Below are 115343 nucleotides of genomic sequence, written 5' to 3' on the forward strand. Positions count from 1 at the left end.
TGTGGCCGCGCCGGGTCACGGTGAGGTGCGGCAGTGAGGTCAGGGCCGTCTCGACGGCGTTGGCGATCTCCTGCTCCTCGTGGCTGACGGAGAAGATGTCGACGAGCTGCTGGGTCAGGGAGACGACGTCGGCGGACAGGTCGAGGTGGGCCATGCCCTGATTCAACCAGCCGCGCCGCGCGTCAGGCCCGTGCCACCTCGACGGCGACCTCAGCGGCGTCGACGTACGACACCGCGGTGGCCAGCGTCTCGTCCGCGATCAGGGCCTCGTGGGTCCGGGCCGCGGCCAGGGTGGCCTCGGGACCGGTGATCGTCAAGCTGATCCGGTCGCTCACCTGCAGGCCGGCGTCCTTGCGGGCCTGCTGGACCGCGCGGACCAGGTCGCGGGCGGCGCCCTCGGCCTCGAGCTCGGGCGTGACGGCGGTGTCGAGGACGACGAAGCCGCCGCGCGGCAGCATGCCGAGCGCGGAGTCCTCGTCCGACGACCCGGCCACGGTCTCGAGGGCGTACTCCCCCTCGACGAGCGCGAGCCCACCGGCGGTCACGGTCCCGTCGTCGGCGACCGACCAGTCACCGGACTTCGAGCCCTTGATCGCCAGCTGGACGTCCTTGCCGAGGCGCGGACCGGCCGCGCGGGCGTTGACCGTCAGCCGCTGCGAGACGCCGTACGACTCCGCCTCGGGCGCGTCGACCGCGAGGACCTGGACGGCCTTCAGGTTCAGCTCGTCGGCGACCAGCTGCTCGAAGCCGTCGAGGTCGGCGTCGGTGACGACGGTCAGGCGCGCCAGCGGGAGGCGGTTGCGGAGGTTGGCGGCCTTGCGCAGCGCCGAGCCCGCCGAGCAGATGTCGCGGACGGTGTCCATCGACGCGACCAGCGACTCGTCGGCAGGCAGGTCGTCGGCGGACGGCCAGTCGGTCAGGTGGACCGAGCGCTCGCCGGTGAGGCCGCGCCAGACCTCCTCGGTGGTCAGCGGCATCAGCGGCGCGGTGGCGCGGCAGACGACCTCGAGCACCGTGTGGAGGGTGTCGAACGCGTCGGCGTCCTCGTCCCAGAAGCGCTCGCGGGAGCGTCGGATGTACCAGTTGGTCAGCACGTCGAGGAAGCTGCGCGTCGAGTCGCACGCCGCCGCCACCTCGTAGTTGTCGAGCTGGTCGGTCATCGCGGCGACGTAGTCACGCAGCTTGGCCAGGATGTAGCGGTCCATCGGGTGCGCGCTGTCGGTGCGCCACGTCGCGTCGTAGCCCTCGCCGCCCTTGGCCGCGTTGGCGTACAGGCTGAAGAAGGACCAGCTGTTCCACAGCGGGATCAGCACCTGCCGCACCGAGTCGCGGATGCCCTGCTCGGTGACGACGAGGTTGCCGCCGCGCAGGATCGGGCTCGACATGAGGAACCAGCGCATCGCGTCGGCACCGTCGCGGTCGAAGACCTCGCGCACGTCGGGGTAGTTGCGCAGCGACTTCGACATCTTCTGGCCGTCGTTGCCGAGCACGATGCCGTGGCTGAGGCACGTCGAGAACGCCGGCCGGTCGAAGATCGCGCCGGCCAGGACGTGCATCGTGTAGAACCAGCCGCGGGTCTGGCCGATGTACTCGACGATGAAGTCGCCCGGGAAGTGGTTGTCGAACCAGTCCTTGTTCTCGAACGGGTAGTGCACCTGCGCGAAGGACATCGAGCCCGAGTCGAACCACACGTCGAGGACGTCGGTGACGCGGCGCATGGTGGACTTCCCGGTCGGGTCGTCGGGGTTCGGCCGCGTCAGCTCGTCGACGAACGGGCGGTGCAGGTCGGGGTTGCCGTCCTTGTCGCGCGGCAGCGTGCCGAAGTCGCGCTCGATCTCCTCGAAGGAGCCGTAGACGTCGACGCGCGGATGGTGCTCGTCGTCGGACTTCCACACCGGCACCGGGCTGCCCCAGAAGCGGTTGCGGGTGATCGACCAGTCGCGGGCGTTCTCCAGCCACTTGCCGAACTGGCCGTCCTTGATGTGCTCGGGCACCCAGCGGATGTCCTGGTTGAGCGCCATCAGGCGCTCCTTGACCTTGGTCACCTCGACGAACCACGACGAGACGCCCTTGTAGATCAGCGGCTGCCGGCAGCGCCAGCAGTGCGGGTAGGAGTGGTCGTACGTCTCGCGCCGCACCAGGACCGTGCCGGGCGTGACCGAGCCGCCCTGCTCGCCCTTCGTGACCGCCTTGAGGTGGTCGATGATGTGGAGGTTGGCGTCGAAGACCTGCATGCCCTCGTAGTCGGTGACCGGGAACGTGAAGCGCCCGTCCTTGCCGACCGGCATGACCGCCTCGATGCCCTCACGGTCGGTGACGACCTTGTCGTCCTCACCGAAGGCGCCGGCGGTGTGCACCAGCCCGGTGCCGTCCGTGGTCGTGACGAACTCGGCGGGCACGAGGCGGAAGGCGCGCTCGTGGCCGGCGTAGTAGCTGAACGGCGGGGCGTACTCCAGGCCGACGAGGTCGGCGCCCTTGCCGCGCCAGGTCACGGTGGGCTCGTCGCCCAGCTCGCGGGCGTACGACGCCACGCGGGCCTCAGCGAGGAGGTAGCGCTCGGCGCTGCCGGTCGGTCCGTCCGACTCGACGACGACGTAGTCGATGTCCTCGCCGACCATCACCGCGAGGTTGGACGGCAGGGTCCACGGCGTCGTCGTCCAGACGAGCACCTTGACGCCCGTGAACGGGCCGTCGGTCGTGACGTCGTAGCCGACGGTGACGGCCGGGTCCTGCCGCATCTGGTAGACGTCGTCGTCCATGCGCAGCTCGTGGTTGGACAGCGGCGTCTCGTCCTGCCAGCAGTAGGGCAGCACGCGGAAGCCCTCGTAGACCAGGCCCTTCTCGTGCAGCTGCTTGAAGGCCCAGATGACCGACTCCATGAACTCCGGGTTCATGGTGCGGTAGTCGTTGTCGAAGTCGACCCAGCGCGCCTGGCGGGTGACGTAGTCGCGCCACTCGCCGGTGTACTTCAGGACCGACTGGCGGCAGGCCTCGTTGAACTTCTCGATGCCCAGCTCGACGATCTCGTCGGTGGTCTTGATGCCGTTGAGCCGCATCGCCTCGAGCTCGGCGGGCAGGCCGTGGGTGTCCCAGCCGAAGCGGCGCTCGACCTTGTGGCCGCGCATCGTCTGGTAGCGCGGGATGAGGTCCTTGACGTAGCCGGTGAGCAGGTGGCCGTAGTGCGGAAGGCCGTTGGCGAACGGCGGGCCGTCGTAGAAGACGAACTCGTTGCTGCCGTCGGCGCCGGCGTCGCGCTGCTCGACGCTCGCCCGGAAGGTGTCGTCGGACTCCCAGTACGCCAGCACCGCTTCCTCGATGTCAGGGAAGCGCGGGCTGCTGGCGACGGTCGTGGCGCCTGTGTGCGAGACCTTGGGGTAGGCCATCTGGGGTGCTCCTCGCGGTGCGTCGTACGTCTCGGTCTGATGACACGAGGACGACAGGGCTGCCGCGGTACCACCTCGCTTGCCGCCAACCTCTGGCGACCGCTTCGTTCCGGCTGTGTCGGGCCGCACCCGCCGGGTTCTAGTGAGGTGGCAGCCGGCTCGCCGCACCCGTTCTTCCCGAGGCTCGCCGCTGATGACGGCTCAGACGCCTGCCCCGATCGTACGGCTCGGGCTCGGGCGCCCGCCAATCGGATTCCCGACGCGGGAGGTAGTCCAGTGGCAAACGGTCGTCCGGACGGCCCACGGACAGCCATTTCTCACTGGACTACCCCGGCACGGCGGCCAGCGCGCTCGCTCCGCAGCACGCCGAGACCCTGGCTCAGGCGCTCCTTCGATAGCGCAGGAAGCGCGCCTTCTCCGCCTCGGTCAGCGAGCGCCGGAGGTCGACGGCGTGCGTCGGCGTCCACCACGAGGGCGCCGCCACGGTCCAGGAGCCAGCGCCTCCCCGGTCGGCGCGGTCCACCGCGGAGCGCAGCCGGGACGTGAACCTGCCGAGGTCGTGCCAGTCCGTCGCCAGCATGGTCACCGGCTCGAGGCCGACGTCGCGATAAGCGGTCTCCTTGTCCAGGTCTGCGGAGACGCCGGCAAGGCTCAGGTGGACCGCGCCGTTGTAGAGGCCGAGCACACCGAGCTCGGGACAGATGAGGTCCGGCGTGCCCACGTGCCGACCGTCCGCGGTGAACACCGGGATGTTGCACCACGGACGCGGCAGGCCGGCCCGCTTGGTCCACGCGCCGCGCATCCTCGTCTCCTGGGGCGACCAGGAGTTCTCGTCCGCCTCCACGAGGGCGTCACGTGCCTGCTGGATGCCGGTCACCGGGCCGACCTCAGCGACGTACGAGCCGACCTCGGCAACACTCACCAGGTCGCTGTAGCAGCCCATGTCGAGGGCGACCACCGCGTCCCCCAGCCGCGCGGCGTACCGCATCTCGAACACCACGGACCGCACGGCGGCGGTCACCGGCACGCCGTCGACCACGACGCCCTCGTCCGGGTGCAGGAACTCCTGGCTGACCGCGATCCCCCGCTGACGCGACAGATGACGCCTGGCCACCACGGTCACGTCCCGCTGGGCGACACCGCCGAGCGTCCCGTCGAACCAGGGACAGCCCAGCCACTGGAGGGCCGCCCACCCGGTGACGGCCTCGTCCTCGCTCAGCAGGGCCGCTGCCTCGACGATCCGCTGCTGCGCCGTGACCTCGACCCGAGACGGCACGACGAGTCCGTGGCTGGTCGTACGCCACCGCGGCCCGCGTGACTGCCCACGCGTCGGACCGACCGTGCCACGGGGGTCCACCCGCACGGGCGCCACCAGCTCGGGGCGGCGCTCGTGGAACGGAGGTGGGATGAACACCTCGAGGACCTGCCCGCCAGCGGAGCGGCGTACCGGCTTTCCACAGGCAGAAGTCGAGTCACCGCCGCCCCGGCTCCGCGGTAGTCCAGTGACAAACGGTCGTCCAGACGCCCTAGGGACAGCCATATCTCACTGGACTACCGCCACGAGGTCGGTAGTCAGTGTTGCCAAGTACCGGTAGTCTGTGTCACTGTGTACTGGTACTCAGCAACACTGAATACCAGTGACACCGACTACCGGCGGAACTGGACGACCACACCGAGAGGAGGGCGACGACATGGGCAGCAAGCAGCTGACCGAGATGCTCAAGGGCACCCTCGAGGGGATCGTGCTCGCGATCCTGGCGACCCGGCCGGCCTACGGCTACGAGATCACCGCCCGGCTCCGCGACCAGGGCTTCACCGACATCGTCGAGGGCACGGTCTACGCCGTCCTCGTGCGCGTCGAGCAGCGCGGGCTCGTCGACGTCGAGAAGGTCCCGTCGGAGAAGGGGCCACCACGCAAGGTCTACGCGCTCAACGCCGAGGGCCGCGCAGTCCTCGCCGAGTTCTGGAGGAACTGGGAGTTCCTCGCCGCACGCATCCACACACTTCACGAGGAGAGCTGACATGGCCGCCAAGTGGCTCGAGGCGATCACCGGATCGCTGGAGCAGAAGAAGCAGTACAAGCAGGCGAAGGCGCGGCTGGAGTCGCTGCCGGAGCCCTACGCAGCGGCTGGCGAGGCCGTCAACCGCTACCTGATGCACTTCGGCGGGGTCGTCGAGGGCGACGTCATCGTCCGGATGTTCGTCGACCTCGCCGACCTCTGGGAGCGGGCAGCCGTCGACGGCACGCCCGTCCACGACATCGTCGGGGACGACCCCGTCGCGTTCGCCGAGAACTACGCCGAGGCCTACGGCGGCAAGCGCTGGATCGACAAGGAGCGCGCCCGCCTGGTCCAGGCCTTCGACGACCTCGAGAAGCGGGACCGGTCATGAGCACCGCGACCCTCGCCCCGGCGATCCGGGTGCAGGGCGTCGAGAAGGCCTACGGCGACCTGGCCGTGCTCCGTGGGGTCGACCTCGACGTCGCCCCCGGCAGCATCCTCGCCCTGCTCGGGTCCAACGGCGCCGGCAAGACCACGTTGGTGAAGATCCTCGCCACCCTGGTCCGGGCAGACGCCGGGACCGCCGAGGTCCACGGGTACGACGTCGTCGACGAGGACCGCGACGTCCGCGAGTCCATCAGCCTCACCGGCCAGTTCGCCGCCGTCGACGAGGTGCTGACCGGGCGGGAGAACCTCGTCCTCGTCGCCCGGCTCCGGCACGTGCCCGAGCCCGGCGCCGTCGCCGACCGCCTGCTCGAGCGCTTCGACCTCGTCGAGGCCGGCGGCCGCCGCGCGGGGACGTACTCCGGAGGCATGCGCCGTCGACTCGACATCGCGATGAGCCTGATCGGTGACCCGCCGGTCGTGTTCCTCGACGAGCCGACCACCGGGCTCGACCCGCAGGCGCGGATCGAGGTGTGGAACACGGTCCGCCGGCTCGCCGAGGCCGGCACCACCGTCCTCCTGACCACCCAGTACCTCGACGAGGCCGAGACCCTTGCCGACCGCATCGCGATCCTCCACGGGGGTCGCATCATCCAGGACGGCACGCTGGACGAGCTCAAGCGGCTGCTGCCGCCGGCGCGCGTCGAGTACGTCGAGAAGCAACCAAGCCTCGAAGAGGTCTTCCTCGCCCTCGTCGGCGAGCAGGTCCCGACCGCGGCAGGAGAGGAGTCCTGATGTCTGCCACCCACGCCGTCGCCGACACCGCCGTCCTCACCGGCAGGTCCCTGCGACACATCCTCCGCAGCCCCGACACGATCATCACCACGGCCGTCACCCCGATCGCCATGATGCTGCTGTTCGTCTACGTCCTGGGCGGAGCGATCGAGACCGGCTCGGACGAGCCCTACGTGACCTACCTGCTGCCGGGCATCCTGCTGATGACCATCGCCTCGGGCGTCGCCTACACGTCGTACCGCCTCTTCCTCGACCTCCAGGGCGGCATCGTCGAGCGCTTCCAGTCGATGCCGATCGGCCGGTCCGCGGTGCTGTGGGGCCACGTGCTGACCTCGCTGGTGGCCAACGCCGTCTCCCTCGCCATCGTCGTGGCGGTCGCGCTGGTGATGGGCTTCCGGTCGGGCGCGGGCGTCCTGGCCTGGCTGGGCGCGGCGGGCATCCTGCTGCTCTTCACCGTGGCCCTCACCTGGCTGGCGGTCGTCGCCGGTCTGTCGGCGAAGACCGTGGACGGCGCGAGCGCGTTCAGCTACCCGCTGATCTTCCTGCCGTTCATCAGCTCGGCGTTCGTCCCGACCGACTCGATGCCGGGCCCGGTGGCGTGGTTCGCCGAGAACCAGCCCGTCACCTCGATCGTCAACGCGGTCCGGGCCCTCCTCGACGGACATCCGGCTGGATGGGACCTGTGGGTCGCCCTCGCCTGGTGCCTCGGCCTGCTCGTGGTGGCGTACGCCTGGGCGGTCGCGACGTACCGCAGGCGCCTGCGCTGACCGAGCTCGTCGGGCGGACCCGTGCCGGGAGGCGGGGTCCGCCGTGAGCGTGCGCGCGGCGGCCGACAATCCACTTGGTCCGTCCGACGGACATGCGGTTGGCTGCTGCCATGGCGAACCCCGGATACGACGGCATGTGGCTCCCGACCGACCAGGACCCGCGGATGCAGATGGGGCCGACGCGCGGAGAGCGCGAGTGCCTCATCGGCTACCTCGAGCACTACCGGCAGACGCTCGCGCTCAAGTGCGACGGCCTGACCGCCGAGCAGTTGGCGACCAGGGCGGTGCCGCCGTCGAACATCTCCCTGCTCGGCCTGGTGCGGCACATGGCGCGCGTCGAGCAGAGCTGGTTCCGCCGGGTGATCGAGGCACGGATGGACATCCCGCGGCTGTTCCAGGACGAGGCCGACGACGCGGGCTTCACCTTCCCCGACGCGGATGACGACCTCGTCCGCGCCAGCCACGCTCTCTGGCAGTCGGAGATCGCCTACGCGCGCGAGGTACTCGAGCGCACCGACCTCGACGCCGTCGTCGACGTGCACGGCGAGCCCAGCGAGGTGCGAGACATCGTGGTGCACATGATCGAGGAGTACGCCCGCCACTGCGGGCACGCCGACCTCGTCCGCGAGTGCATCGACGGCCGCGCCGGCCAGTAGCCCGCCACCCGGGCGGGTGGGCCCGCCTCCGTAGGCTGTGCGCGTGACTGCTGCCTCCGGCTACGGCCTGCTGACCCTGCACGGCGACACGGTGCTCGACGCCTGGTTCCCCTCCCCCGTCCTCGGCGCGACCGAGGGCGACCCGTCGGAGGAGCTGGCCCAGCTCGACGGCGGCGAGGACGACTTCCGAGGCGTCACGCGCGTGGTCCGCCTCGTGGAGATCGCCGACCTGGACGCGGCTCCGTCGAGCACCGAGGACGTGTGGCTGCGGCTGCACCTGCTGTCCCACCGCCTCGTGAAGCCGCACGGCGTGAACCTCGACGGCGTCTTCGGCCTGCTCGCCAACGTCGTGTGGACCTCCGCCGGGCCGTGCGCGGTCGAGGGCTTCGAGCAGGTGCGCGCCAAGCTGCGCACGGTCGTGCCCGGGCACGTGGTGCAGGTCTTCGGCGTCGACAAGTTCCCGCGGATGACCGACTACGTCCTGCCCACCGGCGTCCGCATCGCCGACGCCGACCGGGTCCGCCTCGGCGCCCACCTGGCCGAGGGCACCACGGTGATGCACGAGGGGTTCGTGAACTTCAACGCCGGCACGCTCGGCGCGTCGATGGTCGAGGGCCGGATCTCGGCGGGCGTCGTCGTGGGCGACGGCTCCGACGTCGGAGGCGGCTCGTCGATCATGGGCACCCTGTCCGGCGGTGGCAAGGAGACCATCTCGGTCGGCGAGCGCTGCCTGATCGGCGCCAACGCCGGCATCGGCATCTCCCTCGGCGACGACTGCGTCGTGGAGGCCGGCTGCTACGTCACCGCGGGCACCAAGGTGACCGTCAGAGACATGGACGGCAAGCCTGCGATCGTGAAGGCGGCCACCCTCTCGGGCGTCGACAACATCCTCTTCCGCCGCAACTCGGTCAGCGGCGCCATCGAGGCGGTGCCGTGGAAGGGCGACGGGATCGCCCTCAACGCGGCGCTGCACGCCAACTAGGGCCTCCGTGCCGTCCCTCCGCACGGCCGCCATCGGCGCGGTGGTCGCGCTCGGGGCCGTCGCGACCGCCGTGGTCCTCGTGGACCGCGGTGCCGTGCCGCCCCTCCTCGACAGCAGCGGCTGCACCGCCGAGGTCGACGGCCACACCGTCGAGGTCGACCTCGAGCAGGCCGAGAACGCCGCCCTCATCACGGCCGTCGCCCTCGAGCGTGGCATGCCCGCCCGGGCGGCCAGCATCGCGCTCGCGACGGCGTACCAGGAGTCGAAGCTCTACAACATCGACTACGGCGACCGGGACTCCGTCGGCCTGTTCCAGCAGCGGCCCTCCCAGGGCTGGGGCAGCGTCGCGCAGCTGACCGACCCCGTCTACGCGACCAACGCCTTCTACGACGCGCTGCAGAAGGTCGACGGCTACGACAGCATGGAGATCACCGTCGCCGCGCAGGAGGTGCAGCGCTCGGGCTACCCCGACGCCTACGCCGACCACGAGAAGGACGGCCGCGCGCTCGCCTCCGCGCTGACCGGCAACTCGCGCGCCGCCCTGTGGTGCGACGTCCCGGGCGACGCCGACGAGGCGGACGACGCGATCGACGAGACCGGCCTGGTGTCGCGCGCCGCCGTCGTACGCCGTGACCTGGAGACGCGCTTCGGCGCGCTGTCGCTCGGCGGGTTCGAGCCCGGCGGCGTGTCGAGCGGCCACATGGAGGGCTCGGCCCACTACGAGGGCCGCGCGATCGATGTGTTCTTCCGACCGATCACGGACGAGAACAAGAAGCGCGGCTGGGCGATGGCGTCCTACCTCGTCGCCAACGCCGACCGGCTCGACATCAAGACCGTGATCTTCGACGACCGCATCTGGCGCGCCGGCTCGTGGTCGGGTGACGGGTGGGGCAACTACCGCGTGCCCTCGTCGTCACGCGGCGACCGGGCGATCCTGGAGCACCGCGACCACGTGCACGTCGACGTCTTCGACTGAAGGGCTCGCCCCAGTCTCAGCCGGCCAGGCGACGGGCGGCGGCGGCGACCCGCTCGTCGGTCGCGGTGAAGGCGACGCGCACGTGCTGGCGTCCCGTCGGGCCGTAGAACTCACCCGGCGCCACGAGGATCCCCTGCTCGGCGAGCGCGGCCACGGTCTGCCAGCAGTCCTCGCCCCGGGTCGCCCAGAGGTAGAGGGAGGCCTCGGAGTGGTCGATGCGGAAGCCGGCGGCCTCGAGCGCATCCTTCAGCAGCAGGCGACGGGCGGCGTACGTCGCGCGCTGCACGTCGACGTGGGCGTCGTCGTCGAGGGCGGCGATCATCGCGCGCTGCTGCGGGCCGGGCATCTGGAGGCCGAGGTTCTTGCGAACCGCGAGCAGCTCTCCGACCAGCGCCGGGTCGCCGGCCACGAAGGCGCAGCGGTAGCCGGCGAGGTTGGACCGCTTGGAGAGGGAGTGGACGGCGAGGATGCCGTCGAGCGAGCCGCCGTTGACCTGCGGGTCGAGGATCGACAGCGGCCGCTCGGCGGGGTCGTCGGACCAGGCGCACTCGATGTAGCACTCGTCGGAGACGAGCACCGTGCCGCGCTCGCGGCACCAGTCGACCACCTTGCGGAGGTGGGCCAGCGGCAGCACCCGACCCGTCGGGTTGGCAGGGCTGTTGAGCCACAGGAGGCGCGGCGTGCGGGGACCGAACGCCGTCAGCGAGTCGGTGGCCAGGCTGTCGGCACCGGCCAGCGCCGCGCCGACCTCGTAGGTCGGGTAGGCCAGCGCCGGGTAGCCGATCAGGTCACCCGGACCGATGCCGAGGTGGAGCGCCATCGACCCGATGAGCTCCTTGGAGCCCGTCACCGGCAGCACGCCGTCGAGGCCGAGACCGGTCACGCCGTGGCGGCGGGCCAGCCAGTCGATCGCCGCCTGGCGCGTCGCCTCAAGCCCGATCGTCGTGGGGTAGCCCGGGGAGTCCGACGCCGCCCGCAGCGCGTCCTGGACGACGTCGGGCGTGGGGTCGACGGGGGTGCCGACCGAGAGGTCGCAGACCCCGTCGGGGTGGGCGCGCGCCGTCTCGGCGTACGTCGTCAGCTTGTCCCAGGGGAAGTCCGGGAGCCGGCGGGAGACCGGCTGGGACGTCACTCGTCGTGCTCCTGCGGGGGCAGCGCGGCGACGAGCTCGTGGTCCTTGTCGATGACGCCCATCTTGGCGGCGCCACCGGGCGAGCCGAGGTCGTCGAAGAAGTGGACGTTGGCGTCGTAGTAGCCCTTCCACTCCTCCGGGGTGTCGTCCTCGTAGAAGATCGCCTCGACCGGGCAGACCGGCTCGCAGGCGCCACAGTCGACGCACTCGTCGGGGTGGATGTAGAGCATCCGCTTGCCCTCGTAGATGCAGTCGACGGGGCACTCGTCGACGCACGCGCGGTCCTTGAGGTCGACGCACGGCTGGGCGATGACGTAGGTCACCAGGTCCTCCTGAAAGGCGGATGTGATCGGGGTGGTTCGGATCGGGTCTTGCAGTCCCTCCACTCTAGTATCCGGCGGGTGCCGGACACGTCAGAACCCCATGCCAGCGAGACGACCGGGCGCCATGCGCTCGGCCCCCACGTGGTGGGCCAGCGCGTCGTCGTACGCCACCTGCTGCCCGACGGCCGGGCGACCGACGTCCTCGGCACCTGTACGTCGTGGGGCCCGGACTCGCTCACCATCGACCGGGACGGCCCGCCGGGGCAGGCCGGACCCGTCGTGATCGCCCTCGCCGACGTGGTGACCGGCAAGCCCGTGCCGCCGCGGGCCTCCGTGCGGTCGCGGGTGTCGCCGCAGGAGGTGGAGGAGCACGTCTCGGCGCTGTGGGACTCGGTCACCACCGAACCGCTGGGCCACTGGCTGCTGCGGGCCTCTCCCCCGCACGGCGGCCGGCTGCGGCGCCGCGGCAACTCGGCGCTCGCGATGCACGAGCCTGGCATCGGGTGGGCCGACGCTGCCTTCGGCGTACGCCGTTTCTACGAGGCGCTGGAGCAGACGCCGCTCGTGCAGGTGCAGCGAGGGTCGGGCGTCGAGCAGACCCTGGCCCCTCTGGGCTTCGCGCCGATGGGCGACGGCGACGCGCACGCCCAGCTGGCGTCCGTGGCCCGCGCCCTGCGCTCGGTGCGGGCGGCTGCCCCCGACGTCCCCGCCACCCTCGACGAGCAGCCCGGCTCGGCCATGGCCTCACTGGCCTCAGGCGCCGCGACCGGGCGCGGGGTGCTGTCCGGCGACTGGCTGCTCGTCGAGTCGGTGGTCGTCGACGCCGCCGAGCGGCGCCGCGGCCTGGCCACCGCCGTCCTGGCGGAGCTCCTCGACTGGGGCGCCTCGCTGGGCGCGACCACCGCGCTGCTGCACGTGGAGACCGACAACGAGGGCGCGATCGCGCTCTACGAGCGGCACGGCTTCGTGACCCACCACACCAACCGCTACCTCGTCGGCTCGTAGCGGAACTTCCTGTCACCCGACGTCCTGTTGGATGGCTCGGTGACCACCGCGCAGCGCACCACCGCACCCGCACCGACCGGAGCCGACCGCGGCCGCCAGGTCGGCGTCACGATCGCCGAGGTGTTCTGCATCGTCGGCACGCTCGTCGGCGTCGGCGTGATCGGCACCCGTGTCGCGGAGAGCTCGGGCGGCGCGCTCTCCGCCGACGCCACCCTGCTCGCCCCGCTCGGTCCGGCCTTCTCGATCTGGTCGGTGGTGTACGCCGGCCTCGCCGCCTACACGCTCTGGCAGTGGCTCCCCGCCTCGAGCACCGACCCGCGCGCCCGCAGCACCGGGTGGCTCGCTGCCGCGTCCATGGTGCTGAACGCCGGCTGGCTGCTGGTCACCCAGCAGGGCTGGCTGTGGGCGAGCGTCGTGGTGATCCTGGCCCTCGTCGCCGTCCTCGGCGTGCTCGTCCAGCGCCTGGCCGACCTCGGCCCCGCGCCCTCCCTCGTGCAACGCGTCGTGGTCGACGGCACCTTCGGCCTCTACCTGGGCTGGGTCGCGGTGGCGACGTGCGCCAACATCACCGCCACCCTCGTGGCGGAGGGTGTCGAGACCTCGACCCTGGTGGGCGAGCTGGTCGCAGCCCTCGTCATCGCCGTCGTCGTCGTGGTCGCGGGGGTCGTCGTGGCTCGCACCGGGCCGCGGTGGAGCGTCGCCGCGGCTGCGGCCTGGGGCCTGGCCTGGATCGCCGTCGGCCGGCTCACCGACGAGCCGGCCTCCACCCTGGTGGGTGTCGTCGCGGCCGTCGCGGCCGTGGCCGTGCTCGGGCTGACCGCCCGGGCCGCCGTCCGGGACTGACGACCGGAAAACCGGTCGCAGCGGGCCCGAGCCCCGACCTAGGGTCGTCCCGACGACCGCGGGGCCTGACAAACCCCCTGCACACCGGCGGAGCAGCGGGCGTCCGCGCGTCCGGCGTCACCGACGAGAGGCCGGCACCCCTCCGGGGCCGCCGGCGAAGGTGTGGTGGCACCGCGACCGAGCCCTCCGCCCACACCTCCCGGGCCCCACACCCAGGAGGAACCATGACCACCCCACCGAGAACACTCTGCTCCCACCTGTCGGCCGCCACGCCCGGCACCGCCGTCACGCTCGAGGGGTGGGTGCACCGCCGGCGCGAGCTGGCGCGCATCACCTTCGTGGTCGTGCGCGACCGCAGCGGTCTGGCCCAGGTCGTCCTGCCCGCCGGCACCCCGGTGCCACCGGAGGAGACGACCGTCCGGGTCACCGGCACGGCGACCGCGAACGAGCAGGCACCCGGCGGCACGGAGGTCACCGACGCCGCCCTCGAGCCGCTCACCGAGCCGGCCGAGACCTCCCCGGCCGAGCTCTGGCGCCCCTCGCTCGACGTCTCCCTCCCCACGCTGCTCGACCACGCCCCGGTCCTGTGGCGCCACCCGGCCCAGCGTGCTCGCTGGCAGCTCGCGGCCGCGTCGCTGCGCGGCTTCCGCTCCACGCTCGACGAACTCGGGTTCACGGAGGTCGCCACTCCCAAGGTGGTGGGTACGGCGACCGAGTCGGGGGCGAACGTGTTCCCGGTCGACTGGTTCGGGCGGGCGGCGTACCTCGCCCAGAGCCCCCAGTTCTACAAGCAGCAGCTGGTCGGCGTGTTCGAGCGGGTCTACGAGGTCGGCCCGGTGTTCCGCGCCGAGCCGCACGACACCGTCCGGCACCTCGCGGAGTACCGCTCGCTCGACGTCGAGCTCGGCTTCATCCGCGACCACCGCGAGGTGCTGGCGGTGCTCCGCGACGTGCTCGCCGGCATGGTCGCGGCGGCAGCGTCAGAGGAGGCGTCGGTCGCCAGCGCGGGCGCGTCGCTGCCGGTGGTGCCCGACGAGATCCCGGTCATCCACTTCGCCGACGCGCTCGCGCTCGTCGGGGCACCGGCCGATGAGCCGGACCTGGCACCGGAGCACGAGCGGGCCCTCGGTGCCTGGGCGCTCGCGGAGCACGGCAGCGACTTCCTCGCCGTCGAGGGCTACCCGATGGCCAAGCGGCCGTTCTACACGCACCCGCAGCCGGACGACTCGCGCTGGTCGAACTCCTTCGACCTGCTCTTCCGCGGCCTGGAGCTGGTCACGGGGGGCCAGCGGCTGCACCGGGCGTCGGACTACGAGCGCGCGATCCGCGCTCGCGGCGAGGACCCTGGGGCGTACGCCGCCTACCTGCAGGCGTTCCGGCACGGGATGCCGCCGCACGGCGGGTTCGCCATCGGTCTCGAGCGGTGGGTCGCCCGGCTCGTCCGGGCGGCCAACATCCGCGAGGTCACGCTCTTCCCGCGCGACCTGAACCGGCTGGTGCCGTAGGCCTACTCGTCGACCGCGTCGGGGTTGGTGCAGATCACCGTGTCGCTGGGGGTGTAGGTCGTGCTGAAGACCTCGTCGTCACGCGTCTCGGTGTTCTCACCGACGGGCTGGAAGTAGCGCACCACGTCGATGTCGAAGCCGCCGAAACCCTCGTTCTCGTGGCAGGTCAGCGAGTCGATGCGGCGGGTCTTGTGCGGCGTGAGGTTGTGGCGCTCGCCCGTGGTGGTGGTGATGTCCCAGTACTTCGTGGAGTACATGGTGACGGTCACCGCACCGGAGGACGACGGAGTCGAGTTGGTGAACGAGGTGTCGATCAGCACGCCGTAGGGGGTGTCGTTGCGGAACTGCAGGTCGACGGCGCCCCACGCGACGGTCGCCTCGCGACCAATCGGGTAGCGGTCGATGTAGAACGAGTGCGGCTTGTGCTCGACGTCCTCGAGCCCGGCGAAGAACATGCCGTTGAACAGGGTGGTGGCCATCTGCGAGACGCCGCCGCCGAGGTCCTGCACGAGGATGCCGTCGTTGATGACGTAGCCCTTGGTGAAGCCGTTGGCCTCGGTGCGCTCGCCCACGGTGTCGTTGAGGGAGAAGGTCTCGCCGGGCTTCAGCAGCGTGCCGTCGATGAGCGCCGCGGCACGACCGATGTTGACATTGCGGTACTCCGCGTAGGGGAAGTAGGTCGTGAAGGTCGAGACCCGCTCGCGGACCCGCAGTGCGCGGGCCTCCTTGGTGGTGAAGTCGGGCTTGGCCACCGTGGCGGTGAGGGCCAGGGTCCGCTCGCCCTGCGGCTTGGCGACGGCGCCGAGGAAGCCTGCCTCGAGCTCGGCGGAGTCGAAGGTGACGCCCGGCTTGGCCGGGACGACCTGCGGTCGGCCGCCGACCAGCGTGACGGTGGCGTCGACCGGCGCGCCCTGCGTGATGCGGGCGCCGACGACCTCGTTGAGCTTCGCCGGGTCGAGGGTCGGCACCAGCTCGCCGTTCGTCGGGACCAGGGTGAGGGCGGCCGTGTAGTCGGCCGGGAACACCTTGACGTTCGAACCCTCGAACGTCAGCGTCACGGGCGCTGCGACCGCCGGGGATGCGAAGCCGTCGAGGGCCTCCTGGACGTCGGAGCCGTCGATGTCGGGCTGCACCTCGGCCATCTCGAGAGCGACGACGTCGGGGTCCTCGTCGAGGAACGCCCCCTGCAGCGCGGTCAGGGTGTCGCTGGGGTCGAGCGCCTTGCCCGTGCGGGCGTCGGTGGTCTTGATCTGCTCGCCGTCGAAGGCGACGGCCCCGTCACGAGCCGTGGCGCCGTACTGCTCGTCGGCACCGGTGAGGAACGCGTTGTAGGTGGGCTCGTCGACCTCGACCTCGGCGTCGAAGGCCTCCCCGCCGGTGAAGTAGTTCCAGAGCCGGACCGGGTCCCAGCTCTCCTCGCCCCCGGCCTCGGCGACCGAGGACTGGTAGTCGACCGAGAGCCCGGCCCGGGCGGGGTCGACGGCCACCGGCTCGCCGTCGACGGTCGTCGCGATGTCGCGCGCGACCCGGTCGGCTAGCCCGGCCTGCAGCCGCTCGGCGGCCTCGTCCTGGGGGTGCCCGCCGATGCGGACGCCGGCGACGGTCGTGTTGCGCGGGACCTTGTCGCCGGCGACGTAGTGCGCGGCGACGTAGGTCCCGCCGAACAGCACCACGAGCCCGAGGAGCAGCCACAGCACGACTTTGGCGCCCGCCTTCTCGCGGGGCTGCGCACTGGTCTGGTTCTTCGGCACGCGGCGAGTCTAGGAGGGCAGACCACGAACTCCCGGATCGTCGGCGCGCCCCGGACGACTCTCCCCGGGCGTACGACGTCCCGCGCCGGCGGTCGCCACGGCAGCCACCAGGAGCACTGCGGAGCCGGCCAGGAACGACCACCCGGCCGCGTCCCCGCTGATCAGGAAGCCGCCGCCCGGACGCTCCAGCGCGCCGCGCAGGACCGGCACGCACCAGCCCACCGCGAACGCCAGCCGCACGCCTCCCGCGGGCAGCCAGGCGAGCGTGGCCAGCGCGGCGGCGAGGGCCAGGGCGAGGCCCCACCAGCGCTGGTGGACGAGCGTGCCCGCGGCACCGGACACGAGCCCGACCACGAGGGCCGCCAGCCCGTAGGCCGCCCTCACAGTCCCGCGAACAGGTCCTCCTCGAACCCGTCCGCTCCGGCCGCGCCGGCGGTGCCCCGCGCCAGGCGGTAGTACTCCTCCGCCCACCACGAGTGGCCGCTCTCGGACCCGGAGAAGAAGTGGCCGTCCTGCTCGACCTGGGTCGCGTGCTTGGCGAGGGCATCCATCTTCCGCTGGACCGTCTCCCGCCCGTCGACGCGCGCGCTGATCAGCTCGTCGGGCGTGACGAACGGCGGCAGCTTGCCGTCGGGCTCCATGCCCTTGAAGGTCTCGGTGTCGCCGGACTCGCGGAGCTCGCGGAGGCTCCCGCGCATCCGCGACTCGCTCATCGCGGTCCAGTAGATCTTGGCGATGTCGTGCGGCTCGCCGAGCTCGAGCCGGTAGGACGGGACGGCCGCCAGCTGGGCGGCGTACATCGCGACGCGGTGGGCCTGGATGTGGTCGGGGTGGCCGTAGCCGCCGAACTGGTCGTAGGTGACGAGCACCTGCGGCCGCACCTCGCGGATCACCTTCACCAGCTCGTCGGCCGCCTCGGTGAGGTCGGCGTTCCAGAAGGCGTTGTCGGGGATCTCCTGGGCGGGGATCGCGTGCCCCTCCTCGTGCCACGCCATGCCCGAGTCGTGGAAGCGGCCGAAGCCGCCGAGGAAGCGGTGGTCGGTGACCCCGATGACCTTCATCGCCTCGTCCAGCTCGCCGCGGCGGTGCTCCCCGAGCCCGCCCTTCTCCTCGTAGGCGAGGTAGGAGAGCTCGGGCACCAGCACCTCGCCCATCTCGCCGGCGGTGCAGGTCACGAGGGTGACGCTGACACCCTCGTCGACGTAGCGCGCCATGGTGGCGCCGTTGTTGATGCACTCGTCGTCGGGGTGGGCGTGGACGAGCAGCATGCGGTGGTCGGTCATGAGTCAGAGCCTAGATCGGGCCGCTTGATCCTTCGGGGCGCGGTCGGGAGGTGCAGCGGTGGGGGCGCCGGCAGCCCGGCGCCGCCGGCCTCGTCCGGGCCCTCCTCCTCGTCGAGCCAGCCGTCGTGGGTGTCGACGAGGACCTCGAGCATGAACGCCGGGGCGTCGCTCACCACCGCCCACGGGTGGTCCTCGTCGTCGTCCTCCCCCGCCAGTCGCTCGCGCGCCACGTCGGCCTCGAAGCCGTCGGCGCGGAGCCGGGCCACGACGGCCCGTGCATCGTCCTCGTCGAAGAAGATCGCCCTCACGGGGGTCATTCTCCACCGCGACCGCTGGCTAGTGTCGGAGGATGACCACCGCCTCGGAGCCGCCGAACGTCCAGGGCGTCCAGCTACGACGCACCGACGAGAACATCCGCGAGATCGCGGCCCTCGCCGCGGTCCTCGGAGAGCCCACCGGCCTCGACGGGCTGCTCGACGACCTCAAGTACGACGTGCGGCGGGCGCGGGTCGTGCCCCGGCTCCTGGGCCGGGCGGTGCGTGAGGCGTACCGCTGGGACGACTACGACGAGCGCGACGAGCAGTGGTACCCCCAGGGCATCTCGACCAGCGCGGACTCCTCCGACACCGAGGACATCGGTGGTCGTCGGGTCGTGGTGACGACCTGGTACTCCACGGGCAAGGACGGCGTGAAGCGCGGCTCCCGCGTGACCTTCGTCGACCTGGACTCCGGGAAGTACCGCCACGTGCTGCTGGTCTCGCCCGTCTTCGACAAGGCCGGCCACCTCACCCTGCGGCCGATGAGCATCCACGCCGGGGGCATCGTGTGGGCCGGCCCCTACCTCCACATCGCGGCCACGAGCCGCGGCTTCGTCACCGCGCGGGTCGACGACATCATGCGGGTGGCCGGGGACGACGACCACCCCGACCGGTTCGGCATCGAGGGGACCTCGCTCTACTCCTACGGGCACCGCTACGTCCTGCCGGTCCGCTTCACCTACCAGGCCTTCGCCGACGAGGGTCACGAGAAGCTGCGCTACTCCTTCATGTCGCTCGACCGCCGCTCGGAGCCGCCGGCGCTGCTCGCGGGCGAGTACGCCCTCGACCCCGATCAGACGACCCGGCTCGCCCGCTACGAGCTCGACCCGGCGACGTGGCAGCTGGCCACGGGCGACGACGGCTTCTCGCGCCCGCTCGCGATCGACGAGGGCGGGGTGCGGCAGATGCAGGGCGCCGTCCTGGCCGGAGGTCGCTACCACGTGACGGTGTCCCACGGGCCGTGGATGCCGGGCAGCATCTTCGCCGGTCGTCCCGGCTCGATGCGCGAGCGGCGCTGGGCGCTCCCGATGGGGCCGGAGGACCTGACCTACTGGCCCTCGACCGACCGGATCTGGTCGGTCACCGAGCACCCCCGCCGACGGTGGATCGTGTCGATGGACCGGCGCTGGTTCGACTGAGTCAGGCGCGCGGCTGCATCGCCAGCTGACGACTCTGGGCGACCAGGCGGCCGGTGGAGTCCCAGACCTCGCAGTCCTCCTCGAACATCCCGCCGGCGACGTTGCGCGTGCGGTGCGAGACCTTCAACCACCCCGGCGCGGGGACGGCGCGGACGTGGACGGTCAGCTCGAGGGTCGGCGCCCAGCCGGGTCGGCCGAGGTCGAAGGTGACCGGCGGCAGGGCGTCGCAGACCATGAGCAGACCGACGGGGTCGACGTCGTGGCCGTCGGCCATCCGGAACCATGCCTGGATGTGGCCGTTGCCGCTCGGGGCACCCATCGCCCACCCCACGGTGGCCGGGTCGAAGCGCATGTCGAAGCGGTCCAGCAGGGGCGCCATCCGGCGGACGTCATCGGGGGCGAGGGACGCCGGGACGCACTCGTCGATCGGCGGCAGGCTGGGCTCCTCGGCGGTGGTGCCCACGTCGGAGGGCATCGCCCGCAGGTCGCCGTACGTCGCCAGGGCGGTGATCCGGGTGGCGCCCTCCTGGCCGAGCTCGGCCGCCACGGTCGCGACCGAGCCGCCCTCGCGCAGCACGCGCGTGGAGACCTGTGCGGCCCCGGGCCGCGAGGCGGAGAGGTAGTAGGCGCTGACCGCCAGTGGGTGCGGCTTGGCCGGCACGGCCTCGGCGATCGCCCGGCCGATGACGCCGAGGAGGTAGCCGCCGTTGACGCCACCGCCGACCACCCAGCCGGGGTCGAGCTCGGCGCCGAAGAGGCCGTCGCCGGTCGCGGTCAGGGAGGTGTGGGTGTCCCACTCGGAGGCCATCCTCCGAGCCTAGATCGGGCTCTGGTCAGCGGGCGCGGAGCCAGCGGGTGACCTGCGGCACACCGTCGAGCCAGCCCAGCTCGGCGGCGTACAGCGCCCGCCGGCCCCGCTGGCCGGGCTTGTGGTCCCACTTGCCGGTGCCGGCGCACGGGAGCACGGTGTCGCGGCAGGTCCAGCCGTGCAGGAACGCCGTCAGCTCGCCGTCCTTGCGCTCCACCAGGTCGGCACCACCCGGGCCGCACAGGCCGGTGGTCGTCGTGTCGAGGAAGACCCCGCCGACGGCCGCCGTCCAGTCGAGCAGCGCGGTCGAGCGGCGCCACGTCGTCCGGTAGCCGCAGCGCGTCCAGTCACCCTCGGAGGCCAGCAGCACGTAGCCCTCGGGCCGCAGGGTCAGCACAGGGTTCTCCAGGACCCCCTCGGAGCGGAGCAGCTCCACGCTGGTCGCACCCGTCTGCACGGACTGGCCGTCGCGGGTCAGGGCCACCACGCGGACGGTGGCGGGGATCCGGTCGGTCTTGTAGAGGAGGTACGACGACCCGTCGGCGTCGCGGAAGTAGGACGGGTCGATCACCCCGGCGCGCGGGACCGTCGGGTCGCGCGGCAGCAGCGGGTCCTGCGCGGTGGGCGTGCCGGCGTACGACGGGCACACGAGCGGAGCACTGCCGACCGGTCGGAACGGCCCGCGCGCGGCGCGCGAACGCGCGACGCCGATGCAGCGTCCGTGCTCGCCCATCCCCTTCACCGGGGTGGCGTAGTAGAGGAGCCACTGGTTGCGCACCCGCGCCACGTCGACCGCCCACACGCCGCCCTCACGCGACCACGACGGCTTGTGCGTCAGCAGGCCCGGCCCGCGCCGCCACGGCCCGTCGGGCTGCCGCGACCAGGCGTGCGGGACCAGGTCGCCGGTGGCGTAGGCGACCAGGCCGCCGGGGGCCGCCACGACCGCGGGATCGGGGAAGTCGACGTTGAGCACCGGGCGCGGCACCCACTCGTCGGCAGACGCGGGACCGGCGATCGACAGCACGGTCGCGGCGAGCAGCAGCACGAGCAGGCGCGCTGCTCCTCGGTTCGGCACCGGGGGAACCTATCCCGGGGTCGGCTCACGCGGGCAACATTCGACGGAGCGTCTGCGCGGTCCATCGCGGTGCGACCCCGTCGGCTGCCGCGAGGTAGGCGACCCGCTCGTCGGGGTCGAGCCCGAACCCGTCAGCCAGGCCCTCGAGCATCGTGCGGATGTAGGGCGCCGCCGGCGCGTTGGCGGGCGGGACGGTCGTGCCGGTGAGGGTGAGCATGCGGTGTCCGTCGAGCTCACCGACGTCGAGCAGGACGTCGTACGTCCGGGAGAGCCCGTGACGGGTCGGGCGCCCGTCGGGCTCCAGCACGAGGTCTGTGCCCACCGGCTGCCGCGCCTCCTGCGCGACGAGGTCGCCGAGCTGCTCGAGGCGCAGCAGGTAGGCGCGCGCGTGGACCGCTCCGCCGGCAGGTCCGCCGGACTCGGCGGTGAAGAACGCCATGCCACCTCCCCACACGCTCGACTCACCGGCGAAKGACAGGCGGCCACGCAGCTCGACGGGTCGGACGTCGCGGGGCGGAGAGGGGTCGCGGCACCCGTCGTACCAGCGCTCGGCTCCCGGCGGGCGTCCGCCGGAGAGGTAGCAGCCCAGCCGGGCAGGCGACAGGTTCGTCCCGTAGGCGGCGTACCAGACGAAGGGCCCGCCGCCCGTCACGTGGGCAGCGTCCCCGGTGTGCGCGCCAGGGCGCCCTCCTCCAGGAGCGCGGTGGTCGCCTCCTGGTAGACGCCCCAGACCTCTTCTGGGCTGTCGCCGATCGCCGTCATGCCCAGACGCCCGCACTCGGTGACGCAGCTGAGCATGTGGAACACGACGCCGGTCTCGTGCGAGTGATCGAAGTGCAGCCGCTTGCGTGCCATGACGTCGAACACGTCGCGCGTGGTGAGCGCGGTGAGCCGGTCGTCCTCGAGGTGGTCGGTCGCCACGAGGTACTTGGGCGCTCCCGATGCCGCACGGTAGAGCCCCGCGTCGCCGTCGTACGCCCCACCGACGAGGTACTGCAGGGTGAGGAAGGGGTGGGTGGTCCCGCCCTTGCGGAGATTGAGCTCGATCGCGTACGCCGTCCAGTCGTCCTCGGTGTCCCGGACCGCGACGAAGTCGACGGCGAACCGCCCCAGGACGCCGCGGTCGGCGAGCTCCCTCCCGACGGCCATCGCCGGCTCGGAGATCAGGCGTGAGTACGACGGGTCGGCGGGGAAGACGCAGCCGAGGTACTTCTGCCCACTCGCTCCGCCGAGCAGCTGGTCGTGGGTCGAGAGCAGCTCGACGGTGCGGTCGGGCAGGACTCGCATCTGGACGCTCGGGCTGGTCAGCGCGGTGCCGGTGATCCGTTCCTCCACCACACCACCGAGGCGCTCGAAGGCCTCGAGGAAGGCATCCACCTCGAGGCCGACCGCCTCGGGCTGGAGCTCGAGCAGGCGGGAGCGCACGGCGGACGCCTCGCCGGGGTCACCGGGGGCGGGAAGTCCCCCGAGGTCGACGAGCGCGTTGCCCGAGCCGGACACCCCCTCGTTGATCTTCACGATCGCCTCGCCCGGCGACGGGCCGGGGGCTCGCATCTTCGTGACCGAAGCCACGAGGTCGTCCACCGTCCGGAGGCCCTCGGCCCCCGCCGGAGCCCGGACGCCCACCTCCTCGAACAGCCGGCGGCACCCCGACTTGCTGCCGAGCGGTGCGAGGCGCGGGTCCGCCCCGTACATCGGGATGCCGAGACTGATCGCGACGTCCCGCTCGAGCTCGGTCGTCGTGTAGGGGATCAGGTGGCTCACGGACTGGTCGGGGATGAGCTCGCGGATCTGCCGCAGGACCCGGGGTCGGGCCAGCACCTTCTCGCTCAGCGGCCGCGGCGAGGCATCGCCGACAGAGACCAGCCGGAGTCGCCGGCGCGCCTGGCTCGGGACGACGCCGGGCAGGAGGCCGAGGTAGTACTCGATGATCTCGTCGGCGATCGGCGAGGAGGTGACGTAGACGAGGGTCAGCATCGGCTGCCGCAGGAGCAGCAGCTGGAAGAGTGCACGCTCCTCCATTGCCTGCATCAAGGTGCCGCTCGACGCGGTCGTGCGCTCGAGGCTGATCGATGGCACCACGACCGCCGACTCCTCGGGCCGGTCACGCCGCATGGCGTCCCACACCTGCGGCAGCTGTTGCTGGAGGAGGTCGAACGCGGCGTAGCGCTGCTCCTCGTCCAGGTCCGCCAGCGTCGTCGACGCGTCCATCCGCCTACCTCCCGATCGTCTCTGCCACGACGTCGTGCACACGCACCGGCCGACTGAAGCCCTTGGGCTGCACGTCTCCCACCGGCTCTGCGGCCACCCGGTCCTCGACCTGCGCCAGCACCCGGTCGGTCACGAGCACCTGCCACCAGCCGGCCTCGGCGCACAGGCGGGCCGCGAGGTTGGTGACGCTGCCGATGGCGGCGTAGTCGGAGCGACCGGGGTAGCCGATCCTCCCCAGCGTGGCGAAGCCCTGGGCGACCCCGATCCCCAGCCCGAGGTCGTGACCCCGACGCACCCACCCGGACGCGAGTCGTCGTACGTCGTCGCGCACCGCGATCGACATGCCGATCGCCGCTCCCGCCGGGTCGGCCACGGGGACGGGGTCGTTGAAGAACACCATCACCCCGTCGCCGGTGAACCGCTCGAGCGTCCCGCCGTGCTCCTCGATCCGCGCGCCCAGCGCCAGGTGGTACTCGCCGAGCACGTGCATGACCTCCTCGGGCTCGGCGGCCTCCGCGAAGGACGTGAAGCCGCGCATGTCGCAGAAGACGACGACGATCTCGCGGCGGTGGCTCGCCAGCAGGCTCTCGTCGTCGACCACGACGTCCGCCAACTGGGGTGAGAGGAACCGACGCAGCCGGCCCATGCGCTCGATCTCCTCCACCTGGACGGCCACGCGCGCCTCGAGCTCACGGTTCCAAGCGGCGATCTCGGCGGCCTGGCTGCGCACGGTGTCGTGGTAGCCCTTGAGCCGCGCGAGCGACCGGACCCGGGCGAGCAGCTCGGCCTGGTCGAACGGCTTGGTGAGGAAGTCGTCGGCGCCGGCCTCGAGCCCCTCCAGGCGCTGCGCACCACCACCGGCGGTGATCATCACGACCGGGAGGAACTCGGTGCGTGGGTCCTGCCGGATCCGGCGGCAGACCTCGCAGCCGTCCATGCCGGGCATCTGCACGTCGAGCAGGACCACGTCGACCTGCGTCGACTCGAGCAGGTCGAGGGCCTCCTGCCCGCTCGTGGCGGTCAGCACCTCGTAGTCGCGTGGCGAGAGCACGGCGTCGAGGAGTCGCAGGTTCGCCGGCTGGTCGTCGACCGCAAGCACCGTCTCGCCCGTCACGACCCACCGCCGGCGAGGAAGCGCTCCACCTGCGCGGGCAGTGAGCGCGGACTGATCGGCTTCTCGAGGTAGCCGTCGAAGCCGGCGCGCTGCGCCCGGTCCCGGTCCTCAGCCATCGCCAGGGCGGTCACCGCGACGACGGGCACCCGGTCGGGGATGACGCCGGCACGCAACCGGCGCAGGGTCTCGTGGCCGTCGATGCCCGGGAGCTGCAGGTCGAGCAGCACGAGGTCGGGTGGCTCGCTCGCGGCCGAAGCGACCCCCAGCTCACCCGTGGCCGCCTCCACCACGTCGTAGCCGGCGTGCTGCAAGACGTCGCGCACCAGCTTGAGGTTGAGCGCGTTGTCCTCGATGACCAGGACCCTGGGGCTCACGGCGCACCACCGCCCACTGAGTCGAGCCCAGTGTCGACGCCTCGCACTCCCAGCGCATCGAGCAGGTCGTCGCGGCGCACCGGCTTGAGGAGGTATGCCGCTGCGCCGAGCCGGAGACCACGCTGCCGCTCGTCGACGATCGACACCACCACCACGGGGATCGACCGGGTGGCCGGGTCGGCCTTGAGGCGGGTCAGAACCTCCCAACCGTCCAGGCGGGGAAGGCGGATGTCCAGCACGATGGCCACGGGACCCGCAGTACGGGCGAGCGCGAGAGCCTCCAGACCGTCGTGCGCGCGGAGGATCTGCACGGGGGTCGCCGAGAGGTAGGCCGTCATCAGGTCGAGGGAGGCCCGGTCGTCGTCGACGAGAAGGACGGTGCGCCCCCCGGCCGTCTCGCCCTGGCGCGGCGACTCCACGCGCGGCAGCGGCACACGGAACGCGAAGGTGCTGCCGCCGGCGTCGGCCTGCGGCTCGAGCCACAGGGTTCCTCCGAAGAGAGCCACGATGCGACGGGAGAGGGTCAGGCCGAGGCCGGTCCCCTCCTCCTGCGGCGTGCCGCGGTGACCCTGCTGGAACGACTCGAAGATGCGCTCGCGGTCCTCGGTCGGGACACCGACACCGGTGTCGGTCACCCGGACCACGACGTCGCCTTCGTCTCGCCCGGCTTGTACGTCGACCCGCCCTCCGTCCGGGGTGAACTTCACGGCGTTCGACACCAGGTTGAGCACCACCTGCTTGAGCCGCAGCTCGTCCCCCCACACGATCCCCACGTCGTCGGCCACCTCGAGGCCCAGCTCGATCGCGTGCGCCGCGGCCCGCTCCCGGACCAAGGAGAGGACGTAGGCGAGGCAGGCCTGCACCGACACCAGGCTCGGCTCGAGGACCATGCGCCCGGCCTCGACCTTGGAGAGATCGAGGATCTCGTTGAGGAGCTCGAGCAGGTGCTTGCCCGACGCCCAGATGTCACGGAGGTATTCCTCCTGGCGCTCGTTCAGGTCGCCGAACAACCGGTCGAGGAGGACCTCGGAGAAGCCGATGACCGCGTTGAGCGGCGTCCGGAGCTCGTGCGACATGCTCGCGAGGAACTCGGACTTGTGCCGACTGGCGACCTCCAGCTCGGCCCGCTTGGTGTCGAGCTCGCCGAAGAGGCGTGCATTGACGATGGCCAGCCCCGACTGGTTGGCGAACGTCCGGAGCAGCTCGGGCGTCTCGGCGTCGAAGCCGCCGCTCGACTGCTTCCTGATCACGAGGGCACCGACCAGCCGGTCGCGCCGGACCAACGGCACGGCGAGCAGTGAGCGCCACCCGTCGTCGAGCAGCACGTCGAGGTGCTCGTCGCGCGGCACCGTGCCCAGGTCGGTGATCTCGAGCGTGGTGCGCTCCGACGCCGAGCGTCCGACCGGCGAGGTGGAACGCGCGATGCGGAGGTCACGCAGCCGAGCGGTGAGCGCTTCGGTGCCGCCGGCCGTGGCCCGCACCCGGAAGCTGTCCTCGGCCGGGTCGTACTCCATGATCGAACCGCCGTCGGCGCCGGTGAGCCGTACGGCGCCGCTCACGATCTCGGCGAGGACCTCCTCGAGGTCCAGGCTCGAGCTGACCGCGTCGCCGATCTCGCGCAGCACCTCGAGCTGGGTGACCTTGCCGGCGAGCTCCTTGCTACGGGCGCCCAACGCCGCGACGAGCTCGACCTGGCGCAGGACGATCGCCGCCTGGGACGCGAACGTGCTGATGAGGTCGACCTCGCCCTCGTCGAAGGGGCGGGCCTCGGTGCGCCACACCGACAGGATCCCGATGACGTCGCCGTTGAGGAGCATCGGCGCCGACAGCAGGGCTCGGTAGCCGGCAAGGTGCTGCAGGTCGTGCCGCCCGTAACCGGGGTCGGCCAGGACGTCCGCGATCTGCTGGGTGGTCCGGTCCTGGGCCACACGTCCGAGCAGGCTGTCGCGGCCCGCGGGCATGGGGTGCTCCTCCTGGTGGCGCCGGAACTCCGCCGGGACATGGCCGGCGACCCGAGACAACCGGAACGTCTGGTCCTCGACGAGGTAGAGCTGAGCGGCGTCCGCACGGCACATCCTGGCGGCTCGCTCGATGATCGTGTCGAGGATCTCCCCCGGCTCGGCGCCCGCGCGTCCCATCGCCTCCAGGATCTCGCGGGTCGCAGCCGCCTGCTCCTGGACGTCGACCAGCCTGCGGCGCGCGTCCGCACCGCTGCCGTCTCCCGTCGTCGGGCCTGTCTCCATGGCACCGTCCCTGCAGCGCCCCCGCGCTTCGAGTGTGCTCCCGCCGCCCGCAGCCAGCAAGCCCCGGATTGGGGAAGGGTGGCTCAGGGTCGGAGCGTGGCCGGGAGCGTCTCGAAGCCGCGCAGGATGCGGGTCTCCCGGCGACGGGCACCGGGCTCGAGCCGCAGGTCGGGGAACCGGTCCCAGATCGCGCGCAGGCCCACCTCACCCTCCATCCGGGCGAGCTGGGCGCCGAGGCAGTGGTGGCGGCCGGCGGAGAACGAGATGTGCTCGCGGGCGTTGGCCCGGGCGACGTCGAAGCGCAGCGGGTCGGCGAAGACCTCGGGGTCGCGGTTGGCGCCGCCGAGGATCGCGGTGACCATCGATCCACCACGCACCCCCACGCCGCCGACCTCGGCGTCGCGGACCGCCATCCGGCCGGTCAGCAGCACCGGCGGGTCGAGGCGCAGCGCCTCCTCGACGACGTTGGGCCACATCGACGGGTCGGCGGTGACGCGGGCCCGCTCGTCGGGATGGTCGTGGAGCAGCGCGATGCCGTTGCCGAGCAGGTTGACGGTGGTCTCGAAGCCCGCGGCCAGGACCAGCCCGGCCGTGGCCTTCAGCTCGGTCTCCTCCAGCCCGCGACCGTCCTCGCGGGCGGCGACCAGCTGGCTGAGCAGGTCGTCACCGGGGGTGCGGCGGAGCGTCTCGAGGTGTCGGCCGAGCCAGGCGTCGAACTGCGCGAGCGCCCGGGCGGTGGACCGGTAGCGCCGGAAGCCGAGCCCCAGGTCGAGGCTCGGCGCGGCCGCCGCGCCGAAGGCGAGGACCTGCGCTCGCTCCTCCTCCGGCACCCCGAGGATCTCGGCGATGACGGTGACGGGCAGGACCGAGCAGTAGGTGTCGACGAGGTCGACAGGACCGGAGGCCCGCTTCTCGAGGGAGTCGAGGAGGTCGGAGGCGATCTCCTCGGTCCGTTCGCGCAGCCGCTCCACTGCACGCATGGTGAACACGCGCGTGACGAGCTTGCGGTAGCGGGTGTGGTCGGGCGGCTCGGTCACCAGCAGCGAGGGCGGCTCGACGGGGTGGAGCGTGGTCGGGGCTGCCCACCGCGAGATCCGGCCCAGCGCGCCCTGGGCGGTCGGCAGCCCGGTGCGGAAGTCATCGCTGGTGAGCACGTGGCGGACGGCGGCATGGCTGGTGGTGACGTAGCCGATGCGCGAGCGGTAGAGCGGGCCCTGCGACCGGATCTCCTCGACCAGGCCGAAGACGCCGTCCGTGCCGGTCGCCCCGAGCCGGATGAGCCTCGCCTGGAGGTCGCCCTGAGCGGCCGCCCGACGCAGGTACAGCGTCGGCAGGCCGTGCGCGACGCCCCAGTGGACCGCCGACCTGAGCTCATTGGTGGGGGCCGCCATGACCCGAGGGTAGTGCTGCCTAGGCTGGCCGGCATGTGGCTCGCGGTCGACCTCCTGCTCGTCGCCGTCTTCGCGGCGATCGGGCGGGCCAGCCACGACGAGTCGCTCACCGTCGCCGGCTGGTGGACGACCGCGTGGCCGTTCCTCGCCGGCACGCTGCTCGCCTGGGCGGCCCTGGCCGCAGCGAGGCGACCGCCCGCCGCGATCACCTCCGGCCTCGTCGTGTGGCTGGGCGCGCTCGTCGGCGGCATGGTGCTGCGGCAGGCCAGCGGGCAGGGCACCGCGACCGCGTTCGTCGTGGTGGCGACCCTGGTCCTGGGCGCGTTCCTGGTGCTGCCCAGGGTCGGCGCAAGGGTCGGTGCACGTGACCGACGCTGACGCCCGCCCGCGCGGCGCCGTACGCACCCCCGGCCTCGCCTTCGGCATCCTGTTGGCCGCCGTGGTCCTGGTCTCGGTCAACCTGCGTCCCGGTGCGTCGTCGGTCGGACCCGTGCTCGAGGAGCTGCGCACGGGCCTGGGCATGAGTGCGGCGCTCGCCGGAGCCATGACCGGCCTGCCCGGTCTGGTCTTCGGCCTCGTCGGCGCCGTGTCGGTGGCCTTCGCCCGCAAGGTCGGGATGACCGCCGGCATCACGATCGGTCTCGCCGCGGCAGCCTTCGGCCTCCTCCTGCGCGTCACGACGGGCAACGTCCCGCTCTTCCTGCTCCTCACCGTCGTCGGCCTTGCCGGGATGGCCGTCGGCAACGTCCTCGTGCCGCCATGGATCAAGGCACACGGGCACGCCGTCGCGCTGATGACGGTCTACGGCACCGGCCTCGTCGTGGGCGCCACCGTCAGCTCGGTGCTGACCGCGCCGGTCAGCGAGGCAGCCGGGTCGTGGCGGGCCGGCCTCGGCATGTGGGGCCTCCTCGCGGTGGTCGCCCTCCCGCTGTGGGGATGGCTGACCCTCCACGAACGGCGCTCCCCCGCCGAGCACCAGGTCAGCGGCGACGCCGCCCCCAGCGGGCGGATCGTCCACTCACCCACTGCCGTGGCGTTGACGGTGCTCTTCGGCGTCCAGTCGATGCACGCCTACGTGCAGTTCGGCTGGCTCCCGCAGGTCTACCGCGACGCCGGGATCTCCGGGACGCACGCCGGAGCACTCCAGGCGCTGCTCTCGAGCGTCGGCATCGCCGGCGCCCTGGTCCTGCCCACGATCATCCAGCGCGGCCGCGGCCTGCGCGCGATGGCGGTGTCGTTCGGGGTGATGCTCGCCCTCGGCTACACCGGCCTCATCGTCGCGCCGGCCACCGCCCCCTGGGCCTGGGCGTTGATGCTCGGCTACTCCGGGCTCGCGTTCCCGACGGCCATCGCGCTCATCGCCGCCCGCACCCGCCACCCGTCGGTGACCGCCCAGCTCTCCGGCTTCGTGCAGCCCGTCGGGTACGCCCTCGCCGCCATCGGGCCCTTCCTCGTCGGCCTGGTCCACGAGGCCACCGGCGGTTGGACGCTCATCCTCGTGCTGCTCGCCCTCACCTCGGTGCCGCTGACCATCGCGGGCGTGCGCGTGGCGCGACCGACGTACGTCGACGACGAGATCTGACGCACGGGTAGCCCGCCGCTCAGGCCACCGTCTCGACGCGGCCGTCCGACCACACCACCACGCCGGTGCGGAGGCGCGAGCGCAGCCAACCCGGGCCGTCGACGCCGAGGGCGAGGGCGGTGGTCGCGTCGATGTCGACGCTCGTGAGCGAGGCGCCGACGACCGTGACCGAGGCGAGCGCGGTCGAGGGCACGCCCGTGCGCGCGTCGACCACGTGCCAACCGCGGTGCGCCGACCCGGAGGTCGCGACGGCGCCACGCACCAGCGGGACGCGCGCCACCAGTCGCGTCGGGTCGTGGGGGTCCTCGACACCGACCACCCACGGCTCGCCGTCGGGGTCCGCGACGTGGCAGACCATGTCGCCGCCCGCCGACAGGCACACGTCGGTGCCGGGCAGCGCCAGCAGCGGTGCGACCGCACGGTCGACCGCCCATCCCTTGACGACCCCGCTGGGGTCGAGACGTCGTACGCCGTCCGTGTCCGTCAGCCACACGTCGAACGCCCCGTCGGAGGACGCGCGTGCGTCCTCGCCCAGGCGCATCACCTCGGCGACCGCCGGGTCGCACTGCTCGAGCGTGAGCTCGCCCCGGCCCAGCCGGGAGACCTGGCTGTCGGCACGCCAGGTGCTGAACACCGCGTCCACCCACCGCAGCTCGGCCAGCGCCTCCTGCCACGCCGTCTCGGCGCGGTCGTCGCGGGTGTGCGTGCCCCGCAGCGCGAGGCTGATCGGCATGCCCATCACGTGCTCGATGCGGCGGGCGACCCCGGCCCCCACCGTGGTCACAGCCCCGCCTGGTCGAGGGCGCTCTGCAGCGACTGCAGGTAGCCCTGGCTGGTGTAGGTGGCGCCGCTGACCATGGAGATGCCGCTGCCCTGCGCGTCGAGGGTCTCGTTGATGAGCTGCGGCAGGGCGTACTGGTTGATCTGCACGCTGTGGCCGTCCTGGTCGGGGTACTGCAGCACGGTGACGTCGGTGATCGTCGACCCGTCGACGGCGACCCGGACCTGCACCGGGCCGTAGGGCGTGCCGACACTGTCGCCCGTGACGGTGGACGCCGCCGTCGAGGACTGCCCCGCCGACCCCGACCCCGACCCCGACGTCGCGGAGCCGGACCCGGAGCCGGACCCGGATCCTGACGCGGAGCCCGTGGCGGACCTCGTGGTCGCCTGACCCTGCAGGGAGCCGGAGATCGCGTTGTCGGGGGTCCCGGTGGCCATCACCGACGAGGTGGACGTGTGGTAGCCGAGGAGGGCGACCAGGGCGGAGAGGGTGCTCAGGACCCACAGGACGATGCGTCTCACGGTGTCACCACCCGAAGCTCTCGACGTGGAGGTGCTGGTCGGGCACGCCGGCCGCGCGGAGGTCGCGGACGACGAGGTCGGCCCAGGGACCCGGGCCGCAGACGTAGACGTCGCGCTCGGCCACGTCGGGGACCCAGGAGGTGAGGGCAGCGAGGTCGGTGGGGGCCTCGATGCCGCTCCCGAGCCAGGAGTCGGGTGCCCGCCGCGGACCGGGGATGCCCCACGCGACGAGGCCTCGGTGCCGGGCCAGCGCGATGAGCTCGTCGGCGAAGATCGGCTCGTCGGACCAGCGGTGGATGAGCACTGCGTCGCCGGGTGCGTACGCCAGTCCCTCCGCGAGCGAGCGCAGCGGGGTGATCCCCACGCCCGCACCGATCAGCAGCACCTTGCGGTTGCGGCGCACGCGGGGGCTGAGGCGCCCGTAGGGCCCCTCGACCCAGACCCGCGAGCCGACATCGAGGCCGGGAGCGGCGCCGCTGCCGTCACCGACGTGCTGCACGGTGATCCGCAGCGACCGGCCGTCGGGGGCCGCTGAGAGGGAGTACGGGTTGGCGCGCGTCCGTCCCGGACGTCCGAGGAAGCGCCAGGTGAGGAACTGTCCGGCCTCGACCGGCAGCCGGTGCAGGTCACGCCCCGTGACGTGCACCGAGACCGTGCCGGGGCCCTCGGGCACGACGGCGGCGACCCTCAGGTCGTGGCGCAGGTTGCGCCAGACCGGCAGCGCGACGCGCCACACCAGCACGCTCCCGGCGCACGCCGCCCACGCGGTCCACCAGAAGACCTGGCGGCCCGGGGAGGAGGTGAAGTCGGCACCGGTCCAGAGCTGGTGCGGGATCGCGAGCCCGACGCCGAGGTAGGCGTAGAGGTGCATGAGGTGCCACGACTCGTAGCGGAGGCGGCGGCGGGCGGCACGGATGCTGGTCGCCACGACCATCACCAGGCACAGCGTGGCCGCGGCGGCGAGCAGCATGCCGGGGTAGTTCACGACCAGGTCCCACAGGGTGGCGGGCGCGGCGGTGACCGAGCCGGCGGCGTAGCCCCACGTGATGAGGACGACGTGCGCCACCATCAGGTCGAACGAGGTGAGGCCGACCAGGCGGTGGATCCGCACGAGCCGGTCCTGGCCGAAGGCCCGCTCCAGCACCGGGACGCGCGCCATCAGCAGGACCTGGGCGAGCAGCAGCACGGCGGCGGCGAGGCCCGTGACCCGCCCCAGGGACGTCAGGCCGGTCGCCCAGCCGCCCAGGTCGGTGATGCCACCACCGGTGAGCCACCACCAGACGACGAGGAGCAGCGAGAGCCACAGGGTGGTCCCTGCTGCGAGTCGGACGCCGTCGTCGCGCCGGGCCCGGACGCCGATCGCCGGGTCCGGCGTGGGCGGCGCGAGCGGGATCGCTGCCGGGGTGTGCAGGTGGGCCATGGGGACGAACCTGCCGGTCCACGCTGGGGCCTGCGTGGGAGCGACCTGTGACGTTCCTGTGAGTGTTCCTGTGGGAGCCGCACCCACGGGCGTGGCGTCTGTCAGGATCTGCGCGTGAAGCAGTGGGTCGTGGTCGTCGGCGGGACCAACATGGACGTCGTCGCCCGCACCTCCTCGCCCCTCGTCGCGGCGACCAGCAACCCCGGCCACGCCCGGATCTCACCCGGCGGCGTCGGCCGCAACGTCGCGGCGTGCCTGGGCCTGCTCGGCGCACCCGTGCGCCTGGTGTCCGCCGTCGGTGACGACGCCTTCGGCGACGAGGCGCTGCGGGTGACCGCCGCGTGCGGTGCCGACGTCACCGCCGTACGCCGTGCCCCCGGGGCGACCGGCACCTACACCGCCGTGCTCGACGACCGCGGTGAGCTCGTGGCCGCGGTGTCGGACATGGCGATCGTCGACGAGCTGCAGCTCGAGACGGTCCACCTCACCGACGCGGCGCTCGTGGTGCTCGACGGCAACCTCGCGCACGCCCAGGCGGCCCGGGTCGTCGCCGCGGCCGCGGCCGCCGGTGTCCCGCTCGCCTTCGAGCCGGTCTCCGTCGCCAAGGCCGGGCGACTGGCCGACCTGGTCCACGACCTGTTCCTCGTCACGCCCAACAGCGACGAGATCGCGGCCCTCACCGGTCGCGCCCCTGCCGACTGGCGCGCTGCCGTCGCAGACCTGCACGAGCGGGGCGTCCAGCACGTCTGGCTGCGGCACGGTGCGGACGGGTCGTGGATGTGCAGCCGCGGCGAGGAGCCGGTCCACCTGCCCGCCGTCGCGGCCACCGTCGTGGACGTGACCGGCGCGGGTGACGCGATGCTCGCCGCCTGGGTCGCGGCCTGGCTGAGGGGCGCCGACCCCGTCGCGGCCGCGCGCCTCGGTCACCGCGCCGCCGCCGCGACCGTCGAGAGCCCCCACACCGTCCGACCCGACCTGGCCGACGTCATCGCCCACGACACCGAGCAGCACCCGTCCGAGAAGGGATCCTGAAATGCTGACCGTCACCGACGAGGTCCGCGACGCGCTCGCGTCCGGCCTGCCGGTCGTCGCGCTGGAGAGCACCATCATCAGCCACGGCATGCCCTACCCGCAGAACGTCGAGATGGCGCGCACCGTGGAGGGCATCGTCCGCGACGGCGGGGCCGTGCCGGCCACGATCGCCGTGCTCCACGGCCGGCCGACGATCGGCCTGTCCGCCGACGACCTCGAGCTGCTCGCCTCCGACGAGTCGGTCATCAAGGTCTCGCTGCGCGACCTGCCCTACGTCGTCTCGCGCGGCCTGCACGGCGCGACGACCGTCGCCTCGACGATGCGGCTGGCGGCCCTCGCCGGGATCAGCGTCTTCGTGACCGGCGGGCTCGGCGGCGTGCACCGCGGTGCCGAGACGTCGTACGACGTCTCCGCCGACCTCACCGAGCTCTCGACGACGTCGGTGGCGGTGGTCTGCGCGGGCGTGAAGAGCATCCTCGACATCGGCCTGACGCTCGAGAAGCTCGAGACATTGGGGGTGCCGGTCCTGGGCTACGGCACGGACGAGTTCCCGTCGTTCTTCTCCCGCTCGTCGGGCTTCGGTGCACCGATGCGCGTCGACTCCCCCGCCGAGGTCGCCGCGCTGATGCGGGCCAAGTGGGACCTCGGGCTCGCCGGCGGCGTCGTCGTCGCGAACCCGATCCCGGCCGAGTCCGAGATCCCGGCCGGGGAGATCGGCGCGATCATCGACCGCGCGCTCGCCGACATGGACTCCCTCGGCATCACCGGCAAGGACGCCACGCCCTACCTGCTGGGCCGCATCGTCGAGATCAGCGACGGCGCCTCGCTCACGGCCAACATCGCGCTCGTCGAGCACAACGCGCGCCTCGGCGCGGCCATCGCACGGGAGCACGTCGCGCTCTGAGGCCCGACACGCCGCCACTAGATGTGGTCCCACACTTCTCCRCGAGCCCTACATATGGTGTTCCACGTAGCTGGTTCGGTGCGTCAGCCAGGCGTGCCGAGGCAAGAGGGAACCCGGTGTGAGTCCGGGACTGCCCCGCAGCGGTGAGTGGGAACGACAGCCGTCACACAGCACTGGGTCGCCAGACCTGGGAAGCGACGGCCAGTAGGGGTCGACCGGACGAGTCCGGGAGGCGCGCCCGCGAGTCCGAAGACCTGCCAGCGCACCGTGCCCGACCGGGCGCGGTGGTCCGAGGCCTCGTGGGAAGGCCGGTGGGCTCGTACGACGCTGCGCCTGCGCGACCTCGTGCTCCCTCACTCCTCCCCGCGACCCCGGACCTCCCCAGGACCGACCTCGCGAGGAGAGAAATGACGGTCACCACCGCACCGGGACGCACGTCCATGCAGGTGCGCAAGCGCAACGGCGACAACGAGCCCGTCGACGTCAACAAGATCGTCCGGGCCGTCGACCGGGTCAGCGCCGACCTGGCCGACGTCGACCCCATGCGCGTCGCGACCCGCACGATCAGCGGGCTCTACGACGGCGCCACCACCGCCGAGCTCGACCGGCTGTCGATCCAGACGGCCGCCGAGATGATCGGCGAGGAGCCGCAGTACTCCCGGCTGGCGGCCCGCCTGCTGTCGTCGTACGTCGACAAGGAGGTGCGCAACCAGGGCGTGATGTCGTTCAGCCAGTCCGTGGCGCTCGGCCATGCCGAGGGTCTCATCGGCGACGACACCGCCCGCTTCGTCAAGGACAACGCCCGGAAGCTCGACTTTGCGATCGACGTCGACGGCGACCGGCGCTTCGAGTACTTCGGGCTCCGCACGGTCTACGACCGCTACCTGCTGCGCCACCCGTCGAGCCGGCTGGTGGTCGAGACCCCGCAGTACTTCCTGCTGCGCGTCGCCTCGGGGCTGGCGGAGTCCCCCGGCGAGGCCATCCGGTTCTACCGGCTGATGTCGTCGCTGGCCTACCTGCCGTCGTCGCCGACGCTGTTCAACTCCGGGACCCGGCACACCCAGATGTCGTCGTGCTACCTCGTGGACAGCCCGCGCGACGACCTCGACTCGATCTACGCGCGCTACGCCCAGGTGGCGAAGCTGTCGAAGTTCGCCGGCGGCATCGGGATCGGCTTCTCTCGCGTCCGCTCCCGCGGCGCGCTCATCCGCGGCACCAACGGACAGTCCAACGGCATCGTGCCGTTCCTGCGCACCCTCGACTCGTCGGTCTCGGCCGTCAACCAGGGCGGTCGGCGCAAGGGCGCGGCCTGCGTCTACCTCGAGCCGTGGCACCCCGATGTCGAGGAGTTCCTCGAGCTGCGCGACAACACCGGCGAGGACGCCCGGCGCACCCACAACCTCAACCTCGCCAACTGGGTCCCCGACGAGTTCATGCGGCGCGTCGAGGCCGACGCCGACTGGTCGCTGATCGACCCCGACCAGGCTCCCGAGCTGCCCGACCTGTGGGGCGCGGCGTTCGACGAGGCCTACCGCCGCGCCGAGGACGAAGGCCGCGTCGTGCGGCAGGTGAAGGCCCGCGACCTCTACGCCAAGATGATGCGCACCCTCGCCCAGACCGGCAACGGCTGGATGACCTTCAAGGACGCCAGCAACCGCACCTGCAACCAGACCCGCGACACCCCGGGCGGGCCTGTCGTCCACCTGTCCAACCTGTGCACCGAGATCATCGAGGTCTCCTCCGACGGCGAGACCGCGGTCTGCAACCTCGGCTCGATCAACCTCGCCCAGCACCTCGCGGACGGGGGTATCGACTGGGACAAGCTCCGCGAGACCGTCCGCACGGCCGTCCTGCTGCTGGACCGGGTGATCGACATCAACTACTACCCCAGCGACGAGTCGGCCGCGTCCAACCCGCGGTGGCGCCCGGTCGGGCTCGGCCTGATGGGGCTGCAGGACGCGTTCTTCGCCCTCCGGCTGCCGTTCGACTCCCCCGAGGCGCTCGAGCTCTCGACCCGGGTGCAGGAGGAGATCTACCTGACCGCCCTCGAGGTGTCGGTCGACCTCGCCCGGCGCCACGGCCCCCACCCGGCGTACGACGACACACGCGCGGCTGCAGGCGTCCTCCAGCCCGACCACTGGGACGCCTCGCCTGTCCAGGCCGAGCGGTGGGCCGCGCTGCGGGAGGCGGTCGCCGAGCACGGGCTGCGCAACTCCCTGCTCGTCGCCATCGCGCCGACGGCCACGATCGCCTCGATCGCCGGCTGCTACGAGTGCATCGAGCCGCAGGTGTCCAACCTGTTCAAGCGCGAGACCCTGTCGGGCGAGTTCCTCCAGGTCAACGCCGCCCTCACCCGCGAGCTGAAGTCGCGCGGCCTCTGGACCGCCGAGGTGCGCGAGTCGATCAAGCGGGCGGAGGGGTCCGTGCAGGGCCTCGCCCAGCTGCCAGACGACGTCCGCGAGCTCTACCGCACGGCCTGGGAGCTGCCCCAGCGGGCGCTGATCGACATGGCGGCCGCGCGCTCGCCGTACATCGACCAGAGCCAGTCGCTCAACCTCTTCATCGCCGGACCCTCGATCGGGAAGCTCTCGTCGATGTACCTCCATGCGTGGAAGTCCGGACTGAAGACGACCTACTACCTGCGCTCGCGCCCGGCGACGCGGATCCAGCAGACGACGGTGTCGGTCACCGCACCGGTCGCCGTCGAGACCACTCCCCTGACCATCTCGGACGACGAGGCGCTCGCCTGCTCGCTCGAGAACCCCGAGAGCTGCGAGGCCTGCCAGTGACCACCACCGACACCACCACCGACACCGTCGCCACCGGCCACTCCGCGACCCGGATGCTCCTCGACCCGGGGATGAACCTCACCCTGCGGCCGATGCGCTACCCGCACTTCTACGACCGCTACCGCGACGCGATCAAGAACACCTGGACCGTCGAGGAGGTCGACCTCCACTCCGACCTCAAGGACCTGCAGCGGCTCAGTGAGGCCGAGCGGCACCTGGTGTCGCGACTCGTGGCGTTCTTCGCGACCGGCGACACGATCGTCGCCAACAACCTCGTGCTCAACCTCTACCAGCACATCAACTCGCCCGAGGGCCGGCTGTACCTGTCACGCCAGCTCTTCGAGGAGGCGGTGCACGTGCAGTTCTACCTGACGCTGCTCGACACCTACGTGCCCGACGAGACCGAGCGCCACGAGGCGTTCGCGGCGGTCGACAACATCCCCTCGATCAAGGCCAAGGCCGACTTCTGCTTCCGGTGGATCGACTCCGTCTTCGACCTCGACGCGCTCGAGACACGGGAGCACCGGCGGAAGTTCCTGCTCAACCTGATCTGCTTCGCCGCGGTGATCGAGGGCCTGTTCTTCTACGGCGCGTTCGCCTACGTCTACTTCCTGCGCTCGCGCGGCTTCCTCAACGGCCTCGCGTCCGGCACCAACTGGGTCTTCCGCGACGAGTCGATGCACATGGCCTTCGCCTTCGACGTGGTCGACACGGTGCGCGAGGAGGAGCCCGAGCTCTTCGACGACGAGCTGGCGGCGCAGGTCCGTCAGATGCTGGTCGACGGCGTCGACGCGGAGGCGCTGTTCGCCGAGGACCTCCTCGGCGGCGGGGTCGCCGGGCTCTCGACGGCCGACATGCGCTCCTACCTGGAGTACGTCGCCGACCGTCGGATGGAGCGCCTCGGCCTGCCGGTCATCTACGGCTCGAAGAACCCGCTGGCGTTCATGGAGCTGCAGGACGTGCAGGAGCTCTCCAACTTCTTCGAGCGCAAGGTCTCGGCCTACCAGGTCGGCGTGACCGGCAACGTCGGGTTCGACGAGGACTTCTGAGCGCCGCACGTGCGGCGGTCGTGGCCCTCGTTCGGACGATTCGAGGGCCGCTTCCGCCGCACGTGCGCGGTCGTCCGGGCGCCGCGAGGATGCCGCGGGCCCGCTAGCGCTGGCGGTCGAACTCGCCGCTGCGGGTGGGGACGATGTCCTTGCCGAGCGGGGCCAGCGAGATCGGGATGAGCTTGAGGTCGGCGAGCGCCAGCGGGATGCCGATGATCGTGACCGCGAGCGCGACGGCGGACAGGACGTGCGCGATGACCAGCCACCAGCCGGCCAGCACGAACCAGATCACGTTGCCGATGAACGACCCGACGCCCGCCGACGGCTTGGCGACGATGGTCCGGCCGAACGGCCAGAGCGCGAAGCCCGCGATCCGGAAGGCGGCGATCGCCCACGGGATCGTGATGATCGGGATGCACAGCAGCACACCGGCCAGCACGTAGCCGAGGAACAGCCAGAACCCGCCGAGGACCAGCCAGATGAGGTTGAGGAGCAGGCGCACAGGGCGATCAAACCAGACCGCCGTCTGCCGCCGGGGCGTGCTTGGATCGCTGCATGGCCTCCCGACTGACCGAGATCTCGCTCGACTGCCACGACCCCGACCTGCTCGCTGACTTCTGGTGCGGGGTGCTGGGCTGGGAGGTCGTCCACCGCGAGCCGGGCCTGGTGGAGATCAGCCCGGCGAGGGTCGAGGACCAGGCGCTCCTCGACGCCGTGCGCTCCGGACCGGTGCCGCCGACGATCTTCCTGGCGAAGGTCGACGAGCCGAAGGTGGTCAAGAACCGCTCGCACTTCGACGTCTCCCCCGTCGACGTACCCCAGGAGGAGGAGGTCGAGCGCATCCTCGCCCTGGGCGCCACGCGGGCCGACATCGGGCAGACGGGCGAGGAGTCCTGGACGGTGCTCGCCGACCCGGAGGGCAACGAGTTCTGCGTCCTCCGCAGCCTGGCGCCCGGTCACTTCTCGCTGTGACCGGAGCCGGCCTGCCCGTGCGGCTGCCGATCACGACCGATCGGCTCGTGCTGCGGCCGCACATGATGGACGACCTCGACGACCTCGTGCGCTTCCACGGGGATCCCGAGGTCGTGCGCTACGTGCCGTGGCCGGTCCGCGACCGCGCGGCGACCGAGGAGACCCTGCAGGTCAAGCTCACCCAGACCGAGCTCGTCGCCCACGGACAGTGGCTGGTGCTCGCCGTCGAGCTGCGGTCGACCGGCGCCGTGATCGGCGAGGTGCTGCTCAAGTGGGCCTCGGACCGCCAGGGCGAGGTCGGCTTCGCGTTCGGCCGCGACCACCAGGGACAGGGGTACGCCGCCGAGGCCGCGACGGCGATGCTGCGCCTGGGCTTCGACGACCTCGGCTTCCACCGGATCACGGCCGTCTGCATCGAGGAGAACGTCGCGTCCGCCCGGCTGCTGACCCGGCTGGGCATGCGGCAGGAGGCCCGCCTCGTCGACAACGTGTTCTTCAAGGGCGCGTGGGCCACCCAGCTGGTGTTCGCGATGCTCGAGGACGAGTGGCGCGGAGCGGTCAGGCCCCGGCCGTGACTCCTGGCCCATCGGCCTCGGTCATGAAGTCCCGCAGCACCCGGGCGAACCGGTCGGGGTCGTCGAGGTGCGGGAAGTGCCCGGCGCCCTCGAAGAGCTCGACCCGGCAATCGGGCACGGCCCGCTGGGCGCTGAGGGCGTGCCACGCCGGGATCATCCGGTCCTTGGAGCCCCACACGATCAGCGTCGCCGGAGGCGTGACGGCGTCCAGGTGGTCGTAGGCGTTGATGCTCTGCCCGCCGATGTCGATCACGGCCCGCGTCGTGGCGAGGAAGGCGCGCCGGCTCTCCCGGTCACCGAGGGAGGTGAAGCCGCGCCAGATGGCGCCGATGTCCGCGCCCGGCTTCCACCCCACCCTCTGCGCGCCCCGCCCCAGTGCCTCCGCCCGCTCCAGGACGGGCGCGGACGCGATGACACCGAGGACCTGGGCGGCACCCGGCAGGGTGGCCGATCGCAGCACGAGGTTGACCTCGCGCCCCAGGCCGCCGCTCGCGACGAGCACGAGGCGGTCCACCCGGTCGGGGAAGAGGTAGGAGAACTGCATCGCGATCCCCCCGCCGAGCGAGTGCCCCACGAGCGTGACCCGTTCGATGCCGAGGTGGTCGAGCAGGTCACGCAGGGTCGCGGCGTGCGAGCTCAACGAGTAGTCGCCGGTCGGCTTGGCGGAGTCACCGTGCCCGAAGAGGTCGGGGACGAGGACCCGGTGGTCGTCGTCCACCTCGTCGACGAGGTGGGACCACTGGCGCTGGGAGCCCAGGATCCCGTGGATGAAGAGCACGGCCGGGCCGGTGCCGCTGTCGACGTACGACAGCTCGTGGCCGTGGAGCACGACCCTGTGCGGTGCCATGTGCGCCATGGTGGTCATCCTGGGGTGAAGGGGTTGGTTACCCAACGGTAGCCCGCGCGCGCAGCGAGGCCGCCGCGCGACCCTCATTCCGTCCGCACGTCGCCGCGACCACCCTCGACGCGCACGGACACCTTCGTGCCCCCGAAGTCGAGGCGCTGGACCAGCAGGTCCGGGACACCGCCGAGGTCGGTGCGGGCCAGCTCGAGCCCCGACCTGTCGGCCGTCGGCCGCAGACCGAGCATGCTGCGGACGTTGAGCAGGACCGAGGCCGACGCCCACGCCTGGGGCGAGCACGACGACGGGTAGGCGACCGGCACGGGTACGTCGTCCCGGGACACGCCGGCGAACAGCTCGGGGGGACGGCCGTCGAAGCGGCCGGCGGCCTCCAGCGCGCCGTCGACGAGCAGGTCGACGGCGTCCCAGCACCCGTACCGCGCGGCACCGGCGATGCAGATCGCCGTGTCGTGGGGCCACACCGACCCGTTGTGGTAGCTCAGCGGGTCGTAGGCGCCCATCGTCGACGCCAGGGTGCGCAGGCCCCAGCCGGTCCAGAGCTCGGCCCCGACCAGCCGCTCGACGTACGTGCGTGCCTTGTCGTCGTCCGCGATGCCGCACCACAGCGCGTGGCCGGGGTTGGTCGTCAGGGCGTCGACCTGGCGTCCGTCGCCGTCCAGGCCGAGGACGAAGTGCCCACGCCGGTCCCAGAAGGCGTCGTTGAAGCGGTCCTTCAGCGCCTCGGCCCCGCGACGCAGCTCGTCGGCGTGGTGCCCGATGTCGACGTGGTCGGCGATCTCCGCCGCTCCGTGCAGCGCGCTGTAGGCGTACCCCTGCACCTCGACGAGGGCCAGCGGCCCCCTCGGCAGCGTGCCGTCGGAGCGGGTGATGCCGTCCCAGGAGTCCTTCCAGCCCTGGTTCTCCAGGCCGCGCGGGTCGCGCCTCATGTAGTCGAGGAAGCCGTCCCCGTCGCTGTCCCCAGCGCCGAGGGTCCAGTCGACGGCCCGACCGACAGCGGGGGCGAGGCGGCCCAAGGCGTCGTCGTCGAGGGCGCGCCAGCGCCACGCCTCCGCGACGAGCCCGACGAACAGCGGGGTGGCGTCCACGGTGCCGTAGTAGCGGCTGCGCGACGCGAACGGACCGCCGCCACCGTGCCGGCGCAGCTCGTGGATGATCCGGCCCGGCTGCTCCTCCGATGCCGGGTCGTCCTCCGTTCCCTGGAGGTCGGCGAGGCTCGCCAGCACGCCCCCGGCCAGGGAGGCGTCGAAGGGAAGCGTCATCCACGACGTCAGCAGCGAGTCACGCCCGAAGAGGGTCATGAACCACGGAGCTCCGGCGGCCACGACCGCGCGGTCCGGGTGGGCCTCGTCCACGATGCGCAGCGCGGCCAGGTCGGCGAGGGCCTGGTCGACGGCAGTGGGCAGGCGTGCGTCCAGGGAGGTGACGGACGGTACGCCCGATCGCCAGGCGTCGATCTGGCGGATGGCGGTGCCGTCGGGCACGGGCAGCTCGAGCCGGGCGCGCACGCCGGCCGAGACCGGGCGGACCTCCACCCGGAGCGTGACGTCCTGCCGTCCGTCGATCCGCAGCTCCCACGTCGCGGTGCCGTTCGCGAGGTCGGCCCGGTCGGGGGCGGGGCTCAGCACCACCTCGGTGCTGTCCGCAGCGCTCGGGTCCTGCTCCGCGGGTGACTCCAGGACCCATCCGTCCGTCGTGGGCACGACTCTGGCGTGACGCTGGCTCGTGGCGCCGCTCTTGACGTCGAAGACGTGGGCGAAGTCGGCGGCGACCTCGAGCTCGAGCCGTACGACGACCGGCAGCGGGTGGGGATTGCTCAGGGTCAGCTCCTCGACGAGGCCGCCCGACAGCCAGCGGCGGCGTACCGCCAGCACCTCGGCCACGTCACCCCGTGCCTCGCCGGCACCTCCGGGCCCCTGCTCCACGTCCGTGGCGACCCGCGAGACCACGACGGCTGACATGGGCGTGGGGGTGCTGGCGGCCAGCAGCTCCGTGCGGCCGCCCACGACCTCCAGCCGCAACCGACTGAGGTGCCGCAGGTCGTCGTAGACGAGACCGTGGGTCGCCGCGACCATGTCGCCGCCCTCGTCGCTGATGGAGAAGCTGCGTCCGTCCACGGTCACGAGGTCGTGGCGACCTCCGACGGGGACCGCGTCTGCCGAGAGATGGAGCTCAGACACCCGTCCACTGTGCCTCATCGCCGTCGACGAATGCACCCCTGCGAGGGTTTACCCGATCTCCCAGCGCGCGGATGCTGAGGACGGGCCGGTCGGCACGTACGTCGTGTCGCCGGGGAGGAGCAAGTCATGAGCACCGTGTTCGAATGCCCGTGCCCGGGTTGCGGTCAACGCATGGACGTCCGCCGGGACGGCGACGTCGAGTGCACCGCCTGCGACGCGCGCTACCGCGCCTGCATGGGCTACCTGTTGCCGCTGCCGCGACGCGGGTCGGACGAGATCCCCGCTGCGGCCGGCGGGCTGACGACGGCCGAGCGGTCATGACACCGCCGTCGTACGGACCGAACGGGTCGAACCGGCCGCCGCGCACGCGTACGACGACGCTGCCGGCGGGCGTTCGGTCCGACTGACGGCACCGCGGGGCAGGCCAGGGCACCACCCGCCACGGGCGATCACCCGCGCCAGCTCCCGTGCCTAGCCTCTCGGGAGGGGACCCGTGCTTGCCGGACATCGCATCTCGCGAAAGGTCCACGCCGGTGGGAGCCCCGAGATCGGCCACCTCCGGTGCTCCTGTGCCGACCGGGGGTGGCCCTTCGCCCAGCCCGTCAGCGAGACGGGCCGACCAGTCGTTCGTCGGGGATGACGGCGACGCCGAGGATCTCGATGAGGGCCTCGGGCTGCCAGAGGCCGGTCGTGCCGATGCCCGCCATCGCGGGGTAGACCGGGCCGGCGAGCTCGCGCCACACGGCGCCGATCTCGCTGCCGTGCGCCTGGTAGTCGGGGATGTCGGTGAGGTGGATCGTGATCGACACCAGGTCCTCGGGGACGCCGCCCGCCTCGCGCAACGTCGCGAGCACGTTGCCGAAGGCCTGGCGGAACTGCTCGACGATGCCCCCCTCGACGATGCGCATGTCGGCGTCGAGCGCCGTCTGCCCGCCGAGGTAGAGCGTGTTGCCGCTCAGCGTGCCGTGCGAGTAGCCGCGCGGCACCGGGAGCGACGCAGGGTTGACGGGGATCGGCGACAGATCGGTGGTCATGCCCCGACCCTAGGACATCTATTGACAACCTGACAACGTTCGTGGGCAGAATGAAATATGCCGACCAGCCGAGGGGCGTTGCCCCTCCAGCCGCCGGGCAAGGTGATCTGCTGCGGCCTCAACTACGGCGACCACATCGTCGAGATGGGCCGTGAGCTCCCGGCCCACCCGACGCTCTTCGCCAAGTACGCCGACACCCTGATCCCCGACGGCGCGGACATCGTGCTGCCCGCCGAGGTCCAGGTCGACTGGGAGGCCGAGCTCGCTGTCGTCGTCGGCACCGAGATCCGCGGCGCCGACCGCGACGAGGCCGCGAACGCCATCGGCGGCTACACGGTTGCCAACGACATCTCCGTGCGCGACTGGCAGAACCGCACGCTCCAGTGGTTCCAGGGCAAGGCGTGGGACGCCACCACGCCGATCGGCCCGGTCGTCGTCCCACCGGATGCGATCGATCCGGTCGCCGGCGTCGACGTGGTGTGCCGGGTCAACGGCGAGGAGCGACAGCGGGGCAACACCCGCACGCTCGTCTTCGACTGCGCCGGCCTGCTGGCGTACATCTCCACCTTCACGGTCCTGCGCCCCGGCGACGTCGTCCTCACCGGCACCCCCGGCGGCGTCGGCATGGGCATGACCCCGCCGACCTTCCTCGCTGACGGCGACGTCGTGGAGACCGAGATCCCCGGCATCGGGACCCTCACCAACACCGTCCGCCTGACCGCCTGACACCCGACTCCGCACAGAACAGGACCGACATGGACCCGAACCTCGACAACTACGTCCTCGAGGGCGACCCCTCGATGTACGCCGACGAGTCGGGGCTCGTCGCCCCGTTCGTCACCCGGGCCGGGCAGGAGCCCGACCTCACCGGGCAGAGCGAGGGCGCGACCCGCGTCAGCGGCGTCAGCATCCAGCACACACCGGCGACCCGGCTGTGGTTCGGACAGGTGCGCAACCTCGCCGGCTACCGCTCGGTCCCCCACCACCACGGTGAGGCCGAGACCGGCGGCTTCGTGCTGTCCGGACGTGCCCGCATCTACTTCGGCGAGAAGTTCGAGGACTACCTCGACATGTCCGAGGGCGACTGGGTGTTCGTGCCGCCCTTCATGCCGCACGTCGAGTGCAACCTGGACCGCAACAACCCGCTCACGTGGATGACCGCCCGGACGCCCGAGAACATCGTGGTCAACCTGCCGCAGGTCGACGACGCCGACCTGCGCGACTGGGCGGACCGACCGTGACCGCCGCGTCCACGCCGTCGCCGACCTCGCAGACCTTCACCGACGCGGTCGCGCTGACCGAGTGCGACGCCGAGGTCTTCGACCGCGCGTTCACCGCGACCACGCAGCCGTGCCCGTGGCCCAAGGCCTACGGCGGCGACATGGTCGCCCAGGCGCTCGTCGCCGCCGCGCTCACCGTGTCCGACGGCAAGACGATGCACTCCATGCACTCCTACTTCATGCGACCCGTCGACATCGGCGCCGAGGTCCGCTACGAGGTCGAGGTGCTGCGGGACGGCCGCGGCTACAGCACCCGTCAGGTGCGCGGCTTCCAGAACGGCAAGGCGGTCTACGTCTGCCTCGCGAGCTTCGCGGCCGGCGAGCCGAGCGGCACCTTCCAGGCCACGGCCCCCGCCGACGTGCCCGGACCCGACGACCTGCCGACGTCCGCCGACTACCTCGAGGACCGCACCGGCGGCACCATGACCGACACGTCGAAGGCGTACTGGTCCGGCGGCCGCAGCTTCGACATGCGCCACGTCCCCGGACCGGTCTACCTCACCGTCGAGGGAGAGCAGTCCCCCCAGCAGGCGGTCTGGGTGAAGCCGTACGACGACCTGCGTCCGGTCGACGGGCTCACCGATGCGCAGCGCGACACCGCCGCCCTCGCCTACGTCTGCGACTACACGATCCTCGAGCCGACCCTGCGGGTCCTCGGGCTCGCGTGGGCGGACGAGGGCCTCGTCACCGCGAGCCTCGACCACGCCATGTGGTTCCACCGCCCGGTGGTGATGGACGACTGGCTGCTCTACGCGCAGGAGGCCATCTCTGTGGAGGACGGGCGCGGCGCCGCCGTCGGCCGCTTCTTCACCACGGACGGCACGCTCGTCGCGACCGTTGTCCAGGAGGGCATGCTGCGCGCCGGGGGTTCCCGGTGACCGCCGCGTCGCTGAGCCCGTCGGGGTACGCCGACACCTTCGCGCGCGACCACCTGCCGCCGGCCGACCAGTGGCCGACCCTGGAGTTCACCACCGAGTGGCTGCAGTACCCCGAGCGGCTCAACGCCGGCACCGAGCTCCTCGACGCGGTCATCGCCGAGCACGGACCCGATCGGCCGGCCCTGCGCACCCCTGACGGCGAGGTGTGGACCTACGGCGAGCTGTCGACCCGCGCCAACCAGGTCGCGCACGTCCTCGTCGACGACCTCGGCCTGGTCAGCGGCAACCGGGTGCTGCTCCGCTCGCCCAACAACCCGTGGACCGTCGCGGCCTGGCTCGGCGTCCTCAAGGCCGGCGGGATCGTCGTGACCACGATGGCGGCGCTGCGCGCGACCGAGCTGACCCCGATCGTCCAGAAGACGCGACCCGCGGTCGCCCTGGTCGACCACCGCCACGTCGAGGACGTGCAGGCGGTGCGCGACAGCGTCGCGCCGGACCTGGTCGTCGTCCCCTACGGCGGCGACAGCGCGGACGACCTCGCCCGTCGCGTCGAGGGTCACGCAGGCGAGTTCACCGCCTCCGACACGGCCGCCGACGACGTCGCCCTCTTCGGGCCCACGTCCGGCACCACGGGCGTCCCGAAGATCACGACCCACTTCCACCGCGACGTGCTCTCGATCGACAACACCTTCGGCCGCGCGCTGCTCGAGCTCACGCCCGACGACGTGGTCGCCTGCACGGCACCGCTCGCCTTCACCTTCGGCCTCGGCATGCTCGTCGTCTTCCCGCTCCGCGCCGGCGCCTGTGCCCTCCTCACCGAGTCGGCCACACCGGCCAAGCTCGCCGACCTCGTCGCCGAGCACGGCGTCACCGTGCTGGCCACCGCGCCGACGGCGTACAAGCAGATGCTTGCCTCCGACCACCTCCAGCAGCTGTCCGGCCTCCGGGTCGCGGTGTCGGCCGGCGAGCACATGGCGCAGGCGACGTGGGAGCAGATCGAGGAGCAGCTCGGGCTGAAGGTGGTCGACGGCATCGGCGCGACCGAGATGCTGCACATCTTCATCTCCGCCGCCGGTGACGACATCCGTCCCGGCGCCACCGGCAGGCCCGTTCCCGGCTACCGCGCCGCGATCCTCGACGCGGACGGCAACGAGCTCGGCGACGGCCAGGAGGGCCGGCTCGGCGTCATCGGGCCCGTCGGGTGCCGCTACCTCGACGACCAGCGCCAACGTGGCTACGTCGTCAACGGGTGGAACGTCACCGGCGACACCTTCGTCCGTGACGCCGACGGCTACTACTTCTACCGCTCGCGCACCGACAACATGATCGTCTCGTCGGGCTACAACATCGGTGGCCCCGAGGTGGAGGAGGCGCTCGGAACGCACCCCGACGTCCTCGAGGTCGGCGTCGTCGCGGCGCCGGACGAGGTCCGCGGCTCCATCGTCTGCGCCTTCGTCGTGCTGCGCGAGGGCGTCGAGGGCGACACCACCAAGGTCAAGGAGCTCCAGGACCACGTGAAGGGTCGGCTCGCCCCGTACAAGTACCCCCGCGCCGTGCGCTTCGTCGAGGCGATGCCACGCAACACCAGCGGGAAGATGCAGCACTTCAAGCTGCGCCAGATGATCGAGTCCGAAGGACCGGAGGGGTCGGCATGAAGATCGCGATCGCGGGCGGCGGGCCGGGAGGGCTCTACTTCGCCACCTTGATGAAGTCGCTCGACCCGTCCCACGACATCACCGTCTGGGAGCGCAACGCCCCGGACGACACCTTCGGCTTCGGCGTGGTGTTCTCCGACGAGACCCTCGGGAGCATCGAGGGTGCCGACCGCGTCGTGCACGAGCGGATGGAGAAGCGCTTCGCCCGCTGGACCGACATCGACGTCGCGGTCACCGACCGGGCCGGCGACACGCAGTCCTTCACCGTCGGCGGTCAGGGCTTCGCCGCGATGTCGCGCAAGGAGCTGCTGCAGATCCTGCAGGAGCGGGTGGCCGAGCTCGGCGTGACCGTCCACTACAGCACCGACGTGCCCGACCCCGACGAGCTGCGGTCGTCGTACGACCTCGTGCTCGCCTCCGACGGCCTCAACTCCCAGATCCGCACCAAGTACGCCGACCGGTTCGGCCCGAGCCTGGACCGGCGGCACAACAAGTACATCTGGTTCGGCACCGACCTGGTGTTCGAGGCGTTCCAGTTCTTCGTCAAGCAGACGGAGTGGGGCACCATGCAGATCCACGGCTACCCGTTCTCGGAGTCGGGGTCGACCTTCATCGTGGAGATGCACGAGGACGTCTGGCGCCGCGCCGGCCTCGACCGCACCGAGGCGGAGAGCTTCGCTCCCGGCGTCTCGGACGAGTACGCCGTCCAGCGCGTCGCGGAGATCTTCGCCGACGAGCTCCAGGGCCACGAGATCCTCACCAACAACTCCAAGTGGCTGAACTTCCACACCGTGCGCAACGAGAGCTGGCACGACGGCAACGTGGTGCTGCTCGGCGACGCCGCGCACACCGCCCACTTCTCCATCGGCTCCGGCACCAAGCTCGCCATGGAGGACGCCCTCGCACTGGCCGCCTGCCTGCACGAGCACCCGACGCTGGAGGCGGCGCTCGAGGCGTACCAGACCGAGCGCAAGCCGGTCGTGGAGTCGACGCAACGCGCCGCGCAGGCCTCGCTGGAGTGGTTCGAGAACATCGGGATGTACGCCGACCAGGCGCCCGCGCAGTTCGTCCTCAACCTCCTGACCCGGTCGCGCCGGATCACCTTCGAGAACCTCCGGGAGCGCGACGCGGAGTTCGCGGCGCGGATGGAGGCGGAGTTCGCCCGCAGCCAGGACGGCGAGGACGGCGCCCCGGCGATGTTCCAGCCGGTGCGCATCGGCGAGCTCGAGCTCAAGAACCGCGTGATCCTCTCCCCGATGGACATGTACTGCGCCACCGACGGGGTGCCCGACGAGTTCCACCTCGTCCACCTGGGGTCGAAGGCCCTGGGCGGCGCGGGCCTCGTGATGACGGAGATGACGTGCGTGTCGCCCGAGGGCCGGATCACGCTCGGATGCCCGGGGCTGTGGAACGACGAGCAGCGCGACGCGTGGAGGAAGGTCGCCGACTTCGTCCACGACAGGACGACCGCGCGCATCGGCATGCAGCTCGGACACTCCGGACGCAAGGGCTCGACCAAGCTCATGTGGGAGGGCATGGACGAGCCGCTCGCGGAAGGCAACTGGGAAGTGCTCGGACCCTCTCCGCTCCCCTACGGCGACGACTGCCACGTGCCCCGCGAGGCCACCCGCGCCGACCTGGACGCGGTCGTCGCGGACTTCGTCGCCTCCGCCGAGCGAGCAGTCGACGCGGGCTTCGACCTGATCGAGCTGCACGCCGCGCACGGCTACCTGCTGAGCTCCTTCATCTCCCCCGTCTCCAACCGGCGGACCGATGACTACGGGGGCTCCCTGGACAACCGGCTGCGCTTCCCGCTCGAGGTGTTCGACGCCGTGCGCGCGGCCGTGCCGGCGCACGTCCCGGTCACCGTGCGCATCTCGGCCACCGACTGGATGCCCGACGGCAACACCGAGGAGGACGCCGTCGAGATCGCGCGCGCCTTCGTCGAGCACGGCGCGGCGGCCATCGACGTCTCGTCGGGCCAGGTCAGCAAGGACGAGAAGCCGGCGTTCGGGCGGTCCTACCAGACCCCCTTCGCCGACAAGATCCGCCACCGCGTCGCCGCGCCCGCCGGGGTGAAGGTGATCGCCGTCGGCGCCATCTCCAGCTACGACGACGTCAACTCCATCCTGCTCGCCGGGCGGGCCGACCTCTGCGCGCTGGGCCGGTCCCACCTGTACGACCCCAACTGGACGCTGCACGCCGCCGCGGAGCAGGAGTACGTCGGTCCGGGTGCGGACTGGCCGGACATGTGGGCCGCCGGACGACGGCGCCCGCCCACCTCGCGGACCGACAAGGTCCCGCCGCGGCTCCAGCTGCTGCGTGAGGGGGCGGCCGACCAGGTCCACGTCCGCTGGACGCCCGAGGGCACGGTGCGCACGTGACGGTCGGGAGTCCCGCCGTCCCGCCGCCGCAGCCAGCGAGCCGCCAGTCCCGCTCCACGGTGGTGACGTTCCTCGGAGCCGTCGTGCGGCCACTGGGGTCGTGGATGCCGATCGCCGGCACCGTCGACCTGCTCACGCAGGCCGGCCTCGACGCACCGTCGGTGCGCACCGCCGTGCACCGGCTCAAGGGCAACGGCTGGCTGCAGTCCGAGGCACGGGAAGGCGCCCGGGGCTACGCCCTCACGACCACAGCGCTCGAGACGCTGGCCGCCGGCGACGAGGTCATCTGGCACGCCCGGACGCCGGCCGACGTCACCGACGGCTGGTGCATCGTCCACTTCGGCGTGCCGGAGTCGATGAGGGCCAAGCGGCACCAGCTCCGGGCCCACCTGTCGTCCCTCGGCTTCGGCAACGTCGGCACCGCGCTGTGGATCGCCCCGGCCCGGATGCGGACCGCCGCCGAGCGAGCGGTCACCGAGCTCGGGCTGGAGGCCCACACCGCCATCTTCGTCGGTGAGTACCGCGGGACGCAGGACCTCACCGGGCTGCTCTACGGCAGCTGGGACCTGACGGCCATCGACGACGGCTATCGCGACTTCGTGGCCGTCCACGGTCCCGCGGCCGACCGTGCGGAGCACGACCGACCAGATCCCGCGCGCGCCTTCACGACGTACCTCTCCGTGCTCGACCAGTGGCGCAGGCTGCCCTTCCGGGATCCCGGGCTACCGGCGGAGGTGCTGGCCCCCGAGTGGCACGGACCGCAGGCGACCGAGGTCTTCGAGCGGCTGGTCGTGGCGCTGGAGGAGCCGGCGCTCAGGCACGCGCGGGCGCACTGGCCCTCCTGAACGACCTCACTCGTGGATCTGGTCCGATGGACGCTCCACGGCATCGGCCCTGGTCACATGGGTCGCGGGGGCGGACGGCCGGCGCAGGGCGAGCGGCAGCGTTGCCACCGCGATCGCGCCGGCGACCAGGAAGGCGGTCGCGAACGACGTGAGCTGGGCGATCACCCCGACGGCCACCGAGCCCAGCGCCGTACCCGCGTCGAAGCCGACGTTCCACACCGCGCTCGCCAGGTTGTGGTGCCGGCGCGAGACGGCGGAGAAGGACACCAGGAGCGTGAGGTTCTGCAGACCGCCGTAGCAGAGACCGATCAGGAGCATGGCGAGCAGGAACGAGCCGACGCGGACACCGTCGGAGCCCGCGACGGACCACGCCACGAGCGCCATCCCCACTCCCGTGAGCGGGACCAGGGGCACGAGGAAACGTCGCGGGCCGTGGCGGTCCGCGAGCGCACCGACACGCCATCGGCTGAGCGCGGCCGACAGCCCCATCAGGAGCAGACCCCCGGCCGCGACCGTCGGGCTGTCGACCATCTGCGGCGTGAACGTGATGACCGCACCGCCCGCCAACGTGACCGCCAGCAACAGCAGCATCGGCGGCAGCAACCGTCGGTAGGCGGCGGACTCCGGGTCGCGCGGGTCGGGCGACGCCGCCGCACCGGGATGCAGGTCCGGCGCACGGAGCCGGAGGGCCGTGGCAAGACGGAGTGCGGCCGGGATCCCGGCCAGGGGCAGCGCGCTCAAGGTGAACGCCACCCAGTAGCCGAGGCTCTCGGCGATCCACGGTCCGGCGGGCAGGAGGACGAGGTTCGGCCCCGCGACGGCGAGCCCGTACGCGCCGATGGCCTCCCCCCGGCGCTCCGCGACGACCAGGGCCGCGACCGCAGCACTGCCGGTGACCGTGAGGACACCGAACCCGATCCCTCGGACCGCCGAGAGCGCGAGGATCACCCCCAGGTCGTCGCTGAGCGACAGCAGGACGCCGGGCGCCCCGAGGAGCGTCAGTCCGACGGCGAGCACCGGTCCCCACCCGAAGCGCCGGAGGGCGCGCGGGACGAGCAGCTGGGTCAGCACCGTGAACAGCAGGAGGACGCCGTTCACGAGCCCGGAGCCGGCGGTCGTCGCCCCACCTTCGACCGCCCACAGTGGCGCCACCGTGAGCAGCAGCGCGTATCCCGAGAACCCCGCACACGTCATCGCCACCAGCGGCGCCATGCCTGGCTGACGCCAGATCGGCCCCCGCGCGTCCACGGCCGGCAGTGTAACGACGGGTGATTCCCTGGTGCGCCGGCGAGGACTCGATCGCGTCCTCGTCGAGGCTGGTGAGGTCTCGGGCCTGTCGCTGAGCACGTTCGGGCGCGTTGTACATTCCGACGCATCCACGAGGAGGCCCCATGCCAGGACCACAGCTCGACCCGAGCGACGCGACCGATGGGGCCGACTCCGGAGGTCCCGGGACCAACTGGGCCGGCAACCACGCCTACACGGCGGGGCGCTACGTCCGAGCGCGCTCGGTCGAGGAGGCCCAGGAGGTCGTCCGTTCGTCCCCCCACGTGCGCCTGCTCGGCACCCGTCACTCCTTCAACGCCCTGTGCGACACCGATGGGACCCTGCTGGACCTCACCGGCCTCGCCGTCGAGCCCGTCCTCGACCTCGGACGAGGACGGGTCCGGGTTGCCGGTGGTACGCCGTACAGCGACGTTGCGGTGCACCTGCAGGCACACGGCCGTGCGCTGGCCAACATGGGCTCGCTCCCCCACATCTCCGTGGCCGGAGCCACGTCGACCGGCACGCACGGGTCGGGCGCGGGCAACCGCATCCTCGGTGCGGGCGTCAGCCGCCTCGAGCTGATCGGGGCAGACGGCGAGCTGCGCGCGATCTCCCGCGGCGAGCCGGACTTCGATGGCTCCGTCGTCGCGCTGGGCGCCCTCGGGGCCGTCGTGTCGCTCGACCTGGACGTCGAGCCGACGTACGACGTGCGCCAGGACCTCTATGCGCACCTGCGCTGGAGCGAGGTGGTCGAGCAGATCGACGAGGTCCTGGGATCGGCCTACAGCGTCAGCGTCTTCGGCCGGTGGAACGACGCGGACCCGACCGAGGTGCTGGTCAAGTCCCGAGCCACCGACGACCGTGAGCCCGCCGGCTGGATCGGCGGGACCGAGGCCGTCCCGGCCGCCACCGCGTCGCTCACCCTCGGCGCGGGCGACCACCTCACCGTGCGCGGCACCCCCGGGCCGTGGTCGGAGCGTCTGCCCCACTTCCGGGGCGACCGGCAGCCCAGCTTCGGCGAGGAGATCCAGTCGGAGTGGTTCGTCGCCGCCGCCGACGCTGCTGCTGCCCTGCGCGCCGTGACGGACCTGGCGGCCGCGACCGGCGGGGAGCTGGCCGCCCTGCTCATCGTGAGCGAGATTCGCGCCATCCGGGCAGACGACCTCTGGCTCTCACCTGCCGAGGGCCGCGAGACCGTCGCCCTGCACTTCACCTGGAAGCGAGAGCCGGAGGCCGTGCTCGCCATGGTCCGGCGCGTCGAGGATGCCCTCGCCCCGTTCGCCGCCCGGCCGCACTGGGGCAAGGTCTACGACCGCGTCGAACCTGCCCACCACTCCCGGTTGACCGAGTTCCGAGCGCTGGCCGAGCGGGTGGACCCAGCCGGCAAGTTCCGCAATCCCTTGGTGGACCGGGTGCTGGGGCTGGGAGCCGGCGCCTAGACCCGTTCGCTGGGGTGCGCGGTGGCCAAGGAACGGAGTGCGACTTCCGGGCTCAGTTGGCCAGTTGCTCCGCTGCGACCGGGATGTCGATGTCGATGACCTCGGACTCGATGGTCAACGACACCTTCCGGGCCTGGGCACGGCCGGTGCGGGCGTCGTACGCGGTGAACACGTAGCGACCGGTGGGCGGCAGCTGGAAGGCGTAGCGGCCGCTCTCGTCGCAGTGGGTCGAACCGACCTGGGTGCCCATCGCCTCACTGAGCGCGACCAACGCGCCCGCGACGGGACGACCGTCGCTGGTGACCACGCCGGACACGGTCAGCTCGTGCGAGAGCGTGATGTCCTGCTCGACCGCGCCGCCGGCGAAGTCGAACACCGTGGCCTCCGGCGCCCAGCCGACGGCGTTGGCGATCACCACGTAGGCGCCCGGGCCGGGCAGCACCACCGAGTACCGACCCGTGTTGTCGGCCCGGCTCCAGTCCAGCTGCTTGCCGTGCACGTCCAGCACGGACACCAGGATCAGTCCGCGGGCGCTGTCGTCGGGGCGGGCCAGTCGGACCTGCCCACAGACCACGGCCTCCTGCTTCTCCTCGCCCTGGGCTCGGACGAGCTCCCGCTCGCGTTGGGTACGAAGGTCCGTCGGGACCAGGGCGGCCAGCGCAACGCAGATCCCTGCCGCCACGGCGCCGAGCACCAGCACGATCTGGAAGGCCTGTTCCGAGGCGAAGAACACGCCGCCGACCTCGATCGTGTAGGCGGCCATGATCGCGGCGACCAGGGTGCTCGCAAGGGATGTGCCGATCGATCGGACCAGGGAGTTGAGACCGTTGGCCGAGGCAGTCTCGGTGATCGGGACCGAGGACATGATGAGCGTCGGCATCGCGGCGAAGGCCAGGGCCGTGCCGATCCCGACCAGGGTCGAGCCAACCACGATCGCGGCCACCGAGTCGGCGTAGAAGACGCGGCCGACGTAGGTGAGGGCCATCAGCGCCGCACCGACGAGCAGCACCGCGCGACCTCCCCAACGGGTCAGCGACCACCCGGAGATGGGTGACATCGCCACCATCGCGAGCCCGGACGGCACCATCGCGAGTCCAGCGGCCGTCACTCCGAGACCGAATCCGGCGCCAGTGGCGGTGGGCTGTTGAAGCACCTGCACGGTGACCAACATGTTCACGAACATCGCCATGCCGGCGAAGATCGAGGCGAGATTGGTCATGAGCACCGGCCGCTGGGCACTGGTGCGGAGATCGACCATCGGTTGGTTGACGCGCAGCTCCAGTGGCACCCAGAGGACGAGCAGCAGGAGCGAGGACACGAGCAGGCCGACCACCAACGGCTCGCCCCATCCCCAGGCACTGCCCTTCGAGATCGGCAGGAGGAGACAGACCAGGGCCGCGGACAGCACCAGCGCTCCCAGGACGTCGAAGCGGCCGGGCGTGCGCACCGGTGACTCCTCGACCACGACCAGCAAGGCGACGACGAGCACGACACCCGTCACGGCGCCGAACCAGAAGATCGAGTGCCAGCCGAGCCAGTCGCTCAGCACCCCCGCCAGCGGGAGCCCGAGGGCGGAGCCGATGCCCATCGTCGCGCTCATCAACGCAACTGCGGTGCCGATGCGCTCAGGCGGGAGCTTGTCCCGCAAGATGCTGATGCCGACCGCGATGAGTGCTGCGCCGAAGCCCTGGAGCGCCCTCCCCACGATCATCGTCAGGAAGGAGACCTCCAGCGCGCAGATCACCGAACCGAGGATCATCGCCCCCAGCGAGACCAGCAGCATCCGCCGCTTGCCGTACATGTCGGCCATGCGAGCGATGATCGGGGTGCCCACTGCGGCGGTCAGCAGGGTGGCGGTGACCAGCCAGGAGGAGTCCGAGGCCGAGATGTCCAGCAGGTCCGGGAACTCCGGCAGGAGCGGGATCACCAAGGTGAACTGCAGCGCCGAGACCATGCCGCACAGGGACAGGACGAGGATGGTCGCCCAGGCAGGGGCAGTGCGTTGCATCAGACTCCTTGGATCAACGGGAGGACGAACCTCGACCTCGCACGTGAGTATCGCGGGACGGCAAGACCGCCCACGCAGGGCGATGTCCGCCTCGAGGCGGTGCGGATCGGAACTGGTCGCTCAGGCGGAGCGCAGTGCAGCCACGCTCTTGACGAGACGACGCAGCGGCGTGTCGCGCTGAACGCTGAGGCGGCCACCGTCCTGCGTCAGACCGAAGTGGGACAGCAGATCCGGGCGCCCCTCTCGCTCGGCCATCAGCAAGATCGCGTCCCGGTCGTAGGAGTCAGCGAGCTCGGCAGCGAGGGCCAGGTCGTCCGCCGTGACAGCGGCGTTGATGGACTCGACGTAGTGGGCGTAGAGGGCGTTGAGCTCGTCGGTGAGGCGGGTCTGGTTCGTCATGGACAACCCCTTGGAGTCGCGATGTGGCCTGGCGGTGACCTCCAGTCTGAGGCAGGGATTGGATCGATCCAATACCGCGACGCCATGACCTTGGGCACGCCCTCTGGCTGCCAGCCACATGTGGCCGCCGGTGCAAAGGCGCCCACGCGGTGGGCATGTGGCCGACGCCGTTGTCTTCAGCAGTAGCCTCACGGGGGTGACATCCTCGTACCAAGGATCCCCGCGTCAACGGTCGGATGATTCAGTCCGCCCGCGGAACTTCAGTCGAGTGGCGATCGTGAATCGCGGCGAGGCCGCGATGAGGTTGATCCACGCAGTCCGCGACGTGAACGCTGAGGGCACTGGGGAACCGATCACCTCGATCGCGCTCTACACCGATGAGGAGCGTACGGCCATGTTCGGCCGGGAGGCCGACGAGGCCTTTCCGCTGGGCCCTGCATCGGCACGCCCCTACATCGACCTCGCCGCCCTGGAACGAGTGCTGGTCGAGTGCGCCGCGGACGCGGTGTGGGTGGGATGGGGGTTCGTCGCAGAGGACCCGGCGTTCGCGGATCTGTGTGCGCGCCTCGGCGTGACCTTCATCGGTCCCAGTGCCGACGCGATGCGCAAGCTGGGCGACAAGATCGGCTCCAAGCTCCTCGCAGAAGAGGTCGGCGTGCCCGTCGCGCCGTGGAGTGGAGGCGCCGTCGACACGCTGGAGGCAGCGCTGGAGGCCGCCGAACGCGTCGGCTACCCGCTCATGCTCAAGGCCACCGCCGGCGGTGGAGGGCGGGGCATCCGCAAGGTCGACTCGCCCGAAGAGCTCGCGGATGCCTACCAGCGCACCCGCGACGAGGCCGAGCGCGCCTTCGGCAGCGGCGTGGTCTTCCTCGAGCGCCTCGTGACCGGGGCACGGCACGTCGAGGTCCAGGTGATCGCAGACGGCCACGGCACGGCGTGGGCGGTCGGTGTCCGCGACTGCACGGTGCAGCGCCGCAATCAGAAGGTGATCGAAGAGTCGGCGTCGCCGCTTCTCGACGCGAGCCAGGCCGACGAGCTCAAGGCCTCTGCCGAGCGGTTGGCTCTCGCCGTGGGGTACGTCGGCGCCGGCACGGTCGAATTCCTCTACCACCCGGGCGAGCGGACCTTCGCGTTCCTCGAGGTCAACACCCGGCTCCAGGTCGAGCACCCCATCACCGAGATGACCACCGACCTCGACCTGGTCAAGGCGCAGCTCCACGTGGCGGCAGGTGGCCGTCTGGAGGGGCAGAAGCCGCTCGAGAGAGGGCACGCCATCGAGGCGCGCCTCAACGCTGAGGACCCCGACCGCGACTTCGCTCCGTCACCGGGCCGGATCGCGATGCTGGAGCTGCCGTCGGGTCCCGGCATCCGGGTCGACACGGGGGTCGGCGAGGGTGACATGATCCCGGCCGACTTCGACTCGATGATCGCCAAGATCATCGCCTTCGGCCGCACCCGCGACGAGGCGCTCGGGCGGCTGCGTCGGGCGATGGCCGAGACCACCGTGGTGATCGAGGGCGGCGCGACCAACAAGAGCTTCATCCTGGATCTCCTGGCACAGTCCGAGGTGGTCGACGGCAAGGCAGGCTGGGCCGACACCAGCTGGATCGACCGGGTCCGCGCCGAGGGACGGTTGGTCGCGCACGAGCACGCCGGCATCGCCGTCGTGGCGGCGGGCATCGAGGCATACGAGGACGAGGCGCAGGTCGAGATCACCCGGTTGCTCGAGAGTGCCCGCGGCGGCCGTCCCCAGGTGCAGCACAAGGTGGGCCGGGCCGTCGACTTCAAGCTGCGCGGGACGGCGTACAAGGTCACCGTGCTACAGATCGGCCGCCAGCGGTTCCGGGTCGGCATCGAGGCAGCCGGGGCCGAGCACGATGTGGTCGCCGACGTCGAACGGCTGGACGAGTTCCGCACCAGGATGACCGTCGGTGGCGAGCTCTACCGACTCGTGACCGCGACACACGGGCCCGTGCACCTGGTTGAGGTCAACGGGGTGGCGCACCGGGTCACTCGTGACGAGGGAGGCGTGCTGCGCTCACCCGCCCCTGCGCTCGTCGTCGCGTCACCCGTGGCGGTCGGCGACGTAGTCGCGGCCGGCGCACCGGTGCTGGTGCTCGAGAGCATGAAGATGGAGACGGCTGTGCGAGCGCCGTTCCCGGCCAGGGTCCGGGAGCTGCTCGTCACGACGGGTAGCCAGGTCGAGACCGGGGCCCCGCTCGTACGCCTCGAGCCGGTCGACGACGGTGCCGACGCCGAGCAGGCCGCCCCCGAGGAGACCGCCCCGGCGCTGGACCTGCCGACCGCCGCTGTGGCGGCCTCCCCGCGGGAACGTGCCACACACGCCCGGATGGACGTCGCCTCGATCCTGATGGGCTATGACGTCGACCCCAGCGACGAGGGCGCCCACATCCACGAGTACCTCGCCGCGCGCGACGAGCTCGCCGCCGCCGGCGGTGACGTGGTGCGCGACGAGATCGAGCTCCTCGGGATGTTCGCCGACCTGGCCGAGCTCAGTCGCAACCGACCGGCGGGCGAGGACCTCCACACCGAGCTTCGCGTGCACAGCTCCAGGGAGCACTTCCACGTCTTCCTCCAGAGCCTGGACGTCGAACGTGGCGGCCTGCCCGACCAGTTCCGCAGCCGGTTGGCGCGCGTGCTCGCCCATTACGGCGTGAGCGACACCGACCGCACCCGGCAGCTCGAGGAGGCCGTGTTCCGGATCTTCCTCGCACAGCAGCGCTCGGCCCCCGACCTCCTGCTGGCGACCGAGGTGCTGCAGCGCTGGATCGCCGCACCGCCACCGAGTGCCGAGCTCGCCGCGCTCGCTCGCAACCTCCTCGAGCGCCTGGTCAGGTCCACCCAGCTGCGGTTCCCCGTCGTTGGCGACCTGGCACGCAGCACCCGCTTCCGGTGGTTCGACCAGCCGCTGGTCGACGCCGAGCGCTCCAGCGTGCTGGCCGGCGTACGCGACGAGGTCGCTGCGCTCGCCGATGATGACGACGCCCCGGACCGCGCCGAACGGATGGACGCGCTGGCGAAGATCCCCGAGCAGATCGTCCGCTTCCTCGCCGAGCGGCTCGAGGGCGGCGTGTCGGAGCGCGAGCCGATGCTCGAGGTGCTCGTACGACGCCACTACCGCGAGCACGACCTCCACGACCTGCGCGCGGTGTCACGCGCCGACCGCACCTTCGCGGTGGCCGACTACACGCTCGACGACCGCCCCACCCGGGTGGTCTCCACGGTCGGCGCCATGGCGGAGCTCTCCCGTCCGGACGGCGCGATGGTCGCCGCCCTCGGCGATGAGATCGCCTCCCGTCCGGACCGACACGAGGTGGTGGTGGACCTCTACATCCACTGGCCGGCGTGCCCGGAGTCGCCCGAGGCCGCCGCCGCTGATCTCGCCCGCACTGTCGGAGCCCTGCCGTTCGCCCCGGACGTACGCCGGATCGCGGTGGCCGTCTGCCCGGGCGGGGACCGCCCGGTCAACTACTTCACCTACCGTCCGCACGCGGATGGGGGCGTCGTCGAGGACGACCTGGTCCGCGGCGTGCACCCGATGGTCGGTCGACGCCTCGACCTCTGGCGGCTGCGCGACTTCCACGTCACCCGCATCGAGGCGCCCGAGGATGTTCTCCTCTACGAGTGCGTCGCACGTGAGAACTCCGCCGACCGGAGGCTCGTCGCTCTGGCCCAGGTCCGTCAGCTCGCCGTGGTCCGCGACGAGGACGGCAGGGTCACGGGCCTGCCCCACGCGGAGCGGGCGGTGGAGAACTGCCTCGAGGCGATCCGCCGGGTCCGTGCGTCGCGCGGTGCGGCCGGGAGCAAGCTCGACACCAACCACGTGTGGGTGCAGGTCTGGCCGGTGGTGGAGGCGGAACTGGACCAGATCACCACGCTGCAGGGCAAGATCACCCCGCTGACCGACGGCGCGGGCATCGAGGAAGTGCTCGCGACGGGTCGCGTGACCGGACCCGACGGCACCCCCTCCCCCATCGCGATCCGGTTCCACTCCCGACCCGGCGCCGGCGTCACGGCCTCCATCGAGGCGCCGCCGACCGAGCGGCTCAAGCCGCTCGACGAGTACGCCGCCAACGTCGCCCGGGCCCGCCGCCGCGGCTTGGTCTACCCCTACGAGCTGACGGGTGTGCTGGCCGGTCCGGACGGGACCCTCGTCGAGCACGACCTCGACGACACCGGCGCGCTCGTGCCCGTCGAGCGCGCACCCGGGCTCAACAAGGCCGGGATCCTGGTCGCCCTGGTGACGACGCCGACCGAGCTGCACCCGGAGGGCGTCACCCGGGTCGTGCTCTGCGGAGATCCGACCAAGGCGCTCGGCGCGGTGTCGGAGCCGGAGTGCTCGCGGATCATCGCGGCGATCGACCTCGCCGAGCGGATGCGGGTGCCGCTGGAGTGGTACGCCCTGTCGGCGGGCGCCCGCATCTCCATGGAATCCGGCACGGAGAACATGGACTGGGTTGCGGCCGCGCTCAAGCGGATCATCGAGTTCACCCAGGACGGCGGCGAGATCAACGTCGTGGTGGCGGGCATCAACGTCGGAGCGCAGCCGTACTGGAACGCCGAGGCCACGATGCTGATGCACACCAAGGGCATCCTGGTGATGACGCCGGACAGTGCGATGGTGTTGACCGGAAAGCAGTCGCTCGACTTCTCCGGCGGCGTGTCCGCGGAGGACAACTTCGGCATCGGTGGCTACGACCGGGTGATGGGCCCCAACGGGCAGGCCCAGTACTGGGCGCCCAACCTGGCCGGGGCCTTCGGAGTGCTGATGGCGCACTATGAGCACACCTACGTCGTGCCCGGCGAGTCCAGGCCGCGGCAGGCGGCGACCACGGACCCGGCGGACCGCGACGTCTCCGACTACCCGCACGTGTCCCCCGACAGCGACTTCACCACCGTCGGCGAGATCTTCTCCGCGACCTCCAACCCGGACCGCAAGAAGGCCTTCGACATCCGCACGGTGATGCGGGCCCTGGCCGATCAGGACCACCCGACGCTGGAGCGCTGGGCCGGCATGGCCGATGCAGACACCGCCGTGGTCCAGGATGCCCACCTCGGCGGCCACCCCGTGTGCCTGCTCGGGATCGAGTCGAGGCCGATCCCCCGCGGCGGGTTCCCGCCCACCGACGGTCCGGACATCTACACCGCCGGCACCCTGTTCCCACGCTCGTCGAAGAAGGCGGCGCGGGCGATCAACGCGGCGAACGACAACCGTCCCCTCGTCGTGCTGGCGAACCTGTCGGGCTTCGACGGATCGCCGGACTCGATGCGCAACCTGCAGCTCGAGTACGGCGCGGAGATCGGCCGCGCGATCGTGAACTTCGACGGTCCGATCGTCTTCTGCGTCATCTCGCGCTACCACGGTGGCGCGTTCGTGGTGTTCTCCAAGGCCCTGAACTCGAACATGACCGTGCTCGCCCTGGAGGGGTCGTACGCCTCGGTCATCGGTGGTGCCCCCGCAGCGGCCGTGGTGTTCGCCGGCGAGGTCGAGAAGCGCACGTCGGCCGACCCGCGCGTGCGCGACGTCGAGGCCGCCATCGCCGACGCCTCGGGACCGGACCGGAGCCGCCTCGTCGTCGAGCTTGCCGACCTGAGGGCGGCGGTGCGGCCGGAGAAGATCGGTGAGGTGGCCGCCGAGTTCGACGGCGTCCACGACATCCACCGGGCCGTGCGCGTGGGCTCGGTGGATGAGGTGATCACAGTGGCGCAGCTTCGCCCGCGGGTGATCGACGCGATCAGGCGGGGGCTCGACTCGTCACCCTCGTGATCACGAGCTGACGACGCCGAGCTCAGTGTTGCTCGCGGCGTCCTTGAAGCTCATGCGGACTCTGTGCGGACCCAGAGGGCAAACGCCCGTCTGACCTGCACCAACGCGTCGTTCAGACGTTGAAGCGGAACTCCACCACGTCGCCGTCGGCCATGACGTAGTCCTTGCCCTCCATGCGCACCTTGCCGGCCTCGCGGGCCTTGAGCATGGAGCCGGCCTCCATCAGGTCGTCGAAGGAGACGATCTCGGCCTTGATGAAGCCCTTCTGGAAGTCGGTGTGGATGACACCGGCGGCCTCGGGGGCGGTGGCGCCCTTCCGGATCGTCCAGGCCCGCGTCTCCTTGGGGCCGGCGGTCAGGTAGGTCTGCAGGCCGAGGGTGTCGAAGCCGACGCGTGCGAGCTGGTCGAGGCCGGACTCGGTGATGCCCATCTCGGCGAGCATCTCGTGAGCCATCTCGTCGTCGTCCATCTCGGCCAGGTCGGCCTCGAACTTCGCGTCGAGGAAGATCGCCTCGGCGGGCGCGATGATCTCGCGCATCTTGTCCTTGAGCGCCTCGTCGGCGAGCTCGTCGGCGTCGCAGTTGAAGACGTAGATGAACGGCTTGGCCGTCAGCAGCGACAGCTCGCGCAGCAGCGAGCGGTCGATGTCGGTGGCGATGATCGGGGTGCCGGACTCGAGCGCCTCCTTGGCGGCCCTGGCGGCCTCGAGGTTCGCGACGAGGTCCTTGACCTTGCGCGACTCCTTCTCGAGCCGGGCGATCGCCTTCTCGACCGTCTCGAGGTCGGCGAAGATCAGCTCGGTCTGGATGGTGGAGATGTCGTTGGCGGGGTTGACCTCGCCGTCGACGTGGGTGACGTCCTCGTCGCGGAAGACGCGGGTGACCTGGCAGATCGCGGCCGACTCGCGGATGTGGGCGAGGAACTTGTTGCCCAGGCCCTCCCCCTGCGAGGCGCCGCGCACGATGCCGGCGATGTCGACGAACTCCACCGTGGCGGGCAGCAGCTTGGCCGACTCGAAGACCTCGGCCAGCCGGGGCAGCCGCTCGTCGGGGACGCCCACGACGCCGACGTTGGGCTCGATGGTGGCGAACGGGTAGTTCGCCGCGAGGACATCGTTCTTGGTCAGTGCGTTGAAGAGCGTCGACTTGCCCGCGTTGGGGAGACCGACGATGCCGATGGTGAGAGCCACGGGCCGGGAGTCTACGGCTGCGCGCTGCACGCGAGCGATTCGCGGCCGGCGGGCAAAGGGCGAGGACGGCAGAGGGCCCGGCCGAGCGGCCGGGCCCTCCCTCCTGCGCGCCTCGGCGTCCGTCAGGAGCCGTAGACCGACCGCACCCCCGCGCGATCCGTCTCGGTCGTTGCTCCTCCAACCAACCGGTCGCGCCCGGTCTGGGGAAGCCCCGCGCAGGGTCAGGTGTCTGCACTGCATGAACCTGCAGGAGTTGCCCGCCTGGCGCTCGACGACGCGCAGCTGCACAAGTCCGGGGACGTCCGGCGCCTCGGGGCGACCTGCAAGACTCCTGCCCATGACTGACGTGGGGGGTACGCCGGTGCTGCGCGAGCCGGCCAACCGGGTGTCGCCGCAGGCAGTCCCGTTCTGGACCGTGTCGGCCCTGGTCGGCGACGCCGTGCTCGTGGTCGGCGCGCTGCTCGTCTGGTTGCTGGTGCCCGGGGTCCCGGGCTGGGCCGGCCTGGTGGTGCTCCTCCTCGCTCTCGTCGCGGCGGCGCACGTGGTGCTGATGCCCCGGATCCGATTCCGGGTGCACCGGTGGGAGGTCACCGACACGGCGGTCCACACGCGCGAGGGGTGGATCGGCCGGCAGACCCGCATCGCCCCCATCAGCCGCGTGCAGACGGTCGACTCCCGCCAGGGCGCGGTGATGCGGCTGTTCGGGCTCGCCTCGATCACCGTCACGACCGCCTCGGCCGCCGGGCCGATCACCGTGGACTGCCTCGACGCCGACACCGCCCGCGACGTGGTCGCGCGGCTGACCGCCATCACCGCGGCCACCGAGGACGACGCCACGTGATCCCCGAGCCCGGCGAGGGCTTCGTCCGGCTCAGCCCGCTCAAGCTGCTGCTCGATCCCGTGAAGGCCGTCGCGCAGTTCGTCGTGCCCGTGGTCATCGCGCTGGTCGGGATCAGCCGGAGCGACACGAAGTTCTGGCCGATCATCTTCCCGCTCGTCGTGCTGGGCCCGCTCGTCCTGGGCGCGCTGCCGTGGCTGACCACCCACTACCGCCTGACCGGCACCCAGATCCAGGTGCGCAGCGGCATCCTCAACAAGAAGACCTCGACCGCGCCGCTGGACCGTGTGCGCAGCGTCGACCTCGAGGCGTCCCTGCTCCACCGCATCCTCGGCCTGCAGAAGGTGCAGATCGGTACGGGGGTCGACGACGACCGCATCACGCTCGACGCCCTCGCCGCCGCCGACGCCCAGGCACTGCGTACGACGCTGCTGACGCGGCGCGCCGTCGCGGAGCAGCAGGCCGCGCCGGCTGCCGTGGGCCGGCCTGACGGCCCGTCGCCCGACCAGCCCGACCAGCCCGACCAGCTCGCCCAGCCCGAGGGGACCTACCGGCCCGACCGGCCCGTGGCCCCCGCTCCCCTGCCCGCGCCGGCGGTGCCGCTCGCGCGGATCGACTGGTCCTGGCTGCGCTTCGCGCCCTTCAGCCTCGGCCGGCTGGTGCTGCTGTTCGGCGGGCTCGGGGTGCTGTCGCAGTTCGCCGACGACCTCCCCATCTGGAACGAGGAGACGGCCACCTCGGCGTGGCAGTGGCTCACCCAGTTCGCCGTCGCCGCCATCGCGCTCGTGCTCTCCGTCAGCGCACTCGCCCTCTGGCTGGTCGTCTCCGTCGCCGGCTACGTCCTGCAGTGGTGGGGCTTCCGGCTCGTGCGCGAGCACGGCTCGCTGCACCTCACCTCCGGGCTGGTGACGACGCGGTCCATCACGGTGGAGGAGGCGAAGGTCCGCGGCGTCGAGATGACCGAGCCGGTGCTCATGCGACTCGTCGGCGGGGCCGAGCTCTCCACGCTGGCCACCGGCGTGGAGGACGGCGTCACGCAGGTGCTGCCGCCGTGCCCGCGCGGGGTCGCCGTCGCGGTCGGCGAGGCCGTCCTCGAGCATCCCGGCCCGCTGACCGGTCGGCTCGTGGAGCACGGTCCGAAGGCCCGGCGCCGCGCGTGGTTCCGCCAGCTCCGCAACGCGCTCGACGTCATCGTGCTGCTCGCGGTCGCCTGGTGGTGGTTCGACCTGACCTGGTGGTGGCTCGCCGCCATCGGCGCCGCACTGCTCGCCCTCGCCGCTGCGGCGGGCGAGGCGTCGTACCGCCACCTCGGGCACGACCTCGCCGGTGAGCACCTCGTCGCCGGGCGCGGCACCTTCGCGCGCATCCGCACGGTGCTCGAGACCGACGGCATCATCGGCTGGGTCGTCTCGCAGTCGTGGTGGCAGCGCCGTATCGGGCTCGTCGACCTGACCGCCACGACCGCCGCGGGCACCGAGCGGGTGCTGGTGCGCGACGTACGCCTCGACGTGGCCGTGGCGCTGGCCGACCGGGCGACACCCGGGCTGCTCACCGACTTCGTGGACCGGGTCTAGAACCAGGCGTCGCGCATCTCCAGCGTGGTGGTGTCACCGGAGGCGAGCAGGTCGAGCATCGGGCCCACCTTGGGCAGCTCCCAGCGGAAGAAGTAGCGCGCCGCGGCCCGCTTGCCGTCGTAGAAGTCCCCCGTCCGGTCCCCGACCGCGACGAGCTGCTCGAGCCACATCCACGCGACCACGACGTGGCCAGCTGCCTCGAGGTAGACGGTGGCGTTGGCCATCGTCCGCTCCGGGTCACCGAGCCCGGCCAGCGCGAGCGTCACCTCGCCCAGCCGGTCGACCGCCGACTGGAGCGCCTCGGCGTGGGCGGCGGGCTCCCCGCCCAGGTCGCGGGCCTGGGTGACGGTCTCACCGATCCGGGCGGCGAGCGCCATGAGCGAGGCGCCACCTCCGCCGAGGACCTTGCGCCCGAGGAGGTCGAGCGCCTGGATGCCGTGGGTGCCCTCGTGGATGGGGTTCAGCCGCTGGTCGCGCCAGTGCGCCTCGACGTCGTAGTCGCGGGTGTAGCCCGAGCCGCCGAGCACCTGGATCGCCAGGCTGTTGCTCTCCTGCCCCCACTGCGACGGCCAGGACTTCGCGATCGGCGTCAGCAGGTCGAGCAGCCGCCCGGTCTCGGTGCGCTCCTCCTCGTCGCGCGCGGTCGCCTGGACGTCGAGCAGGCGCGAGCAGTAGAGGTTGAGCGCCAGCGCGCCCTCGACGTACGACTTCTGCGCCAGCAGCATGCGGCGCACGTCGGCGTGCTCGATGATCGGCACCTGCGGCGCGCTCGGGTCGGCCGCCCCGAGCCGGCGGCCCTGCGGGCGGGAGCGGGCGTACTCCAACGACTTGAGGTAGGCCGTGTAGGCCGTGGTGGTCGCGGACATCCCGACCCCGAGGCGCGCCGCGTTCATCATGTGGAACATGTAGGACAGGCCCTTGCCGGGCTCGCCGACGAGGTGGCCGACGGCACCCGCAGCGCCACCGGGCGTGAAGGCTCCGCCACCGAACACCGGTGCGGTGTTGACCGTCCCCCGGCTGCCGAGCTTGTGGTTGATGCCGGCGAGCGCGACGTCGTTGCGCTCGCCGATGGAGCCGTCCTCCCCGACGAGGTGCTTGGGGACGACGAACAGCGAGATGCCCCGCGTCCCGGGCGCCGCGTCGGGCAGCTTGGCCAGGACGAGGTGGACGATGTTGTCGCCCATCTCGTGGTCGCCGCCGGAGATCCACATCTTGCTGCCGAAGATCCGGTAGGTGCCGTCGTCGGCGGGGACGGCCCGCGTGACGACGTCGCCGAGGCTGGAGCCGGCGTGCGGCTCGGAGAGCGTCATCGTCCCGAAGAAGCGCCCCTCGAGCATCGGAGTCACGAAGCGCTCGACCTGCTCGGGCGTCCCGTGGGCGAGCAGCAGCCCTGCGTTCGCGACGGTGAGGAACGAGTACGCCGCGGTGCCGATGTTGGCGGCGGTGAACCACGCCATGCACGCCGACGCCACCACGTGCGGGACCTGCTGCCCGCCGACCTCCTCGTCGAGGGTCAGCGTGAGCAGGTCGGCCTTGGCGAAGGCCTCCAGCGCCGTCGCGATCTCCGGGATGAGCAGCACCTTCTCACCGTCGAAGACCGGCTCCTCGGTGTCGCTGCGGCGGTAGTGCGGGGCGAAGTGCTCGGTGGCCAGCTGCTCGCACAGCGCCAGCAGCGCGTCGTAGGTCTCGCGGTCGTGCTCGGCGAACCGCGGTCGCTCGGCCAGCTGCTCCACGTCGAGCCACTCGAAGAGCATGAACTGCAGGTCGCGCGCGGAGAGGATGGTCGACGGCGAGGCGGTGGTGGACACGCGCCGACGCTACCCGGACGCGACCGGGGATCCGGTGCGGCGGTCCGGACGGGCCGAACGCCCCCTCCGCTCGGGACGGAAGGGGCGCTCGGGGCTGTCACCAGCCTAGGCGATCAGGAGCCGTAGAGGGTGACTGCGCCCTGGCGGTCCGTCGCCGTCATGCTGAGGTTGCTCGAGGTGCCGTTGCACTGGGGGTAGTGCATGATCGAGGACGAGTCGTACGGCGTCAGCGGGCGCCAGTTGTTGTCCTCGAAGCAGGTGCCGGCCTCGGGCCGCGTGTGCTCGTGCCGGAAGCCGAGCGTGTGGCCGAGCTCGTGGCCCAGGATGTTGCCCGGGGTCCACGACCCGGAGTTCATCAGCGACGAGGCGTTGACCAGGATGTTGCGGCTGCGCTTGCTGGTGCTCGGGAAGAACGCGCGGGCGATGTACTGCGTGGTGCTGGTGGGCTCGACGGAGAAGAGCACCGAGTTGTTGCGCACCGTGCAGCTGGCGTCCTGGGCGGGCACGTAGGTGAAGTTCACCTTCGAGGTGGCGCCCTCCCACAGCGCGGCGCCCTGGTTCATCGCGTTGACCACGTTGGTCTTCGACGTGCCGAACTTGTTGCTCACGCAGTAGGTCAGGTTGAGGGCCTGGCTGGCCGACCACTTGTCGTCGGCGCCGCCGACGGTGTTGACGATGAGGCCTTCCTGCATGGTCTCGGGCGCGACCATCGAGTCGTAGAACTCGCGGAGCTTGCCGGTGTCGGCGACGGGCTCGTCACCGTTGACGACGTACTGCTGGTCCGCGTCCTTGAACGTGGATGCGTGGAACTCCTGGAACGTCGGGATCTCCGAGTCCGTGGCGGCCAGTGCCGGTGAGGCGAGGGCCGCGCCGAGGAGTGCTGCGGAGCTGAGGGCGATCGCCCCGAGTCGACTGCGCTGCATGTGGGTTCTTCTCTCCTGATGGGGGGATTTGGCACACGCCATCTCGGAGTCCTGAGCAGCGCCGGACGTGGCCTGGAGCTGATGTGGTCACGGTCCGACAAGGGTCCAGCAGGTTTGCACACGTTCCCGAGACAGGTGCGTGCCGATGAACATCGCGCACGAGGCCCCGATCTGTAAAGACTTTCCTGCGCAAAGAGTTCCTCGCCCCACGGCATGCGCCACCAACTGCCTTCCTTAGGGTGGACGGGTGCGCATCGCGACCTGGAACGTCAACTCCCTCCGCTCCCGCATCGACCGCGTCGAGGCGTTCGTGCAGCGACACGACATCGACGTGCTCGCCCTGCAGGAGACCAAGGCCCGTGAGGACCAGCTGCCGCTGATGGGCCTGCAGGCCCTCGGCTACGACATCGCCGTCGCCGGGCTGAACCAGTGGAACGGCGTCGCGCTGCTGTCGCGCGTCGGCCTCGAGGACGTCGAGGTCGGCTTCCCCGACATGCCCGGGTGGGGCGACCCCGTGGCCGCCGARTCGCGCGCGATCGGCGCCACCTGCGGCGGGGTTCGCATCTGGTCGCTCTACATCCCCAACGGCCGCAAGCCCGACGACCCGCACTACGCCTACAAGCTCGACTGGCTCGCCCGCCTGCGCGCGACCGCGAGCGGCTGGCTCGACGGCGAGACCGCGCTCGTCGGCGACTGGAACATCTGCCCCACCGACGACGACGTCTTCGACGTCAAGCAGTTCGCGAAGTCGACCCACGTGACGCCGCCCGAGCGGGCCGCCTTCCAGGGGTTCCTCGACGACGGCTACGCCGAGGTGACCCGCGCCCACGACGCCGGCTACACCTACTGGGACTACTACCGCCAGCGCTTCGAGCGCGACCGCGGCCTCAAGATCGACTTCGTCCTCGCCTCCCCCACGCTCGCCTCGCGGGTCAGCGGCGCCTTCATCGACCGCGACGAGCGCGACCCCGCGCAGGGCACGGGCTCGCCGTCGGACCACGCGCCGGTCGTCGTCGACCTCGACTGAGGGCTCACATCACGCCGGTGGTCGGCGCTGCCACGGCGGGCTGCGGCGTGCGCCGGATGGCGTACGACATCAGCGCGGCGAGGGCGCAGAGACCGGCCGCTGCGTAGAAGGCGGGGTCGTAGCCGCCGGTGACGTCGCGGACCACGCCGGCGGCCGTTGCCGCGACGGCCGCGCCCACCTGGTGGCTGGCGAAGACCCAGCCGAAGACGATCGGGCCGGACGCCGCGCCGAACCACTCCCGGCACAGCGCGACGGTGGGCGGCACGGTCGCGACCCAGTCGAGGCCGTAGACGATGATGAAGACCCACATGCTGGGCTCCACGTGCGGCGACATCAGCGCGGGCAGCGCCATCAGGCCGACCCCGCGCAGCACGTAGTAGCCCACCAGCAGCAGCCGCGGGTCGACCTTGTCGGTGAGCCAACCCGAGGCGATCGTGCCGACGACGTCGAAGATGCCGACGACCGCGAGCAGCGAGGCGGCGGTGGTGGCCGGCATGCCGTGGTCGTGGGCCGCCGGGACGAAGTGCGTGGCGATGAGGCCGTTGGTCGTCATCCCGCAGATGGCGAACCCGCCGGAGAGGAGCCAGAAGGTCCGGCTGCTGGCGGCGTCGCGCAGCACCGCGAGGGCGCGCCCCGCGCTGGAGCCGACGTGCTGGTGGGGCGGCGGGCCGGGATCGGCCTCGGTCGCGCCGAACGCCTGCAGCCCGAGGTCGGCCGGGTGGTTGCGGAGGAGCAGGAGCACCAGCGGTACGACGGCGAGGGCGGCCGCGGCGGCCAGTAGTGCCGCCGTACGCCAGCCGTGGTGGGTGGCCAGCCAGGCCACCACCGGCAGGAAGATCAGCTGGCCGGTGGCGTTGCCGGCGGTGAGGATGCCGCTGACCAGTCCGCGGCGGGCGACGAACCAGCGGCTGGTGATCGTCGCGACGAAGGCCATCGACATCGAGCCGGTGCCGATGCCGACGAGCAGTCCCCAGCACAGGATGAGCTGCCAGGGCTCGGTCATGAAGACCGTCRGGCCGCTGCCGACCGCGACCATCAGCAGCGCGAACGTGACGACCGGCCGGACGCCGAAGCGGTCCATCAGGGCCGCAGCGAAGGGCGAGATCAGCCCGAAGAGCATGAGGTTGAGCGAGACCGCCGAGCCGATCAGCCCGTGCGACCAGCCGAACTCCTCGTGCAGCGGCTCGATCAGCACGCCCGGCACGGACCGGAAGGCGGCCGCGCCGACGAGCGTCACGAAGGACACCGCGGCCACCACCCACGCCCAGTGCAGCCGCTGCGGCCGCCCGAGGGTCGGCTCGGAAGGAGTCGTCATCGTCACCGGGACAGTCTCCCGACAACCGGCGCCGTCCGACGAGTGGCCGAAATGCCAACATGTGCAAGAATCCGGCCATGTCGTCGCCCTCCTCGTCGTCGTCGGCCGAGCCGCACCGCGTGGTCGTCCTCGCCGTCGCGCCGGTCATCGGCTACGACCTGACGATCCCGCCTCAGGTGCTCGGCGAGGCCCACGACGCCGACGGCAGCCCGCTCTACGACGTGGCGGTGGTGACCCTCGACGGGCACCCCGTGGCGGCGACCCGCGGCTACGCCATCGCCCCGTCGGCCGGGCCCGAGGCGCTCGCCAGGGCGCAGACCGTGATCGTGCCCGGCACCCAGGTCGCCGGTCCGCGACGTGACGGGACGATCGACGACGACCTCCGCGCCGCGCTGGCCTCCGTCCCCGCCGACGCGCGCTGGGTCTCGATCTGCACCGGGGCCTTCGTGCTGGCCGCGGCCGGGATCCTCGACGGCCACCGCGCCACGACGCACTGGAAGTACGCCGACGACTTCCGCCGCCTCTACCCCGACATCGCCGTCGACGAGGACGTCCTCTTCACCGACGACGGCCGGGTGCTCACCTCCGCCGGGCTCAGCGCCGGCATCGACCTCTGCCTCCACCTGGTGCGCAGCGACCACGGCACCGCTGTCGCCAACGCGGTCGCCCGCCACATGGTGGTGCCCCCGTGGCGCGACGGCGGGCAGGCGCAGTTCATCGAGCGGCACGTCCCGCGGCGCGCCGACGAGACCACCAGCGACGTACGCGCGTGGGCGCAGGGCCACCTGGACCGGACCCTCGACGTCGCGACCCTCGCCCGGCAGGCGTCGATGAGCGTGCGCACCTTCACCCGGCGCTTCCGGGAGGAGACCGGCCAGTCCCCCGGCGCGTGGGTCACCCAGCAGCGGGTCCGGCACGCCCAGCACCTCCTCGAGGCGACCGACCTGACCGTCGACGACGTCGCGACCCGCGCCGGGATGGGCACCGCCGCCTCGCTGCGCCAGCACCTGCACGCGTCCCTCGGCGTCTCGCCCTCCGCCTACCGGCGCACCTTCCGCGGTGACGCCGAACCGGGTCGGGTGCGCTCGCGGTAGTGCTCGACACGGGGCCGCGCACTCGACGCGGTTCGGAGGGTCTGTCGGTGGGTCGGTCCATGCTGGATCCATGGACACCTTCCCCCTCGTGCTGACCCTGGCGGCCGTCCTCGCCGTCGGGCTGGCCCTCGGTGCCGTGATCGGCGTGCTGTGGGCACGCAGCCGGCCGGGCGACGACACCGCGATCGCCGCGCTGCAGCAGCGGGTCGCCGACCACGCGGTCGTCCAGGACGGGCTCGAGCGGCTTCAGGACCAGCTGAGCGACCTGGCCCACGACCGCACGGCCTGGCAGGCCCAGCTCCACCAGCAGGTGACCGACGTACGCCACTCGACCGACGTGCTGCGCCAGGAGACCCACACGCTCGCGACCGCCCTGCGCAAGCCGCAGGTGCGCGGGCAGTGGGGCGAGCTCCACCTGCGCCGGACCGTCGAGCTCGCGGGGCTCGTCGACCACTGCGACTTCGCCGAGCAGACGCGCCTCGACGACGGCCGACTGCGCCCCGACCTCGTCGTCACCCTCGCCGGCGGACGCACCATCGCGGTCGACGCGAAGGCGCCGCTCGCCGCCTTCCTCGACCTCACCGGCGCCGACGACCCCGCCGAGCACGAGCGGGCGCTGACCCGGCTCGGCGAGCACGTCCGCAAGCACGTCGCCGACCTGGGCTCCCGGCGCTACTGGGAGGCGTTGACCGGCACCCCGGAGTTCGTGGTGCTGTTCCTCCCGGGCGAGGCGATCCTCCAGGCCGCGCTGCAGGCCGTGCCCGACCTCGTCGAGCAGGCCGCAGCCCGCAACGTCGTGCTGGCCACCCCCTCCACGCTGATCGCGCTGCTGCGCACCGTCGCCCAGGGGTGGCAGCACGAGGTGCTCAATGCCCAGGCGCAGGAGGTGCAGCGGCTCGGGCAGGAGCTGCACGCCCGGCTGGGCTCGATGGCCGGCCACCTCGACAAGGTGGGTCGCTCGCTCAACGCCAGCGTCGTCGCCTACAACCAGGCGATGGGCTCGCTCGAGGGGCGGGTGCTGGTGTCCGCGCGCCGCTTCGCCGACCTCGGCGTCACCAACGACCAGCTCGAGGGCCCCCGCCAGGTGGAGACGGTGCCCCGCTCGGCTGCCGCGACCGAGCTCGACGTCCTCGACGACGTCCCGGGCGCGACGGGCGACCCGACGCTCGACGACCTGCTCGACCAGCACCCCGGCTCGGCGCCCGCCGCGGCGCGCCGCGCGCGGGGCGCCTGAGCCCGGCCCTAGGTTGAGCCTCGTGACACAGGCCGACACGCGGTGGCAGGCCGGGCGGGAGCCGGGCCTGCAGGTGGTGTCCCTGGGCGTCGCCCTCACGCTGACCGCCGTCGCCCTCGACGTGCTGCTGGTCGGCAGCCTCACGCTGTTCTTCGACCTGTGCTTCGTGGCGCTGTGCCTGGGCCTGGCGGCGCTCGTGCGGCGCCAGGACTTCTACCTCGTCGCGCTGCTGCCGCCGGTCCTGATGGTCGTGGTCTTCGGCTTCGTCGCCGTCGTCGCACGCGACGCGATCGCCGACCCGCGCGACAGCCTGCTGCAGGCCGTCGTCTCCGGGGTGGCCACCCACGGCGTCGCCCTCTTCGTCGGCTACGCGCTGTGCCTGGGCTGGCTCGGCTGGCGCCTGCACCGCCAGGGCGACCTCGCCTCCGAGCTCGAGCGCGAGCTGGGTCAGCCGACCGGCTGACCCCGGTCGGTCACTCCTCGAAGCGCGAAACGTCGCCCGCCCCACGGCGTACGACGACGGGCTCGGCGTCGGACCAGTCGATCACCGACGTGGGCTCGGCGGTGACCTCGCCCGACTCGACCACGATGTCGACGACGTGGTCGAGGTCCTCCTTGATCTCCCAGCCCATCGTCCTGGCCTCGGTCTCGCCGGGGAGGATCAGCGTGCTGGTGAGGATCGGCTCGCCGAGCTCCTCGAGCAGGGCACACACGAGCAGGTGGTCGGGGATCCGGACGCCGACGGTGCGCTTCTTCGGGTGCATCAGCCGCTTCGGCACCTCGCCGGTCGCGGGGAGGATGAACGTGTAGGGGCCCGGCGTCGTGGCCTTGATGGCGCGGAACGCGTTGTTGTCGACGTGGACGAACTGCCCGAGCTGCGAGAAGTCCTTGCACATCAGCGTGAAGTGGTGGCGGTCGTCGAGCTCGCGGATCTTGAGGATCCGGTCGCGGCCGTCCCGGTTGCCGAGCTGCGCGCCGAGGGCGTAGCCGGAGTCGGTCGGGTAGGCGATGAGCTGGTCGTCACGCAGCGCCTCGACGACCTGGGAGACGAGCCGCGGCTGCGGGTTGTCCGGGTGGATGTCGAGGTAGCGGGCCATCTCGCGCTCCCGTCAGGCCTTCTGCGCCGCGCGCAGGTCGCGTCGCAGCTCCGGCGGCAGCGCGAAGATCAGCGACTCCTCGGCCGAGTGCACCGCACGGGCGTCGGGGTAGCCGCGCTCGGAGAGGAAGGCGAGCACGCCCTCGACGAGGTCCTCGGGCACCGACGCGCCGGAGGTGACCGACACGGTCTCGACGCCGTCGAGCCACGCCTCGTCGATCTCGGTGTGGTCGTCGACGAGGTACGACGCCTTGGCGCCGGCCTCGAGAGCCACCTCGACGAGCCGGACGGAGTTGGACGAGTTGCGCGAGCCGACCACGATCACCAGGTCGGCGGCCGAGGAGATCTCCTTGACCGCGAGCTGGCGGTTCTGGGTGGCGTAGCAGATGTCGTCGCTCGGCGGGTCGAGCAGCAGCGGGAACTTCTCCCGGATCGCGGCGACCGTCTCGAGGGTCTCGTCGACGCTGAGGGTGGTCTGCGAGAGCCAGGCCACCTTCGCCGGGTCGCGGACCTCGATGCGCGCGACGTCGGCCGGGCTCTCGACGAGCTGGATGTGGTCGGGCGCCTCACCCGCCGTGCCCTCGACCTCCTCGTGGCCGGCGTGGCCGATGAGGAGGATGTCGTAGTCGTCGGAGGCGAACCGCTTCGCCTCGTGGTGGACCTTCGTCACCAGAGGGCAGGTGGCGTCGATCGTCTTCAGTCCGCGCTCGGCCGCCTGCTCGTGGACCGCCGGCGAGACGCCGTGGGCGGAGAAGACCACCGTCCGGCCCTCGGGCACCTCGTCGAGCTCCTCGACGAAGATCGCGCCGCGCGACTCGAGGTTGGCCACCACGTGCTTGTTGTGCACGATCTGCTTGCGGACGTAGACCGGGGCGCCGTAGAGATCGAGTGCCTTCTCGACCGTGATCACGGCGCGGTCCACGCCGGCGCAGTAGCCGCGGGGAGCCGCGAGCAGGACGTTCTTGGCGGTCTCGGGGTCGAGGACCTGAGGAAGGCCGAGGTCGGTGCTCATGGGCCCGAGTCTACGGGCGTGTCCGCGCCCTCCCCTATCCTCACCGCGTGCCCTCACTCCGCGATGCCACGGCCGAGTCGCCGGCCCCGGTGCGGGCCGTCGCCAACGCCGTCTCGCAGTGGATCGACAAGCTCGGCGGCGTGTGGGTCGAGGGACAGATCGCGCAGGTCAACCGGCGGCCCGGCATGCAGACCGTCTTCATGACGCTGCGCGACACGGTCGCCGACATCTCGGTGACGCTGACGTGCTCCCGGTCGCTCGTCGACTCGATGAACCCGCCCCTCGTCGAGGGGGCCAGCGTCGTCGTGCACGCCCGGCCCAGCTTCTACGCCAACCGCGGGTCGTTCTCGCTGGCTGCCCGCGAGATCCGCATGGTCGGTCTCGGCGAGCTGCTCGCCCGGCTCGAGCGGCGCCGCCAGCTGCTCGCCGCGGAGGGCCTGTTCGCCCCCGAGCTCAAGCGCGACCTGCCGTTCCTCCCCGGCCGGGTCGGCCTGGTGACCGCGCCCAACAGCGCCGCCGAGCGCGACGTCCTCGAGAATGCGCGCCGTCGCTGGCCCGCCGTGCAGTTCGAGGTGGCCTACGCCGCCATGCAGGGCACCCGCTCGGCGAGCGAGGTGATGGAGGCGCTCGACAAGCTCGAGCGCAACGCCGACGTCGACGTCGTCGTGGTCGCACGTGGCGGCGGCTCGATCGAGGACCTGCTGCCGTTCTCCGACGAGGCGCTGGTGAGGGCGGTGCACCGGATGCGCACACCCGTCGTGTCCGCGATCGGCCACGAGCCCGACCAGCCGCTGCTCGACCTCGTCGCCGACGTGCGTGCCTCCACGCCCACCGACGCCGCCAAGCTCGTCGTCCCCGACATGGCCGAGGAGGTCCAGGGCGTCACGTGGGCGCGCGACCGCCTCCGCCAGGTCATCACGCAGCGCATCGCGCGCGAGCAGGACTGGCTGGCCCAGGTGCGCTCGCGCCCGGCCATGGCCGATCCCCGCAACCTGCTCGCCGCCCGCTCCGACGAGCTCGACGACCTGCTCGCGCGCGCCCGCCGTACGGTCTCGCACCGCCTCGACCGGGCCGCCGACGACATCGGCCACCAGCGCGCCCGGGCGCAGGCGCTCTCGCCCCTCGCGACGCTGCAGCGTGGCTACGCCGTTCTCCAGGACGCCGACGGCCACGTCGTCACGTCCGTCGCGCAGGCCGCGAAGGGTGCCGCCGTCTCCGTCCGGGTCGCGGACGGACGCATCCACGCCACGACAGACCGCATCGAAGAAGCCACCCTGGTCGAGGAGGACCCCGATGAGTGACGCCACCACGGAGCAGCCCAGCTACGAAGAGGCCCGCGAGGAGCTCATCGAGGTCGTCCGCACCCTCGAGGCCGGCGGCACCACCCTCGAGGAGTCGCTCGCGCTCTGGGAGCGGGGCGAGGCACTCGCCAAGGTCTGCCAGCAGTGGCTCGACGGCGCCCGCAAGCGCCTCGACGACGCGATGGGCCCCGACGCCGACGACTGACGCCGACGACTGACCGCATCCGCTGGTCGAGGTGGGACGAAGTCCCGTCACGAGACCCCTCGGCGAATGCTGCTTCTCGGCTGTCCGGATCTCGACGCGCTCGTGCGACTTCGTTCCTCAGTCGCGTCGCTTGCTCGATCTGGCCGCCCCCACGCCGCGGCCTCGTGCCTCGGCCGCGACTGGGCGTCTCACCGGGTCAGCAGCCCGATGTAGGTCTCGACGTCCTCGGCCGGGGCCGAGCCGTAGACGAGGAGCGCCTCGTCGCCGAGCTCGGTGGAGTAGCCCACGTCGCCACCCTCGTCGGACCAGGTCTGCCAGGTGTCGGTGATGTCGGACGGCACGGTGGCGTCGTCGCCGGCCTCGGCGTCCTCGTCGACGTAGAGCTCGACGAGGTCGGTGACCGACGTGTCCTGCTGCCGGATCCCGACGAAGCGACCGTCGTCGGTGAGCACGCCGAGGCTCCACCGCGGGTCGTCGCCGGCGGCGAGCTCGGTGCTGGTGGCCGTCCACCCGGCCGGCAGCTCACGGGGGTGGACGACCCGGAGGTCTGCCTGCTGCGCGAGCTCGACGCGCGCCTGCCAGTCCACGGCTTCCGCCTCGTTGTCCACGTCGCTGCGCCACAGGCCACGCCACGCGACGAACGCCAGCACCGCGAGAACCGTGACGATCAGGGCGCCGGTCATCCCGTTGAACGAGCGCGTGTAACGACTCGGCTGTCCCTGCCCACTCACGCGGGCCATCCTCCCAGCAGGCCCGAAGCGGGTTGCACGGGGGCCGAGCCCGCGGCCACCACCCGCCGATAACATGCGCGGCATGAGCTCCAGCGCGCCGCAGCCCGAACGCAACCTCGCCCTCGAGCTGGTGCGCGTCACCGAGGCGGCCGCCATGGCGGCCGGGCGCTGGGTGGGTCGCGGCGACAAGAACGACGCCGACGGCGTCGCGGTCGAGGCGATGCGCTACATGATCTCCACCGTCGAGATGCGCGGCACCGTGGTGATCGGCGAGGGCGAGAAGGACAACGCGCCGATGCTCTTCAACGGTGAGGAGGTCGGCGACGGCTCCGGCCCCGAGTGCGACGTCGCCGTGGACCCGATCGACGGCACGACGCTGACCGCCAAGGGCATGAGCAACGCCGTCTCGGTGCTGGCGGTCTCACCGCGCGGCTCGATGTACGACCCGAGCGCGGTGTTCTACATGGACAAGCTCGCCACCGGTCCCGAGGCCGCCGACCACGTCGACATCCGGCTGCCGGTCAAGGAGAACATCGCCCGCGTGGCCAAGGCCAAGGGCATCTCCATCCACGACGTCACCGTGGTGCTGCTCGACCGGCCGCGCCACGCCCAGCTGGTCGAGGACATCCGCGCGACCGGCGCCCGGATCAAGTACATCACCGACGGCGACGTCGCCGGCGCGATCATGGCGGCCCGCCCCGACACCGGCGTCGACCTGATGCTCGGCGTCGGCGGCACCCCCGAGGGCATCATCGCGGCGTGCGCGATGAAGTGCATCGGCGGCAAGATCCAGGGCCAGCTCTGGCCGCAGGACGACGACGAGCGGCAGCGCGCCCTCGACGCCGGCCACGACCTCGACCGCGACTTCGTGCTCGGCACCGACGACCTGGTCACCGGTGACGACGCGTTCTTCGTCGCCACCGGCATCACCGACGGCGAGCTCATGCGGGGAGTGCGCTACCGCGGCGACGGCGTGACCACGCACTCGCTGGTGATGCGCTCGCGCAGCGGCACCGTCCGCTCGATCACCGCCGAGCACCGGCTCTCGAAGCTACGCAATCTCTCCACGATCGACTTCGACAACTGACGTCGGCACCGGCGGCCGCAGCGCGGCCGAGACTGCGGTGATGACGAGGGGGTCGAACGCCATCCCCACGTGCGACGAGCGCACCTCCACCGGCCGTGCGGCCGGATCGACGCATGCGCGCCAGTCGACGATGCCGTCGCGCCGGGAGAAGATCGCGGTGAAGTCCATGCCCTCGGGGAGCGGCGCGCGCGCCTGGTCGAAGCTCTCCTTGGCGCAGTGGCCGGCGACGCAGTCCTCGGCCATCAGGCCGCGCATCCCGGCGCGGTTGAGTCGCACGAGCAGGTCGACGCTGCGGGCCAGCGAGACGTGGTGCGCTCCCGGCGCGAGCATCGGGCTGCCCATCGTGACGATGCCCGCGACGAGGTCGGGCCGTCGGGCTGCGACGCCGCGGGCCAGCATCCCGCCGAGGCTGTGGCCAACGATGCGCACGCGCGACCCACGCCGCTGCGAGATCTCCTCGAGCCGCTCCTCGAGCTGCGCGGCGGCTGACAGCGTGCAGCCGACGTTGGCGCGGATGTCGGCGCGGTAGGTCCTGAAGCCCTGGTGGCGCAGCGTCCGGCTCATCGGCCCCAGCGACGAGTCACCGGCGAGGAACCCCGGCACCAGCAGCACCGGCTCGCCGACCCGCATCGGGCGCGCGCCCAGCGGCGTACGACGTCGCGCGCCGCGCGAGCCGAAGGCCGAGACGGCGTAGCGGCCGGCCTCGGTGAGGACCGACCCTTCGCGCAGCACCGCAACCACGGAGGGCTGTGAAAAGCCCTCCGGAGTCAGGAATGCGGCCATTGTGCGCTGCGTCACAATCATCGAACCTAGCCCAGAACCCGCTTACCACCGGGGATGTGGGCCACTTTGCGTTTATTTGGGGACGACTGTCGTGTTCACTGGCGACATGCCCGCGCCCCACCGAGACAGCAGCCAGCCTCCCGTCGCGTCCGACGAGCTCCGCGCGCCGGTCGGCAACCAGGTCGAGCTCTGCTACCAGACCTTCGGCGACCCCGACGACGAGCCGCTGCTCCTCGTGATGGGGCTGAGCGGCCCGATGACGTGGTGGGACCAGGCGTTCTGCGAGCAGCTGGCAGGCGCCGGCTTCCACGTCGTGCGCTACGACAACCGCGACACCGGTCGGTCGTCCCGGGTCGCAGCACCGGTCCGCCGCGACCAGCTGGTGCGCGCCTTCGCGACCGGTCGCGCGCGGACGCCGTACACGATGTCCGACCTGGCCGGCGACGCCGTCGCGCTGCTCGACCACCTCGGCCTCGAGTCCGCGCACCTCGTCGGCGTGTCGATGGGCGGCATGATCGCCCAGACGATCGCCGTCGAGCACCCGACGCGGGTGCGGTCGCTGACCAGCATCAGCTCGACGACCGGACGACGCACCGTCGGCTGGCAGCACCCCTCCCTCCTCCCGCGGCTGATCGGGCCGCGCAAGGCCGGCCGGGACGCCTACATCGACAGCAGCGCCGCCATGTGGGCGCTGATCGGCTCTGCCGCCTACCCCTCCGCCCCCGACGCCCTGCGCACCCGCGCCGGCGAGACCTTCGACCGCGGCGTCAGCGCCAGCGGCGTCGTGCGCCAGATGCTCGCCATCCTCACGCAGGGCGACCGCACCCCGCGGCTGCGCAGCCTCCGCATCCCCGCGCTCGTCATCCACGGCAACGCCGACAAGATGGTCCACGTCAGCGGCGGGCGCTCGACCGCCGCCGCCATCCCCGGCGCCGAGCTGGTCACCATCGACGGCATGGGCCATGACCTGCCGCCCGAGCTCTTCGGCACCTTCGTCGAGGCGATCCGGCGCACGGCCGACCGGGCCTCCTAGCCCCTGGCCGGGCTGGTCAGCGGTCGACGGAGTGCGCGCCCTGCGACGGCTCGGCCGTGAAGAGGTCGGGCTCGCCGAAGCCGGCGTCCGCGAAGGCACGGCGTACGGCGTCACCCGCCGGGTCCACGGACTCCTCGGGCACCAGCCCGATGACGCAGCCGCCGAAGCCGCCGCCGGTCATCCGGGCACCCAGCGCACCCGCCTCCAGCAGCGCGTCGACGGCGGTGTCGACCTCGGGGACGGTGATCCGGAAGTCGTCGCGCATCGAGCGGTGCGACGCGGTCAGCAGTGGTCCGATGTCGGCGAGCCGGCTGTCGTCGAGCAGCCGCACCACCGAGAGCACGCGGTCGTCCTCGGTGACGACGTGCCGCACGTAGCGGCGCAGCTCCTCGTCGTCGAGGCGCTCGAGCGCGGCGTCGAGGTCGTCGGCGGTCACGTCGCGCAGCGCGGGAACGCCCAGGCGGCGAGCCGCCTCCTCGCAGCCGCGGCGCCGGGCGCCGTACTCGCCGTCGGAGTGACGGTGGGGGGCGCGGGTGTCGGCCACCAGCACCGCCAGCCCGCTGCCACCGAGGTCGAGCGGGACCGAGCGGGTCTCGTGGCTGCGCATGTCGCAGAACAGCGCGTGGCCGGCCTCGCCGCGCAGGCTGACCAGCTGGTCCATACCACCGGTAGGCGCGCCCACGGCGTCGTTCTCGATGTCGCGGGTCAGCGCGAAGAGGGCGTCGTCGTCGAGCCCGAGGCCGAGGTGGTCGTCGACGGCCCGCGCGACCGAGCAGACGAGCGCGGCTGACGACGACAGCCCGGCGCCCGACGGCACGTCGGAGTCGACCTCGACCTCGAGGGGCGGGACGTCGATCCCGCGGTCGGTGAGCAGCCAGAGCGCACCCAGCACGTAGCGCGACCACTCGGGAACGCCTTGCACGTCCGCGGCCGCCAGCCCCGAGCGTCGTACGACGACCGCGTCGGGCTGCTGGACGGATCGCACCGTCCAGCCGGCGGAGCCCTCGGCGCTGCCGGCCGAGCCCGCCTCGACGGCCGAGACCGTCGCCGTGCACCCGACGGCCAGCGCGAACGGCAGGACGAAGCCGTCGTTGTAGTCGGTGTGCTCACCGATCAGGTTGATGCGACCGGGCGCGAACCAGCTCGTCACAGGGGCCTCTCTCGTCACGGTCTTCCTCTGGGTGAGGCGCTGTTGCCAAACATAGCCACAGCCGATAGACCAGTGATCCACGTCATATCTAGGAGGGGCGCATGGCACCACGTTCATCGACCCGCTCGCGCGGTCGCCCAGGGGCTCGTCGGGTCGCTGGCTCGTTCGCCAGTCTGGCCCTTGCCAGTGCCCTGCTGGCCGCGTGCAGCAGCGACAGCGGCACGACCGAGCTGACCTGGTACATCAACCCCGACACCGGGGGCCAGGCAGCCATCGCCGAGAAGTGCTCGACCGACGAGTACACCATCGCGACCCAGGTGCTCCCCCAGAGCTCGAGCGAGCAGCGCATCCAGCTGTCGCGACGTCTCGCGGCCGAGGATCCCGAGATCGACCTGATGTCGCTCGACCCGCCGTTCACCGCGGAGTTCGCCGCCGCCGGCTTCCTCGCCGAGGTCCCGCAGGACGCCAAGGCACAGCTCGAGAAGCAGGGCACCTTCAAGGGCGCGATGGACGCAGCGACATGGGAGGACAAGCTCGTCGTCTTCCCGTTCTGGTCCAACACCCAGGTCCTCTGGTACCGCAAGTCCTTCGTGGAGAAGGCCGGCATCGACATGTCCCAGCCGGTCACCTGGGACCAGATCATCCAGGCCGCTGCGGACAACGGCGGACAGATCGGGGTGCAGGCGAACAAGTACGAGGGCTACAGCGTCTGGATCAACGCGCTCATCGAGGGCGCGGGCGGGCAGCTGGTGGAGAACGCCGACAAGGGCGTCGACCTCGACCTGACCATCGACAGCCCTCAGGGCGAGGACGCGGCCAAGGTCATCGAGGAGCTCGCGACCTCCGAGGCCGCTCCCGCCGACCTCAGCGTGTCCAACGAGGGCACGGCCGGGTCGACCTTCGGAGGGGACAACGGCTCCTTCATGGTCAACTGGACCTACATCTTCCACAACTACGACGAGACGGCCCCCGACGTCGCCAAGGACATCGGCTACACCCGCTACCCCCAGACGGTCGAGGGCGAGGAGTCCCGACCGCCCTACGGCGGCATCGGCATCGCCGTCAGTGAGTTCTCCGACCACAAGGACCTCGCGCTCGAGGCCGCCGCCTGCCTGGTGGAGCCGGAGAACCAGGGCATCAACGCCGAGATGACCGGCAACATGCCGGCCAGCACTGCCGGCTACGAATATCCCGCACTTGCAGACATCTACCCCGCGGACCTCCTGAAGCTCTTCCAGGAGAGCGTCGACACCTCGGCCCCGCGCTCGGTCACTCCCTACTGGAGCGACATCTCCAGCTCGCTGCAGAACACCTGGCACCCGCCGGCCAACGTGAACCAGGACACGCCCCCGGAGTCCCAGGACTTCACCCAGCAGATCCTGGAAGGAGGGAGATTGCTGTGAGCACCACCCTGCAACGCCCACCCGCCGACGTGTCCACCAAGGCTGTGGCGAGCGATCGGTCCAAGGCCGAGAACAGGCTCGGCCTCAAGCTGGTGGCACCCGCCGTGGTGATGATGCTGCTGGTCACCGCCTGGCCGATGATCCAGGCGCTCTACCTGTCGCTCTTCCGCTACCGGCTGACGGCACCTGACGACCGCGAGTTCATCGGGATCGACAACTACATCACCGTGCTGACCGACAGCCTCTTCTGGCAGGACACGTGGAACACCGTCCTGATCATGGTCGTGACGGTCGCGGTCGAGCTGGTCATCGGCTTCGCCTTCGCGATGGTGATGCACCGCATCGTGTTCGCCCGCGGAGTGATGCGGACCTCGATCCTCATCCCCTACGGCATCATCACCGTGGTCTCCGCCTTCGCCTGGCAGTTCGCGTTCTCGCTCAACAACGGCTTCGTCAACGCGTGGTTCCACTGGCTGCCGTGGATCGCCGAGGACACCAACTGGTTCGGCGACCACTGGCACGCGATGTTCGCGATCATGGTCTCCGAGATCTGGAAGACCACGCCCTTCATGGCCCTGCTGTTGCTGGCCGGCCTCTCCCAGGTCAGCGAGGACATGCTGGAGGCGGCCCAGGTCGACGGTGCCACCTGGTGGCAGCGGCTGTGGAAGGTGATCCTGCCCAACATGCGGGCCGCCATCATGGTCGCGGTCCTCTTCCGGGCCCTCGACGCCTACCGCATCTTCGACAACATCTACATCATGACCAGGGGCGCCCAGGACACCGAGTCGATCTCGTTCCTCACCTACCGGCAGGTGATCGAGCAGATGCAACTGGGGCTCGGGTCGGCACTCTCGGTCGTGCTGTTCATCTCGGTGCTGCTGCTGGCGTGGCTGATCGTGAAGCTGTTCAAGGTGGACCTGGCGTCTGCGAGAGGTGAGGGCTGATGAAGGGCAAGACCAAGATCGGCACCTGGGTCGGCTTCCTGCTGATCCTGGTGTGGTGCCTGTTCCCCGTGGCGTGGATCCTCTCGCTCTCGTTCAAGTCCGAGGGCGAGACGGCGGTCGGCAGTCCGCAGTTCCTGCCCAAGGACCCCACGTTCGACAACTACAAGGCGCTGTGGGACTGGCCCTTTGTCGGCGCCGACCCCACCGGGGTGGAGAAGGACTTCCAGAAGGCCCTCTTCAACTCGTTCGGCATCTCCATCATCGCCACCGTGCTCTCGGTGATCCTCGCGACCCTCGCGGCGTACGCCATCGCCCGGCTGGAGTTCAGGGGCAAGCGTCTGGTGCTCTCGCTGGCGCTGGCCATCGCGATGTTCCCGGTGGTCGCACTAGTGGGTCCACTGTTCGACCTGTGGACCAGGTTCGGCCTGTTCAACACCTGGCCCGGCCTGATCATCCCCTACATGTCGTTCACGTTGCCGCTGGCGATCTGGACCCTGTCGGCGTTCTTCCGCGAGATCCCGTGGGAGATGGAGCAGGCGGCCCAGGTGGACGGCGCCACGTCGTGGCAGGCGTTCCGCAAGGTGATCGTCCCGCTCGCCGCCCCGGGTGTGTTCACCGCGGCGATCCTGACGTTCTTCTTCGCGTGGAACGAGTTCGTGCTCGCGATCTCGTTGACCTCGACGACCGCGTCGCGCACCGTGCCCGCACAGATGTCGTTCTTCGTCGGACCAGACCCGTTCAACCCACCGTACGCACAGCTGTCGACCGCCTCGGTCATCGTCACGCTGCCGGTGATCATCATCGTCCTGTTGTTCCAGCGCAAGATCGTCGCCGGCCTGACCTCCGGCGCAGTGAAGGGGTGAGGCCGCCATGGCTGCCATCGAGATGAAGAACATCGTCAAGCAGTACGGCGACGGCTTCCCTGCCGTCAACGACATCAGCATCGACGTCGCCGACGGGGAGTTCCTGATCCTGGTCGGGCCCTCCGGCTGCGGGAAGTCGACGCTGCTACGGATGATCGTGGGGCTGGAGGACATCACCAGCGGCGACATGGTGATCGGCGGGAAGAAGGTCAACGACCTCGCCCCGCGCGACCGCAACCTGGCCATGGTCTTCCAGAACTACGCGCTCTACCCCCACCTCACCGTCTACGAGAACATCGCCTTCCCGCTCCGGCTGGCCGGCGCGTCGGACTCCGAGGTGGACGAGAAGGTGCGCAACGCGTCGAAGACCCTCGAGCTCGACGAGCACCTCGAGCGCAAGCCGGGCAACCTCTCGGGAGGCCAGCGCCAGCGGGTCGCCATGGGGCGTGCGATCGTCCGCCAGGCCGAGGCGTTCCTGTTCGACGAGCCGCTGTCCAACCTCGACGCCAAGCTGCGCGGACAGATGCGCACGGAGATCTCCCGTCTGCAGAAGCGGCTCGGCATCACCACCGTCTACGTCACCCACGACCAGACCGAGGCCATGACGCTCGGCGACCGGGTCGCGGTGCTGAAGCGGGGAATCCTGCAGCAGCTCGCCACGCCCCGCGAGCTCTACGAGAACCCGGCCAACCTCTTCGTCGCCGGCTTCATCGGCTCCCCGCCGATGAACTTCCTGCCGGCGGAGGTGAAGGGCAACCAGGTGGAGCTGCCGTTCGGGACCGTCACGATCCCGGAGGACAGGGCGGCGAAGGCACAGGGCAAGGGTCTGCTGATGGCCGGGATACGGCCCGAGCACTTCGAGGACGCCAGCGTCGTCGACGAGGACAAGGTGACCGACGAGGCGACGTTCAACGCCACGGTCGACGTCGTGGAGTGGCTGGGCAACGAGGCCTACGCCTACATCCCCTTCGAGGCGCCGCCCGAGGTCGCCAAGCAGCTCCAGCAGCTCGAGCGCGACCTCGACGGCGAGTCGCTGCGCACCCAGCTGGTGATCAGCCTCGACGGTGCGAGCCGGATCAGCGAGGGCGACGACGCCACCATCTGGGTCGACGCCCGCAAGATCCACCTCTTCGACCCGGCCACGGGCGAGAACCTCACGATGGACGCCTCCAAGGCCGGAGTCATCCCCGGTGGCAACGCCATGGCGAAGGCCGAGGAGGTCGGGCGCGAGCAGGACGAGGTCCAGCCGGGCTCGGACACCGCCACGACCTGACCCACGGTCGTCCGGCCCCGCAGGTCGGCGTGGGACGAGGCCCCGGGAGCATCAGCTCCCGGGGCCTCGCCGCGTCCAGCGCATCCTCGCGACGGCCTCAGCCGGGTGACGGGGACGCCGCGTGCAGCCACACCGACGCGTAGGGCTCGAGCCGCACCGCGCCGTCGTGGAGGTCGGGCGCGGCGCCGGTGAGGGCGTCTACCAGGTCGTCGGAGTGCAGGCCCAGCCAGTGCAGGACGTCGGCGGCCACCCACGCCTCCCGGTCGGTGACGTTGGCGGCGGCGAGGAGCGGGCCGTCCGGGTGCCGCCGGACCACGAGCAGGACGCCGGGGTCGCGCGGGTCCCACACCTCGGTGGGCGAGGCCGCGTGCAGGTGCGGCAGCGAGCGTCGTACGTCGATCAGGTGCCGCAGGCCCGACGTGATGCCGTGCGGGTCGGGGTCGGCCTCGACGTCGGCCCAGGGCATCCGCGGCCGGTGCACCCACCGGTTGTCGGCGGCGTGGTCGGGGTCGTCGGCCCACCCGTGGTCGTTGAGCAACCCGACCTCGTCGCCCATCCAGATCACCGGCAGGCCGCCGAAGGACAGGATGATCGCGTGCGCGAGCAGGATGCGCGCGGCGGCGTGCGGGTCGCCCACCTCGAGACCGGCGAGCGAGGCGAGCGAGCCGGAGATCCGCCGGTCCCCCATCTGCTCGTTGTGCTGGAAGACCAGCCCCCGCGCCCACGACCCGGGGAACGACCCGGCGTAGAAGTCGGACAGGAACCGCCGGTGAGCCGCCGCGTCGAGACCCACCGCACGGGCGTCCTCGTCGGAGATGGCCCACCCGATGTCGTCGTGGCAGCGCACGTAGGTGATCCAGGCCGTCGTCGAGGGCGGCTGCGGCAGCTGCTGGAGGGCGTACGTCGCCAGGCGGGCGTCGCGCGAGGCGAGCATCGACCAGACCTGCACCATCAGCCCATTGTGGTAGGCGAGGTCGCTGACCCGGCCCGCCTGCTCACCCACGCCGAGGTAGGCCGGAAGGTCCGCCGGGCCGACGATCGCCTCGGCCTTGAACAGGACCGCGGGGGCCGCGATGCGGGCGACGGTGCGGAGGGCGCGGGTGAGGTCGTGCACCTCGGGCTGGTTCTGGCAGTCGGTGCCGAGGCGCTTCCAGATGAACGCGATCGCGTCGAGGCGGAACACCTCCACGCCCAGGTTGGCCAGCGACAGGATGATGTCGGCGAACTCGCGGAGGACGGCGGGGTTCGACCAGTCGAGGTCCCACTGGTAGTCGTTGAACGTCGTCCAGACCCAGCCCGACAGCTCGTCGTCCCAGGTGAAGCTGCCCGGCGCGAAGTCGGGGAACACCTCCGGCAGCGTCGCCTCGTAGGCGTCGGGCACCTCGCGGTCGGGATGCACGTGGAAGAAGGCCCGCCGGTCCGGGTCGCCCGCGCGCGCCGCGAGGGCCCACTCGTGCTCGCGCGCGACGTGGTTGAGCACGAGGTCGAGGCAGAGGCTGATGCCCTCGCCGCGCAGGGTGGTCGCGAGGTCGCGCAGGTCGTCGACCGTGCCGAGGTCGGGCCGCACGGAGCGGTAATCCATGACCGCGTAGCCGCCGTCGTTCGGCGCCGGCCGCGGCGTCAGGAGCGGCATCAGGTGGAGGTAGCCGACCCCCAGCTCACGCAGGTACGCCCCGCGCTCCCCCACCCCGCGCAGCGTCCCGGCGAAGCGGTCCGCGTAGGCGGCGTAGCCCACCATCGAGGACCGCTGGAACCAGTCGGGCTCGCGCAGCCTCCGCTCGTCGAGCGCGCGCAGCTCGGCCGGCCGGGCCGCGTGCGCCGCCCGGGCGACCGCGACCAGGGACCGGGTGACCTCGGACGCCGCGTCGGCGCCGTAGACCCGCGACACGGTGTCGCGCAGGTCGGGCTCCAGGGCGGCCAGCCGCTGCTCGAAACCGGTGTCGGACCTCACGCGCCCAGTATGGCGAAGTGACGCCGGGGACGGCTGAGCCCCCGGGAGCAGGGCTCCCGGGGCTCATGCCGTGCTGGGCGGTGCGGTCGGAGGACTCAGTCGGAGAGGCGCTCGCCCGTCTCGGTGTCGAAGACGTGGACGTTCTGCGGGTCGGTGGTGACGTGGAGCGTCTCGCCCTTCTGCGGGTGCTGGCGTCCGGCGACGCGGACGATCACGTTGGAGGGCGTGCCCTCCACGTCGCAGGTGCCGTAGACGAAGCTGTCGGCGCCGAGCTCCTCGACGACCGTGACCTTGACGGGCAGGCCACCCTCCTCGGCGGTGACGATGCGCCAGCTCTCCGGACGCACGCCGACGGTGACCCGGCCCGACATCTTGCGCTCGGCGGTGGGGTCGACCGGCACCGTGTACTTGCCGACCTTGACGTCGCCGTCGACCGCCGTGCCCTCCATGAGGTTCATCTGCGGCGACCCGATGAAGCCGGCGACGAAGAGGTTGGCGGGCTTGTCGTAGAGCTTGAGCGGGGTGTCGACCTGCTGCAGCACGCCGAGCTTCATCACCGCGACCCGGTCGCCCATCGTCATCGCCTCGACCTGGTCGTGCGTGACGTAGACGGTCGTGACGCCGAGGTCCTGCTGCAGGCGCGCGATGTCGGTGCGGGTCTGCACCCGCATCTTGGCGTCGAGGTTGGACAGCGGCTCGTCCATGCAGAAGACCTGCGGATTGCGGACGATCGCGCGACCCATCGCCACGCGCTGACGCTGACCGCCCGAGAGCGCCTTGGGCTTGCGCTCCAGGAACTCCTCGAGGCCGAGGATGCGAGCCGCCTCGGCGACGCGCTTCTTCCGCTCCTCGGTGGGTACCTTGGCCATCTTGAGCGAGAAGGCCATGTTCTCCTCGACCGACATGTGCGGGTAGAGCGCGTAGTTCTGGAAGACCATCGCGATGTCGCGGTCCTTGGGGGGCACGTTGGTGACCTCCCGGTCACCGATGAAGATGCGCCCGTCGTTGACCTCCTCGAGCCCTGCGAGCATGCGCAGGGTCGTGGACTTGCCGCAGCCGGAGGGGCCGACGAGCACCATGAACTCGCCGTCCTTGATCTCCAGGTCGATGCCGGGCACGGCCGGCTCGTCGGTGCCGGGATACCACCGCTGCGCCTTCTCGAAAGTCACTGATGCCATGTTCTGCTCCTTCACCGGCAGGTACGTGCCGGACGATCCGTAGTGAAGTGACCCGGGTCACAGTAGGGCCCCGGGGTGGGCGCAGCAATCAGCGCCCGACCCGTGGTCGCGCCACGGCGGCGCGGGGTCGAGCGGAGCGGCAGGTCGCGCGTCTCGTCAGTAGGTGCCGAGGTACTTCTTCGGCGTGCCGGGCGCGGGCTGGCGCTGCACCGTGACCGACCCCATCAGGGCCATCCCGCGGATGCGCACGACCGGGGAGCCGGGGCCGACCTCGGCGGGCACCTTGTCCTTGGCCTGGCTGAACTCGCCCATGATCGGGGTGCCGTCCATGACCACGTGCATGTCGGCCGGGACGATCACCTTCACCTCGCCCATGATCGCGCTGGCGTTGAGGAGCGTCTCGTGGGCCGAGAGCTGCGCCTGGCGGAGGTCGATGACCACTCCACCCATCATCGCGAAGGCGCTGTGGTGCTCGGGCACCGACCAGACGCCCTGGCGCTTGCACTCGCTCATGATCGCGACGGACGAGTTGTGCCCGACCGCGGGCACCGCTGACGGCGTACGACGCACCGGCGGGCCGGTGGGTGGGGCGGCAGGGCCCGGCGCCTGCAGGTCGAGCGTGATCGGCACCAGCTCGCCGTAGGTCTTGGCCTGCCAGGTCAGCTCCATCCGCTCCTCGAGCTCGTCGAGGTCGATGCGGCCGTCCCCGGCAGCGTCGCGCAGCACGTCGGCGACGCGCTGGCGGTCTGCGTCGGAGATGCGCATCTGCGACGGGTCGTGCGGGCGGTTCTCGATCTCCCCCATGGCTCCAGCCTAGCGAGGAGCGGGAGTCCTCGCCCGTGACGGGCGTCAGGGGCGCCGACCGCAGGAGGTGGCGCCGCCCGGGGACGCCGGAAAATGCATGGACACGACGGCCCGTGCGTCGGATGGTGGAAGACGACGTCTCGGGGCACTGCACCAGCGGCCGTCGGAGGTGACATGGGCGCACTACCGAGCCCGGTCCTGCCACCGGGCGCCCACCAGGTCCTGGTCCGGGCCCTGCACGAGCTGCACCACGAGGCCGGCTGGCCCAGCCTCCGCTCGCTCGCACGCGACACCGGGGTCTCCCACACCACGGTCTCCAAGGCTTTCTCCAGCAGCGCCCTCCCGCCCTGGGGGACCGTGGAGCTCCTCGTCGAGGCGATGGGCGGCAGCCGCGCGGAGTTCCACGTTCTCTGGCTCGCCGCGTCGTCGTCGGACGACGACGACGCGCCTCCCCCACCGTCCCCGGGCATCGCTGGTCGCCGCACCGAGCTCGCCGTCGTGCGCGACCACCTGGACGGGGGCGGCGGCCTCCTGGTGGTCACCGGCGAGGCCGGCATCGGCAAGTCCACGCTCGTCGACGCGGCAGCGGCGCTCACCGACACCCGCGTGGCCGTCGGGCGCTGCCTTCCGTTCTCCACCGAGGTCCCGCTCATGCCGGTGGTGGAGCTGCTCCGGTCGATCCACGACGCGGACGACGGTCGGTGGATCGGCGAGGCGTTGTCCGACTGCCCGGCCTACGCACGTGAGGCGCTCGCCCGGCTCCTGCCCGAGCTGAGTGCCGCCGCGGCGTCGACCGACGACGTCGACTTCGCCCAGCAGCACCTGTACGCCGCCGTCGCGGCGGTGCTCGCCAGGCTCGCCGCGACGCGCCCCCTCGCCGTGGTGGTGGAGGACCTGCACGTGTCGGACGCGACCACCCTCGACCTGCTGGAGTACGTCCTGTCCCGCGACGTGGACGTGCCGATCACGGTGACGTGGCGCCTGGACGACCAGACGGTCCAGCGATGGCGCAGCGAGTGGCTCGCACGCGTGCAGGCACTGCCGGGAGTCCGCACGATGAGCCTGGGTCCGCTCACCCTGGCGGAGACGCGCGACCAGCTGCGACTGGCCGGGTGGCTCGACGGCACCACCAGCGACCGCGCCCGGCGGATCCACGAGCGGTCACGCGGGCACCCCCTCTTCACCGCGCACCTCGCCATCCAGGGAGACGACCCGACCCTCCCACCGGTGCTAGCCGACCTCCTGGACCGGCGCCTCGGCGACCTCTCACCCGACCAGGGCCGGGTGGCCACCGCGCTCGGCGTGGCCGACGGGCCGGTCGACGTCCGGCTGGTGACCGCCGCCACCGGCCTCGACGACCACGCTGTGCTCGACGCGTTGAGACACCTCGCAGCGCGGCACCTGGTGAGCGTGGGCGCCACGGACACGGTGCGACTGGCGCACCCACTCCTCGCCGACGCCGCTCGCCGACGGCTGCTCCCGGGCGAGGTACGCCGGCTCCACCGCACGTTCGCCGAGCTGCTCGGGCGCGACGGCGGCGCGGACCCGGCCGTGGTCGCCGAGCACTGGCGGCTCGCCGGTGGGACCACGGAGGAAGCCCGGTGGCGGGCCGCCGCTGCCCGTCAGGCACGCCGTCGCACCGACCCGCGCTCGGAGGCCGAGCACTGGTTGCGGATCCTCGAGCTGGGTCGCCAGCACGCCGTTTCGCCCGAGGGCCTGGTCACGGCGTGGCTGTCCGCGTTCGACGCCTTGCAGCTGTCGGGCCGGCTCGAGGCCTGTGCGGCCCTGGTCGACGAGGAGCAGCCCGACGTGGACGCGCTGCCCGACGAGCAGGCAGCGAGGGTGATCCGCCGCGCGGCGCAGGTCGCCTGGCTGGTCAAGGACGACCCCGAGGGGTCCGTCGTGCTGGCCGACCGCGCGCTCGACCGCCTGGCCGGGCACGCTGTCGGCCCCGACCTCGTCCGCGTCCTGGACCAGCGCGCGGACGCGTTGATGGACCTGGCCCGCTACGACGAGGCGACACGCGACCTGCAGAGCGCTCTCCACGCGTGCGCGGAGCTCGACGACGACGCGTTGTACCTCGAGACGGCCGCCACCCTGGGCTGGCTCGTGGGTCACCTCGGCGACCTCGCCGCGGCGCTCGACCTGTTCCGCCGGGCGCGCAGCCGGGTGGCCGGCACGGCCGGAGCGTGGCGGGAGGCCAACCTGGCGATGATGCACACCGATGTGCTCCTGCAGCACCACCGCCCGCCCGACGAGGTCGAGGAGGCCGCCCAACGGGTGCTCGACCTCGGGCGGGAGTGGCAGCTCGACTTCCACCTCCTCACGCTGGTGAAGGCCAACGTCGTCGAGGCCTACCTCGACGCGGGCCGGACCGGCGACGCCGCTGCCCGCCTGGTCGACGTGCCCCGGTCGCACAGCTACGACGACTGGCCGGGGCAGTGGGTCTCGGCGCGCCTCGACATCGTCCAGGGCCGTACGGACGACGCGATCAGGACCATGCGCGGACTGGTGAAGACCGGCGGGAGCACGCGCAACCGGCTGAACCGTGCGGTGTGGGAGGCCACGGCCCTGCTGTGGCAGGAGGAGCCGGCAGAGGCGTGGGGCGCCCTGCGCGACCCGCTCGAGGCGTTCCTCGACTCCCCCGGGATCGTCGACTACTGGATGGCGTTCCTGGTGCTCGCCCGTGCTGTGGCCGACATGCGGACCCCTCCGGGAGATCGCCCGTCCGACGAGGACACCGCGGCGCTCGAGGACCTGGAGGACCTGCGCCGAGGGGCCCGGCTCGACCCGCTCGACCCGCAGCGGTCCTCGGCAGGGGTCGCTGCCGGCGTGACCTGGGAGGCCGAGCTCGTCCGGGCCAGCGGCACCGACACGGTGGACCAGTGGTCACGCGCCGCGGTCGCCTGGGGCCACCTCGGCCGACCCCACGCGGCGGCGTACTGCCGCTGGCGCGCGGCGCAGGTCGCGCTCCGCGAGGGCCGCGGAGCCGTCGCCGAACGGCTGCTGCGGCGGGCCGCCGCCGACGCCCGTGAGCACGTCCCCCTGTCCAGGGTGATCGCGGAGTCGTCAGGGCGACGGGTGGGAGGCGACTGACGCAAGGATGGATCCCTGCCCCGGGAGGGGCAGGGATCCATCGGGCGGGCGCGGCCAAGGGACGAGGACCGGACGCCCCCCGACGGCGTCCGGTCTGCCACCTTCACAGGCCGTTGTCCCGGAAGTTCATCCGGTTGAGGCTCCGCCCCTGGTCCGGGCTGGGCTTGGGCGTTGCCCGCTTGCCGTACTCGTCACCGAACTCCTTGCGGTTGCCCGAGGCGTGGTCGGGGACGGTGGTCGTCTTGTCGGTCTTGTGCCGGTTGATGTTCTGGGCCGGCGGGTCGAGGTCGGCGCCACAGGCGGCGAACGTGGGCAGGACGACGGCCGCGACCGCACAGGCGGCGATGCGCCGGCGGACGGAATGGGTGTTGGTGTTCATGGTGTGTCCCTTCGTGGTGCCGGACCCGGATGGACCGGCCGTTCCTCCACGGTGGGACCGCCGCCACGACGGTTGACAAGGGTTGACAGACGCTGACACCCCGACCTCGAGCGGTCTGGACCACCCGCGGGTCGCACACCGGATCGGCGATCCTTGTCCGATGGGTGCGCTACCGCGACCCGAGGTGCCTCCCGGTCCCCACCGTGAGCTCGTCGACGTGCTCCACGACCTGCACCACCGAGCGGGCTGGCCCAGCCTGCGGAGGCTCGCCGAGCAGACCGGGGTCTCGCACACCACCGTCTCGAAGGCGCTGTCGTCGCCAGCTCTTCCCAGCTGGGGGACGGTCGAGCTGTTGGTCGAGGCGATGGGCGGCGACGTGCCGCAGGCGCGCGAGCTGTGGCTGGCTGCCTCGGCACCGTCGGGTGATCCCGGGACCGAGCGCGGTGCCACCCGCATCGCGGGCCGCGTCGCCGAGCTGAGGGTCGTACGACACCACCTCACGTCGGGCACCGGGCTGCTGCTGGTCACGGGCGAGGCAGGCATCGGCAAGTCGGCCCTCGTGGGTGCGGCGGCGGCCTCGACGGACGTCTTCGTCGCCGTCGGCCGCTGCCTGCACCTCTCCCGCGAGATGCCCCTCATGCCGGTGGCCGATGCCCTCCGGGCAGTGCTCGATCACGACGGGGGTCGGTGGCTTGCGGACGCGCTCGCGACCTGCCCCCGCTACGTCGCCACGTCTCTCGCGCGGTTGCTGCCCGAGCTGGAGGACGGCTCGGGAGCCCCGGCGACCGACGACCTCTGGGGCCTCGAGAGGCTCTTCGCGTCGGTGGTCAGCACGCTGCGCGCCCTGGACGGCGTGCGTCCCCTCGCGGTGCACCTCGAGGACTGTCACTGGGCCGACCGGAGCACCCTCGACCTGCTCACCCGCGTCACCAGCGGTCCGTCGCGTCCACCGGTCATCGCGACATGGCGCTCGGACGACCCGGACGTGTCGGACGCGCACACGGACTGGCTCAGCCGCGCTCGCTGGACGGCCGGGGTCGCTGCCGTCGACCTGCCACCGCTCACCCCGGCCGAGACGGTCGAGCAGTTGCGCCTGCTCACGGGCACCGGGGCGACCCACGACCTCGCCCGGCGGATCCACCCCCGCAGTCGGGGTCTACCGCTGTACACGGCGCAGCTCGCCGTGAGCCCGGACGACGACGCGCTACCCCGCGCCCTCGCCGACCTCCTCGACCGGCGTATCGGGGACCTCGACGACGTCTCGTGGCGAGCGGTGCGGGTGCTGGGGGTCGCTCAACGAGCGATGCCGCCTGCCATGCTCCGGGGCGCGACGGGACTGCCGCAGGACGCGATGGACGAGGCGTTGCACCTGCTGGCCGAGCGTCGCCTCCTCCGACCGGGCACGGCTGACGACGTGGAGCTCGCCCACCCCCTCTTCGTCGAGGCCGTCGCGCGACGGCTGGTGCCGGGCGAGGCCGCGGAGGTGCACGCACGCCTCGCCGAGGCAATGGACGGGGCGCCCACCGCCGAGCCGGCCGAGGTCGCCGATCACTGGATGGCTGCCGGACGCTCCGACCAGGAGGTCTCCGCGCGGGTAGATGCGGCCATCGCGGCAGGCGCCCGCTTCGCCTACGAGAAGGAGCTCGCAACGTGGCTGCGCGTCCTGGCCCTGTGGGACGAGGGCCACCAGCCCGGCGACGTCGACCTGTGGGAGGTGCTGGTGAGGGCGATCGACGCCGCCGTCGAGGCGGGTGAGGTCGAGACGGGCCACGACCTGGCCGGCCGCGCCGGTCGGCTGCGGCTCGAGGAGCTCCCCGTTCGGGCACGTGCGCAGGTCCTGCACCGGATCGGGTCCCAGCGCTACGAGGAGGGCGACGGCGCCGGGGCGGAGGCGCTGATGGAGCAGGCGATGCAGCTGCTCGAACCGCTGACGCCCTCGCCGGAGCTCTTCCGTTTGCTCGAGGACCGCACGGGGCTCCTCATCCAGATGGGGCGGCAGAGCGAGGCACTCGCCGCGCTCCGGCGGTCGGCCGAGCTCCTCGACGTCGCGGACGCCCGGTTCCGCCGGCGTCATCGGGCGTGGCTGGTCGGGAACGCCCGCCAGGCCGGTGGGGACGCCGACGCGGTGGTCGAGGAGGTGGTCGAGGAGGCCCTCCGGGCACTGCAGGACGACGAGAACCCGGACCCTGTCGCCGACCTGATGATCGCCGCCAACGCGACAGACGCGCTGCTCGGCACCTCTGCCTCGGCGGCGCGCGCCGAGGAGATCGCGCAGGCACCTCTCACCACCGCAGCCGCCTGGGACCTCGAGCTGTCCTACCCGGGCGTCCTCGTCCGCACCAACGTGTGCTGGGCGCACCTGCTCGAGGGCAACACCCGTTCGGCTCGCGCGTGGATCGAGCCGATCACGCGCTCGGGCCCGACCACCAACACCGCGTTCGCCCACGTCATGCTGGCGGCGGTCGAGCTGCGCGAGGGGCAGGTGTCCGCCGCCCTCCACCGCAGTCGGGCAGCCGACGAGCACATCCGCATCCACGACCAGAACTGGACGCAGTGCCTGCGCTGGGCGGCGGAGATCGAGCTCTGGGCGGGCCGGGCGTCCGACACGTGCACACGTCTCGCGGACGTGGTGACGCGCGACCTCGACGGCGAGCAGGTCGCCGCGGCTGCCCCGCTGCTCGTCGCGCTGGCCCGGGCCCATGCAGACGCCGCGGACGAGACTGCGGCACCCCCGGGGCTCCGACGAGCGGAGTCGACGTCCCTCCGCGCGATGCTGGCCAGCGCCTCGATCGACCCGTTCGGTCCGGGCGTCCCGGACGTCGCCACGACCGCCAACGCGCTGCGGTGGGAGGCAGAGCTGCGGCGGCTGGAGGATCGCACCACCGTGGACTGCTGGGCACGTGCTGCCGCCCCGTGGGACCGCCTGGGACGTCCGCACGAGTCCGCCTACTGCCGGTGGCGCGGCGCTCAGGTCGCTCTTCGCGACGGCCGCGGCACCGTGGCGATCCGGCTGGCAAGCCGGGCCCGCAAGGACGCCCGGCAGCACGTGCCACTCGCCGACGCGGCCGCCGCGACGCTCGACCACGCCGGGACCGCCTGACGGGATCTGGACAACCCCACACCGCGGGTCGATCCTGAGGATGAACCCCTGGGAGGGCCGATGGGCCTGCTGCACCAGCCCGAGCTCGAGCCCGGACCGCACCGCGACCTCGTCGACGCGCTGCACCGCCTGCACGACGAGGCAGGACGCCCCAGCCTCCGCGCCATCGCCCGCCGGGCGGGGTGCTCGCACACCACCGTGTACCACCTCTTCACGCACCCACGACTGCCCGCGTGGTCGCTCGTCGAGATGGTCGTGCCGGCGGTCGGGGGCGATCCGGCGGACTTCCGGGACCTCTGGCTCGCCGCGACGGCGGACGGCGCCCGGCACCTGCCCCCTCCCGCGCGGACCATCGCAGGCCGCCGCGCCGAGCTCCTCGTCGTACGCCGCCACCTCGAGGCAGGCGGCGGGCTGCTGGTCGTCACCGGCGAGCCCGGCATCGGCAAGACGACGCTGCTGGCCGCAGCGTCGCAGCAGGTGTCGACCTTCGTGGCCCGGGCCGGCGGGCTGCCGATCCTCGCCGACGCGCCCTTCGCGCTCGTGTCGGACGTGCTGCGCCGGGTCTGGCTCGACGACGGGGGCCGGTGGTTCGGGGAGGCGCTGGGCCGCTGCCCCGGGTTCGTGGCACCGGCGCTGTCCCGGATCCTGCCGGAGATCGGGCTGGCGGGTCGCGACGTGGAGGACCGGTTCGCGACCGCCCGCCTGTTCGCGGCCATCGAGTCCACCCTTGCCGCGCTGTCGTCGCTCCGTCCGCTGGCGCTCGTGCTCGAGGACCTGCACTGCTCCGATCCCAGCTCGCGCGGCTTCATCGAGCGGCACGTCGTCGGTGGCCGGGGCGTCCCGATCGTCGCCAGCCTGCGCAGCGGCGAGTCCGCGGAGGCCGACTACTGGTTGATGCGCGTGCGTCGCGAGGCCGCGCTGGTGCTCAACCTCGCGCCGCTGACCCACAAGGAGACCCGGGAGCAGCTGCGGCTGCTGATCGGTCCCCGGCTGCGACGCGGCGACGTCGAGCGCGTCCACGCGCAGGGCCGCGGGGTGCCGCTGTTCACCGAGGAGCTGGCGCGCTCGATGACCGCGGGCACGGAGCCGGAGCCGCTGGCCGACCTGCTCGCCCGGCAGCTCGACCACCTGAGCCCGAGCGCCAGGTCGGTGCTCCTCGTCGCGGCACTCGCCGACCGTCCCCTCCCCCCGCAGGTCGTCGCGGACGCGACGTCGATGGGCCGCGCCGAGCTCACCGACGCCCGGCGCGAGCTGGTGGCCCGGCACCTGCTCGCCGACCCCTACGCCGCGACGGACGTCACCGTCCGACATCCGCTGACGTCCGCCGCGGTGCGGGCCGGGGCCGTGCCGGGAGAGGCCGTACCGACCCACCGGAGGCTGGCTGCCGTCCTGGCCGCGATGGCGCACCCGACACCGGCCGAGGTCGCGGAGCACTGGCGCGGAGCCGGAGATCCTCGTGAGGAGCTGCCATGGCGGGTCGCTGCCGGACGGGCGGCCTGCGACGGGCTGTCCCGCGACGAGGAGGCCGTCCACTGGGAGCGCGCCCTGGCCCGCTGGCCCGCCGACGGCCCGCCCCCGGCCGACGCCGGGATCACCAGGTGCGAGCTCTTGCTGGAGCTCGTCCACGCCGCGATCGGCTCGGGGCGCCGCGAGCAGGCGAGGTCGTGGGTGGACGAGGCCCTGGCCCTCTCCCCCGCATCGCCCGGGCACGACCACGCCCGAGCGCTGCGCCGGGCCGGCCAGGCGCTCGCACAGGTCGACCCGGAGACGTCCGTGCGCCTCGCCGACGAGGCGATCGCCGTGCTCGACGCGCTCGGCRACCGCGACTCCCTGGTCCGGGCCATGGGCGACAAGTCGGGCGCCCTGCGAGGAGCCGGGCGCAACGACGAGGCCGACATCGTCATCGACCGGATGCTCGAGATCAGCGCCCGGCTCGACGATCCGGCGCTGCACCGCGACGCCCTGGTCGAGCGTGCCTGGCACGACATCGTCCTGGGGCGCACGGCCCACGGGCTGCGCGCGGCCCGGGAGGCCAGGACCATCCTCGTCGAGGACAACCCCTTCAGCGACGTCTGGCTCGGGACCTACCACACCGACCTGCTGCTGATGCTGTGCGCGCCGGCCGACGACGTGGCCGACGCCGCGGACCCCGGGCTGGCCGCCGTGCGCGATGCCGGGATCGACTCGTTCGTCCTCAGCACGATGCTCCTCTGCAACGTCGCCGAGGCCCGCCTGCACGCCGGGGCCACCGGAGCCGCGTCCCGCCTGGTCCGTCCGCGCACCAAGGACGAGCCCCGGCAGTCGACCCGCTTCCTGCACCTCACCCGCGCGTGGGTCCAGGTGGTGCACGGCGACCTGGAGGCGGCCGACCGCCGCCTGGAGGCGATCGCGGCCCTCGACTTCGGGGTCAGCGCGCACCGACAGGCGGTGGTGACCGTCCAGGCGCTGTGCGACCTGTGGCGCGGCCTGCCGGCGCAGGCCCTCGACCGGATCGGCGACGGCACCGCCGGCGAGACGGCCACCTCCTGGTCGCCCTACACCGGATCGCTGCTGTGCCTCGCCGCCCGCGCGGGGGCCGACGTGGCCGAGGCCGATCCCGCCCGCCGTGCCGTCCTCGCCGCCCGACTCTCGGACTGGCAGCGCCAGTGGTCCACCGACCCGTTGGCCCCGGAGGCAGCCCACGCCGCCGCCCCGGCGACCCGCAGCACGTGGCGCGCCGAGCTCGCCCGGCTCCACGGCGTCGCGCAGCTGCAGCACTGGATCGGGGCGGCCGAGCAGTGGGACCTCGTCGGTCGCCCGCACGAGGCGGCGTACTCCCGCTGGCGCGCGGGAGAGCTCGCTCTGCACGAGGGCCGCGACATGCTCGCCCGCCGGCTGCTGCGCCGTGCCCACGCGCAGGCACGCGGGCACGTGCCGCTCCTCGGCGTGGTCGACCGGTCCCGCGCGGTGGTGCCGGACGCGGTCTCCTCGGCTGCCCCCGGGAGGGCCGAGGGTCCCGAAGCGCGGGCGGCCGTCCGGGAGCGCGGCTGAGTCCCTGGCTCAGCGTCCCCGCGGCGCGGCGACGTGCTGGTAGTCCTTCGTCGACACCCAGGCGCCGCCCCACTCCCAGCCGATGCGCGAGAACGCCGCCACCGGGATGTCGCCGGCGCGGACGACTCCGGGCCGCGCGGGTGCCGACCGGTCCCGGTCGATCCCGACGAACGGCAGGCCGGCCGGAGGGGCGGTGCGTCCCGGCGTGACGTAAGGGTTCTGCACGGGGTTGATGTCGATCGCCGCACCGTAGGCGTGCTGCGACCAGCTGCGCTGGCCCGCGACCCGGCGACAGTTGAAGCCGGAGGTGTTGTTGGCCGCCATGGAGCGGTCGTCGTCGGCCCCGTAGTCGTCCACGAGCCGCATCCGGGCGATCGGGAAGCCGGCGTCGTACAGGCGCCCGAACGCGTCGGCCACCTGCCGCGCCCACCGCCGGTGGACGACCAGCTCGCCGGTCCGCGCCCGGCCGTCGAAGTCGCGGTGGGTCAACCGCAGGTGGCGCAGGTAGCGGAGCGGGACGGGACAGCCGGGTCGGTGGCTGCGGCGCATCCGGTCGGCGAGGCTCGCGTCGATGCGGCTCACCGACGAGCCGTACGCCGGGTCGTCGGCCTGCGCGCCACCGCGGTCGGCGGCCAGTCCGGTGCAGCGGTGCCGGGCGCGCCAGTCGGCCACGGCACGGCTGCGCGCGGCTCCCGTGACCGGGACCGGCCGTCCGTCGGCCGGCGAGATCCTGGCCGGCGTCCACGACTTCCGGACGGCTCCCCCGGCGTCGAGCGTGACCGACAGGACCCCCGTCCGGGACTGGCGGGCGTGGTACCAGACGAAGTTGCCCAGCCCGTAGGCCACCACCGCGTCGCCGGCCCATCCCCCGCCACCGAGGACGTGGGAGTGGCTGCCCACCACGACGTCCGCCCCGGCGTCGGCGAGGTCACGCGCGAGCAGTCGCTGCGACTGCGTCGGGCAGGACTGGTACTCGCGGCCCCAGTGCACGTAGACCACGACGAGCTGGTCGCGCGCCGACGCCGCCTCGACCGCGGCGACCAGCCCCGCGGCCTTGCTGCCCCGCGCAGACGCCGTACCGACAGTCCCGGTGCTCGCGGACCACACGTCGCTGGCTCCCTCGCGCTGGACGCCGTCGGCGGCGAGGAACGCGAGCTCCAGGTCGCCGACCTCGACCACGTGGGGGTCGTACGCCGCCTCGCCGCGGCCCGCGCCGACCATCGCGACGCCACGCTCCTGACCGGCGGCCAGCGTGTCCTGCAGGCCGGCTGCGCCGTAGTCGCCCGCGTGGTTGTTGGCCACGCTCACCACGTCGACGCCGGCGTCGGCCAGCACGTCGACGGCGGCGGGTCGGGTGCGGAACCAGTACCGGTCGCCGGCGTTCTCGAGCTCCTTGGGGTCGCGCTGCTCGCTCCGTGTCACCGGCGTCTCGAGGTTGACCATCGCGACGTCGGCGGCGCGCAGCGTGCGGGCGATGGGCCCCAACCCGCCGGGACGGTCCAGCAGCCGACCCGCGCGGCCCTCGAAGTGAACGTCGCCGCCGAAGGCCAGGGTCACCTGCCCGTCCCGGGCCGGCGGTGTCGTCGAGGTGCTGCCGACACCCGGGTCGGCCGGCGGCTCGTCGGTGGGTGAGGGCGAGGTGCAGGCGGACACGACCAGCGCGCAGGCGACGAGTGCCGCGAGGTGCCGAGCCCGTCCCTCCATCCCCCGATTGTGCCGGGGGACCGGTGGAGCCCTTGTCCGGACCGTGGACGTCGGCCTGCTGTGGCCGGCAATGCCGTGGACACAACCTCCTGACGGACCGATCCTTGAGGCACGGCCCGGGCAGAGGGAGGTCTCGTGTGAGCGCGCTTCCCCGCCCCGACCTGCCTCCGGGCCCCCACCGGCGGCTGGTCCACGAGCTGCACGAGCTGCACCACGACGACGGGTGGCGGAGCCTCCGCGCGCTCGCGCGCGAGGCCGGTGTGTCGCACACGACCGTCTCCAAGGTCTTCTCCTCCCCCGCGCTCCCGACCTGGGGCACCGTCGAGCTCATGGTCGAGGCCATGGGCGGTGACACGCACCGCTTCCACGGCCTCTGGCTCGACGCGAGCACGCCCGGGCGTGATGACCGGGACCCGGACGTCCGCATCGCCGGCCGACGGGACGAGCTCGACGTCGTGCGCCGGCACCTCGAGGCCGGGGACGGCCTGCTCCTCGTCAGCGGCGAGGCCGGGATGGGCAAGACCACCCTGATCGAAGCCGCGTGCGCCGAGGTGCGCGGCGCCGTCCTGCTGGCGCTCGGTCGATGCCTGCCGTTCTCGACCGAGGTTCCGCTGCTTCCTGTGGCCGAGGCCCTGCGGCACGTGGCTCGCGCCGAGGACGGAGGGCTCGTGGCGGCCGCGCTGGAGAGGTGTCCGGCCTACGTCCGCGAGGCCGTGTCCGCGGTGCTGCCCGAGTGGTCGACCGACGCGCCGGTGACGGACCCGGACGACCGGTGGCTGCGGCAGCGCCTGTTCGCGGCGGTCGCCGAGCTGTGCCGGGCACTGTCCACGGAGCAGCCCTTCGCGCTGGTGCTGGAGGACCTCCACTGGGCCGACGACCTGACCCTGGACCTCGTCGAGCACCTGCTTCGCCACGGGGAGGCGACGATCCTGGGGTCGTGGCGGACCGACGACCCCGAGGTCTCGGAGGGTCACCGTGACTGGCTCGGTCGATTGCGGCGGGACGCCGAGCTGCTGCCGCTGGACCCGCTGACCGCGGACGAGACGCAGCAGCAGCTCCGGCTCCTCAGACCCGAGGCATCCGCCCAGGACGCGGCACGGATCCACAGACGCAGCCGTGGCCAGCCCCTGTTCACCGAGCAGCTGGCCCACGCCGAGGCCGGTGAGCCCACCTACCTCGACGACCTGCTGGACGAGCGGGTCCGTCACCTGTCCGGACCGACGTGGGCGGTCGCGTCCGTGCTCGGGGTCGCGGACCGGCCGCTCGAGGCCGCGGACATCGCACGGGCCGGCGAGGTCGAGCCCGAGCAGCTCACCGCCGTCCTGCGCGATCTGCACGCTCAACGACTCATTGACGTCGTCCCAGCCGGCCTGCAGCTGCGTCACCCGCTGCTCGCCGAGGCAGTGCGTCGTCGTCTGCTCCCGGGTGAGGCGGCCGCATTCCACCGCGCCGTGGCGAGGGTCCTGGCCGCGGCCGAGGACGTCGAGCCCGCCGAGGTGGCCCGGCACTGGCAGCGCGCCGGGGAGCACGAGGAGGAGCTCGTCTGGCAGGTGGGGGCCGCTCGCGCGGCAGCCGAGCGCTACTCCGGCCTGCAGGCGGCCGCCCACTGGCGCCGCGCGCTGGCTCTGTGGCCGTCAGGTGCTGCGGAGGCGGGCGAGCCTCCGGTGCGCCGGCACGAGGTGGTCGCCGGCATCGCCACCCAGCTCGACCTCGCCGGCAGGCCACGCGATGCCGCGCCCGTGCTCGAGGCAGAGCTCGCGTTGCCGGACCCACCACACCTGTACGACGTCGCGGAACGAGCCGACCTCCTGCGCCAGCTGGCCCGGCTCAACTCGTCACAGTTCGTCGGCGGATCGCTCGGCCTGCAGATGATCGAGCACGCCATCGACCTCTACCGCACGCTCGGCCCAACACCGGGGCTCGCCACGGCACTCACGTGGAAGGGCACCGAGCTCGAGTGGGGCGGTCGGCGCACCGAGGCGACCGATGTCCTGACCGAGGCCGCCGCCATGGCGGCCGGGACCGGGGACCGCCTGCTCGAACGCTCGGTCCTCGCCCAGTGGGCCTGGCAGCTGGCGGCATCCGGAGACGCGGGGAGCGTCGACGAGATCGACCGGATCACCCGCACGTTCGGCCGGGACGAGAGTCCACTCAGGAACCTGTGGGTCGCCGTCCGTCACACGGACATCCTGCTGATGGCCTGCCGGCCCGCGGAGGACGTCGCGCGCGCTGCGCGACCTGCCCTGGACCAGGCCGCGAGGTGGCAGATCACGGGCGGGCACGCCGACATCCTGAAGAGCAACGTCGCCCAGGCATGGCGGCGCGCAGGAAAGGTCGGACGCGCGATGGAGGTCGTCGGCGACGAGACCCGGGCCGAGGCGCCCGGGCTCTCGTCCTTCCTCCACGTCGATCGCGCCATCCTCGAGGTGCTCCAGGGTCACGAGGACGCCGCGCGGGGTCGCGTCGACCACCTCGCCGCGGGCGGGCAGGAGGTGGCCGACAGCTTCAAGCTCGAGGCACATCTCTACTACGCGATCTGGATGGGCGACCCCGCGGAGGCCCTGGAGCTGACGAAGGTGGTCCTGGGCGCCCGGCACGACGAGGTGTCTCCGGGCACGGCAGGGGACATCCTGGTGCTCACCGCGGCAGCGGCAGCGGATGCCGCGGCCACCAGCCGGCCCTCGGACCGGCTCCGCGTGCGCCGCGAGCTCGACGAGCTCCACGACGCCCTGCACCACGATCCGTTCACGCCGGACGCCGTCCTCGCCGACCGGGCATGCCTGCCGCAGTGGGAGGCGGAGACGCAGCGGCTGCTCGGGGACGACACGGTCGAGGTGTGGTTGGACGCCGCCACGACGTGGCAGGACCTCGACCGACCGCACGACACGACGTACTGCCAGTGGCGAGCGGCCGGGGCCGCCCTTCGCGACGGCCGCGGCACGGTCGCAGCGGGCCTGCTCAGACAAGCAGCGAGGCAGGCCCGCGAGCACGTCCCGCTCGCGCAGGCGATCGCCCGCACCGCGTCCGCCACCGGAGGACGGCCGGGGTAGAGCTTCAGGCCGCCCGCGCGGCGAGGTGTCGCGACACCGCGAGGGCGGCCTGTCGACCCGCGCGCGAGGCGCCGACCGTGCTGGCCGAGGGGCCGTAGCCCACGAGCTGCACGCGCGGGTCGGCCACGGCCGTGGTCGCGCCCTGCACGTTGCCGGGCACCGGGACGAGGGCGATGCCGCCCTGCGGGGAGCGCAGGCCGAGTGGCGCGAGGTGCTCGACGGCGGGACGGAAGCCGGTGGCCCAGAGGATCACGTCGACCGGTTCGAAGCGGCCGTCGGACCACCGCACGCCGTGGGGCTCGATCCGTTCGAACATCGGGAGGCGCCGCTCGTAGGCGCCCAGCCGGGCCGCCTCCTGCTCCTGGGGACGCAGCGCCAGGCCGGTGACGCTGACGACGCTCGCCGGCGGCAGCCCCTGTCGTACGCGCTCCTCGACGGCGGTGACCGCGGCGAGGCCGGCGGCGGAGTCGAAGTCGTCGTCGCGCCACACCGGCGGGCGGCGGGTCACCCACAGCGTGTCGGTGACGGGGGCGAGCTCGCCGATGAACTGCACCGCGGAGGCGCCGCCGCCGACGACGAGCACGCGCTTGCCGCGGAAGTGCTCGGCGCCCGGGTAGCCGGCCGTGTGGAGCTGTTCGCCGACGAACGACGCGATGCCCGGGTAGTGCGGCACGAACGGGCGCGTCCAGGTGCCGGTCGCGTTCACCAACGTCCGGGTGCGCCAGACCCGGTCGCCCGCGCGCACGACGAGGAGGCCGCCCTCGCTCTCGACGCGGTCGACCTGCACCGGGCGCACGACGGGGAGGTGGTGCCACCGCTCGTAGCCGTCGAAGTAGTCGGGCACGACCAGGTTGGCCGCCCGGTCGCTGCCGTCGGGGGCGGTGGACGCCGGCAGGTCGGCCACCCCGTGGACGTCGCCCATGCTGAGTGACGCCCACCGGTGCTGCCACGCCCCGCCGGGACCGGGATTGGCGTCGAGGACGAGGTGGTCGATTCCCCGCTGGCGCAGGAAGTACGACGCCGCGAGACCGGCCTGCCCCGCGCCGATCACGACCGAGTCGAGCACGGAATCGAGGACGGAGTCCAGCACGGGGTCGGGCGCTGCCTCGTGGACCTTCACGTCGCCTGCAACACCCGAGCGCGGGGTCCTATGCCCGCTGGCCCCTGTGCTCCGCGCCTCGCGCGTGGCAGCCTCGACGCATGACCACCTCCGTCGCCACCCTCGCCACCCGTCTCCTCGAGCTCCACCACACCGGCTCCACGCTGGTCCTGCCGAACGTCTGGGACGCCTGGTCCGCGAAGGTCGTCGCCGAGGCCGGCTTCGGAGCGCTCAGCATCGGCAGCCACCCGCTGGCCGACTCCCGCGGCCAGGGCGACAACGAGGACATGACGCTCGACGACGCCCTCGACGGCGTACGACGGATCTGCTCGGCCGTGCCGGAGGTCCCGGTGACCGCCGACATGGAGGCCGGCTACGGCGCCACGCCGCAGGAGCTCGTCGAGCGGCTGCTCGAGGCCGGCGCCGTCGGCCTCAACATCGAGGACACCGTGCACTCCGAGGGCGGCCGGATGCGCTCGGCGGCGGAGCACGCCGACTACATCGGCGCGATCCGCCAGGCGGCGGACGCGGCCGGCGTCGACATGGTGGTCAACGCGCGCACCGACGTCTTCCTCAAGAAGGACCAGTTCGCGGACCCGGTCGGCGAGGCCGCCACCCGCCTGCAGGCGTGCSAGGAGGCGGGTGCGCGCTGCGTCTACCCCGTCGGCGTACCGGACGCGGCTGCGCTGCAGGCCCTCCTCGACGCGCTGTCCGGTCCGGTCAACATCATCGCCAACCCGCGCACGGGCAGCGCCGCCGGGTCGCTGGAGGACCTGCAGGTGATGGGCGTGCACCGGGTGACCTTCGGCCCCAAACTGATGCAGGAGCTCGCACCCGACCTCACCGCCCTGGTCACGCCCTGGCGCTGACGCCTCAGGCCACCACCAGCACCGGCACCGCGTCGACGGTCAGCCGGACCCGCGTGCCGGGCTCGAGGCGCAGGGCCTCGGAGCTCGCCAGCTGGGCGACGACGTCGGTGCCGTCGTCGAGCGTGCAGGTGACCCGCGAGAGTGGACCGAGGAACATCACCGTCGTGACGGTGGCGTGGCCCCCCTCGTCCGCGACGACCGAGACGGCCTCCGGACGCACGAGCGCGAAGCCGTCACCCGGGGCAGAACCGTCGAGGGCCGGCACCTCGCGGCCCAGCACCGAGGCGACACCGCCCGCGACGGTCGCAGGGAGCCGGTTGCTGAGGCCGACGAACTCGCCGACGAACCGGGTCGCCGGGGCCGAGTAGAGCTCCGCAGGCGGCGCGAGCTGCTCGAGGCGGCCGGCGTTCATCACGCCGACCCGGTCGGCGACGGCGAGCGCCTCCTCCTGGTCGTGGGTGACGAACAACGTCGTGGTGCCGACCTCGAGCTGCACCCGACGGATCTCGTCGCGCAGCTGCACGCGCACCTTGGCGTCGAGCGCCGAGAGCGGCTCGTCGAGCAGCAGCACCGACGGCTCGACGGCCAGCGCCCGCGCCAGCGCGACGCGCTGCTGCTGGCCACCGGACAGCTGGTGGGCGTAGCGGTCGGCGTGCTCGCTGAGGCCGACCAGGTCCAGCATGTCGCCGGCCCGCCTGCGGCGTCCTGCGCTGTCGCTCCCCCGCAGCTTGAGGCCGAAGGCGACGTTGTCGATCACCGTCATGTGCGGGAACAGGCTGTAGGCCTGGAACACCATGCCCATGTCGCGCTTGTTGGCCGGCACCCTGGTCAGGTCCTTGCCTCCCACCGACACCGAGCCGGAGGTCGCCCGGTCGAGCCCCGCGAGGATGCGGAGGGCGGTGGTCTTGCCGCAGCCCGACGGGCCGAGCAGCGCGACCAGCTCGCCGGGCTCGAGGTGGAGGGTCAGGCCGTCGAGGGCGCGGACCTCTCCGTAGATGCGGGTGAGGTCGGAGAGGTCGACGGCCAGCCCGCGCTCGGTCGAGAGGTCGGTCATGAGGACGCTCCTTGCTTGTGCCGGTCGCGGCTGAGGAAGGTGAGGCCGACGAGCAGCACGGCCACGAGGATCATCGAGGCGAGAGCGGCGGCCATCGCGGCGGGACCGTTGCTCTTGTAGAGCGCCGCCATCGCCACGGGCAGGGTGTCGAAGTGCAGCAAGGAGGCGAACACGTACTCGCCGAGCACGAGCGCCACCGCGATGAACGCGGCTCCGAGGATGCCGCCGGTGATGTTGGGCATGATGATGCGCACGATCACGGTGAACCACCCGGCGCCCAGCGAGCGGGCGGCCTCCGAGAGCGTCGCAGCGTCGATCGCAGACAACGAGGCGTCGATCGCGCGGTACGCGTAGGGCAGCACCAGGACGACGTAGGCGAAGGTCAGCACCAGCGCGCTGTCCCCCAGCAGGTAGGTCACCCACGAGTAGACGTTGCTGATCCCCACCACGATCACCAGCGCGGGGATCGTCAGCGGGAGCAGGCAGAGGAACTCGATCAGCCCGCGCGCCCGCGGGACCCGCAGCCGCACCCACACCATCGTCGGCACCAGCAGCGCCACCATCAGCACGACGGTGAAGAGCGCCAGCAGCAGCGACGCGACGATCGAGGAGCGGAGGTCCTCGTCGGTGACCATGAGGGCCCAGTTGTCCCAGGTGCGGCCGGGTGCGCTCCCCCGGACCTGGGTGGAGAAGTCGAACATCGCCAGCAGCGGCACGAAGAAGTAGGCCGCGAACAGCAGGAGGCCGACGGCGCGGAAGACCTTGAAGCCCCGGGACTGCGTCATCGCATCCACCTCGCCGTACGCCGGAGGAGCAGGTTGTAGCCCACCATCACGACCGTCACCACCACGATCATCTCGAGCGCCAGCGCGAAGCCCACGTTGGCCTGCCCGAGCAGGACCTCGCTGGTGATGGCCTGCCGGATCATGAGCGGCACGATCGGCTGGCCCTGGCTGACCAGCACGGCCGCGGTGGCGTACGCCGCGAACGCGTTGGCGAACAGCAGCAGCAACGCGCCGAGGAAGGGCGGCGTGAGCAGCGGCAGGGCTACGTAGCGCCAGTAGGTCCAGGTGTTCGCGCCGAGGTTGACCGCGGCCTCGCGCCACTGCGGCCGAAGGCCGTCGAAGGCCGGGGCGAAGACGATCACCATCAGCGGGACCTGGAAGTATGAATAGACGACGACCAGGCCGGGCAGGCCGAACAGCCAGCCGCTGCCGTAGACGTCAGCCCCGAAGAGGTCGGACATCGCCAGGGTGACGACACCGACCGGACCGATGGTCGCGATCCACGCGAAGGCGAGCACGACGCCGCCGAACTGGGCGAGCACGCCGCTGATGGCGAGCGACGAGCGACGCAGCAGGTTGTGCGCCGGCAGCGAGACGATGAGGTACGCCAGCACCGCGCCGAGCACCGCGCCGATCAGGGCGGTCGAGGCCGAGAGGATCAGCGACCCCCTGAGCGCGGTGAGCGCGGCCTCGCTTCGCAACGCGTCGAGGTTGCCCAGCGTCGGGCGACCGTCCTCGTCCTGGAAGGCGCCCAGCACCACGGTCAGCGTGGGGACGACCAGGAAGACGAGGACGAAGAGCAGGAACGGCAGGAGCGGGAGGGCCGGGCCGACGGCGAACCGCCGGCCCGTGCCCCCGCTCACGCGGGTCGGCGTGCTCAGCGGATGGCCTTGGACCAGTTCGCTGCGAGGTACTCGCCGGCGGTCACCGTCTGGTCGTCGGTCGGGATGACCGGGTCGCCGGTGACCTCGGGCAGGGCTCCCCAGAGCTCCTCGTCGATGGTGCCGGCCTCGGCCATCGCCTCGCCGCGGACCGGACGGGCGCCACCCTTGAGCCAGAGGTTCTGGCCCTCGTCGCTGTAGAGGAACTCCTGCCACAGCCGCGCGGCCGCCGGGTGCGGCGCGTCGGCGTTGATCGCCTGGAAGTAGTAGCCCGCGACGACGGCCTCCTCGGGGACGACCGTCTTCCACGTGTCGACGTTGGCCGCCGCGGCCGCGCCGAGGTAGTCCCAGTCGATGACGACGGGCGTGGTGCCCTGCTCGATCGTCGTGGAGTCGGGGTCGACGGTGAGGAAGTTGCCGGCCTTCTTCAGGTCGGCGAAGAAGTCGACGCCCGGCGCGATGTCGTCGGCCGACCCGCCGTTGGCGATCGCGGCCATCATGACGCCGCTGAACGCCGCACCGGCCTGCGTCGGGTCACCGTTGAGCGCCACCTGGCCCTTGAACTCGGGCTTCATCAGGTCGGCGACCGAGGTGACGTCGGGGACGACGGACGAGTCGTAGCCGATCGACATGTAGCCGCCGTAGTCGTTGACCCAGGTGCCGTCGGGGTCCTTGAACTCGTCGGGGATGTCGTCCCAGGTCTCGACCTGGTAGGGCGCGAACAGGTCGGTGTTGGCGAGGGCCACGGACTGGCCGAGGTCGAAGACGTCGGGCGCGCGGTCGGTGCCCTTGAGGTCGTTGGCCGCGTTGATCTCGTCCTGGGAGGCGGCATCGGGCTGGTCGGAGCTGACCTTGATGTCGTACTTGTCCTCGAAGGTGGAGATGACCTCGCCGTAGTTGGCCCAGTCCGGCGGCAGGGCGATGACGTTGAGGGTGCCCTCGTCCTGGGCAGCCTTCACGAGCTCGTCCATCCCGCCGAAGTCCTCCGCGGACTTGGCGGACGCGGCGTCGACGCCGCTCTCAGTGGTGGTGTCGGACTCCTTCTCCGGAGCCGCGCAGCCGGCGGCGGCTGCGAGGGTCGCCATCGCGGCGAGGGACACGAGTGTGGTGCGGAGCTTCAACTTCGACCTCCAGGGTGCTGGCCGGCCGCAGCCGGTGGAATGTTCCGCGCGGAGCCTCGTCGGGCGCGTCTGCTCGGAGGCTACTCCCGCGTGACGTGTCTGGGTACGACCGATGAACGCGCGGTCTGGCCCGCCTCGGCGGTTCTCCTCCCGGACGGCCACCACGCCGCTACGCTGCCGTCGCCCCGGTCGGTTCGGGGTCCCCGGCGCGCCCGGGGTCGGCATACGGGGGTATGACACGTGCTTCGCCTGCTCTTCTTCCTGGTCCCGCTGGTCCTCAGCATCTACTGCATCGTCGAGGCCATCTCGTCCCGCGACGACGAGGTCCGCAACCTGTCCAAGGTCTGGTGGATCCTGCTCGTCCTGTTCTTCCCGTTCGTCGGGTCGATCGCCTGGCTCGTCGCGGGCCGGCCGCAGCGCGCCGCCCGGCGGCACGGTCCCCACGAGCGCAGTGCAGGCGCGTTCCCCGAGTACGACCGCCCCGGCCGGTTCGCGGCCACCGACCCCGCCGCCGACGAGGCGTTCCTGAAGAAGGTGCGCGAGCGCGCGGAGGAGCAGCGGCGCAGGGCGCGCGAGCAGCGGCAGGCGCAGGAGGCGCAGGAGGGCGCGCGTCCCGAGGCCCGTCCGGACCCGGAGGGCGAGTCCGGCGCGGAGCCCGGCCCGGCGTAGCATCGGCAGCCGTGACGACCGCTGCCACTGGCCCTGAGTTCCACTACTCCGACCTCCTCCCGACCGCCGGTTCCAACGGCGCCCCGGAGACCCCCTACCGCCTCGTCACGACCGAGGGCGTGTCGACCGTGGAGGTCGGCGGTCGCACCTTCCTGCGGGTCGAGCCCGAGGCGATCCGGCGGCTCACCGAGGAGGCGATGCACGACATCAGCCACTACCTCCGCCCCGGTCACCTCGCGCAGCTGCGCCGGATCATCGACGACCCCGAGGCTTCCGGCAACGACCGCTTCGTCGCGCTCGACCTGCTCAAGAACGTCAACATCTCCGCCGGCGGGGTGCTGCCGATGTGCCAGGACACCGGCACCGCGATCGTGATGGGCAAGAAGTCCGAGGGCGTCCTCACCGGCACCGACGACGGCGAGGCGATCAGCCGCGGGGTGTACGACGCCTACACCCGCCTCAACCTCCGCTACTCGCAGCTCGCGCCGCTGACGACGTTCGAGGAGAAGAACACCGGCACCAACCTGCCCGCGCAGATCGAGCTCTACTCGACGCCCGCGAAGGACGTCCCGGAGTACAAGTTCCTGTTCATGGCCAAGGGCGGCGGCTCGGCCAACAAGTCGTTCCTGTTCCAGGAGACCAAGGCCGTCCTGAACCCGACGCGGCTGATGGAGTTCCTCGACGAGAAGATCCGCTCCCTCGGCACCGCTGCCTGCCCGCCGTACCACCTCGCCGTCGTCATCGGTGGCACCAGCGCGGAGTTCGCCCTCAAGACCGCGAAGTACGCCTCGGCGCACTACCTCGACGACCTGCCCACGGAGGGCTCGATGGCCGCCCACGGCATCCGCGACGTCGAGCTGGAGGAGCAGGTCTTCGAGCTCACGCAGTCCTTCGGGATCGGCGCGCAGTTCGGCGGCAAGTACTTCTGCCACGACGTGCGCGTCGTCCGCCTCCCCCGCCACGGCGCGTCGTGCCCCGTGGCGATCGCCGTCTCCTGCTCGGCGGACCGGCAGGCGCTCGGCAAGATCACGCCGGAGGGTGTCTTCCTCGAGCAGCTCGAGACCGACCCGGCCCACTACATGCCCGACGCCGGCATGGCCCACGACATCGAGGGCGGCGCGGTCGTCCCGATCGACCTCAACCAGCCGATGGCCGACATCCTCGCCGAGCTCTCGAAGCACCCGGTCAAGACGCGGCTCTCCCTCACCGGACCGCTCGTCGTGGCCCGCGACATCGCGCACGCCAAGATCAAGGAGCGCCTCGACGCCGGCGAGGAGATGCCCGACTACCTGCGCAACCACCCGGTCTACTACGCCGGTCCGGCCAAGACCCCCGAGGGCATGCCGTCCGGGTCGTTCGGTCCCACGACGGCCGGTCGCATGGACTCCTACGTCGAGCAGTTCCAGGCCGCGGGCGGATCGATGGTCATGCTCGCCAAGGGCAATCGCTCGAAGGCCGTCACCGAGGCCTGCGACTCCCACGGCGGGTTCTACCTCGGCTCGATCGGCGGCCCGGCCGCTCGCCTCGCGCAGGACTGCATCAGGTCCGTCGAGGTCGTCGAGTACGAGGAGCTCGGCATGGAGGCCGTCTGGAAGATCGAGGTCGAGGACTTCCCGGCGTTCATCGTCGTCGACGACAAGGGCAACGACTTCTTCACCGACCCCTCGGGCGCGGTGACGGTCCCGATCTCAGGCATCCGGGTCCGCTCGGCGCAGTAGCGGCAGCGGCCGCAGGAGCCGCCGTCAGGCGGCGGCGGTGAGGCGCGCGGCGAGGTCGGCCGCCGCCTCGCCGATCTGGTGGCCGAGGGGTTCGGCCCCCTCCACCCGGCCCTGGTGGGCGCCGCCGAGGTGGACGGCGGCGATCGGCGTGATCGCCTGCACGGCCTCGCGCACCGCCGGGAGGTCCTCGACGGTCGGGACCGCGAGCACCACGGCCTCGGGCAGCAGCGCACGGACGGTGTCGACCCAGCTCTCCACGGGGAGGTCGGCGCCGAGGTAGGTGACGTTGATGCCGCGGCTGCGCAGCACCATCGCGAAGGCCATGACGCCCAGCTCGTGGCGCGAGCCACGGGCCAGCCCGACCATCACCTGGGGTGCCCCGGGCTGGGCGTGCGGGAGCTGGTGGAACGCCTGCGCGAGCCGGCGCAGGACGGCGGCGCTGACGAAGTGCTCGCCCGCGACGCTCACGGTCCCCTGCTGCCAGGCCTCGCCGAGGCGTACGAGGGACGGCATCAGCCACTCGTCGACCGCAACCGCGAGGTCGGCCTCGGCGAACGCCTTGTCGAGCATGCCCTCCAGGCGCACGACGTCGAAGTCCTCGCCGCAGCCGGCGAGGTCGTCGAGCCGCTCCAGCGGCGACCCCGGCCGGGGCAGGTCGGCGGACCGGGTCGGCTCGTCCAGCACCTTCCGCGCCGCCTCGCGCGGCGCCCATCCGGAGTCGACGAGGTCGCGCATCACGGAGAGGCGTCTGACCGCCTCGTCGTCGTAGAGCCGGTAGTTGCCCTCGGTGCGGGCCGGCGACACCACGCCATACCTCTGCTCCCACTTGCGCAGGGTCTCGCGCGGCACTCCGGTGAGCTGTGCGGTGCGTCCGACGGTGTACACACCCACAAGGGTAGCGAACTTTGGACAAAGTGTGGACAACAGTCCTACTGTCCCGTTGTCCACCAACGGTGGACAAACTGTGGACAAGCCGCAGGGACACTTCCGAGGAGGACCCATGTCGATCACGGCGCAGCCGTTCATGGCAGTGACGGCACAGCCGGTGACAGACCTCGAGGAGCGCACCAACCGGCGGCTCCGGGTGGCCGGCGTCGCGGTCCTCGTCGCGGCCGCGCTGGGCTCGGTGCTGGGCTCGGTGCTGGGCGCGTCGCCGGCGATGACGGACGCGCCGTCCACCGACAACCACTGCCGCGTGGACATCGTCGGCGGCTACTGGTTCAGCAGCGGGTGCACCGAGGAGCCGACCGCGCCGACCGCCCGCTGAGCACCTGCGACCGGGTGCCTGGGTGCTAGCTGACGGCGCCGAGGCGGGTGGCGAGGGCGTCGGCCGCCGCACCGGCGTGGTGACCGAGGCGCACGGGACCCTCGACGCGGCCCTGGTGGGCGCCGCCGAGCAGCACCTCGGTGAGCGGCATGAGCGCCTCGGTCACCTCGCGCACCGCCGGCAGGTCCTCGATCGTCGGAGCGGCGAGCACCACGGCCCGGGGCTCGATGAGACGCACGGCTCCGACCCAGGCCTCGAGCGGCAGGTCGCCACCGAGGTAGGTCACCGCGACACCGCGTGACCTCAGCACCAGCGCGAACGCCAGCACGCCGATCTCGTGGCGCGAGCCGCGCGCGAGGCCCACGACGACGCGCAGGCCGCCGCTCGGGGCGGGGGGCAGCGACTGGAACGTCAGGGCGAGCCTGCGGTGCACCGCGCCGGTCACGAAGTGCTCGCCCGCCACCGAGACGAGCCCGCGCTGCCAGGCCTTGCCGAGGTGGACCATGGACGGCAGCAGCCAGTCGTCGATCACCGACACCACGTCGATGTCGCCGAACCCCTCGCTCAGCAGGCGCTCGAGCTGGGGGACGTCGAAGTCCTGGGCGCAGGCGACGAGGGTCTCGAAGCGTGCTTCGTGGGCCGGCTCCTCCGGTCGCGCGACCTGGGCCTCGGCGGCCGCGACGTCCTCGGCGACGTGGCGAGCCGCCTCCTGCGCCGTCCAGCCCGCCTCGACCAGGCTGCGCATCACGACGAGCCGGCGCACCGCCTCGTCGTCGTACAGCCGGTAGTTGCCCGGTGAGCGCTGCGGGACGACCACGCCGTAGCGCTGCTCCCACTTGCGGAGCGTCCCGGAGGGCACGCCGGTGAGCTCAGCTGTGCGGCCGACGGTGTACACGAGTTCACGGTAGTCGGACGGGCCGGGTCTGGGCAGCCTTTTCGCACCACCATCCGTCGGCGCGGCGACCTTGGACGAAGACTGCCCAGCACGCCGGCGTGGGCAGCGTGCCGTCCGGCAGCGGCGGTTGGCAGGATGGCGCCATGGTGATCCCCGAGAGCGTCCAGAGCGTGGAGATCGCCCGGGCCGAGAGCCCCCGCGGCGAGGTGGTGCTGCGGCGGCGCGCCAACGGCACCGGCGCCGACGTGCTCGAGCTCAGGGTCAACGGGGTGTTCGTGATGGACACACTCGAGACGACGAGCGAGATCGAGCTGGCCGCGCAGGCGCTCGAGCTGGTCGAGGAGCCGTCCACGGTGCTCGTCGGCGGGCTCGGACTCGGCTTCACCCTGCAGCGGGTGCTCGCCGACCCCCGCGTCGAGCGGGCGGTCGTGGTCGAGATCGAGGAGACGCTGGTGCAGTGGATGCGCGACGGGACGGTGCCGCACGGCCCCGCCCTGCTGGCCGACACGCGCGCCACCGTCGTCAACGCCGACATCGCCATGGCGATCGCCGAGGCACGCTCGACCTACGACCTGGTGCTCCTCGACGTCGACAACGGGCCCGGCTACCTGGTGCACCAGCGCAACGAGGCGGTCTACGAGGAGGAGTTCCTCGGCCGGTGCCGCGACGTCCTCGGCCCGGGTGGCGTGCTCGTGGTGTGGTCGGCCAACGCC

Annotated in this window: 99 protein-coding genes and 1 riboswitch (2 of these 100 cut by a window edge); of the genes, 51 read left to right on the forward strand and 48 right to left on the reverse strand. The window is 72.0% G+C overall.

Going from position 1 to position 115343, the window contains the following annotated elements; genetic code table 11:
* The 3 genes from dapE to ACXJKB_RS01300 form a co-directional block, all read right to left on the reverse strand.
* Positions 1–154 carry the 5' portion of a succinyl-diaminopimelate desuccinylase gene (gene dapE / locus ACXJKB_RS01290; RefSeq protein WP_457184689.1) on the reverse strand. 905 nt of this gene lie to the left of the window's left edge, so the window shows 154 of its 1059 coding nt (coding positions 1–154); its start codon is at positions 152–154; the stop codon falls past the left edge of the window.
* Between the two features lie 28 nt (positions 155–182).
* Positions 183–3383, reverse strand: coding sequence for an isoleucine--tRNA ligase (gene ileS, locus ACXJKB_RS01295; RefSeq protein ID WP_457184690.1), 3201 nt, complete (start codon positions 3381–3383; stop codon positions 183–185).
* 379 nt (positions 3384–3762) lie between these two features.
* Positions 3763–4797, reverse strand: coding sequence for a hypothetical protein (locus tag ACXJKB_RS01300; protein ID WP_457184691.1), 1035 nt, complete (start codon positions 4795–4797; stop codon positions 3763–3765).
* A 277-nt stretch (positions 4798–5074) separates the two neighbouring features.
* Between ACXJKB_RS01300 and ACXJKB_RS01305 the strand changes: the two genes are divergently transcribed.
* The 7 genes from ACXJKB_RS01305 (at position 5075) to ACXJKB_RS01335 (ending at position 9943) form a co-directional block, all read left to right on the forward strand.
* Positions 5075–5404, forward strand: coding sequence for a PadR family transcriptional regulator (locus tag ACXJKB_RS01305; RefSeq protein WP_457184692.1), 330 nt, complete (start codon positions 5075–5077; stop codon positions 5402–5404).
* A gap of 1 nt (position 5405) precedes the next feature.
* Positions 5406–5774, forward strand: coding sequence for a DUF1048 domain-containing protein (locus ACXJKB_RS01310; protein ID WP_457184693.1), 369 nt, complete (start codon positions 5406–5408; stop codon positions 5772–5774).
* Positions 5771–6562 carry an ABC transporter ATP-binding protein gene (locus ACXJKB_RS01315; RefSeq protein WP_457184694.1) on the forward strand — a complete coding sequence of 264 codons (792 nt, stop codon included), beginning with the start codon at positions 5771–5773 and terminating at the stop codon, positions 6560–6562. Before ACXJKB_RS01310 ends, ACXJKB_RS01315 begins: the two co-directional genes overlap by 4 nt.
* Positions 6562–7329: an ABC transporter permease gene (locus tag ACXJKB_RS01320; RefSeq protein WP_457184695.1), complete on the forward strand. Its 768-nt coding sequence runs from the start codon at positions 6562–6564 to the stop codon at positions 7327–7329. The genes ACXJKB_RS01315 and ACXJKB_RS01320 overlap by 1 nt, the downstream gene beginning before the upstream one ends.
* 110 nt (positions 7330–7439) lie before the next feature.
* On the forward strand, positions 7440–7985 hold the full coding sequence (locus ACXJKB_RS01325; RefSeq protein ID WP_457184696.1) for a DinB family protein: 546 nt from the start codon (positions 7440–7442) through the stop codon (positions 7983–7985).
* A 43-nt stretch (positions 7986–8028) separates the two neighbouring features.
* Complete coding sequence (dapD, locus tag ACXJKB_RS01330) at positions 8029–8967, forward strand: 2,3,4,5-tetrahydropyridine-2,6-dicarboxylate N-succinyltransferase (RefSeq protein WP_457184697.1); 939 nt, start codon at positions 8029–8031, stop codon at positions 8965–8967.
* 7 nt (positions 8968–8974) lie between these two features.
* Positions 8975–9943, forward strand: coding sequence for a hypothetical protein (locus ACXJKB_RS01335; RefSeq protein ID WP_457184698.1), 969 nt, complete (start codon positions 8975–8977; stop codon positions 9941–9943).
* A 16-nt stretch (positions 9944–9959) separates the two neighbouring features.
* On the opposite strand, the gene dapC is transcribed toward ACXJKB_RS01335, so the two are convergent.
* Positions 9960–11075, reverse strand: coding sequence for a succinyldiaminopimelate transaminase (gene dapC / locus ACXJKB_RS01340; RefSeq protein ID WP_457184699.1), 1116 nt, complete (start codon positions 11073–11075; stop codon positions 9960–9962).
* Positions 11072–11398 carry a ferredoxin gene (fdxA, locus tag ACXJKB_RS01345; protein WP_056604759.1) on the reverse strand — a complete coding sequence of 109 codons (327 nt, stop codon included), beginning with the start codon at positions 11396–11398 and terminating at the stop codon, positions 11072–11074. The genes dapC and fdxA overlap by 4 nt, the downstream gene beginning before the upstream one ends.
* A 78-nt stretch (positions 11399–11476) precedes the next feature.
* Here fdxA and ACXJKB_RS01350 point away from each other — a divergent pair, with 78 nt between their 5' ends.
* The 3 genes from ACXJKB_RS01350 to aspS all read left to right on the forward strand — a co-directional run bounded on the left by ACXJKB_RS01350 (position 11477) and on the right by aspS (position 14751).
* Positions 11477–12403 (forward strand): GNAT family N-acetyltransferase, encoded by a 927-nt coding sequence (locus ACXJKB_RS01350; protein WP_457184700.1) that lies wholly within the window; start codon positions 11477–11479, stop codon positions 12401–12403.
* 39 nt (positions 12404–12442) lie between these two features.
* Positions 12443–13246 (forward strand): hypothetical protein, encoded by an 804-nt coding sequence (locus tag ACXJKB_RS01355; protein ID WP_457184701.1) that lies wholly within the window; start codon positions 12443–12445, stop codon positions 13244–13246.
* A 224-nt stretch (positions 13247–13470) separates the two neighbouring features.
* Positions 13471–14751, forward strand: coding sequence for an aspartate--tRNA(Asn) ligase (aspS, locus tag ACXJKB_RS01360; protein WP_457184702.1), 1281 nt, complete (start codon positions 13471–13473; stop codon positions 14749–14751).
* Positions 14752–14753: 2 nt separating this feature from the next.
* On the opposite strand, the gene ACXJKB_RS01365 is transcribed toward aspS, so the two are convergent.
* The 4 genes from ACXJKB_RS01365 to ACXJKB_RS01380 are packed head-to-tail and all read right to left on the reverse strand — an operon-like array spanning position 14754 to position 18093.
* Positions 14754–16502, reverse strand: coding sequence for a VanW family protein (locus ACXJKB_RS01365; RefSeq protein ID WP_457184703.1), 1749 nt, complete (start codon positions 16500–16502; stop codon positions 14754–14756).
* A gap of 9 nt (positions 16503–16511) precedes the next feature.
* Positions 16512–16886 (reverse strand): hypothetical protein, encoded by a 375-nt coding sequence (locus ACXJKB_RS01370; RefSeq protein WP_457184704.1) that lies wholly within the window; start codon positions 16884–16886, stop codon positions 16512–16514.
* Positions 16883–17785 carry an N-acetyl-1-D-myo-inositol-2-amino-2-deoxy-alpha-D-glucopyranoside deacetylase gene (mshB, locus tag ACXJKB_RS01375; protein ID WP_457184705.1) on the reverse strand — a complete coding sequence of 301 codons (903 nt, stop codon included), beginning with the start codon at positions 17783–17785 and terminating at the stop codon, positions 16883–16885. The genes ACXJKB_RS01370 and mshB overlap by 4 nt, the downstream gene beginning before the upstream one ends.
* Positions 17782–18093: a hypothetical protein gene (locus tag ACXJKB_RS01380; RefSeq protein ID WP_457184706.1), complete on the reverse strand. Its 312-nt coding sequence runs from the start codon at positions 18091–18093 to the stop codon at positions 17782–17784. The genes mshB and ACXJKB_RS01380 overlap by 4 nt, the downstream gene beginning before the upstream one ends.
* A 41-nt stretch (positions 18094–18134) precedes the next feature.
* Between ACXJKB_RS01380 and ACXJKB_RS01385 the strand changes: the two genes are divergently transcribed.
* On the forward strand, positions 18135–19241 hold the full coding sequence (locus ACXJKB_RS01385) for a hypothetical protein (RefSeq protein WP_457184707.1): 1107 nt from the start codon (positions 18135–18137) through the stop codon (positions 19239–19241).
* A 1-nt stretch (position 19242) separates the two neighbouring features.
* On the opposite strand, the gene ACXJKB_RS01390 is transcribed toward ACXJKB_RS01385, so the two are convergent.
* The 8 genes from ACXJKB_RS01390 to ACXJKB_RS01425 all read right to left on the reverse strand — a co-directional run bounded on the left by ACXJKB_RS01390 (position 19243) and on the right by ACXJKB_RS01425 (position 28457).
* Entirely contained in the window at positions 19243–20049 is an 807-nt protein-coding gene (locus tag ACXJKB_RS01390; RefSeq protein ID WP_457184708.1) for a thioesterase family protein, read from the reverse strand.
* 25 nt (positions 20050–20074) lie between these two features.
* Complete coding sequence (locus tag ACXJKB_RS01395; protein ID WP_457184709.1) at positions 20075–21124, reverse strand: family 43 glycosylhydrolase; 1050 nt, start codon at positions 21122–21124, stop codon at positions 20075–20077.
* Positions 21125–21149: 25 nt separating this feature from the next.
* Positions 21150–21776: a histone deacetylase gene (locus tag ACXJKB_RS01400; RefSeq protein ID WP_457184710.1), complete on the reverse strand. Its 627-nt coding sequence runs from the start codon at positions 21774–21776 to the stop codon at positions 21150–21152.
* Positions 21773–23335, reverse strand: a complete 1563-nt coding sequence (locus ACXJKB_RS01405; protein ID WP_457184711.1) for a peptide ligase PGM1-related protein — start codon at positions 23333–23335, stop codon at positions 21773–21775. Before ACXJKB_RS01405 ends, ACXJKB_RS01400 begins: the two co-directional genes overlap by 4 nt.
* A 4-nt stretch (positions 23336–23339) precedes the next feature.
* Positions 23340–24449: a response regulator gene (locus tag ACXJKB_RS01410; RefSeq protein WP_457184712.1), complete on the reverse strand. Its 1110-nt coding sequence runs from the start codon at positions 24447–24449 to the stop codon at positions 23340–23342.
* Positions 24446–24823 (reverse strand): response regulator, encoded by a 378-nt coding sequence (locus tag ACXJKB_RS01415; protein WP_457184713.1) that lies wholly within the window; start codon positions 24821–24823, stop codon positions 24446–24448. Before ACXJKB_RS01415 ends, ACXJKB_RS01410 begins: the two co-directional genes overlap by 4 nt.
* The gene (locus ACXJKB_RS01420) at positions 24820–27066 is read right to left on the reverse strand and encodes a GAF domain-containing protein (RefSeq protein ID WP_457184714.1); all 2247 of its coding nucleotides are present in this window, start codon (positions 27064–27066) and stop codon (positions 24820–24822) included. Before ACXJKB_RS01420 ends, ACXJKB_RS01415 begins: the two co-directional genes overlap by 4 nt.
* Before the next feature lie 83 nt (positions 27067–27149).
* Positions 27150–28457, reverse strand: coding sequence for a cytochrome P450 (locus ACXJKB_RS01425; protein ID WP_457184715.1), 1308 nt, complete (start codon positions 28455–28457; stop codon positions 27150–27152).
* A 33-nt stretch (positions 28458–28490) separates the two neighbouring features.
* Here ACXJKB_RS01425 and ACXJKB_RS01430 point away from each other — a divergent pair, with 33 nt between their 5' ends.
* Together ACXJKB_RS01430 and ACXJKB_RS01435 are read left to right on the forward strand one after the other, a co-directional pair.
* Positions 28491–28835: a DUF3054 domain-containing protein gene (locus ACXJKB_RS01430; RefSeq protein WP_457184716.1), complete on the forward strand. Its 345-nt coding sequence runs from the start codon at positions 28491–28493 to the stop codon at positions 28833–28835.
* Positions 28822–30039: an MFS transporter gene (locus ACXJKB_RS01435; protein WP_457184717.1), complete on the forward strand. Its 1218-nt coding sequence runs from the start codon at positions 28822–28824 to the stop codon at positions 30037–30039. Before ACXJKB_RS01430 ends, ACXJKB_RS01435 begins: the two co-directional genes overlap by 14 nt.
* Before the next feature lie 19 nt (positions 30040–30058).
* Here ACXJKB_RS01435 and ACXJKB_RS01440 read toward each other — a convergent pair whose 3' ends face one another.
* The 3 genes from ACXJKB_RS01440 to ACXJKB_RS01450 are packed head-to-tail and all read right to left on the reverse strand — an operon-like array spanning position 30059 to position 32761.
* On the reverse strand, positions 30059–30823 hold the full coding sequence (locus ACXJKB_RS01440; protein ID WP_457184718.1) for an FAD:protein FMN transferase: 765 nt from the start codon (positions 30821–30823) through the stop codon (positions 30059–30061).
* A complete protein-coding gene (locus ACXJKB_RS01445) occupies positions 30820–31341 on the reverse strand; it encodes an FMN-binding protein (protein WP_457184719.1) in 522 nt (173 codons plus the stop codon). Before ACXJKB_RS01445 ends, ACXJKB_RS01440 begins: the two co-directional genes overlap by 4 nt.
* Before the next feature lie 4 nt (positions 31342–31345).
* On the reverse strand, positions 31346–32761 hold the full coding sequence (locus ACXJKB_RS01450) for a ferredoxin reductase family protein (protein WP_457184720.1): 1416 nt from the start codon (positions 32759–32761) through the stop codon (positions 31346–31348).
* Between the two features lie 114 nt (positions 32762–32875).
* Here ACXJKB_RS01450 and ACXJKB_RS01455 point away from each other — a divergent pair, with 114 nt between their 5' ends.
* The 4 genes from ACXJKB_RS01455 (at position 32876) to ACXJKB_RS01470 (ending at position 38535) form a co-directional block, all read left to right on the forward strand.
* Positions 32876–33793 carry a carbohydrate kinase family protein gene (locus ACXJKB_RS01455; protein ID WP_457184721.1) on the forward strand — a complete coding sequence of 306 codons (918 nt, stop codon included), beginning with the start codon at positions 32876–32878 and terminating at the stop codon, positions 33791–33793.
* A gap of 1 nt (position 33794) precedes the next feature.
* On the forward strand, positions 33795–34697 hold the full coding sequence (locus ACXJKB_RS01460) for a pseudouridine-5'-phosphate glycosidase (RefSeq protein ID WP_457184722.1): 903 nt from the start codon (positions 33795–33797) through the stop codon (positions 34695–34697).
* Positions 34698–34751: 54 nt separating this feature from the next.
* Positions 34752–34973: riboswitch (cobalamin riboswitch) on the forward strand.
* 131 nt (positions 34974–35104) lie between these two features.
* Positions 35105–37486 (forward strand): ribonucleoside-diphosphate reductase subunit alpha, encoded by a 2382-nt coding sequence (locus ACXJKB_RS01465; protein WP_457184723.1) that lies wholly within the window; start codon positions 35105–35107, stop codon positions 37484–37486.
* Positions 37483–38535, forward strand: a complete 1053-nt coding sequence (locus ACXJKB_RS01470) for a ribonucleotide-diphosphate reductase subunit beta (protein ID WP_457184724.1) — start codon at positions 37483–37485, stop codon at positions 38533–38535. The genes ACXJKB_RS01465 and ACXJKB_RS01470 overlap by 4 nt, the downstream gene beginning before the upstream one ends.
* Positions 38536–38638: 103 nt before the next feature.
* On the opposite strand, the gene ACXJKB_RS01475 is transcribed toward ACXJKB_RS01470, so the two are convergent.
* Positions 38639–39037: a YccF domain-containing protein gene (locus ACXJKB_RS01475; protein WP_457184725.1), complete on the reverse strand. Its 399-nt coding sequence runs from the start codon at positions 39035–39037 to the stop codon at positions 38639–38641.
* Between the two features lie 53 nt (positions 39038–39090).
* Between ACXJKB_RS01475 and ACXJKB_RS01480 the strand changes: the two genes are divergently transcribed.
* A complete protein-coding gene (locus ACXJKB_RS01480; RefSeq protein ID WP_457184726.1) occupies positions 39091–39507 on the forward strand; it encodes a VOC family protein in 417 nt (138 codons plus the stop codon).
* Positions 39504–40082, forward strand: a complete 579-nt coding sequence (locus tag ACXJKB_RS01485) for a GNAT family N-acetyltransferase (RefSeq protein ID WP_457184727.1) — start codon at positions 39504–39506, stop codon at positions 40080–40082. The genes ACXJKB_RS01480 and ACXJKB_RS01485 overlap by 4 nt, the downstream gene beginning before the upstream one ends.
* Here ACXJKB_RS01485 and ACXJKB_RS01490 read toward each other — a convergent pair.
* Positions 40066–40929, reverse strand: a complete 864-nt coding sequence (locus tag ACXJKB_RS01490) for an alpha/beta fold hydrolase (protein ID WP_457184728.1) — start codon at positions 40927–40929, stop codon at positions 40066–40068. The two genes, ACXJKB_RS01485 and ACXJKB_RS01490, sit on opposite strands and share 17 nt — an antisense overlap.
* An 83-nt stretch (positions 40930–41012) precedes the next feature.
* The gene (locus ACXJKB_RS01495) at positions 41013–43121 is read right to left on the reverse strand and encodes an amylo-alpha-1,6-glucosidase (protein WP_457184729.1); all 2109 of its coding nucleotides are present in this window, start codon (positions 43119–43121) and stop codon (positions 41013–41015) included.
* Between the two features lie 171 nt (positions 43122–43292).
* Here ACXJKB_RS01495 and ACXJKB_RS01500 point away from each other — a divergent pair, with 171 nt between their 5' ends.
* A complete protein-coding gene (locus tag ACXJKB_RS01500) occupies positions 43293–43442 on the forward strand; it encodes a hypothetical protein (protein WP_457184730.1) in 150 nt (49 codons plus the stop codon).
* A gap of 281 nt (positions 43443–43723) precedes the next feature.
* Here the strand turns inward: ACXJKB_RS01500 and ACXJKB_RS01505 are convergent, their stop codons facing one another.
* Positions 43724–44155, reverse strand: a complete 432-nt coding sequence (locus tag ACXJKB_RS01505) for a RidA family protein (RefSeq protein WP_457184731.1) — start codon at positions 44153–44155, stop codon at positions 43724–43726.
* Positions 44156–44212: 57 nt separating this feature from the next.
* Between ACXJKB_RS01505 and ACXJKB_RS01510 the strand changes: the two genes are divergently transcribed.
* Genes ACXJKB_RS01510 through ACXJKB_RS01535 form a run of 6 tightly spaced genes read left to right on the forward strand, consistent with a single transcriptional unit; the run spans position 44213 to position 51197 of the window.
* Positions 44213–44881, forward strand: coding sequence for a fumarylacetoacetate hydrolase family protein (locus tag ACXJKB_RS01510; protein ID WP_457184732.1), 669 nt, complete (start codon positions 44213–44215; stop codon positions 44879–44881).
* 29 nt (positions 44882–44910) lie between these two features.
* Entirely contained in the window at positions 44911–45396 is a 486-nt protein-coding gene (locus ACXJKB_RS01515) for a cupin domain-containing protein (RefSeq protein WP_457184733.1), read from the forward strand.
* Positions 45393–46313 (forward strand): acyl-CoA thioesterase, encoded by a 921-nt coding sequence (locus ACXJKB_RS01520; RefSeq protein WP_457184734.1) that lies wholly within the window; start codon positions 45393–45395, stop codon positions 46311–46313. Before ACXJKB_RS01515 ends, ACXJKB_RS01520 begins: the two co-directional genes overlap by 4 nt.
* Positions 46310–47968, forward strand: a complete 1659-nt coding sequence (locus ACXJKB_RS01525; protein WP_457184735.1) for an AMP-binding protein — start codon at positions 46310–46312, stop codon at positions 47966–47968. Before ACXJKB_RS01520 ends, ACXJKB_RS01525 begins: the two co-directional genes overlap by 4 nt.
* Positions 47965–50352 (forward strand): bifunctional salicylyl-CoA 5-hydroxylase/oxidoreductase, encoded by a 2388-nt coding sequence (locus tag ACXJKB_RS01530; protein WP_457184736.1) that lies wholly within the window; start codon positions 47965–47967, stop codon positions 50350–50352. Before ACXJKB_RS01525 ends, ACXJKB_RS01530 begins: the two co-directional genes overlap by 4 nt.
* Positions 50349–51197 (forward strand): PaaX family transcriptional regulator, encoded by an 849-nt coding sequence (locus ACXJKB_RS01535; RefSeq protein WP_457184737.1) that lies wholly within the window; start codon positions 50349–50351, stop codon positions 51195–51197. The genes ACXJKB_RS01530 and ACXJKB_RS01535 overlap by 4 nt, the downstream gene beginning before the upstream one ends.
* A gap of 6 nt (positions 51198–51203) precedes the next feature.
* Here ACXJKB_RS01535 and ACXJKB_RS01540 read toward each other — a convergent pair whose 3' ends face one another.
* Complete coding sequence (locus ACXJKB_RS01540; RefSeq protein WP_457184738.1) at positions 51204–52445, reverse strand: MFS transporter; 1242 nt, start codon at positions 52443–52445, stop codon at positions 51204–51206.
* Positions 52446–52588: 143 nt separating this feature from the next.
* Here ACXJKB_RS01540 and ACXJKB_RS01545 point away from each other — a divergent pair, with 143 nt between their 5' ends.
* Positions 52589–53902 carry an FAD-binding protein gene (locus ACXJKB_RS01545; RefSeq protein ID WP_457184739.1) on the forward strand — a complete coding sequence of 438 codons (1314 nt, stop codon included), beginning with the start codon at positions 52589–52591 and terminating at the stop codon, positions 53900–53902.
* A gap of 52 nt (positions 53903–53954) precedes the next feature.
* On the opposite strand, the gene ACXJKB_RS01550 is transcribed toward ACXJKB_RS01545, so the two are convergent.
* Both ACXJKB_RS01550 and ACXJKB_RS01555 read right to left on the reverse strand, forming a co-directional pair.
* Positions 53955–55910, reverse strand: coding sequence for an MFS transporter (locus ACXJKB_RS01550; RefSeq protein WP_457184740.1), 1956 nt, complete (start codon positions 55908–55910; stop codon positions 53955–53957).
* Positions 55911–56030: 120 nt separating this feature from the next.
* The gene (locus ACXJKB_RS01555; RefSeq protein ID WP_300046447.1) at positions 56031–56309 is read right to left on the reverse strand and encodes a hypothetical protein; all 279 of its coding nucleotides are present in this window, start codon (positions 56307–56309) and stop codon (positions 56031–56033) included.
* A gap of 298 nt (positions 56310–56607) precedes the next feature.
* Here ACXJKB_RS01555 and ACXJKB_RS01560 point away from each other — a divergent pair, with 298 nt between their 5' ends.
* Positions 56608–62097: an ATP-binding protein gene (locus ACXJKB_RS01560; RefSeq protein ID WP_457184742.1), complete on the forward strand. Its 5490-nt coding sequence runs from the start codon at positions 56608–56610 to the stop codon at positions 62095–62097.
* A 112-nt stretch (positions 62098–62209) separates the two neighbouring features.
* On the opposite strand, the gene ychF is transcribed toward ACXJKB_RS01560, so the two are convergent.
* On the reverse strand, positions 62210–63286 hold the full coding sequence (gene ychF / locus ACXJKB_RS01565) for a redox-regulated ATPase YchF (RefSeq protein WP_457184744.1): 1077 nt from the start codon (positions 63284–63286) through the stop codon (positions 62210–62212).
* 337 nt (positions 63287–63623) lie between these two features.
* Here ychF and ACXJKB_RS01570 point away from each other — a divergent pair, with 337 nt between their 5' ends.
* Together ACXJKB_RS01570 and ACXJKB_RS01575 are read left to right on the forward strand one after the other, a co-directional pair.
* On the forward strand, positions 63624–64127 hold the full coding sequence (locus ACXJKB_RS01570; protein ID WP_457184746.1) for a PH domain-containing protein: 504 nt from the start codon (positions 63624–63626) through the stop codon (positions 64125–64127).
* Complete coding sequence (locus tag ACXJKB_RS01575; protein ID WP_457184748.1) at positions 64124–65698, forward strand: PH domain-containing protein; 1575 nt, start codon at positions 64124–64126, stop codon at positions 65696–65698. Before ACXJKB_RS01570 ends, ACXJKB_RS01575 begins: the two co-directional genes overlap by 4 nt.
* On the opposite strand, the gene ACXJKB_RS01580 is transcribed toward ACXJKB_RS01575, so the two are convergent.
* Entirely contained in the window at positions 65695–67506 is a 1812-nt protein-coding gene (locus ACXJKB_RS01580; RefSeq protein WP_457184750.1) for an acyl-CoA dehydrogenase, read from the reverse strand. The two genes, ACXJKB_RS01575 and ACXJKB_RS01580, sit on opposite strands and share 4 nt — an antisense overlap.
* Before the next feature lie 113 nt (positions 67507–67619).
* Positions 67620–68429 carry a M57 family metalloprotease gene (locus tag ACXJKB_RS01585; protein ID WP_457184752.1) on the reverse strand — a complete coding sequence of 270 codons (810 nt, stop codon included), beginning with the start codon at positions 68427–68429 and terminating at the stop codon, positions 67620–67622.
* A 247-nt stretch (positions 68430–68676) separates the two neighbouring features.
* Between ACXJKB_RS01585 and ACXJKB_RS01590 the strand changes: the two genes are divergently transcribed.
* Positions 68677–69456, forward strand: a complete 780-nt coding sequence (locus ACXJKB_RS01590; protein WP_457184754.1) for an exodeoxyribonuclease III — start codon at positions 68677–68679, stop codon at positions 69454–69456.
* Positions 69457–69460: 4 nt separating this feature from the next.
* On the opposite strand, the gene ACXJKB_RS01595 is transcribed toward ACXJKB_RS01590, so the two are convergent.
* Positions 69461–70771, reverse strand: a complete 1311-nt coding sequence (locus tag ACXJKB_RS01595; RefSeq protein WP_457184756.1) for an MFS transporter — start codon at positions 70769–70771, stop codon at positions 69461–69463.
* Between the two features lie 77 nt (positions 70772–70848).
* Between ACXJKB_RS01595 and ACXJKB_RS01600 the strand changes: the two genes are divergently transcribed.
* The 3 genes from ACXJKB_RS01600 (at position 70849) to ACXJKB_RS01610 (ending at position 73562) form a co-directional block, all read left to right on the forward strand.
* Positions 70849–71865 (forward strand): GlxA family transcriptional regulator, encoded by a 1017-nt coding sequence (locus ACXJKB_RS01600; RefSeq protein ID WP_457184758.1) that lies wholly within the window; start codon positions 70849–70851, stop codon positions 71863–71865.
* Positions 71866–71935: 70 nt separating this feature from the next.
* Positions 71936–73099, forward strand: a complete 1164-nt coding sequence (locus ACXJKB_RS01605) for a DNA recombination protein RmuC (protein WP_457184760.1) — start codon at positions 71936–71938, stop codon at positions 73097–73099.
* Between the two features lie 22 nt (positions 73100–73121).
* On the forward strand, positions 73122–73562 hold the full coding sequence (locus ACXJKB_RS01610) for a DUF6542 domain-containing protein (RefSeq protein ID WP_457184762.1): 441 nt from the start codon (positions 73122–73124) through the stop codon (positions 73560–73562).
* Positions 73563–73572: 10 nt separating this feature from the next.
* On the opposite strand, the gene ACXJKB_RS01615 is transcribed toward ACXJKB_RS01610, so the two are convergent.
* The gene (locus ACXJKB_RS01615) at positions 73573–74196 is read right to left on the reverse strand and encodes an L-threonylcarbamoyladenylate synthase (RefSeq protein ID WP_457184764.1); all 624 of its coding nucleotides are present in this window, start codon (positions 74194–74196) and stop codon (positions 73573–73575) included.
* 12 nt (positions 74197–74208) lie between these two features.
* Complete coding sequence (locus ACXJKB_RS01620; RefSeq protein ID WP_457184766.1) at positions 74209–75207, reverse strand: 4-hydroxy-3-methylbut-2-enyl diphosphate reductase; 999 nt, start codon at positions 75205–75207, stop codon at positions 74209–74211.
* 47 nt (positions 75208–75254) lie between these two features.
* Between ACXJKB_RS01620 and xseA the strand changes: the two genes are divergently transcribed.
* Together xseA and ACXJKB_RS01630 are read left to right on the forward strand one after the other, a co-directional pair.
* Positions 75255–76508, forward strand: a complete 1254-nt coding sequence (gene xseA, locus ACXJKB_RS01625; RefSeq protein WP_457184768.1) for an exodeoxyribonuclease VII large subunit — start codon at positions 75255–75257, stop codon at positions 76506–76508.
* Positions 76501–76713 carry an exodeoxyribonuclease VII small subunit gene (locus ACXJKB_RS01630; RefSeq protein ID WP_300046496.1) on the forward strand — a complete coding sequence of 71 codons (213 nt, stop codon included), beginning with the start codon at positions 76501–76503 and terminating at the stop codon, positions 76711–76713. Before xseA ends, ACXJKB_RS01630 begins: the two co-directional genes overlap by 8 nt.
* Before the next feature lie 188 nt (positions 76714–76901).
* Here the strand turns inward: ACXJKB_RS01630 and ACXJKB_RS01635 are convergent, their stop codons facing one another.
* Positions 76902–77444 (reverse strand): DUF4245 domain-containing protein, encoded by a 543-nt coding sequence (locus ACXJKB_RS01635; protein WP_457184770.1) that lies wholly within the window; start codon positions 77442–77444, stop codon positions 76902–76904.
* 73 nt (positions 77445–77517) lie between these two features.
* On the opposite strand from ACXJKB_RS01635, the gene glpX reads away from it, so the two are divergent.
* Positions 77518–78531, forward strand: coding sequence for a class II fructose-bisphosphatase (gene glpX / locus ACXJKB_RS01640; protein WP_378540679.1), 1014 nt, complete (start codon positions 77518–77520; stop codon positions 78529–78531).
* Here glpX and ACXJKB_RS01645 read toward each other — a convergent pair.
* Positions 78496–79329 carry an esterase/lipase family protein gene (locus ACXJKB_RS01645; RefSeq protein ID WP_457184773.1) on the reverse strand — a complete coding sequence of 278 codons (834 nt, stop codon included), beginning with the start codon at positions 79327–79329 and terminating at the stop codon, positions 78496–78498. The genes glpX and ACXJKB_RS01645 overlap by 36 nt on opposite strands.
* 91 nt (positions 79330–79420) lie before the next feature.
* Here ACXJKB_RS01645 and ACXJKB_RS01650 point away from each other — a divergent pair, with 91 nt between their 5' ends.
* Entirely contained in the window at positions 79421–80347 is a 927-nt protein-coding gene (locus ACXJKB_RS01650; RefSeq protein WP_457184775.1) for an alpha/beta fold hydrolase, read from the forward strand.
* A gap of 16 nt (positions 80348–80363) precedes the next feature.
* Here the strand turns inward: ACXJKB_RS01650 and galK are convergent, their stop codons facing one another.
* Positions 80364–81497, reverse strand: a complete 1134-nt coding sequence (gene galK, locus ACXJKB_RS01655; protein ID WP_457184777.1) for a galactokinase — start codon at positions 81495–81497, stop codon at positions 80364–80366.
* Between the two features lie 101 nt (positions 81498–81598).
* Between galK and ACXJKB_RS01660 the strand changes: the two genes are divergently transcribed.
* The 4 genes from ACXJKB_RS01660 to ACXJKB_RS01675 are packed head-to-tail and all read left to right on the forward strand — an operon-like array spanning position 81599 to position 85980.
* Positions 81599–82900 carry an extracellular solute-binding protein gene (locus ACXJKB_RS01660; protein ID WP_457184779.1) on the forward strand — a complete coding sequence of 434 codons (1302 nt, stop codon included), beginning with the start codon at positions 81599–81601 and terminating at the stop codon, positions 82898–82900.
* The gene (locus ACXJKB_RS01665) at positions 82897–83844 is read left to right on the forward strand and encodes a carbohydrate ABC transporter permease (RefSeq protein WP_457184781.1); all 948 of its coding nucleotides are present in this window, start codon (positions 82897–82899) and stop codon (positions 83842–83844) included. The genes ACXJKB_RS01660 and ACXJKB_RS01665 overlap by 4 nt, the downstream gene beginning before the upstream one ends.
* Entirely contained in the window at positions 83844–84707 is an 864-nt protein-coding gene (locus ACXJKB_RS01670) for a carbohydrate ABC transporter permease (protein ID WP_457184783.1), read from the forward strand. Before ACXJKB_RS01665 ends, ACXJKB_RS01670 begins: the two co-directional genes overlap by 1 nt.
* A gap of 7 nt (positions 84708–84714) precedes the next feature.
* Positions 84715–85980, forward strand: coding sequence for an ABC transporter ATP-binding protein (locus ACXJKB_RS01675; RefSeq protein WP_457184785.1), 1266 nt, complete (start codon positions 84715–84717; stop codon positions 85978–85980).
* 97 nt (positions 85981–86077) lie between these two features.
* Here the strand turns inward: ACXJKB_RS01675 and ACXJKB_RS01680 are convergent, their stop codons facing one another.
* From ACXJKB_RS01680 to ACXJKB_RS01690, 3 genes are all read right to left on the reverse strand, one after another.
* A complete protein-coding gene (locus tag ACXJKB_RS01680; RefSeq protein WP_457184788.1) occupies positions 86078–87931 on the reverse strand; it encodes an alpha-amylase family protein in 1854 nt (617 codons plus the stop codon).
* Between the two features lie 95 nt (positions 87932–88026).
* Positions 88027–89109, reverse strand: coding sequence for an ABC transporter ATP-binding protein (locus ACXJKB_RS01685; protein WP_457184790.1), 1083 nt, complete (start codon positions 89107–89109; stop codon positions 88027–88029).
* Positions 89110–89265: 156 nt separating this feature from the next.
* Positions 89266–89913, reverse strand: coding sequence for a DUF1707 SHOCT-like domain-containing protein (locus ACXJKB_RS01690; RefSeq protein WP_457184792.1), 648 nt, complete (start codon positions 89911–89913; stop codon positions 89266–89268).
* Positions 89914–90087: 174 nt separating this feature from the next.
* Between ACXJKB_RS01690 and ACXJKB_RS01695 the strand changes: the two genes are divergently transcribed.
* Positions 90088–93009 carry an ATP-binding protein gene (locus ACXJKB_RS01695; RefSeq protein WP_457184794.1) on the forward strand — a complete coding sequence of 974 codons (2922 nt, stop codon included), beginning with the start codon at positions 90088–90090 and terminating at the stop codon, positions 93007–93009.
* A 103-nt stretch (positions 93010–93112) separates the two neighbouring features.
* Here ACXJKB_RS01695 and ACXJKB_RS01700 read toward each other — a convergent pair whose 3' ends face one another.
* The gene (locus tag ACXJKB_RS01700) at positions 93113–93388 is read right to left on the reverse strand and encodes a hypothetical protein (protein WP_457184796.1); all 276 of its coding nucleotides are present in this window, start codon (positions 93386–93388) and stop codon (positions 93113–93115) included.
* A gap of 160 nt (positions 93389–93548) precedes the next feature.
* On the opposite strand from ACXJKB_RS01700, the gene ACXJKB_RS01705 reads away from it, so the two are divergent.
* On the forward strand, positions 93549–96488 hold the full coding sequence (locus tag ACXJKB_RS01705; protein WP_457184798.1) for an ATP-binding protein: 2940 nt from the start codon (positions 93549–93551) through the stop codon (positions 96486–96488).
* Between the two features lie 60 nt (positions 96489–96548).
* Positions 96549–99518: an ATP-binding protein gene (locus ACXJKB_RS01710; protein ID WP_457184800.1), complete on the forward strand. Its 2970-nt coding sequence runs from the start codon at positions 96549–96551 to the stop codon at positions 99516–99518.
* A 9-nt stretch (positions 99519–99527) separates the two neighbouring features.
* Here the strand turns inward: ACXJKB_RS01710 and ACXJKB_RS01715 are convergent, their stop codons facing one another.
* A complete protein-coding gene (locus ACXJKB_RS01715) occupies positions 99528–101222 on the reverse strand; it encodes a CapA family protein (protein ID WP_457184802.1) in 1695 nt (564 codons plus the stop codon).
* A 137-nt stretch (positions 101223–101359) separates the two neighbouring features.
* Here ACXJKB_RS01715 and ACXJKB_RS01720 point away from each other — a divergent pair, with 137 nt between their 5' ends.
* Complete coding sequence (locus tag ACXJKB_RS01720) at positions 101360–104272, forward strand: ATP-binding protein (RefSeq protein WP_457184804.1); 2913 nt, start codon at positions 101360–101362, stop codon at positions 104270–104272.
* A 4-nt stretch (positions 104273–104276) separates the two neighbouring features.
* Here ACXJKB_RS01720 and ACXJKB_RS01725 read toward each other — a convergent pair whose 3' ends face one another.
* Positions 104277–105392 carry an NAD(P)-binding domain-containing protein gene (locus ACXJKB_RS01725; RefSeq protein WP_457184806.1) on the reverse strand — a complete coding sequence of 372 codons (1116 nt, stop codon included), beginning with the start codon at positions 105390–105392 and terminating at the stop codon, positions 104277–104279.
* 80 nt (positions 105393–105472) lie between these two features.
* Here ACXJKB_RS01725 and ACXJKB_RS01730 point away from each other — a divergent pair, with 80 nt between their 5' ends.
* Complete coding sequence (locus ACXJKB_RS01730; RefSeq protein WP_457184808.1) at positions 105473–106240, forward strand: isocitrate lyase/PEP mutase family protein; 768 nt, start codon at positions 105473–105475, stop codon at positions 106238–106240.
* Positions 106241–106244: 4 nt separating this feature from the next.
* On the opposite strand, the gene ACXJKB_RS01735 is transcribed toward ACXJKB_RS01730, so the two are convergent.
* From ACXJKB_RS01735 to ACXJKB_RS01750, 4 genes are read right to left on the reverse strand one after another with little or no spacing between them, the layout of a single operon-like run.
* Entirely contained in the window at positions 106245–107294 is a 1050-nt protein-coding gene (locus ACXJKB_RS01735; protein ID WP_457184810.1) for an ABC transporter ATP-binding protein, read from the reverse strand.
* A complete protein-coding gene (locus ACXJKB_RS01740; protein ID WP_457184812.1) occupies positions 107291–108079 on the reverse strand; it encodes an ABC transporter permease in 789 nt (262 codons plus the stop codon). Before ACXJKB_RS01740 ends, ACXJKB_RS01735 begins: the two co-directional genes overlap by 4 nt.
* Positions 108076–108942, reverse strand: coding sequence for an ABC transporter permease (locus tag ACXJKB_RS01745; RefSeq protein ID WP_457184814.1), 867 nt, complete (start codon positions 108940–108942; stop codon positions 108076–108078). Before ACXJKB_RS01745 ends, ACXJKB_RS01740 begins: the two co-directional genes overlap by 4 nt.
* A 14-nt stretch (positions 108943–108956) precedes the next feature.
* The gene (locus ACXJKB_RS01750) at positions 108957–110081 is read right to left on the reverse strand and encodes an ABC transporter substrate-binding protein (RefSeq protein WP_457184816.1); all 1125 of its coding nucleotides are present in this window, start codon (positions 110079–110081) and stop codon (positions 108957–108959) included.
* A gap of 240 nt (positions 110082–110321) precedes the next feature.
* On the opposite strand from ACXJKB_RS01750, the gene ACXJKB_RS01755 reads away from it, so the two are divergent.
* Positions 110322–110750, forward strand: coding sequence for a PLD nuclease N-terminal domain-containing protein (locus tag ACXJKB_RS01755; RefSeq protein ID WP_457184818.1), 429 nt, complete (start codon positions 110322–110324; stop codon positions 110748–110750).
* A gap of 11 nt (positions 110751–110761) precedes the next feature.
* Positions 110762–112468 (forward strand): fumarate hydratase, encoded by a 1707-nt coding sequence (locus ACXJKB_RS01760; RefSeq protein WP_457184820.1) that lies wholly within the window; start codon positions 110762–110764, stop codon positions 112466–112468.
* Positions 112469–112492: 24 nt separating this feature from the next.
* Here ACXJKB_RS01760 and ACXJKB_RS01765 read toward each other — a convergent pair whose 3' ends face one another.
* The gene (locus ACXJKB_RS01765) at positions 112493–113353 is read right to left on the reverse strand and encodes a MerR family transcriptional regulator (protein WP_457184822.1); all 861 of its coding nucleotides are present in this window, start codon (positions 113351–113353) and stop codon (positions 112493–112495) included.
* 115 nt (positions 113354–113468) lie between these two features.
* Here ACXJKB_RS01765 and ACXJKB_RS01770 point away from each other — a divergent pair, with 115 nt between their 5' ends.
* Positions 113469–113735 (forward strand): hypothetical protein, encoded by a 267-nt coding sequence (locus tag ACXJKB_RS01770; protein WP_457184824.1) that lies wholly within the window; start codon positions 113469–113471, stop codon positions 113733–113735.
* A 25-nt stretch (positions 113736–113760) separates the two neighbouring features.
* On the opposite strand, the gene ACXJKB_RS01775 is transcribed toward ACXJKB_RS01770, so the two are convergent.
* Positions 113761–114630, reverse strand: a complete 870-nt coding sequence (locus tag ACXJKB_RS01775) for a MerR family transcriptional regulator (RefSeq protein ID WP_457184826.1) — start codon at positions 114628–114630, stop codon at positions 113761–113763.
* A gap of 143 nt (positions 114631–114773) precedes the next feature.
* Between ACXJKB_RS01775 and ACXJKB_RS01780 the strand changes: the two genes are divergently transcribed.
* Positions 114774–115343: the 5' portion of a spermidine synthase gene (locus tag ACXJKB_RS01780; RefSeq protein WP_457184828.1), read on the forward strand. Its footprint extends 117 nt past the window's final position; the window shows 570 of its 687 coding nt (coding positions 1–570); it begins with the start codon at positions 114774–114776; its stop codon lies beyond the right edge, outside the window.

The sequence above is a fragment of the Nocardioides sp. P5_E3 genome (assembly GCF_054049275.1).

Coding starts and splice junctions, on each gene's coding strand:
- ileS (WP_457184690.1), bottom strand. CDS start 3,383: ATGGCCTACCCCAAGGTCTCGCACACAGGCGCCACGACCGTCGCCAGC.
- ACXJKB_RS01305 (WP_457184692.1), top strand. CDS start 5,075: ATGGGCAGCAAGCAGCTGACCGAGATGCTCAAGGGCACCCTCGAGGGG.
- ACXJKB_RS01310 (WP_457184693.1), top strand. CDS start 5,406: ATGGCCGCCAAGTGGCTCGAGGCGATCACCGGATCGCTGGAGCAGAAG.
- ACXJKB_RS01315 (WP_457184694.1), top strand. CDS start 5,771: ATGAGCACCGCGACCCTCGCCCCGGCGATCCGGGTGCAGGGCGTCGAG.
- ACXJKB_RS01320 (WP_457184695.1), top strand. CDS start 6,562: ATGTCTGCCACCCACGCCGTCGCCGACACCGCCGTCCTCACCGGCAGG.
- ACXJKB_RS01325 (WP_457184696.1), top strand. CDS start 7,440: ATGGCGAACCCCGGATACGACGGCATGTGGCTCCCGACCGACCAGGAC.
- aspS (WP_457184702.1), top strand. CDS start 13,471: ATGACCACCCCACCGAGAACACTCTGCTCCCACCTGTCGGCCGCCACG.
- mshB (WP_457184705.1), bottom strand. CDS start 17,785: ATGACCGACCACCGCATGCTGCTCGTCCACGCCCACCCCGACGACGAG.
- ACXJKB_RS01385 (WP_457184707.1), top strand. CDS start 18,135: ATGACCACCGCCTCGGAGCCGCCGAACGTCCAGGGCGTCCAGCTACGA.
- ACXJKB_RS01390 (WP_457184708.1), bottom strand. CDS start 20,049: ATGGCCTCCGAGTGGGACACCCACACCTCCCTGACCGCGACCGGCGAC.
- ACXJKB_RS01405 (WP_457184711.1), bottom strand. CDS start 23,335: ATGGACGCGTCGACGACGCTGGCGGACCTGGACGAGGAGCAGCGCTAC.
- ACXJKB_RS01420 (WP_457184714.1), bottom strand. CDS start 27,066: ATGGAGACAGGCCCGACGACGGGAGACGGCAGCGGTGCGGACGCGCGC.
- ACXJKB_RS01425 (WP_457184715.1), bottom strand. CDS start 28,457: ATGGCGGCCCCCACCAATGAGCTCAGGTCGGCGGTCCACTGGGGCGTC.
- ACXJKB_RS01430 (WP_457184716.1), top strand. CDS start 28,491: ATGTGGCTCGCGGTCGACCTCCTGCTCGTCGCCGTCTTCGCGGCGATC.
- ACXJKB_RS01450 (WP_457184720.1), bottom strand. CDS start 32,761: ATGGCCCACCTGCACACCCCGGCAGCGATCCCGCTCGCGCCGCCCACG.
- ACXJKB_RS01460 (WP_457184722.1), top strand. CDS start 33,795: ATGCTGACCGTCACCGACGAGGTCCGCGACGCGCTCGCGTCCGGCCTG.
- ACXJKB_RS01465 (WP_457184723.1), top strand. CDS start 35,105: ATGACGGTCACCACCGCACCGGGACGCACGTCCATGCAGGTGCGCAAG.
- ACXJKB_RS01480 (WP_457184726.1), top strand. CDS start 39,091: ATGGCCTCCCGACTGACCGAGATCTCGCTCGACTGCCACGACCCCGAC.
- ACXJKB_RS01490 (WP_457184728.1), bottom strand. CDS start 40,929: ATGGCACCGCACAGGGTCGTGCTCCACGGCCACGAGCTGTCGTACGTC.
- ACXJKB_RS01500 (WP_457184730.1), top strand. CDS start 43,293: ATGGACGTCCGCCGGGACGGCGACGTCGAGTGCACCGCCTGCGACGCG.
- ACXJKB_RS01505 (WP_457184731.1), bottom strand. CDS start 44,155: ATGACCACCGATCTGTCGCCGATCCCCGTCAACCCTGCGTCGCTCCCG.
- ACXJKB_RS01510 (WP_457184732.1), top strand. CDS start 44,213: ATGCCGACCAGCCGAGGGGCGTTGCCCCTCCAGCCGCCGGGCAAGGTG.
- ACXJKB_RS01515 (WP_457184733.1), top strand. CDS start 44,911: ATGGACCCGAACCTCGACAACTACGTCCTCGAGGGCGACCCCTCGATG.
- ACXJKB_RS01530 (WP_457184736.1), top strand. CDS start 47,965: ATGAAGATCGCGATCGCGGGCGGCGGGCCGGGAGGGCTCTACTTCGCC.
- ACXJKB_RS01545 (WP_457184739.1), top strand. CDS start 52,589: ATGCCAGGACCACAGCTCGACCCGAGCGACGCGACCGATGGGGCCGAC.
- ACXJKB_RS01550 (WP_457184740.1), bottom strand. CDS start 55,910: ATGCAACGCACTGCCCCTGCCTGGGCGACCATCCTCGTCCTGTCCCTG.
- ACXJKB_RS01555 (WP_300046447.1), bottom strand. CDS start 56,309: ATGACGAACCAGACCCGCCTCACCGACGAGCTCAACGCCCTCTACGCC.
- ACXJKB_RS01560 (WP_457184742.1), top strand. CDS start 56,608: ATGAGGTTGATCCACGCAGTCCGCGACGTGAACGCTGAGGGCACTGGG.
- ACXJKB_RS01570 (WP_457184746.1), top strand. CDS start 63,624: ATGACTGACGTGGGGGGTACGCCGGTGCTGCGCGAGCCGGCCAACCGG.
- ACXJKB_RS01585 (WP_457184752.1), bottom strand. CDS start 68,429: ATGCAGCGCAGTCGACTCGGGGCGATCGCCCTCAGCTCCGCAGCACTC.
- ACXJKB_RS01600 (WP_457184758.1), top strand. CDS start 70,849: ATGTCGTCGCCCTCCTCGTCGTCGTCGGCCGAGCCGCACCGCGTGGTC.
- ACXJKB_RS01605 (WP_457184760.1), top strand. CDS start 71,936: ATGGACACCTTCCCCCTCGTGCTGACCCTGGCGGCCGTCCTCGCCGTC.
- ACXJKB_RS01615 (WP_457184764.1), bottom strand. CDS start 74,196: ATGGCCCGCTACCTCGACATCCACCCGGACAACCCGCAGCCGCGGCTC.
- ACXJKB_RS01620 (WP_457184766.1), bottom strand. CDS start 75,207: ATGAGCACCGACCTCGGCCTTCCTCAGGTCCTCGACCCCGAGACCGCC.
- ACXJKB_RS01630 (WP_300046496.1), top strand. CDS start 76,501: ATGAGTGACGCCACCACGGAGCAGCCCAGCTACGAAGAGGCCCGCGAG.
- glpX (WP_378540679.1), top strand. CDS start 77,518: ATGCGCGGCATGAGCTCCAGCGCGCCGCAGCCCGAACGCAACCTCGCC.
- ACXJKB_RS01650 (WP_457184775.1), top strand. CDS start 79,421: ATGCCCGCGCCCCACCGAGACAGCAGCCAGCCTCCCGTCGCGTCCGAC.
- ACXJKB_RS01660 (WP_457184779.1), top strand. CDS start 81,599: ATGGCACCACGTTCATCGACCCGCTCGCGCGGTCGCCCAGGGGCTCGT.
- ACXJKB_RS01670 (WP_457184783.1), top strand. CDS start 83,844: ATGAAGGGCAAGACCAAGATCGGCACCTGGGTCGGCTTCCTGCTGATC.
- ACXJKB_RS01675 (WP_457184785.1), top strand. CDS start 84,715: ATGGCTGCCATCGAGATGAAGAACATCGTCAAGCAGTACGGCGACGGC.
- ACXJKB_RS01685 (WP_457184790.1), bottom strand. CDS start 89,109: ATGGCATCAGTGACTTTCGAGAAGGCGCAGCGGTGGTATCCCGGCACC.
- ACXJKB_RS01690 (WP_457184792.1), bottom strand. CDS start 89,913: ATGGGGGAGATCGAGAACCGCCCGCACGACCCGTCGCAGATGCGCATC.
- ACXJKB_RS01695 (WP_457184794.1), top strand. CDS start 90,088: ATGGGCGCACTACCGAGCCCGGTCCTGCCACCGGGCGCCCACCAGGTC.
- ACXJKB_RS01700 (WP_457184796.1), bottom strand. CDS start 93,388: ATGAACACCAACACCCATTCCGTCCGCCGGCGCATCGCCGCCTGTGCG.
- ACXJKB_RS01705 (WP_457184798.1), top strand. CDS start 93,549: ATGGGTGCGCTACCGCGACCCGAGGTGCCTCCCGGTCCCCACCGTGAG.
- ACXJKB_RS01715 (WP_457184802.1), bottom strand. CDS start 101,222: ATGGAGGGACGGGCTCGGCACCTCGCGGCACTCGTCGCCTGCGCGCTG.
- ACXJKB_RS01735 (WP_457184810.1), bottom strand. CDS start 107,294: ATGACCGACCTCTCGACCGAGCGCGGGCTGGCCGTCGACCTCTCCGAC.
- ACXJKB_RS01740 (WP_457184812.1), bottom strand. CDS start 108,079: ATGACGCAGTCCCGGGGCTTCAAGGTCTTCCGCGCCGTCGGCCTCCTG.
- ACXJKB_RS01770 (WP_457184824.1), top strand. CDS start 113,469: ATGTCGATCACGGCGCAGCCGTTCATGGCAGTGACGGCACAGCCGGTG.